Source organism: Synechococcales cyanobacterium CNB (assembly GCA_030263455.1).
Lineage (GTDB): Bacteria > Planctomycetota > Phycisphaerae > Phycisphaerales > UBA1924 > CAADGN01.
The window spans coordinates 1-115,343 of sequence record SZOZ01000008.1 but is presented as its reverse complement, the minus strand read 5'-3'; the positions used below and the strand labels follow the sequence as shown (position 1 = coordinate 115,343).

The window sequence follows — 115,343 nt, the reverse complement described above, 5'->3', positions numbered from 1 at the left end:
CCGAGCCAGGAGCCGACCGACGCCAGTGGCGACCTCGTCGGCCTGGGCGAACTCATCGCCGATTCCCGCCATGGGATGCCCGAGGACCCGATCCTCAAGACCGACGAAACCGCCACCCTCCGCAAACTCCTCGAATCCATCGACGAACGCGAGGCCCGCATCCTCCGCCTCCGCTTCGGGCTGGACGGGCAGGAGCCCCTCACCCTCAAGCAAATCGCCGATGAGGTCGGCATCAGCCGAGAGCGAGTCCGCCAGATCGTCGACGAGGCCCTCACCAAGCTCAACGCACAGATCAACGACAATCGACCCACCAGGTTCTTCAAGGAGAACCGGCGGCCCGGCGTTGACCCGATGGAGGATGCCGAGCCGCTCAATCGACCCGCGCCCCGCAGGTCGAAGGCAGGGTAACGCCCCGTGCCCCAACCGCGCCCCAGCAGCCGGCCGTCCCCGTGACGGCCGGCTTTCGTTGCGCCTCCCCGCACGGCCATCCCGCGCCAGGTTGCTACCATGCCCGGCCCACACGCACGGTCGGGACGACGACCCGGCGGGAGACAACGGAATGACGGCAGTTCGACGGCGGATTCCCTCATGGCTCACGGCGACCGTCGCCCTGACACTCTGCCTGATCCCGCTCCGGCAGGCCGCGGCTGACGAGTTCATCAACCGCGTCAACGCACCGCTCGCCGAGATCAGGCCCGAACGCCGCAGCGACGTCATCGTCCTCCCCGCGATGGCGAAGATGGACAAGCCACCGCTCGGCGTGGACACCCCAGCCAAGGCCCGCCTCGCCCCCGCCGGCGGCGCGGCATGGCCCGCCGCCCTCGAGTGGGCCAACGCAGAACCGCAGCGGGCCGTCATCGACGCTGTCCACAAGGTCACGCAGGCCACCGACTGGCGAGAAATGATGGCCTTCGGACAGCCCTACGGTCTGGCCGAGTTGGGCGCAAGCCCGGAGCAGATCGCGCTTATCTCCGCGCGGCTCTACACCGACCTGGGCGACCCGCCCCTGCTCGCGGCCGCGCGCCACCTCTATCTGCCCGTCTTCGAGGACGCCACCTGCCTCTACCACGTCGAAGCGACACGACTCCTCGCCGAGGGCAGGCCCGCCGACGCCGCCAACGCCCTCGTGGACTGGCTCTTCTTCGCGAGGCAGATCGCCGACCGCGAGTTCAAGACCGAGATGGACTGGGCGCTGCGCACCATGATCGACGTGCTGGAGCGCATCCGCGACGTGATGTACACGGACTTCCGCGACGGACGCCGCGCCGCCGCAGGTGAACTCGTGGCGATCGTCAAGCGTCTCGAGGAGCAGCGTGGTCCCCTCGGAATCGACCGGATTCTCCTGCCGCCGGCCGATGCCGAGGCCGCACGCCAGCTCGTGGCGTTCGTGATGCAGGAGAGGGGCCGCGTCCGCCCCGAGGTCTACGCCCAGACGATGTCCCGCCTGGCGACGACGGAACGGCCGCTGCGGCTCTTCGGCGAGTCCGCGCGGTGGTCCGGCGGCGCGACCGAGCATGCCAACTGGTTCGACACCACGGAGCACCTCACCGCCGTCATCGCTGAGTTCAACGACCGCTGGTCGCGCTCGTGGCACGACCCCGTGCTGCGCGAGCCGCCGATGTACAACCTCATCTCCCGGCGCCACGAACGATGGGCCGTCATCCTCGAGTCCTACCCCAACATGCGCCCACTCTTCGATCAGCGCCAGCTGCTCCGTGTCGAGGCCGTCGGCACACGCCATGCCCTCGCCCTGCTCGCCTTCCGCGTCTCCAGCGGCGGGTTCCCACGCGACATCGCCGCCGCCCGCCCGCACTACATCGAGCGCATCGAGGCCGATCCTTTCAACCCCGACCGCGCCCGCGGCCGCGAGCCTCCCCTGGAGTTCTTCGTGCCCATGCGAGACACCGCCGGCCGCTTCGGCGAGCGTGAGCAGGTGCAGCCACATACCATCAACGTCCTTTCGCCCGACGCACCGAACTTGGCGATCCGACTGCGAGACGACCAGTTCGTGCTCTATTCCGTCGGCGCGGACGGCGGCCGCAACTGGGCCGAGGAAGTCCAGAACACCATCAACGCCCCCTCCGGGCGCGACTACCTCATCTGGCCGCCCGTCCTCTCGCTCGTGCGCCAGGAACTCATGCAGACCGGCCAACTCCGCTGAACGCGCACCGGAGCGACCATGATCGACGCCAAGCCGCACGCCCTCGCGATCATCGGCTCCGGCCCCGCCGGCTGGACCGCAGCGATCTATGCCGCCAGGGCGAGCCTTTCGCCCGTCGTCTTCGCAGGCGTGCCCAAGAACGACCCCGGTCCCATCCTCCCCGGCGGGCAGCTCATGCTGACCACGGACGTCGAGAACTACCCCGGTTTCCCGGAGGGCGTCGCCGGGCCGGAAATGATGGAAAAGTTCCAGAAGCAGGCCGAACGCTTCGGCACGAAGGTGCTCGGGCAGGATGTCGTCCGTTGCGACTTCTCGAAGCGACCCTTCGAACTACACACGAACAAGGGAACGGTCGAGCACGCTCACGCCGTCATCATCGCCACCGGCGCGACAGCAAACTGGCTGGGACTCGAGAGCGAACTCCGCCTCGCCCGGGCCGGCGGCGGTGTCTCCGCCTGCGCGGTCTGCGACGGTGCGCTCCCGATGTTCCGAGGCCGCCCGCTCGCGGTCGTGGGCGGCGGCGACACCGCCATGGAAGAGGCTACCTACCTCACCAAGTTCGCCTCCACCGTCTACGTCATCCACCGGCGCGACTCGCTCCGCGCCAGCAAGATCATGCAGGAGCGGTTCCTCTCCAAGCCCAACGCGAAAGTCATCTGGAACAGCGTGGTCGTGGACTGCCTGAGCGCCAAGGACCAGCACGGCAACGAGAAACTCCGGGCCGTCGCGCTGGAGAGCACGACCAACGGCGAGCGGTCGGAACTCGAAGTGGGGGGCCTGTTCGTGGCGATCGGGCACACCCCCGCCACGAAGTTCCTCAAAGGCTCCGGCGTCGAGATGGACGAGCAGGGGTACGTGCTGCTCCGCAGCCGGTCCAGCGCGACGAACATCAACGGTGTCTTCGCGGCCGGCGACGTGGCGGACGCCCACTACCGCCAGGCGGTGACGGCCGCGGGCATGGGCTGCCAGGCCGCCCTCGACGCCGAACGCTGGCTGGGGGCGAAGGGGCTGGTGTAGCGGCCTAATGCACGTGCTGGATGTCCGCCTCGCCGAAGAGGCGGAAGTCCTTGCGCCGCAGGATCTGCCCCGCGAGCACATGGTCGTCTACCGCCAGCGCGATCGTCGGCGTCCCGTTCGGCCGAAGCATCAGCGGGTACGCAAAGTGAATGTTCAGTTCCGCCGCCAAAAGCGAGAGGCACAGGCTGGTCAGCGTGTGCCCCTTCGAGAGTTCGACGATCAGCACGTCCTTCTCACAGAATGCGACCTTGTGCTCGCGGAGAATCCGCCTCGCCTCGTCCGAGTCGCTCGTGATCATCCGCACCACGGCGTGGTCGCTCGCTTCATGCACGCTCAGGGCGCAGATGGAGCACTTCGATCCGTCGAATCCCGCCACAAGGTCGTGCAGCTGCCCCACACGGTTCGTCAGGAAGACGCTGAACTGCCTTACTGTCGGCGGCGAGTACCCGTGCGTCGTTTCCAGTGGCGTCGGTGCCTGACTCATGCGGCCTCCGGAGCGATCCCCGCTCCCATCCCTGTGGGCCGAGCAACTCACAAGCCCCACGGCGGCCACCCAAAGCCGGGGAACCACCCCGGGACAGCCCCCGAGACCGCCCTCCGCAGGGTCGAGGGACTGTGGCCGCTGTTGTCCAGATTATCAACCCCGGATCGCCTTGGAAAGCAAATTCCGCCCTTGCAGGCGGAATGGCGCGGGTCGGACAGGCGTTGCAGGGCAGTGGGGGCCGCCAAGCCGCTTCAGACGGAGAAACTCGACCCGCACCCGCAGGAGGTGTGGGCGTTCGGGTTCTGGAAGACAAATCCCCGGCCCATGATCTCGTCTCGGAAATCGATGGTGGTGCCGCCCAGGTAGAGCAGGCTCTTGGGGTCGCAGATGATCCTGATCCCGTGCTGCTCGAACTCCTCGTCCGTCTCCTTCTGGGTCTCGGTGAGGTCCAGCACGTAACTGAAGCCGGAGCACCCGCCACCCTTCACGCCCACCCGCAGCCGGACCTTCTCCGCATCGAGCTCCTGCTGCTCGATGATCGTGCGGATCTCTCGCGCGGCGGTCTCGGTCAGGATGATGCCCGTTGTCTGCGTGTCGGCTGTGCTCATGCTGGCTCCTCGGGCCTCGGCCCGTCGATGCACATTCTACGCGGGGCGGCGGCGGGTCGGTTCGCGGGCGTCAGCGGGCGCTGACGTCAGCGGGCGCGGACGTCAGCGGGCGCGGGCGTCGCTCGCCGCCTCCGCGCCAAGCCCGTTCTTGTGCTTGTAGTCCTCGATCGCCGCACGGATCGCGTCCTCGGCGAGCACCGAGCAGTGAATCTTCACCGGCGGCAGGCTCAGCTCCTCGACGATCTGCGTGTTCTTGATCGCCAGCCCTTCGTCCACGGTGCGGCCCTTGAGCCACTCGGTGGCGAGCGAACTGGACGCGATCGCCGACCCGCACCCGAAGCACTTGAAGCGGGCGTCCTCGATGACGCCGGTGTCGGGATTGACGCGGATCTGAAGCTGCATCACGTCGCCGCACTCCGGCGCGCCGACAAGCCCCACGCCGACGTCCTTGCGCTGCTTGACCTCGCCCGTTGTCCCGAACGAGCCGACGTTCCGCGGGTTCTCGTAGTGGTCGATCACTTTACTGCTGTACGCCATGATTCACCTCGTCCGGAGATCGCCCGCTCTCCCACTCGATCGCTTCGTCATTCCGTCACTTCAGGCTCAGTGCGCCTGCCACTCGATCTTCGTGATGTCGATGCCTTCCTTGTGCATGTCGTAGAGCGGGCTGAGCAGCCGGAGCTTCTCGACCGCATTCACCACGTTGTCGATCACGTAGTTCACCTCTTCCTCCGTTGTCCACCGCCCGAGGCTGAAGCGGAGCGAGCTGTGGGCCAGGTCGTCGCCCACGCCGAGGCCCTTGAGCACGTAGCTCGGCTCGAGCGAGGCCGACGTGCACGCCGACCCGCTGCTCATCGCCACGTCCTTGCAGGCCATCATCAGGCTCTCGCCCTCGACGAAACCGAACGAGACGTTCGCCAGGTGCGGCAGCCGCTTCTCGGCGTGCCCGTTCACCTGCACCACGTCCAGACGCGACGTGATGCCCTTCTCCAGCCGCTGACGCAACCGCAGCAGCCGCTCACGCTCGGTGTCCATCTCGGTGCGGCAGATCTCGGCGGCGGCCCCAAGCCCCACGATGCCCGGCACGTTCAGCGTGCCCGAGCGGAAGCCGCGCTCCTGCCCCCCGCCCTCCTGAACGGCCGTGAGCCGCACCCGCGGTCGCCGGCGCCGGACGTACAGCGCGCCCACCCCCTTCGGCCCGTAGATCTTGTGCCCGCTCATCGAGAGCAGGTCCACGTTGTCACGCTCCACGTCCGTCGGCATCTTGCCCGCCCACTGCGTCGCGTCCGTGTGGAAGACGATCTCCCGCTCGTGGCAGAGCGCCCCGATCGCCGGAACCTCGTTGATCGTTCCGATCTCGTTGTTCGCCCACATGATCGACACCAGGATCGTGTCCTCGCGCAGGGCGGACTCGACCATCTGCCGCGTGATCACGCCATCGCGCGGAGGGTCGAGGAACGTGACCTCGAAACCCTCCTTCTGCAGCCGCTTGCACGGGTCCAGCACCGCCTTGTGCTCGATGCGGCACGTGACGATATGCCCCCGCTTCTCGCTGCCCGCAGGCGCTTTGGCGTACATGCTCGCCGCACCCTTGATCGCCAGGTTGTTGCTCTCCGTCGCGCCCGACGTGAAGATGATCTCCTTGCGGTCCGCCCCGAGCAGCGAGGCTACCTGCTCCCGCGCTCGCTCGACCGCCTCCTCCGCCTCCCACCCGAATCGGTGGTTGCGGCTCCCGGGGTTGCCGAACTTCTCGGTGAAATACGGCAGCATCGCCTCGACCACCCGCGGGTCGCACGGCGTCGTCGCCGCGTGGTCCATGTAGATCGGGAGTTTCACCATGGCAGCATCCCCATCCGGCAGGGCCGGCTTTGCGTTTTAGAATCATTCCATGATATCGCCACGCTCTGAACTGGACAAGCCCGAGCCGAGCCTATCCCTTGCGCTCCAGAACCAGCTCCACTCGGTTCCCCCGCTCGTTGTACGTGACCGAGGTCATGTACGCGCGGATGAGCACCAGCCCGCGTCCCGAGGGAAGTTCCAGATTCTCGTCGAGCGTCGGGTCCGGCACCGCCTCGGGCACGAACCCCGGCCCCTGGTCCTCGACCGCGACGAAGACCCGCGAAGGACCGACCTCGTACTCGACCGTGACCGGCGTGTCCGGCGAGAGCGTCGCGTGCCCGTGCTTGAAGGCGTTGATGATCGCCTCCTCAACCGCAAGCCGCAGCGCGAAACGGGCGCTCTTCGAGAAGCCCGCCGCCTCGGCAAGCTCAACGATCCGGTCCTCGACCGAGTCGATCGCGTCCCGGTCGTTGACCAGTTCGATCGTGGCAGACGTCGTGCTGTGGCGCTGATCCTGCGACATCGGCGTGCCGTGCGCCGACCGGCGCGGCGAGCACGGGCCACGGGTCGCCGACCCGCACGGCCCGGGGGCCGGCCGGACGGTCAGAAGCTCCTCATCGCCTCTTCAGAGGTATCCAGGATCTGGAACAGCTTGTTCAGCCGAGTGATGACGAAGACCTCGTAAATCTGAGGGTCGATGTCCGCCAGGCGCAGCTCCCCGTCGCGGCTGCGGACCTTGTTGTTGATCGTGATCAGTGTCCCCAGCGCGGCCGAGGAGAGATGGTCAACGTTGGCGAAACTGATCAGCAGTTTCGGCTTCTCCTCCGCCTCGATGATCGAGGCGATCTCCTCCCCGATCGACTGGATGTTCGCCTCGTCCAGAATGTTGCGATCGACGAACTCGATCTGCGTCACGCCGTCCGTTCTGCGGACGCGGAGCCTTGAATCCGCGGGGGCCATCGTGCATCTCCTGCCGGTCCGACCGCGCGAACCAACCCGTGGCACGCGCGGCCACCCGCCACGCGCCAGTCTAGGCGAAACGCTCCGCGCTCGCCCCGTTCCATCCCGAAGCCCGCCGTCACCCGCCGAAGTTCACCCCGAGCGACTCGCCCAGACCCGGGAAGGCACGCTCCTCCTGCTCCGGCTGGATCAGCACGGTCGGCTTGATCAGGATCATCAGGGTCTGCTCCTCGCGCGCCTCGATCCGGTTCGAGAAGAAGCGGTTGAGGATCGGGATCTTGCTCAGCACCGGCACGCCCGTCTCCACCTCGGTCTCGTTCACGAGCCGCTGGCCGCCCAGCAGCACCGTGCCCTGATCCGGAACGGTCACCGTCGTCTGCACGCGGGTCACCGTCACGATCGGCAGCTGGATCGCGGACTGGGCGATCTGCGAACTGACCAGCTGGCCGCCCGCGACCGCCACGACCTCCTCGCTCCCCATGTCGACGATCTGCGACGTCGCCGTGTCCACGTTCAGCGTCACGTAGCGGCGATCAGCGGAGATCGTGCCCTCGACCAGCATCACGACGCCCTCGGCCACAACGTCGAGCGTCGGATCGAACCCGACCGCCGAGTCGCTCACCACCGGCTCAAGGTCGGAGACGAACGACTGCTGCGTCACGACGTAGATGTTCGCGGTCTGCCCGTTCGTGAACGTGAGCCGCGGAGCGGTCAGCGAGATCGACCGGCGGTCGGCCTGCGTCGCCTGCACCAGGAAGTCCACCTGGATATCGTCGAGGAACTGCCCCGCGATGCCCAGCGCGGGGGCGGAACCGAGCACCGCGCCGGCGATGCCCTCCTGGGGCATGAGCGAAGAGGCGAGGCCGAGCGAGTTCTGCGGGAACCCGATCGGCGACCACGGCCTCGGGCGCACCACGCCCTGCGTGATCTGCGTCCCGTCCGCCCCGCCGGTCACGGGGGCGGTCGGCGCGACCTGCCCGGTCACGCTGCCCCGCACGCCGCCCGGGAAGTCGAAGAAGTCGCTGGCACGCAGCGTCGGGTCGTTCGCGCCCGCGGCCCGGAACTGGTTGTTGTTCGCGTTGAAGTACACGTCGAGGTCGAACCCGATCTGCTCGAAGAAGTCCTGGCTCACGAGCAGGAACCGCGTCTCGACGTTGATCTGCATCGCGCGAACCTCGCGCAGCTTGCTGAGCAGGCCGCGGATCTCGCGGTGGTTCTTGGGCGTGTTGCGGATGATGAGGCTCGCGCCCAGTTCCTGGATGAAGCCGGTGGTGCCGCCGCCCTCGGGCCAGCTCTCCTCATCGACGTTGCGGGTGATGATGTCCTTGATGCGGTCGATGCGGTCCTGCAGCGGTTCGCGCTCGACGTCCTGCTGCTGGTTGTCGCGGAACGGGCTTTGCCCGCCGCCGCCGCCCCCCCGCCCGCTCTGGAGCACGGACTGCAGGTCGATCTCCGGCGCCTCGTCGTAGTTGGGCACCTCGAAGACCAGGTCGCGGATGTCGTAGATCTCGATGATCGTGTGCCGCCGGAGTTTCTCCTCGGTCGCCACCTGGATCGTCCCGTCGTTCACCGCCCAGCCCGCACGCGTGATCGGGCTGAAGCTGACCTTGTCCAGCACCCGGTCCATCACCGACTTGAGCGGAACGTTCCGCAGGTTCAGCGAGACCGTCGTGGACGGCTCGACGCCGATCTCCTCCAGCGAGTCCCAGTCCACGTCGATGTCCACCTGCGCGACCTGCTCGATGAACGCGAAGACGTCCGCGAGCGTGTTGTTCTGGAACGTCACCGGCACGCGCTGACGGTCCATCAGCGCCAGCACGCGACGGTCCTCCGCGCTCTCGGAGTAGCCGATGCCCTGGCCGCGAAGGAAGCTGATCGCTGGCCAGTCCGGCGGGTAGTTGATGATGCCGCGAGGCGGGATCGACGCCTCGGCGTTCTCCATCCCCTGGTACATGAACCCGAAGTTGCGCTCCTGCGCCATCTTGTTCATGTGCCGGTAGATGATCGCATCGCGCAGCAGGTCCTTCAGCAGCAGGCCCGCGGGATTGATCGGGTCCAGGAACAGGATCTGGTCCTCGACGATCTGGAGCGCCTCGTCGTACTTCAGTTCAGCCTGCAGCGCGCGCACCCGGTCGAGCGCCTCCACGATCTTCCGCTCGCGGTCCTGCTGCATCTGCGTGGACTGCCGCCTCGCTTCCTCGGCCAGCCGACGCTCACGCTCGTTTGTCTCGGCGATGCGCAGCTGCTCCTCCGTCCGCCCGATGCGCCCGCGCAGGTCCGTGACCTGCTTGGTGAGCGTCTCGAACTCCGCGTCGCTCATCACCTGACGCGCCGTGTTCAGCGTGAGCTGCGCCTTGGCCGCCAGGTCTCGCGCCCGCTGCGTGTCGCCGCTCGCCAGCGCCCGCTCAGCCTGGTCCATCTCGTTGCGGAACTCCGCACGCTTCTGCGCCAGCGCCATCTGCCGGCCTTCGATCGTGTCGTCGATCAGCACCCCCCCCGGCTGGCCCCGGAGCAGGATCTGCGTCTCCGCGAGACGGTTCTCCGCGTGCGCCGCCTGCTCGGGCGTCAGGTGCCGGCGGAGTTGCCTCAGCAGGCGGTCGTAGCGCGAGAGCGCCTCGTTCAGGCGCCGCTCGTCGAACGCACGGTCCGCCTGCGCCAGTTCGCTCTGGGCCTCGTACCGCAGCGCACGCTCGATCAGGTCGTCCTGGCTCGGCATCGGCTCGGGTTGTGGGGCGGGCTGGGCCTCTTCCTGCGCGGAGGGCTGGGCCGCCGGCTGCGACGCGGGCTGAACCTCCTGCATCTCACCCTGCGACGCCGGCGGCGTCCCGTTCTCCTGCCGGCGCACCACGCCCGGCTGCATCGCGCCGGCCGCCAACGCGCCGCCGTCGATCAGGCGCGGCGAGACGGACTCCAGGTCGAAGAGCCGCTCCCGGTATGCGGCGACCTTCGCGGCCGAAGCCTCGTCAAGGTCCACGCCGGAGCGGTCGATCTCGGTGAGAATCGCCTTGGCACGCGCGAAGTCGCCCGACTCGAACGCCTGCTCCGCATCGCCGGCGCGCCCGGCCATCAACGGGGCAAGGTCAGCCCGTTTCGCGTCCAGTTTCGTCCGCAGTTCGCTCGCGCGAGCCGCATCCGACGGCTCGACCGACGGGGTGCGCTCGATCGCGTCGAGGTGACGATTCGCAACGCGGAGGTCGCCCGTGTCGATCGCGAGTTCCGCCTTCTGCAGGCTGAGTTCGATCTCGCTCGTCGCGCGGATCATGCGGCTCGACGAGGTGAGCAGCGAGATCAGCCGCGCCCGCTCGGGGTCGCTGAGCGAACGCCCGCCGTCGCGCTCGTGCAGCGTTTCGAGCAGGTGCCTCGCGTAGACCGGCTTGCCGGACTTGAGCAGCTCGTCCACGCGCTCGAGCACATCGCTCGCGCTCTGGGCGGTCGCCGCCGGCATCGTCGCCTGCGCGATGGCCGGAGCGACAAGGATGCACGGCGCGCCCGCGAAGGCCGCCGCAGCCGCGAGGAGGGAACGAACCGAGCGTGGCTTGTTCGACAGCATGAGCAGTTCTCCGACAGGCTGTGCGTCGGGCGGCCGTCGTGGCGCATCCCGTCCGACCCGCGCGGGGTCGTGTGTGCTTGCAGGTGGGTGAGGGAGGGCGCTTCGCCGCCCTTCCCGCCGCGTTCGTCAGGCCCGTCGCCGGGCCGGCCCGCAGGTTAGTCCCTGCCTACGGGCCAACAACATAGAGGACCGATCGGCGAAACGCAACTCCCCGTCGCGGACAACTCGCCCGATCGGCCCCCTCGCGGCCGTCCGTCTATTCCACGACCCCACCTTCAGTCCAAACAAAACGCGGCCATTCAGAGGAAACGGGCCGACACGACTCCGACTCGGGACATCTGGCCCTTGAGCTTTGCGCCGGCCTGCTTGGCGAGCGCCTTCAGAGTCTCGGGTCGCAGCCGATCGGTCGCCACCAGTTCCGCCTCGATGCACTCCGGCCCTTCCAGGGCGTCGATCAGCCCGTCCGTCGCCTCCTGCGCGAGGTCCTCGGCGTCGTTGAGCGACCCGGCCCGCAGCAGGATTTCCGCGTACTTCGGCGCCCCATCCCCCTCGAACCGCGCAACCGCGATGCACCGCCACCCCGTCACGCCGAGGTCTCGACCGTCGTCGTCCACGTTGGTATCGGGGTCGATGTTCAGCACCAGCCGCCAGTCGTGCCGCAACCGCTCGACGATCTCGTCGAAACTCAGCAGTTCCGGGCGATCCTCAGGCGCGATCACCACGCTCCGGTGCTCGTGAACGGCCGCATCCGCTCCGGCAGGCTCCTCGCACACGGCCAGGTCAAACGCCTGGAGCACGCCCTCGATCTTCTCCTTCAGGTCGGCCTGCCCACGGATCGTCACGATCTTGTGCTCGTCGACGAAAACATAGAAGAACGGCTCCTGGCTCATCGCACCGAAGCCGCACATCCCGTCCTCGAAGAAAAACCCCCGAAACGCCCGCACGGCGTCGAGAAACCGATCCAGCGCGATCGGGTCATACGCCACGTACGGGTCGATCTCCCGGTACGCGTCACGCCCGATCACGTCAAGGATCGGGTACACCCGTCCGGGCATCAGCGAGAACAGCATCCGGCACAGCGGCTCGACGCGCTCGGCCGAGATCACCGCGTCGAAGACGTAGCGGTCCGGCCACTCCTCCCAGTCGCCCTCGTCGTCGTCCCCGTCCGATGGCTCGAATGTCAGCGTGTACCCCTGCACCGGCTGCATCGGCTCCACGGGATAAACCCCCAGCGGGAACCGCATGTCCCCCATCTGGACCCGCTCGACCGAAGTGTCAACCGCACAGCCGACCATCGGCCAGACTCTACCCGGGAAGCCCCCCGTTCGTGGAGCGCATAGGCTCGCCGGATGCACGAGCCGGGATTCTCGAGCAACCTGCCGATTCTCGCCCTGGCCGTGGGGAACACCAGAACCCGCTGGGCAACCTTCCGCGGGCGAGAACTGCTTCGATCCCACGCGGAGCCGAACCTCGACCCCGCCGCTCTGGCGGAGCGCATCGGACCGGACGCGGCAGGCGTGGAGGTTGTCGCGGTGGCATCCGTCAACGAGCCGTTCGCTCGGCCCCTCCTCGAGGCCTTGTCGGAGAGGGTCAACGCCCGCATCGAGCGTGTGGGAGACGGACTGCCCCTTGACCTCACGCACTCGCTTGACGACGCCTCGACACTCGGTCAGGACCGTGCCCTGAACGCCATCGCCGCGTTCGCCCGTGCGCGACAGGCGTGCGTCATCGTGGACGCCGGCACCGCCATCACCGTCGATTTCATCGACGGCGAAGGCGTCTTCCACGGCGGCGCGATCGCGCCGGGCCTCAACGCCATGCTCGACGCCCTGCATCGCTCCACCGCCGCCCTCCCCGCCTTGCGACACGAGCCGCCTGGCCCCGACCGCGGCCCGATCGGCAAGGACACGCGCCACGCCATGATCCTCGGCGTGCGGGCGGCGGCGCAGGGCATGGTCCGCATGCTCGTCGAACGCTACGCCGAGGTCTACGGCGCGTACCCCCAGGTCATCGCCACCGGCGGCGACGCCGCGACGCTCTTCGAAGACGACGGCCTCGTCGATGACATCGTGCCGGACCTGCAGCTCATCGGCATCCAGGCCGCGGTCGAGGCCGCCATGGCCGCGGGGGACGCGGAGGGCGCATGACCATGCCCGCGTCCTGGAGTCTCCAGACGCCGGGCGGCCCGGGCGCGATCGCCATCATCCAGATCGAGGGCGATGCCGAAGGCATCTTCACCGCGACGGGCATCACGCCGGTGGCCGTGGGGCGGTTCGGCCTGCGCGACCTCTTCGGCATCGATCGCGGCCTCGTCGCGCGCCCGCGCACGCACACCCTGCAACTCATGCCCCACGCGGGAACCCACGTCGTACGGGCGATCGGCCGGGCCCTGACAGGCGCGGGCATACAAGAAGGTCGCGACGCACGATCGCAGCATCCCGAAGCGGCGACCTCGCTCGAAGCACGGATGCTCGACGCGATCGCCCGCGCGGCCAGCCCGCTCGCCATCGACCTGCTCGCCGATCAGCCGCGGCGTTGGGCGGAGGCCGGCACGCCCGACCCGCCGGAGGACCACCCCGCCCCTGACGGGGCACACGGTGCGACGCTGCGACGGCTCCTCACCCCCCCCCTTGTGGCGGCGATCGGCCCCGCGAACGTCGGCAAGTCCACCCTCCTCAACGCGCTCGCCGGCCGAACCGTCGCCCTGGTCGCCGACGAGCCGGGCACGACCCGCGACCACGTCGGCGTGCTGCTGGAACTGGCGGGCCTGGTCGTCCGATACGCCGACTGCCCAGGCCTGCGCGAAACGGACAACCCCGCGGAAAGCGAGGCAGTCGAGATCGCGCTCACCCTCGTCCGCGCCGCAGACCTTGTCCTGCTCTGCGGCGATGCACGCACGCCGCCGCCCACGCTCGACCTGCCGGCCACCGTCGGCGTGCTGCGCGTCGCCCTCCGTGCCGACCTCGGCCTGCCCGGGTGGCACGCCGATGCCGTCGTCTGCGCCCAGCGTGCCGAGGGGGTCGCCGCGCTGGCCGCCCTCATCCGCGAGCGCCTCGTGCCGCGCTCGATGCTCGACGACCCTCGCCCCTGGAAGTTCTGGTAGCCGTTCGCCGCCCTCGACCGCTTCTGCACCGCCGGCTCGTGCCCGATGCCCGGTCCCTTTCCCACCCCCGCCCTACACTTCTCGACCCACCACGGAGACCCGCCGACATGGCGATCGACAAACGGCACACCGAGATCAAGGAGGGCGCGGGACTCGACGAATCCCGGTTGAACGTCGAGTTCGTCGACTTCCTGCGCAAGTGGAGCACGCCGGTCCTGCTGATCCTCGCGATCGCGGCCGTCGGCTACTTCCTCTACACCCGACAGCAGGAGGCCAGGCGCGAGCGCACCGCGGACGCCTTCCGTCAGTTCACCGTGGTTGCCATGTCGTCGAACCCGAGCCCGGAGTCCCTCGTCGGCATCGCGGAAGCGTTCGGCGACGTGCGCGGCATCGGCGCGATGGCACGCCTCGCCGCCGCGGACGAGTACCTGCGGGCCGTGCGACGCAACCTGCGCCCGGGCTCCGAGCTCGGCCCCGGCGGCGTCGTCCTCGACCCCGAGGACGAACTCAAGCCCGAGGAGCGCGCCCGTTTCCTCGACGAGGCCGAGCGGCTCTACCGCCGGGCGCACGCCGACACCGTCGGCAACCCCGCCATGACGCTGCACACGCTCGGCGCGCTCTACGGCCTGGCCGCGGTCGCGGAGTGCGTGGGCGACCTCGAAGCCGCGCGCAATGTCCTCGACCAGGCCCTCATGCTCGCCGAGAAACGCGGCTACCCGCAGCACGTCGTCATCGCACGCGAACGGATCACGGCGCTCGCGAACGGCGCCGCGCCGATCCGTCTGTATCGCGCGAGCGATCTCGCGCCGCTCCCGGAGTTGCCCGCGCCGCGACCGCCCACGCTCGACGAGCTGATGGAATCGGGGGAAGCCGGGCCGCCCGCGCCGGAAGCAGCGGACCAGCCGGCCGGCGCGGAAGGCGAGCCGGAGGGACGCGTCTCCGAGCAGGCCGACGGCCCCGACGACGACGGTCGATGACCGCCCGACCTGACAACCCCGATACCGTGCAGGCGTCGCTGGGCGAGGACCTCCTGCTCCCCGGCGGCAAGGTGGACCCCGACGCCATCCGGCGCGCCGTCGAGCGCGCCCGTGAGCGGGCGGCGGCCGCCGCCGACGCCGAATCGGACGAGGACGAGCGACTCCCCCGCGTGACCTTCACGCTCCAGCGCGACCTCCACGCGCGTCTCGACGTCTATCTCACCAGCCGCATCACCTTCATGAGCCGCACCCGGCTCCAGCGGCTCATCGAGTCCGGCGGCGTGACCGTCAACGATCGGCCCGCCAAGCCATCGACCCGACTCGGGCTTGGCGACCGCGTCGAGGTCGTCGTCCCCCCCCCTCAGGAGAAGGGGCTCCAGCCCGAGGAGATGCCCCTCGACGTGCTCTACGAGGACGCCCGCCTCATCGTCCTCAACAAGGCGCCGGACGTCATCGTCCACCCCGCACGCTCCGAACTCTCCGGCACCCTCATCAACGGCCTCGCCTGGCGATTCCGCAACGTCTCCGGCGGCAGCCTCTCGGCGGTGGGGGAAGAGTTCGCCCGCCCCGGTGTCGTCCACCGGCTCGACCGGCACACCTCCGGCTGCATCGTCTTCGCCAAGGACGACGAGGCGCACTGGCGGCTCGGTCGTCAGTTCGAGCGACGTACCGTGGACAAACGCTACCTCGCCGTCGTGCAAGGTCGGGTCGAGCCGGTCACGGACGTCATCGACCTGCCCATCGGCCCTCACCCCTCGCGCGAGAAGGGCTACCGCGAGAAGCAGGTCGTGCGCCACGACGACCTCGGCCGCCCGAGCGTAACGATCTGCCGCGTGCACGAACGCTACGAACTGCCGGAGTCGTGGCCCCGTCACGCCGTCGCGCCGTCGCTCCGTCGCTTCTCGCTTGTCGAACTCGAACTGAAGACCGGCCGCACGCACCAGATCCGCGTCCATCTCTCGCACCTCGGCTGGCCCATCGTCGGCGACGACATGTACGGCGGCCGGCCCTTCACCGACGAGACCGGGCGCACCGTCATCGCTCGCCAGGCCCTGCACGCCGGCCTGCTGGCCTTCGAGCACCCCGCCTCGGGCGAGCCGATGGTCTTCACCGCGCCGGTGCCGCCGGACATGGCAGACCTCGTCTCGTGCCTGCGCCGCGGTCGCGTGGAGCGATCGTCCGTGCCCGGCACGGTGCCGGTTGCACGCTTCGGGCTGGAGTAAGGGGTTGTCGGGAAGTCACCCCGCGATGTGCTCCACCTCGTCCAGGCTCGCAACGCCCTCGGCCGCCAGTTTCCACCCCGCCTGCTGCAGCGTGATGAAGAGCCCCTGCGACGCGATCTTGCGCATCGCCTGCACGCTCGGCTCGCCCAGCACCACGTCGCGCAGCTCGTCGTTGCGGAAGTCCAGCATCTCGAAGATGGCCCGCCGCCCGCGATAGCCCGTCTTCAGGCACGCCGCGCATCCCACCGCCACGTTCGTCTTCGTCCGGCCCCCGAGGTACTTCCCGATCCGGGTCGCCTGCCCGGGCGCGACCGGCACCTCCCGCTTGCACTGCTCGCACAGCATCCGCACCAGCCGCTGCGCCAGCACGAGGTCCAGCGCGTTCGCCACCAGGTACGGCTCGATCTTCAGGTCCAGCAGCCGGAACACCGCCGAGATCGTGTCCTTCGCGTGCAGCGTGCTCAGCACCACGTGCCCCGTCAGCGCGGCCTGCATCCCCGTCCGCGCCGTCTCCTCGTCCCGAATCTCCCCCAGCAGGATCACGTCCGGGTCCTGCCGGAGCACCGACCGCAGCAGCGAGTGGAACGTGTTGCCGCGCTGCTCGTTGATCGGGATCTGCGTCACCCCGTCGACGTGGTACTCGACCGGGTCTTCGATCGTGATCACGTTCCGCTTCTCGCGGTCGATCCCGCGCAGCACGTTGTAGAGCGTCGTCGTCTTGCCGCTGCCCGTCGGCCCCACGCTCAGCAGCAGGCCCGAGTCCGCCTCGCAGATGCGCCGCAGCCGCTCTTCCATCCACGGCGCCAGCCCCAGTTCCGAGATCGAGTGCGGGATCTCCCGGTCGTCCAGCACGCGCACCACGAGCTTCTGCCCGTGGACCGACGGCGTGAAACTCACCCGGTAGTCCACCCGCCGATCCGGGAACCGCGCCGAGAAGTGCCCGTCCAGCACCGAGTCGCTCGCCGCCGTCTTCATCAGGCACAGCGTCTTGATCATCCCCCCGACCAGCTCGCCCGTCCGGCGCGGCAGGTCCACGATCCACACCATCTGCCCGTCCACGCGCATCCGCACCTGCGCCGCGTCCTGCTTCGGCTCGATGTGGATGTCCGTCGCCCGCGCCTTGGACGCGATCTGCAGCAGCAGCGTCAGGCAGCGCGGCCCGTCGCCGCCGCTCTTGAGCGCGGCCGAAGGCTTCCCGTTGGCGAAGATCGGCGTGATGTCCGGCGCGGTCTCGCCCTTCGGCGGCAGCCCGCCGAGGACGCCCTCCAGTTCCACCACCCACGCCGAGCCGCCGCCGTCAACCGCCCCCCCCTCCGCGTCGCCGGCCTTCGTCCCGGACGCCTCCTCACCGTTGCCCGGCGCTTCCTCGACCACGAACTCGGCCTTGCCGATCCGGATCACGTCGCCCGGCGTCAGCACCGCCTCATCGATCGCAAGGCCGTTCAGCTTCGTCCCGTTCCGCGACCCGAGGTCGCGCACCACCCACTGCCCCTCCGCCGCAGGCTCGATGACGCAGTGCTTGCGGCTGGCCCGCTCGTCCTCCACGCGCAGCGTGCTCGCCGGGTGCCGGCCCAGCGAGACCGGCTCGAAATCCAGCGGGATGGGCCGCCCGCCCCCCTCCATCGGCCTGATCCGCATCCGGCTCATCGCGCGTGGTCGCCTCCCGACGGCTGCCGCCGTGCTTCATGGTAAGGGATGGGGCGGCGGGCGGTTGCTCGCGCCGGCTACACTGCCGCCCATGATCGACCTGCGCGACCTGCGCGAGCGACCCGACCGCTACCGGGAGGGCGCGCGCCTCAAGAAGATCGACGCCGACATCGACCGCCTCCTCGAACTCGACGCCCGGCGGCGGGCGGTCCTCGCCGAGATGGAATCCCTCCGCGCCGAGCAGAACCGCATCGCCAGGGAGTCGGGCCCCGAGATCGGCCGCCTCGCCGCCCGGATCGGGAAGGCCGAGGGTTCGGAGCGAGCCGCGCTCGAAGCACGCCTCGACGAGCTGAAGGCCCGCCCCGCCGCGCTCAAGGCCCGCGTCCAGGAGCTCGAGGCCCGGGCCGCCGCCCTCGACCCCGAGATCGACGCGCTGCTCCTCCAGGTGCCCCTCCCGCCGGACCCGGACGTGCCCCGCGGCCGGTCCAGCGACGACAACGTCGAGCTGCGCCGCTGGAACCCGCCGGGCTTCGACCCGGCCGTCCCCTTCGCCGAGCAGCGCGGCTTCGCGCCGCGCACGCACCTCGAACTCGTCGAGCGGCTGGGACTCGCCGACTTCGAGCGCGGCGTGAAGCTCGCCGGCTCGCGGTCGTACGTCCTCCGCGGCGACGGGGCGCGCCTGCACCACGCCGTGCTGGGCTACGCCCTGGACTTCATCGCCGCCAGGGGCTTCACGCCCCTGACGGTGCCCGTGCTGGTGCGCGAGGAGGCGATGGTCGGCACGGGCTTCTTCCCGGCGGGCCGCGAGCAGGCCTACCACGTCGCCGAGACCTCGCGAGGGGGGGGCTACGACCTCTACCTGACCGGCACCGGCGAGGTCTCGCTCATGGGCCTGCACGCGGGCGAGATCATCGACGGGGCCGACCTGCCCCTGCGCTACTGCACCGTCAGCACCTGCTTCCGGCGCGAGGCGGGCGCGGCCGGCAAGGACACCGCCGGCCTCTACCGCATCCACCAGTTCGACAAGGTCGAGCAGGTCGTCATCTGCCGACCGGACGAGGAGGAGAGCCGTGCCTGGCACGCCCGGATGATCGGGTACGTCGAGGAGTTCCTGCAGTCGCTCGGCCTGCCCTACCGCCTGCTGCGCTGCTGCACCGCCGACCTCGGCCCCAAGAACGCCGACATGATCGACGTCGAGTGCTGGATGCCCGGCCGCGGCGAGAACGCCCGCGGCGCCTACGGCGAGACCCACTCCGCCAGCCGCCTCTCCGACTTCCAGTGCCGCCGCCTCAACATGCGCACCCGCCCCGGCGGCGCGGCCGGCCGCGGCGAGACCGCCTTCTGCCACTCCCTCAACAACACCGTCGCCGCCAGCCCCCGCCTGCTCATCCCCATCCTCGAGATCCACCAGAACGCCGACGGCACCGTCACCGTGCCCTCCCCCCTGCGCCCCTACCTGGGCGGCCGGGGCACCATCGGGTGACATTCCCCGTGCCACCGACCTCCGCTTTGGGAGGCCGGTGCCGCCGAGACGTCAAGCGTCTATCCCCAGGATCAACACGGGCACGTCGATATCCGCTACCCCCCGCGCGTTCAAGTCCCACACGAACTGCTCGAAGTACGACACACCACTGGACATCTCGTCTGCGAACGCCTTGACCGGCACGATCTCGACCCCCGCCTTGATGTGGGCGAGGTTCTTGAAGATGGTCATCTTGGCGCAGACGTTGTAAACCATGAAGGCGTACTTGCCAAACTGAACCTCGACGCCGAGTTCGTCCTTGACGAAGTCCATCTCGCGGAATGCGCCGGCGTTGAGCGCTTTGGGTTCGTAGCCCGCGACGTAATGCTCCGTCGAGTAGTCGCATCGCACGCGGATCGGAACCCATCCGCGCGATCCGAACTGCTCCTTGAAGGCCCTGTTGATGGAGATCGGGTTGAAGAGCATCTTCCCCGCCATCGTTTTCTCGAGGCTCTCCTTGGTCTTGTATAGTGCTGCATCGACCGCGCCGATCGCCGCCTCGATTTCGCGGAGCAGGGGCGCATACTCCCGCGTCACGATGCGCTCTCCGTCCTTGAATGAGTACCGGCCGACGATTCTCACTGGTCCACGTCCTGCCGCCACTCGGCGGGAATCTGTGACACCTTCTCCCGACCCGAGGGCTGGTGGACAGGCTTGCCGAGCGGACGGTACGGCAGTTCGCCCGCGAAGAACTGCTCGATCCGTCGTCTCGCGATGGAGTTGTACTGCGGGTCAAGCTCACAACCGATCGCGCGGCGATTCCGGCGCAATGCGGCGAGCATGGCGGAACCGACGCCGGAGAACGGGTCGAGCACCCAGTCTCCCGGCGAGGTGAGCGCGAGTACGCACCGTTCGACGAGCTCAATCGGGAACTGGCACGGATGGTTCGTCTTCTCCGGGTGATTGGCCTTCACGTTCGGGATGTCCCAGAGGCCGGTCTCCCACTCATGAGCCATGATGGTCCAGATGTCGGAGGGGTTCTTGCCGAGCGGATTGCCCGAAGGCTGGCCGTACTTCTCGCCCTTGAAGTGCCGCTTGCCCGGGTACTTCGAGGGAACACGCACGTCATCAAGGTTGAACGTGTACTGATCTCCCTTCGTGAACCACAGCAGCACTTCGTAGCGTCCGGAGAACCGCTTGCTTGCGTGCAGTCCGTGTGCGAAATGCCACACGATGCGGTTGCGCAGCTTGAGCCCGTGCTTCTTGAAGAACGGGTAGTAGAAAATGTCGAGCGGGAAAATCTCGGAGTTCTCGACGTAGTTGCCGACCTGCCAAACGAGCGAACCACGCGGCGACAGGACTCGGATCAGCTCGTCCACAACGGGCGACAGCGCTTCGAGATACCTGTCAAGTTCAGTGGCCCGCTCGTACTCCTTGCCGATGTTGTACGGCGGGGAAGTGATGACGAGTTGGCAGAACCCCGAAGGGAGGGTCCGCAAGGTCTCAGCGCAGTCGCCCTGTGCGATGACGACCTCGGTATCCTCCGAGAACCGGTCATGGATGACGGGGGTTGCGAAGCCCAGTTGTGCAGCGGTCTCAACCGGAGGTTGTGGCGACAAGGCGAATCCTCCACGGTTTCGGGGGCGAGCCGGTACGGATGACGTTAGCATACCTGATCTGAGAAGAGAGTGTCAAACAGCGGCTCCAAGCCCCTCTGCATCCTCCGCGCTCAACCCTTCCCGCCGATCGCCGCCCGCACCGCGGCCTCCGCGCTCGCCCTCTGCCCATCGTCCGTCCACAGCGTGTTGTGCCTCCCCCCCTCGATCTCGACGATCCGTCCGCGCGGGGCCGCGGCGGCGATCTCGCGGCCGTCGCGCACCGGGCTGACCTCGTCGTCCGTGCCGTGCAGCACGAGCAGCGGGCAGGCGAGGCGGGCGGCGTGGGCGGCGCGGTCGAAGGCGCGGCCCGTGCCCCAGTTCGGCGGGTTCCGCTGCACCACGCCGATCAGCCACATCGCCGGCATCAGCGTCGCCCGCCACGGCATCCCGCGCAGGCGGAGCACGTTGCGCGCGGGCGTCGGCGCGAAGCGGTAGGGGGCCTCGGCGATGACGGCCCGCACACGCCGACGCGCCCCCTCGCGCGCCGCCGCGACGATCGACGCCCCCGCCCCCAGCGACCACCCGAACAGCACCACCCCCGCGGGCCCGCGCCCGCCGTCGTCGATGCGCTCCAGCAGCGCGCACAGGTCGTCCGGCTCGCGCGTGCCGAGGCGGCAGAGGCCCGGCACGTCGTGCGGGTCGCCGTGCCCCTCCTGCTCCCACACGATGACCCGCGACGCGACCGGCGCGACCGCCTCCAGCCGCCGCAGCGCGCCGATGCGCGAGTCGCTCCAGCCGTAGGTCATCACCACAACCGGCCCGCCGGGGTCGTCGCCCTGCACGTCCCACACCGGCAGGTCGAGGCCGCGTGTGCGGAAGGTCCACTCGCCGAAGCGCCGCGGCGCCGGCATCTGCGACGGGTCCGCGGGCACGCCGCGCGAGATCGCCCACGCGATCGTCCGCCGCGGCGGGTGCGTGAGCAGCCACGCCGTCCAGGCGACCGTCGCCGCCCAGAGCAGCACGAGGCCGACGAAAAGGAGGAGCATCAAGCCCACGGGGAAGGCACCAGGCGCCGGGAAGAGCGGGGATCGCGCGCGCGGGATGAAACCATCGGGACCGGGCGTCGCGCCTCGCCCGATGCCCGACGACTACTCCACCACCTCCGCGTTCGTGTACACCTTCTGCACGTCGTCGTTGTCCTCGAGGGCGTCGATCAGCGCCAGCAGGCGCTTGGCGTCCTCGCCTCGGACCTCGGTCGTCTGCTGCGCGATGCGGGCGATCTCCGCCTCGGCCGGCTCGATGCCCGCCTTCTCCAGCGCCTCCTTCAGCCGCAGCAGCCCGGCGGGCTCGACCAGCAGCGTCCAGAACCCCGGCCCGTCGTCGTCCGGCTCCGGCGGCTGCACGTCGTCCGCCCCGGCGTCGAGCGCGATCTGCATGATCCGCTCCTCGTCCGCGAGCGCGGCATCGACCACCACGCGCCCCCGCGTCTCGAACTGGAACGCGACCGAACCCGTGCTCCCCAGGTTGCCGCCGTGCTTCGAGAAGATCAGCCGCAGGTCGGGCGCGGTGCGGGCGCGGTTGTCGGTCAGGGCATCGACCAGCACCGCGACCCCGCCCGGCCCGTAGCCCTCGTAGGTGACGGTCTCGTAGTTCTCGCCGCCGCCGCCGCCCGCGCCCTTCTCGACCGCCCGCTGGATGGTGTCCTTGGGCATGTTGGCGTACTTGGCCTCGTCGATGGCGTAGCGCAGCGCGAGGTTCGTCGCCGGGTCACCCCCCCCCGCGCGGGCAGCCGCGATGATCGCCCGCGAGCACTTGGACCACACCTTGCCGCGCCTGCGGTCCTGCTTCTCCTTGCGGTGCTTGATGTTGGCCCACTTGCTGTGTCCGGCCACCGGCGCCTCCTCGCGTTCGTCCCGGGCGCCGCCCCGGGCGCCCCGCCGCTCCGTCGCGGCTCCCGATCCTTCCCTCATTCTCCGCGGCTCCTCGCCCGCCTTCCGCCGTCAGCCCCCGCCGCCGGGCGATCCGAAGAGCGGCGCGATCTCCGGCTCTCCGCCCTCGCGCGCCGCCCGGAGCTTGGCCGTGATCCGCGCGTGCTGCTCCCTGAGCCGTGCCTGGCGCGGCGAGTCCGGCTCCCCCACGAGCCGCGTGAGCGCGATCGTCGCCCAGCGGTCGGCCCGCTGCCACGCCGAGATCGCCTCCTGCTTCCGCCCCGCCGCCCAGAGGGCGTCGCCCAGGTGGTCGTGCAGCGTCTGGTTCTCGACGCCCGACGGCAGCTGGGTCGCCCGGCGCAGCAGCGAGATCGCCCCCTCGTGCCGCGTGCCGTCGTCGTCCTGCCAGTCCTCGAACCGCCCCTGCCGGTAGCGCAGCCACCCGAGCGAATCGACGATGCTCGCCTCGTCCGGCCTGAGCCGGTACGCCTGCTCCAGCAGCCGCTCCGCCTCGGCCATGTCCTCGCCGCGCTCCACGAGGAAGTAGCCGAGGTCGTTGCTGGACCACGCGTGCTCGGGGTTGTAGCGCAGCGCGGCCCGGTACACGGCCAGCGACGCCTCCTCCCGCCCCGTGCTCCACAGCGTGCTCGCCAGCATGTACGCGAGCTCCGCACGCGCCGTGTCGAGCGTCCACGCCGGCGCCCCGTCCTGCGGCGGGCCGATCAGTTCCTCGATCGACGCGACGTCCGGCGCGGCCTCGACCAGCGAGATCGCCGCCTCCGCGAAGGCGTTCTCGGGCACGCCCGGAACGTCGTCCATCATGCCCCACCGCGCCCGATGGAACGGCCACGGCAGGTCGATCCCGCGCGAAAGCACGCCGTCCATCATCGCCAGCCCGGCCCGGGCCGCGTCCGTATCGCCCCCGGCCGTCGCCGCCTCGCCCACCATCGCCAGCACCGCCAGCAGCGACGACTTCTGCCGCGCCGTCAGCGTCACGCCCGCCGGAACCGCCCTCGCGACAGGCTCGACCGCCTCGGCGAACATCCCCGACTGCGCCAGCACGCCCGCCAGCTCCAGCGAGTTGTCGATCGTCGGCGGCGAGGCGAACAGCCGCGTCAATGCAAGCCCGTTCGCCTCGTCCGTGCGGCCGAGCACCGACCGCAGCACCTGCTCGTGCAGCCTCGCCAGGTTCGGCGAGAGATCGCGCCGCCCGGCAAGGCACGCCACGCCCTCGTCGACCTTCCCCCGTGCGAGCAGCACGCGGGCCAGCGCCGCGTTCAGCACCGCGTTGCCGGGACGCTCCGACACTCGCCCGCGCACCCACGCCTCCGCGTCCGCCAGGGCGTCCGGCCCATCGCGCTGCGCGACCGCGTCCCACACCTGCACCAGCATCTCGACGGCGCGCTCCGTGCCGCGGCCCTCGGAGGCAAGGTCCAGCAGCGCGCGCTCCGCCTCGTCCAGCAGCCCGCGCTGCGCCAACTCCTGCGCCGCCAGCCAGCGCAGCAGACGGCTCGACGGGATCGTCTCGCGCAGTTCGCGCGCCACCGCCGCCTGCCGCTGCGGATTCTCCAGCGGCGAGCCCTGCTGGTACAGCGAGAGCAGGCCCTCGTACACACGCTCGTCGTAGCGGTCGAGCGCGTGCGCACGCCCGAGCAGGGCCTCGGCCTCCGCCGCACGCCCGAACCCGAGGTACAACTCCGACCCGCGCACCAGCATGTCCACCCCGGCCCCGGGGCCGAGCAGCGGCTCCACCTCGCGCAGCGCGGCCGCGAACCGCTGCATCGCCCGCAACGAACGCACCAGCGCGTGCCGCTGCGACGCCGACCGAGGCGACTCGAGAGCGCTCAGCGCACGCTCCGCGTCCGCCCATCGACCCGCCGCCGTCGCGGCAGCGACCTGCGCGAACGCCCACCCTTCCGGCGCAACCCCGCGCGGCGCACCGCCCGCGACCGCCTCCACCGCTTCGTCCGGCCGCGAGGCGCCGATCAACAGGAACGCGCGAACCAGCGCTCCCGCGCCGCGCCCCTCCACGGCTCCGATCGCGGCGTCCGCGCTCGGCGCCACGGTGAGCAGCGCCGCCGCGAACTCATCCGCTTCGATGGGGTGCCTCTCGGCGAGCGCGACCGTCTCCTCGGCCGCGGCACGAAGCCCCGACGCGAGCCGCAGCAGGTCGTCCAGCGCATCGGCGTCCGTCGGCCGCACGGAGAGATGCTCCCGCAGCGCGCGACGGGCCTCGGCGGGCGGCAACGCGGCCGCCTTCGCCCGCACCAGCCGCGCCGCAAGGCTCGCGGGCGCGTCCACGCCGAGCGCACGCAGTTGCTCGCCGATGGCCTCGGCGAGAAGACGCGCTTCCGCTTCGCCCCCGGAAGCCACGTGCCGAACAAGCCCCACCAGGCGAGGGTCCGTCCGCCCCGTCTCGTGGCGGAACTCCTCGAGGATCGCCAGCGCGGCCTCCGCGGACCGGCCCAGCCGCAGCGAGGCGTACACGCGGCGCGGCGCGACGGCGCCGGGGTCCAGCGCTGGCGATGCCGCCGCGCGCCGATACGCCGACAACGCACGATCGAAGTCGCCGAGCCTGCACGCGTCGTCGCCCACGCGACGCCAGAGTTCGCCCGCCCGGCGCACGATCGCGCCCAGTTCCGCACGGTACGCCGTCGAGCCGGAGATGCGCTCCGGCTGCTCGATCGCACGGCGCACCGCCTCCGCGCTCGCGGACAGGTAGCCCTGCTCGTGCAGCGCGTCCGCGAGGTCGATCAGCACGACCGTTCGCAGCGCGGGGTCCGACTCGTTCGGGTTCGACGCCAGCGCGCGGGAGAGCATCGCGACCGCGTCCGCATCGTCGCCCAGGCGCAGCGCGTGTCGGCCGAGCGCGGCGAACGCCTGCGCATCCACCAGCCCGAGCGCAACCGCCCTTCGCATCGACGCCATCGCCCCGCTCGTCTGGCCCGCCGCGCCCTGCGCCGCGCCCAGCGCACGCCACACCTCCGCCGAGCCGGGGTCGAGGATCGTCGCCCGTTCGAGGTCGCGCACCGCGCCGACCGCGTCGCCGTCCAACAGCCTCTGGCGGCCCGAGGCGTACAGCCGCAGCGCGTCCGTCGAGTCGTCGCGTCTCGCCGAAGGCTCGACGCTCTCGACCGGGCGTGCGGACGAGGCCGCCTCGCGCACGGCGTCCTCGTGGCTCAGCATCGCCCGACGCCACGACTCGCTCTCACGCTCGATCGGCTGAAGCACCAGCGGGTCGATGCCCGGCGGAGGCCCGAGCGATGCGGCGCGTCGGTTCGGCTGCCGTTCCTGCGCGGCCGCGAGCCAGCGAAGCCGCTCCTCCGCGCCCTTCGACGCCGGTTGACGGTCCGTCTCCGATCGCGTCGCACCCGGTCCCCCGCGCGATGCGCACCCCGGCGCGAATCCGGCCGCACCGAGCAGCAGCGCCGCGATGACGGCCGCGGCCGGCCGCGTGGCGTGAGACCCAGGATGGCGCGGCCGCATCGTCATCGCTCCGTCCGTCCTCTCGCGATCAACCCCGTGCCTTTCCCGTTCGCTTCGCCTTCGCGCCCTCCGCCGTTCCAATCTTCGGCGCCTTGCGCTTCCGCCATGCCTCGAGCAGCAGGTACGCCTCTTCAGATTCCTTCGCGCGGAGCGTCCGCTCCAGCCAGCCCATCGCATCCGCGACCGTGCTCCCCGGCTCGACCGCCTCTTCCGCCGCGAGCAGCCCGTGCAGCACCGAGTCCAGCGGGACCGCGTGGCCGCCGAGCGCGAGCAGCACCACCCGCGCAGCGACGAACGGCGGCACACCCTCCAGCGTTTCGAGGTACACCCGGGCGTCGCGCTTCGGCAGATCAACCAGACGCGCCAGCGCGATCCCGTGCTCGCGCCGGTACACCTCGGTCAACGCGGCACGCAGCCTCGTCGCACGCTCCAACGCCAGCGGGTAACCCTCACCCATCAGCGAGGCGAGCTCCTGCGGGTAGCACACCCGCAACTCGTTGTAATCGACCACCGCTCCTTGCATCCGGTTCAGCGCGCCCGTCGCGAGCGGCGCCGAGGCTTCCCACGCCAGGAACGAGTACACGAGCTCGTGCACCACCGGGTCCGTCCCCTCCGGCGGCGTGCCCGCGTGCCCGGACCCGAGCGGCTTCAAGCGCTTGCGCAGCCGGAACAGCAGCGAACGCAGCTCCCGTGTTCGATCCGTCGCGCTCACGCCCCCCCCTCCTCGGCATTCGGTGCGCCTCCGCGTTCGGCCTCGACGGGAGGCGTCACCCGCCGCGCCTTCTCCAACGCCTCCAGCACCGCCGCCTGGCGCTTCGTCGCACGGTCGAGCCGGAACTCGATCTCCGGCGTGCGCCGCATGTCCAGCGCATCGCCGATCGCATGGCGCACGTGCGCCGACGCAGCACGCAGACCGTGCATCGTCAACTCCTCGTGCTCCGCGGGCATGATCGACACCCGCACGAACGCCTGCCGCAGGTCGTCCGTCACCGTCACCCCCGTCACCGTGATCAGCCCGCGAACGCGAGGATCGGACAACCCCCGAGCCAGCACGGTCTGCACCGCGGCCTGCACCGCCGACGCCACCCGCTCGGCCCGCCGGTTCACGGCCGCGCCTCCTTCCGTGTCAATGTCTCGCTCTTCAGGGTCGGTTCCGCTCCCTGCCCCGAGCCTTGCTGGGGCGGGGCCATCCCTGGCCCCGACTGATCTTCGTAATACCGCCTCATCTCCACGGCCAGCGCATCCCGATCCTCCTGCCCGTCTTCCCCATCGCCCTCGACCGATCCGTCTTCCCCTTGCAGGATGTCGCGCCGCACGCTCCCCAGTTCCGCGTCCCGCAGCGAGCGGAGCTTCTCGGCGACGTGGTCGAGCACTTCCCCCGCGCGCCGCCCGTCGGTGGCGACCACCGCCGCCGCCATGACCGCGATGTTCACCGAGTCCTGCGCAGCCACCTCGGCGACCGAGACCATGTGCTCGCGGTGCAGCCGGTCCCGCAGCGAGCGCACCACGCGACGCTTGTCCTTGAGCGACCCGCTCTCCGGGATCACCAACTCGAACTGGAGCACGCCGATCACCATGGGGAATGGCGGAATGCAGGACTGACGGAGCGGCGATGTGAGCAGTGGCGAAGTGTTTGACCCACCCGGTCCGCGAACGCCCCGCGTCCCGGTCCCAATCCGTGACTCCGTCACTCCCTCACTTCGTCACGCCTTCTACAGCGTCCTCTTGACCTCCACGTTCTTGTAGCACTCGAGCACGTCGCCCTCCTTGATGTCGTCGTACCCGTCGATCTTCATGCCGCACTCCATGCCCGCGCGGACCTCCTTGGCGTCGTCCTTGAACCGCTTGAGCTGCGAGAGTCTGCGGTCGTTCTCGATCACGACGCCGTTGCGCGTAACACGGACCAGCGCGTCGCGCTCCACCACCCCGTCGGTGACGTAGCACCCCGCGATCGCACCCACACGCGAGACCTTGAACACCTGGCGCACCTCGGCGTGCCCCAGGATGTCCTGGCGCAGCTCCGGCTCCAGCATGCCCTCCGCCGCCTTGCGCACGTCCTCCGTGATGTGGTAGATCACCTGGTACGTGCGGATCTCGACGCTCTTGGCGTCCGCCAGCGCGCGCGCCTTCGACGACGGGATGACGTTGAACCCGATGATGACCGCACGAGACGCGTCCGCCAGCAGCACGTCGCTCTCCGTGATGCCGCCCACGGCCGCGTGCAGCACGCGAATCTTCACCTCCGCCGTCGAGACCTTCTCGATCTCGTTCCGCAGCACGTCCACCGAACCCTGCACGTCCGCCTTCAGGACGATCAGGATCTCCTTGACCTCGCTCTCCGCCATCTGGCCGAACAGGCTGTCCAGCGTGACCTTCGGCTGCGCCAACTGCTGCTCGCGGTCGCGCTGCTTGCGCTGCTCGGCCGCGTCCTGCGCCTGCTTGAGCGACGACACGCAGTAGAAGGCGTCCCCCGCGTCCGGGAGCTCGTCCAGCCCCGAAATCTGCACCGGCATCGGCGGCTGCGCGTCCCTCAGACGCCGACCGCGGTCGTCCGTGATGTCGCGCACGCGACCGAACGCGCGACCGGCCACCACGAAGTCGCCGACCTTCAGCTCGCCGTCGCGCACCAGCACGCTCGCCACAGGCCCCCGGCCCTCGAGCACGCGCGCCTCGATGACCGTCCCCCGCGCAGGGCCGCCGAAGTCCGCCTTCAGTTCGAGCAACTGCGACTGGTAATCCAGCACTTCGAGCAGGTCCTGCACGCCCTTGCCCGTCGTCGCGCTCGTCCGCACGACCTCCGTGTCCCCGCCCCATTCCGTCGGGTTCAGCCCGTGCTCCGCCAGCTGCCCGAGGATGCGGTGGATGTTCGCGTCCGTCGCCTCCGGCTTGTCGATCTTGTTCAGCGCGACCACGATCGGCACGCCCGCCGCCTTCGCGTGGTTGATCGACTCCACCGTCTGCGGCATCACCCCGTCGTCCGCAGCGACCACCAGCACAGCGATGTCCGTCACGTTCGCTCCACGGGCACGCATCTCCGTGAACGCCTCGTGGCCGGGCGTGTCGATGAAGACGATCTGCTTCTCCTCATCGCCGACATGCACCGGCACGCGGAACGCGCTCGTCGCCTGCGTGATGCCCCCCGCCTCGCCCGCCGCCACGTTCGTCTTGCGAATCCGGTCCAGCAGGCTCGTCTTGCCGTGGTCCACGTGCCCGAGGATCGTGACGACCGGGCCGCGCGGTCGCTCGTCCACCATCTCGCGGCCCTCGAACGCCGCGGAGACCTTCTCCTCCGCCGACTTCGACTCGACGACCTCGAGCTCGATGTCGTAGTCGATCATGATCTCCTGGGCGCGCTCGGTATCGATCCCCGAGTTGATCGTCGCCATGATGCCCTGCAGGAAGAGCTTCTTGACGATCTCCGCAGCCTTCACGCCCGTCGCCGCCGAGAGATCCTTGATCGTGAACGGGGCCGCGATCCGGACCTTCCCCCCCATCTCCGCCGGCGTCGCAGGCCGATCCCCCGCCTGCGTCTGCCCGCGAAGCTTCGCCTGCTGACGCCGCTGTTTCAGGTAGCCGCCCGATCGCTGCAACCGCGCCTCGCGCTCGGCCAGATCCGCCTCGGTGAAGTGGCCGGGGCCGGGACGCCACTCGTCCGAGTCCGTCTTTCGCCGGGGCTGCTGGGGCGCCGCGGTCGCGGGACGTGCCTTGGACGCCCGGTCGCCGCGCCGACGAGGGCTGCGCGTCCGATCGTCCATCACGTCGCCCGCCATCGGGCCGGGAACGCCGCGACCGCCCATCGGCGGCCCGGTGCGCGGGCTTCGCGGACGCGGCGCCTCGATCGCTTCCGGAGCCTCGATGCGCACGACCTTCGGACCCGCCAGCTTCACGCGCGCAGGATCCTGCAACTGCGGACCCGCGGGCTTCACCACCTTCGGACGGTCGGGCACGTTCTGCGGCGCGGGCACGACCGGCGCTGGCGGCGCAGGGGGCGCCGGCGGCGCGGACGTCGATGCCGCGGGGCGCGCCGCCTCGGACGGCGGCGCGGGCGCCTCCGCCGGAGCGGCCGCCCTCTCCACCACCGTGGGGGGGGGGACGACCGCTCGCGCAGGCGCCTCCGGCGCGGCGGGCGCGGGCCTCGGAAGCGCACGGGCACGCGGCGCTTCCGGCGCGGCCGGAACGCTCGGCTCCAGCGTCGCCGTCGTCGAGTCCGATACATCCCCGGAGGAGGCGTCGTCCGAGCCGTCCGACTTCCGCGAACGACGCCGCGGCTTGGCGCGCACCTTGTCCAAGTCCACGCGGTCCGTCGTTTCGACCGCGGTCGCCGCCTCCCCGGCGGTGAACCACTCACGGATCGTCGCCTCAAGCCCGGCCGACACCGTGGACATGTGGTTCTTGATGACCTCCTCGGGGATCCCCTCCGCGCGGCACTTCGCCACGATCGCCTTGGAGTTGATGTCGAGGTCCTTCGCAATTTCGAATACGCGTCTGGCCAATCGTCGCTCCACTCGCACAGGCTCGCCGGGTCCGGCGGCGTGTGTCCCTTCGTCGGGTCAGTCCTTCTTGTCTCCCCCCAGGATGTCCGCCGCGCGCTCGTCCGCCGCCGCGCTCGTCGCGCCGGCACCGCCCGACGAGCCGCCATCGCTCCCGCCGCCGCTCGCCCCGCGCGTGCCGATCCCCAGGATCGCCGCCGCCGCAAGCTCCGGATCGACGGCGCCCTCCTCCGTCGTCGGCAGCCCCTCCCCGCTGAGCAGACGCCGCGCCGCCTCTTCCTCCTCCTTGCGGCGCGCCTCCGCTTCCTCCTTCTCGCGCTGCTGCTGCTCGGCGACGATCTTCGCACGCGCCGACGCCGCCTCCACCACCGCAGACGCCACCGACTCGTCCAGTTCAAGCTCCGTCGCCAGCACCTCCGCGCCGACCTCCTCGACGTCGAACACGCTCACGATGCCCAGCGCGGCCAGCCGGTCCACGTGCTCCTCCGTCACGCCCTCGATGCCCAGCAGCGTCTCGGACATGATCTCAAGGCCCTTGTTGAACTCCTCGGGCGTCAGGATGTCCACGTCCCAGCCCGTCAGCCGCGCCGCGAGGCGAACGTTCTGCCCGCGCTTGCCGATCGCAAGGCTCAGCTGGTCGTCGCGCACCACCACCGTCGCCCGCCCCAGCTCGAAGCACAGGCTGATCTCCTGCACTTCCGCCGGCTTCAGCGAGTTCTGGATCAGGATCTGGCTCGACTCGTTCCACCGGATGATGTCGATCTTCTCGCCGTTCAGCTCGTCAACGATGTTCTTGATCCTGCTCCCGCGCACGCCCACGCACGCGCCCACCGCGTCAACCTTCGAGTCGATCGAACTCACCGCGATCTTCGTCCGGTACCCGGCCTCGCGCGCCATCGCCTTGATCTCGATGATCCGTTCCGCGACCTCGGGCACTTCAACCTCGAAGAGACGCTTGATGAAGTCCGGGTGCGCCCGGCTCAGCACGATCTTCACCTGGTTGCCCGCGTCGCGAACGTCCAGGATCAGGCAACGCACCCGGTCCCCAGGCTGGAACTGCTCGCCCGGAATCTGCTCGCTCCGGGGCATGAACGCCTCCGCCCGGTCGACCGTCACCACCAGAGCGCCGCCCTCGTAACGCTGCGCCACGCCCGTGGCGATCTCCCCCACACGCTTCGAGAACTCCTCCAGGATGCTGTTGCGCTCGTCCTCCCGGAATCGCTGGATCATCACCTGCTTGAACGTCTGCGCCGCGATGCGACCGAACGCCTCCGGAGGCATCTCCAGCGGCTGACCGTGCCGGTAGATCTGAATCTGACCCGAGAGAGGGTCCACCGAGCACGTGAACTCTTCCGTGTCGAGCGTGTTGAAGTACCGCCGCGCCGCCGAGACCATCGCCGCCTCGAGGTCCGCGATCAGCAGCTGCCGGTCGATGTTGCGATCCCGCGAGATCGAATCGATGATCCGCATCATTTCCTGCGTGTTCATGCCGTCCTGCTCCGAGTTGTCGGGTTGTCTGGTTGTCCTGTCGGCCCGCTCGCGGGGCGTTCGTTCCTGAAAAAGCACGAGGGCCACGAGCGCCCGCGCGCAGGTGGCCCCGCCGTCACGCCTCGCCGGCCTTCCGCGCCGTCGGGGCGTCCGCCATGGCGCTCCGGGCTAACCCATCGGAGCGTCCTCCTGTCCCCGCCCCGTCAGGGGCAGGGCGCGCGCCGGACGAGCGCAGCCGTGCTTCGTCCGATCAGCGGCCATGGTCGGCGAGTACCTGCATACCACGTCACTCCCGGGGCGTACCTCCGCCCGAGACCAAACCTACCCACAACTGTAGAGACACCGCGACCCCCCGGTCAACCCCCGACCGGAGCATCCCCGCTTACACCCGGTCGTCGCGGGAGATCGCCCGAACCACGCGCAGCGCCCGCGAGCCGCGGTACTGCCCGACCTCCGCCGTGAACTTCCGCTCGTGCCCCACCCACAGCACCGCCGGCCGAGTGGCTTCCGTCTCCGTCACGATCACGTCCCCGGGAGCCATGTACGCCAGGTCGCGCAGCGTGATGGTCGTCTCCGCGAGGATCGCCCGGAGGTCCAGGCTCGCGTGCCCAAGCCCGCGAGCAAGCCGACGCTCGATCTCCTCCGAACGCTGGTTCTTCGCCACGCTGAACCAGCTCTGAGAACTCAGCTGCTCCACCACCGGCTCGATCACGTTGTACGGAATGCAAAGGTTCATCGTTCCCGCGCGGTTCGAGGTCTTCAACTCGAACACGATCACCACCACCACCTCATTCGGCGGCACGATCTGCACAAGCTGGGGGTTGCTCTCCGTCGCGCTCACCTCGAACTGCAGTTCCTTCACGCCCGACCACGCCTCCGACAGCGCGGCCAACGCACGCCGGATCACGTTCCCGATCAGCCGCGTCTCGATCAGCGTCATCGGCCGTTGCGGTACGAACAGGTCCTGGCTCGTCCCTCCCAGCAGACGGTCGATGATCGGGTAAATGATCAGCGGGCTGACCTCGAGGCACATCTGCCCCTCCAGCGCGCTCGTCTGGATCAGGTTGAAGCTCGTCGGGTTCGGAAGCCCGGAGATGAACTCCGAGTACGTCATCTGCTCGCAGTCCGCGACTCGGACCTCCACGATCGTCCGCAGGAAGCCCGACAGCGACGCCCCGAAGTTCCGTGCGAACCCTTCGTGCAGCGTCTGCAAGGCACGCATCTGGTCCTTGCTCACACGCTCAGGACGCTTGAAGTCGTACGGCCTGATCTCCGGCGGCGCGTCCCGATGCTTCCGGCTGAAGACCCGAACCTCCGCCTGCTGCGTTTCGCTCTCGTCCGGCTCCGCCGCCGCGAGCAGGGCATCGATCTCGCTCTGGTCCAGCACGTTCGCCATGGAGCCGTGTTCCGACAGGCCCCCCGCGCACGAACACCCCGTGCCCGCCGGGCCACGCCCGACTATCGGCCCCGGGGACCGATCCGCTTGAAGCAGCCGCCCGCTCTGAAACCCCGAACCCCCTCCCGACCTTTAATCAAACGATGCCACACCTCTTCCGCCTCACGTTTCCCCTGCTGCTGATGCTCTGGCTCGCTCCGCTCTCCGACCTCGCCGCACAGCCCCTGGGCGGCGACAAGGTGACCGTCCGGGTCGTCCCCGCCGTGTCCGCCGCCGAGCCGGGCGCCAGGTTTGCCGTCGCCGTCGTCATCGACCACGCCCCGGGCTGGCACACCCACACGAACGCCCCCGTCGTGCCCGCATCATGGGCCGGCTTTGTTCCCATCCCGACCACCATCGACCTCAAGCCCTCCCCGGGCCTCTCCGTCGGTCCGATCCAGTGGCCCGAAGTCCACGAGATTCGCATCGATCTTGCCGGCACGGGCCGACCCGAGCCGTACCCCGTCTTCGAGGGCACGGCCGTCGCCTTCATCCCGGTTGAGATCGACGAGTCCGCGAGCGGCGAAGTCTCGCTCGCCATCGAAGTCGAACTCCAGGCCTGTGACGACGTCGGATGCCTCATCCCCGAGATCTACCCGTTCGAGGTCCGCATCCCCATCGCCGCGGGCGAACCCACGGATACCGCGCTCTTCACCGCCTTCGATGCCTCCGTCTTCGCCGACCGCGACCGCTGGGGTGCGCAACCCCCATCACCGCCCCCGGGTCCTTCGGGGCGGTCCTTCTTCGGCATCACGCTCCCGAGCGCGGACGGCGCGGCCGGCGTCGCCATCGTCGCGCTCCTCGCGGCGGTGGGGGGCTTCATCCTCAACCTCACCCCCTGCGTCCTGCCCGTCATCCCCATCAAGGTGCTCACCATCAGCCAGCACGCCGGCTCGCCCGGCCGTTCGCTCGCGCTCGGCCTGTGGATGGCCCTCGGCGTCATCGCGTTCTGGGTCGGAATCGGCCTCCCCATGGCCCTCTTCGCCAGCGTCACAGACCCCTCACGCATCTTCGGGGTCTGGTGGGTTACGCTCGGCATCGGCCTGCTCATCGGCGCGATGGGCGTCGGCATCATGGGCGCGTTCTCCATCAACCTGCCCAGGTCCGTCTACGCCATCAACCCCAAGGCCGACTCGGCCTGGGGATCGTTCGTCTTCGGTGTCATGACCGCCGTGCTCGGCCTGCCCTGCTTCGGGTTCGTTGCCGGCGCGCTCCTGGCCGGCGCGGCCGCGCTGCCGCCGGGCGTCGTCATGGTCATCTTCACCGCGCTCGGCGTCGGCATGGCTTCCCCCTACCTCGTGCTCTCAGCCAACCCGAAACTCCTCGCCCGCGTCCCACGCACAGGCCCAGCGAGCGAACTCGTCAAGCAGGTCATGGGCCTGCTGCTCCTCGCCGCCGCCGCCTACTTCGTCGGCTCGGGGCTCCTCGCCATCCTGAGCGAACGACCGGGCGGCCTGCTCGCCCTCCCCTGGTATGTCCGTGTCCTCCACTGGTGGGTGATCGCCGCGTTCGTCCTCGTCGCTGCCGCTTGGCTGCTGCGACGAACCTTCGCCATCACCGCCAGCCCGGGCAGGCGAGGAGCGTTCTCGGCCATCGCCCTGGCTCTCGCGGGTTCGAGCGTCTTTGTCGCGGTGGACATGTCCGCCAAGGCACGCGACAACTTCTGGGTGGCGTTCGATCCTCAACTCTGGGCCGAGACTCGCACCTCGGGCCGCGTGGTCGTCATTGACTTCACCGCCGAGTGGTGCCTCAACTGCAAGGCCCTCAAGGCCGCCGTCCTCAACCGCGAGCCGGTGAAAAGCCGCCTCCGAGCGGCTGGCGTCCTTCCCTTGACCGCGGACCTCACCAGCACCTCCGCGCCGGGCTGGACGACCCTCCGCGACCTCGGCCAGACCGGCATCCCACTGCTCGTGATCGACGGTCCGGGCCTCTCCGAGCCGTGGCTCTCCAACGCCTACACAGCCCAGCAGGTCATGGAGACGCTCGATCGGGCGTCCCGGCCGCCCCAGCGCTGAGGCTCCTCCTGTTTGACTCCCCCCACCCCGGCGCGTACTTTCAGCGTGTCCTCCGGGACGCGATCCGGGGACAGGGGCGCGGGTGTAGCTCAGTGGTAGAGCGTCACGTTGCCAACGTGAAAGTCGAGGGTTCGAGTCCCTTCACCCGCTCTTGAGAACGACCCCCGGTCACGCGCCGGGGGTTGTGCGCTTCCGGGCGGGATGCGCGACGGAAGGAGCGTTGCGGCGCATCCCCTCCCCTTTCACGTGGGTTCAGTTCTCGTTGCAACTGCGCCCGCCTCCCTCGGAAGAAGCCATACCACGCGGGGTCCGTGGCCCCGAGTTCGACGATCCAGCCAGGAGTCCACCATGCACCGCCGTTCACTCGCTGTCCGTGCCGCGCTCTGCCTTTTCCTTCCGCTCGTCGCCGGCACGGTCTCGGCCGCCTCCGACGACATCAAGCCCCACGCAGGCATGCTCCGCTACCCAGACGTCAGCGCGACACACATCGCCTTCGTTTACGCCAACGACATCTGGATCGTCCCACGCGCCGGCGGACAGGCGACACCACTCGCCAGCCCGCCGGGACAGGAAGGTTTCCCACGCTTCAATGCCGACGGCACCACCATCGCCTTCATCGGCAACTACGACGGCAACCGCGATCTCTACACCGTCCCCGTTACCGGCGGCATCCCCACCCGCGTCACCCACCACCCCGCAGGCGAGTTCCTCTGCGACTGGACCCCGGACGGCAAACTCCTCTTCTCCAGCAACGCTCTCGCCGGACTCGGCCGACAGACCCAGCTCTTCGTTACCTCCCCCTCCGGCGGCCTGCCCGAGCAACTCCCCGTCCCCTACGGCACCAACGCCGCCATCAGCCCGGACGGCAAGTGGCTCGCCTACACCCCGCACTCCATCGACTTCCGCACCTGGAAGCGGTACCGCGGCGGGATGCAGACCGACATCTGGCTCTTCAACCTCGAGACCTACGAGTGGAAGCAGGCAACCGACTGGGAAGGCACCGACACCTCCCCCATGTGGCACGGTGAGACGCTCTACTACCTCTCCGACCAGGGGCCGGAGCACCGACAGAACATCTGGTCCTACGACCAGAAGACCGGAAAACGCGAGCAGATCACCAAGCACGCCGATTACGACGTCAAGTTTCCCTCCATCGGTCCCGGCGAACGCAACCGCGGTGAGATCGTCTACCAGCTCGGCTCCTCGCTCATGCTCCTCGACCTGCGCACGGGACGCTCGCGCGCGGTCGAGGTCGTCATCCCCGGCGATCGCCCCCGCCTGCGCCCGCAGATGATCGACGCCGGACGAAACATGGGCGCATGGGCCGTCTCTCCCACCGGCAAACGCGCCGTGATGGAAGCACGCGGCGACATCTGGACCGTCCCCGCCGAGAAAGGCCCCGTCCGCCAACTCACAGACACCTCCGGCGCCGCCGAGCGCAGCCCCGCCTGGAGCCCCGACGGCCGCTGGATCGCCTACTTCTCCGACGCCTCGGGCGAGTACGAACTCTGGGTCCGACAGTCCGACGGCAAGGACGAGCCGCGCCAGGTCACCAAGGGCAACAAGACCTTCTTCTTCCGCGCCCTCTGGTCGCCGGACTCGAAGAAGATCATCGTCACCGACAAGGCTGCCAACATCATCCTTGTCGACGCCGAAACCGGCGAGCAGCGCGTCCTCGACCGCGACGAGTGGGCGAACCAGCCCGGCATCGACTGGTCGCACGACTCGAACTGGATCACCTACGCCAAGACCGACGCTGACTCCGGCACCCGCTCGATCTGGCTGTACGACCTCAAGAACGACACGAAACACCAGGTCACCAGCGGCTTCTTCGACGACTCCAACCCCGTCTTCAGCAAGAAGGGCGACTTCCTCTACTACTCCTCCAGCCGGGACTTCTCCAACCCGCAGTACGAGGACGTCGGCACGACCTTCGTCTACGCCGACACCGGCAGGCTCCTCGCCGTTCCCCTGAACAAGGACGTCAAGAACCCGCGCCTCGTCGAGAGCGACGAGGAGACCTGGAAGAAGGACGACAAGAAGGAAGATAAGAAGGACGACGCCAAGAAGGACAACGGGGAGAAGAAGGACAACGGCGACGCCGACGGCAAGAAGGACGAAAACGGCGAGAACGGCGACGACGCCGCCAGGAAGCAGGACGCCGCCGCCGTCAGCCCTATCCACGGCGTCTGGAAGGGCACCGTCAAGGGACTCAGCAAGATCGGAGCGCCGCAGGACGAGGTCGAGTTCACGATGACGATCATCGTCGCCGCCGACGGCTCCATCACCGGCTCCAGCAGTTCGATGGGCCAGACCAACGACTACGATGCCGTCACCTTCGACGAGGCAACCGGCAAGTTCACCGCCACCCGCGCACGCGACGGCATGACGACAAAGATGGAGGGCACACTCGCCGGCGACAAGCTCGCCGGCACTTGGGAAGTCCCCGAACTCGGCATCAATGGCACCTGGGAGGCCACGAAGACCGACGAGAAGCCGCCCGCCGACGCCGTCAAGGCCGCCGACGACAAGGACAAGCCCCTCGTTATCGACCTCGACGGGTTCGAAGGCCGCGCCATGCAACTCCCCGTCTCCTCCGGACGCTTCTTCGGCCTCGCGTCCAACGACAAGGGCGAACTCCTCTACGTCCGGGCCGGCGGACGCGGTACCCCCCCCTCGATCAAGATCTTCGACGTCCGCGACGAAAAGGCAGAGGAAAAGACCGTCATCGCCGGCGCCGGCGGTTACGCCGTCTCCGCCGACGGCAAGAAACTCCTCATCAACCAGAACAACCGCTTCGGAATCGTCGACGCCCGCGCGGGGCAATCCATCTCCAAGCCCCTCGCCACGGAACTCATGAAGCAGGTCAACCCCCGCGAGGAGTGGGAGCAGCTCTTCACCGACGCCTGGCGCCGACACCGCGACTTCTTCTACGTCCAGAACCTCCACAACGTGGACTGGGACGCCATCTACAAGCAGTACCACGCCATGCTGCAGGACGCCGCGAATCGCGAGGACGTCAGCTACATCATCTCTGAGATGATCTCCGAACTCAACGTCGGCCACGCCTACTACTGGGGCGGCGACGTCGAGGGGCAGCCCAGCGCCAACGTCGGACTCCTCGGCGTGGACTTCGAACTCGCCACCGCCACCGCCGACGACGGCACAGCACGCTCCGCCTATCGCATCAAGAGAATCCACGAGGGCGCGCCCTGGGACTCCGACGCACGGGGCCCACTCAGCCAGCCCGGGATCGACGCCAAACCCGGAACCTGGCTCCTCGCCGTCAACGGACGACCCATCGATACGTCGAAGGACCCCTGGGCGGCATTCATCGGACTCGCCGGCAAGCACACCACACTCACCCTCGCCGACAACCTCTTCGGCGACGATGAAGCCCGCAAGGAACGCGAGGTCACCATCACACCCATCGGCTCAGAAGCCAACCTCCGGTTCCGCTCCTGGATCGAGGCCAACCGCCGCTACGTCGACGAACGCACCAGCGGAAAGGTCGGATACATCTACGTCCCCAACACCGGAGTCGATGGACAGAACGAACTCTTCCGCCAGTTCTACGGCCAGACCGGCAAGGCAGCGCTCATCATCGACGAACGATGGAACGGCGGCGGGCAGATCCCCACACGCTTCATCGAACTCCTCAACCGCCCCCGCACCAACTACTGGGCTCGCCGAGACGGCAAGGACTGGCCCTGGCCGCCCGACTCCCACCAGGGGCCGAAGTGCATGCTCATCAACGGGCTGGCCGGCTCCGGCGGCGACATGTTCCCCTGGCTCTTCCGACACAACGGACTCGGCAAACTCATCGGCACTCGCACCTGGGGCGGACTCGTCGGCATCTCCGGCGTGCCCGGACTCATCGACGGCGGATACACCGCGGTCCCCACCTTCGGCTTCTACGAGACCGACGGCACTTGGGGTGTCGAAGGCCACGGGGTTGACCCCGACATCGAGGTCGTCGACGACCCCTCCCTCATGGCACGCGGCCACGACCCACAACTCGACGCCGCAATCGATCTCATGCTCCAGTCCGTCGAGACCAACCCCTACCGTCCGGCCCCCCGACCCGCAGACCCCGACCGTCGCGGCATGGGGCTGCCCGACTCGGACAAGTAGACCGACCTCAACCAATCATTCCCAGTGGGGCGGGCGCCTTGCCCGCCCCGTTTTTCATCGGTACGCCGCCATCCGCTTGGCGGCCACAACGCCGTGCGGTACACTGCATCAGTGCGTGGGGTCCGCGCAAGCCGCGAGAGGCCCCGACGCCCGCGCCCAGCCCCGGGCCGCGAGCAACCCCCAGAGGGAGTCCTGCGATGCCGAAGCCCCCGCGTGCCCTCAAGCCGTGCGCACACGCCGCCGAGCCGCGCCCGTTCCTTGAGCATCTCGAACAACGGGTGGTGCTCGCCGCCCCGTGGAATCTCGCCGGCGTCGGGCTGTACATGGAAGGCGGCCCCACCGTCTACTTTGCCGAGGCCGTCATGCAGGAAGACGGGTCCCTCACCGGCAGTCGCTTCGACTCCGGCGACGCAGGCCCGCTCCCCGCCGTCCCGATCGACTTCGCTTCCGTCACCGACCGCCCCAACGGTGGCATCCGGATCGGATTCGTCGACGCCTTCACCCCCTACGACGACCAGACCGGCGCACGCTTCCTCGAAGAAAACGGCTACCCCCTCGGCTGGTTCTTCGGGCGCGATTCCGGCGGCGCACGCACCGAACTCACCTTCGCCGTGCAACGTCCCACCTCCGCCACCACCAGCGACATCGTCGGGTCGTGGTTCTTCCAGTCGCTGACCGTGAGCTTCGACGCAGAACGCGCCTTCGTCCACGGCGGAACCGCCAGCATCGGCCCGGGCGCAATCGTCGTCACCCTCACCGGCTCCCCCGGCACCCCCCCCGTCGCCGAGTCACACGCCATCGTCAGCACAGGCGCGATGGGACGATTCAACCTCGTGCGCGGGCTCGAAGATTCCGTGCTCTACATGAGCGCGGACGGTTCCGTCATCATCTGGTCCGACGCAGACGCCGCGGATGGCGACATCGCCATCGGCATCGGCGTCCGCGGCGCGCCCTCGCCCACCGCAGCCGGCGTCGCCGGCCTCTACCGACTCACGCTCACCGACATCGACGACGACGGCCTCGCCTTCGAGCCTGCCGACCTCGCCCTCACACTCAACCAGAACGGAACATTCTCCGCCATCGACCTCCTCGACTTCGAGGGTGGCGGCTCCGACCCCGCCTTCACCGGCACATGGTCCATCTCGGGAACCACCCTCCGCCTCACGCTCGGCAACGGAGATGTCTACCAGTTCATCATCTCCGACAACGACTCCACCCTCCTCGCCACCGACGTCATCTTCCAGAGCGGCGACTTCCGCAAACTTCTCGGCGTCGGCACCCGCGTCGTCGCCGAGCCTCTTCCCCCCCTTGAATCCCTTATCGCCCTCGGCATCCTCAACGCCGACGGCGACCCCATCGCCTACGACCTCCGCCCCGACGGCGACTGGCGCGTCGTCGATCTCATCGCGCGCGCGAACGGCCCGGTGCCCACCGCAACCGCCGACGTCGAGGCCTGGGTCGATCCGATCTCCCAGCGACTCTTCGCCGCCACCTCGACGCCCCAGGGCGTCTACGTCTACACCCGCAACGAAGCCAACGAATGGACCGCACGCAACCTCACCCAGGAACTCGCGCCCGCCACGCGCATCCCCGGCGATCTCACCGTCTTCGCCGACCTCGACGGCCGCGTCTACGTCGCAGGCATCGACACCGGCGGCAACATGGTGCTCTACAAGAACATGGGCCGGGACTCGCAGGGCATCGAAATCTGGTCCTTCGAGAACCTCGTCACCACGCAACTCTCACCCAAGAACATCCCCATGCCCGCCATCGTCGGACCGCTCATCTCCTACGTGACCTCATGGAACGGCCTCAACATCGCCGGGCTGGACGCGAGCGGCAACATCTGGTCCGTCTGGTCCGGTGACGGCGGACTCGTCTGGTACGCAAACAACCTCAGCACCATCACCGGCGCCCCGCCCATGGCCAGCGGACTCACCGCCTACCTCACCTCATGGGACGGCATCAACATCGCCGGACTCAACGCCGCGGGGCAGCTCGTCGTCACCTGGTGGGTGCCGCAGTTCGTCGGCGACTGGGAGACCGACAACCTCACCGACATCGCCGGCGGTCCCACGCTCGACGGGGGTACCGTCACCAGCTACGTCGCACCATGGGGCGGCCTCAACGTCGCCGGACTCGACACCGGCGGCGAACTCGTCATCTACTGGTGGTCCCCGGAACTCGAACAGAACGGCCAGACCTGGCAGACCGCCGACATGACCTCCGACCTTCCCGCCGAGCAGCCCCGACCCAACTCACAACTCACCAGCCGCGTCACCGACCTCGAAGGCGGCCAACTCAACGTCTTCGGCGTCGACTCCACCACAAACGACCTCATCCGCCTCCGCTTCAGCGCGGACAACCCCGCGTGGGCCATCCAGAACGTCTCCGAAGACGCCATCCCCGATTGATCGTGCTCGGATGAACTCCGCGCTCTCCGTGCCCCTCCGCGAACTCCGCGTTCTCTCCCGGTCAGTCCGCCTGCATCGTCCGTTCACGCCGCCTCTTCCCCCGCGTCGATCCCCAGCGCCTTCATCTTCTTGTACAGCGTCGTCCGGTTGATCTTCAGGTCGTCCGCCGTCTTCTGTCGGTTCCAGTTGTTCGCCTCCAGCGCGCGCAGGATGATCCGCCGCTCCGGCTCCCGCAGCGCTTCCTCCAGCGCCATCGGCCTCCACTCGCCCTCGTCGCGCTCGGTGCCGCCCGTCGTCAGCCGCGCCAGCACACCCGCGTCCGACTCCCCCGTCACATGCGGCGGCAGGTCTTCGAGAAGAATCGTCTGCCCCTTCGTCAGCACCACCGCACGCTGGATCACGTTCTCCAGTTCACGCACGTTGCCGGGGAACGGGTACCGCCGCAGCGCGTCCATCGCCTCGCCGCTGATCCCCGCGATCTGACGGCCCGCCTCGGCCGCGTACCGCTCCAGGAACTTCTCCGCCAGCATCGGCACGTCGCCCACGCGTTCACGCAGCGGTGGCAACTCGATCTTCACCACGTTGATCCGGTAGTACAGGTCTTGCCGGAACTGCCCCCGAGCCACCAGGTCCTCCAGCGGCTGGTTGCTCGCCAGCACCACCCGCGCGTCGACCTCGACCGTCTTCGTCGAGCCGACCGGCTCGAAGCGGCGCTCCTGCAGCACGCGCAGCAGCTTCAACTGCATCCCGGGGCTGGCGCTGTTGATCTCGTCCAGGAAGATCGTCCCGCCGTCAGCCGCCAGGAACCGACCCGCCTTGTCCGCGTGCGCTCCCGTGAACGCCCCCTTCACGTGCCCGAACAGCTCGCTCTCCAGCAGCGTCTCCGGGATCGACCCGCACGACAGCTCCACGAACGGCCCATCGCGCCGCGGCGAGCGGTGATGGATCGCGTGCGCGATCAGGCTCTTCCCCGTCCCGCTCTCGCCCGTCATCAGCACCGTCGTTCGCGTCGGCGCGACCGCCTCGACCAGCTCGAAGATGCGCCGCATCCGGTGGTCGCCGCCGATGATTCCGTCCAGGCTGTACCGCCCGTCAAGCTGCCGCCGCAGCCGCTGGTTCTCGGCCATCAACGCCTGCTGGCGCAGCGCCCGTTCCAGTGCGACGCGAAGCTCCTCGTCCACCACCGGCTTCGTCAGGTAGTCCACCGCGCCGACGCGCAACGCTTCGACAGCCGTCTCGACGTTCGCGTAGCCCGTGAGCATCACGACCGCTGTCCCAGGCCGCTCGCGCACGATCCGCCTCAGCAGCTCGATCCCGCTCATCCCAGGCAGCGATACGTCGCAGATCACCACCCGGAAGGCGTCGCCCTCGTCCTCGGCCGCCTCCAGCGCGGCCAGCGCCTCGACGCCGTTGAACGCCGTCGCCGCGCCGTGCCCCTCCCCGCGCATGAACTCTGCCAGCGACTCCGCGACGATCGGGTCGTCATCAACGATCAGCACCCGTGCCCCGGGTCGCTCGTTCATTGCTTCTCGATCACCCCGCACGCCGTCTGTCCTCCGCCCGCACGATCCATCGCACATCGAGCGCAGCGCCGGGCCTTGCGGGGTCCGGCAGGTCCGTACGCTGTCGCAACTCGATCGCGCCGTCCGGCAGTTCCCGCACCACGCTCCGACTGAGCGACAGCCCGATCCCGCGCCCGCCGGGCTTGGTCGTGAACCCGTGCCGGAACAGCCCCTCGCCCTTGCTCGTCGGCAGGCCGGGGCCGTCGTCCAGGATCAGCACGCACGCACGACCCGCCGGGCTGACCGACGCATGGACCTCGACGCACCCGCCCGGCTTGCCCTCCGCGCTCGGTCGGCACGCCGCGATCGCCTCCACCGCGTTCCGAAGACCGTTCAGCACGATCGGGTACACCGGCCCCGACCCGGCGGTTTCCGCGCCCGCGTCCAGCCGCAGATCAATGGTGACGCCCAGGTCGTCCGCGTCGGGACGCACCACGTCCGCCGCGTGCCGGATCGCCTCGGCGAGCGTCACGGGCCTGCCCGGCCCGAACGTCCGCGAGCCGATCAGCCCCGGCGTGCCGCGCATCGCCGCGTGCACGAGGTCCGCCATGCGCTCCAGCGAGCCGCGCACCGTGTCCAGACGCTTCCGCGCGTCATCGACCGCCCCCCCCTCCGCGTCGCCGAGCGACCGCTCCGCCTGCAGCAGCGTGCGCATCGAGCCGTCAAGCAGGTTGCCCAGCTCGTGCGCCAGCGCCTCAAGCCGTTCCACCACCGGCGGCGAGTCCTCCGGGTCCGCACGCCGGAACTTCGTTCCTTCCGCGCGAGCGGACGGCGTGGGGTGTGCCGCGTCACCGGGGCGGGGCGGCTGTTCGGGGCGGGGCAACTCAGGCCCCGACTCAGAAAAGTTCCTCTCCATGCGGCGTTTCATCGACACGCCGACGCCGCGCCTCAAGCCCGGCGTTGCCGATCCGCCACGTCATCACGAACCCGGCAGCGATCCCGTTGCAATGCCGCAACCGCGGCTATCGGACCACGCTGCGAGTCCAGACCGTCAGGCAGCGGTTTCTCACGCCGCGGATCAGGACACGCCCACCGCCTCCGCGTCCCGGTCCGAGAGCATCCCACCATCGCTCCGCTGGCGCACCGTGCCGTCCCTCTTCCACGACCGCTCGCATCTCGGCTCGGACCGCAGGTCATGCACGATCGGCGCTCGCGCCTTCGGGTCGAGCGATACCCGGCTGACACCGAGCAGGTCCGCCAGGTCGCGTGCGTCGAACGCCGCCAGATCGCCGTCCGGATCGGGCAGCGTCACGCCGGCGTCCAGCGGGTTGTCGACGCCGAGTTCGGCCTTGGCACGCTCGACGACCGCGAGCGCGGCCTCGCGTGCCGCCATCACCCTCGCCCACCGCGGATCGCACGCCAACTCCCCTTCAGCAGTGCCCCCGAACGTCTCAAGATGCACGCACTTCTCCGCATCCCCGGCGCCCGCCCCGTGCAACGCGCGCCACGCCTCGTCCGCCGTGTGGCACAGGATCGGCGCGACCAGACGGCATAACCCATCCGTGATCCGCCACAGCGCGGCCTGCGTCGATCGCCGCCTCGCCGAGTCCGGCTTGTCGCAGTAAAGCCGATCCTTCACCGCCGCTAGGTACACCGCGCTCAGCGAGTCGTTGCAGAAGTCGTAGACAGCCAGGTGCGCCGTGCGGAAGTCGTACCGCTCATAAGCCGCGATGACGCGACGCTCCACGTCGCCGTATTCCGACAGCGCCCAGGCGTCCAGCCCGAGCGGGTCCGGCGTCCCGGCCGCCTTCGCCCGCTCCGCCGTGAAGTCATACAGGTTGCTCAGCATGAAACGCAGCGTGTTCCGCACCTTGCGATAACTCTCCCCGGCGAGCCGGAAGAACTCGTCGTCCGTCTTCATGTCCTGCTCGTACGCCAGCGACGACGCCCACCACCGCACCACGTCCGCCCCGTACAACTTGAACAGGTCCTCGACGCTGTGCCCCTTGCTCTTGCTCAGCTTCCGACCGTCCTTGTCCACCATGAAACCGTGCGTCAGGATCGCCTTGTACGGCGGACCGCCCGTCGCCCCCAGCGCGGCCAGCAGCGACGACTGGAACCAGCCCCGGTGCTGGTCCGACCCTTCGAGATACAACTCCACCGGCACCGCGTCGCGCCCCTCACGCTCCCGCATCACCCCGTTCCACGTCGAGCCGGACTCGAACCACACGTCCAGGATGTCCGGCCCCTTGCGCGCCGTGCGCAGCGCGGCCGGGTCACGCCGCACGGACTCCGGCGCATCGGGATCGCTCGCCGCGTCGTAATGGCGCAGCAACTCCGCCGGCCCGCTCGTGAACCACGCGTCGCTCCCCTTCTCACGCACCAGTTTCGCCACGGCACGCACGCTCGCCGCCGTCAGCAGCGCCGAGCCGTCCTCGAGGAAGAACGCCGGGATCGGCAGACCCCACGATCGCTGTCGGCTGATGCACCAGTCCGGACGCGATTCGAGCATCCCCCGCATCCGGTTGCGGCCCCACTCGGGGACGAACGCCACCGACGCCGCAGTCGCGTCCAGCGCGAGTTGGCGCAGCGTGCGACCCTCGCGGCGCGTCGGCACGTCCACGCCCACGAACCACTGCTCCGTGCACCGGAAGATGACCGGCGTCTTGCTCCGCCAGTCGTGCGGATACGAGTGTGTGATCCGTTCCATGTGGAACAGGCGCGCGTTCGTGCGCAGATTCGCGGTGATGAGGTCGTTCGCCTTCCAGATATCAACGCCGCGCAGCCAGTCGGGCACGGTCTCGTCGTACGTCCCGTCGTGCCGCACGGGGCAGTAGACGGGCAGCCCCTCGCGCCTGCCGGTGGCGAAGTCCTCCGCCCCGTGCCCGGGGGCCGTGTGGACGAGGCCCGTGCCGTCATCGAGCGTCACGTACTCGGCCGGGACGATGGTGTACACGGCGGGCGTGACACCCGGAATCGCGGCCTCGATCGGGCGCCTGTAGCGCAGGCCGAGCAGCCTCTCGCCAGTCGCCGTCGCCAGCGTGCGCACGCTCTTCGCCTTCGCTGCCTTCGTCACCCGCTCGACGAGCGCGGCCGCGGTCACCGTCGTCCGCCCGTCCACCTCCACCAGCGCATACTCGAACCGAGGATGCACCGCGATCGCCAGGTTCGCCGGCAGCGTCCAGGGCGTGGTCGTCCAGATCATGAACCCGACCGAACCCGCCGCGGGCGTCGCAAGCCCGAACGCCTTGAAGACAGCCGCGCCGTCCTCCGCCTCGAAGTCCACGTAGATCGACGGGTCCACCCGGTCCTCGTACTCGAGTTCCGCCTCCGCCAGCGCGGTCTCGTTGGCGATGCTCCAGTGCACCGGCTTCAGCGCGCGGTACACCAGCCCCTGCTCCACCAGGTCCGCCAGCACCTCCAGCGTCGCCCCCTCGAACGCCGGGTCCATCGTCAGGTACGGCCGCTCGTAATCCGCCAGAGTCAGCAGCCGCACCATCTGCCCGGACTGGAGCTTGATGAACCTCTCGGCGTGCGCCCGGCAGTCGCGACGCACCGCGATCTTGCGACGGTCGTCGTCTAGTTCCGCCAGCTTCGCCGACTTGCCGCTCTCCACCAGGCTCGTCATCACCTGGTGCTCGATCGGCAGCCCGTGGCAGTCCCACCCCGGTACGTACGGCACGTCCAGCCCCATCATGGAGCGCGACCGCACCACGAAATCCTTGAGCGACTTGTTCAGGATGTGCCCGAGGTGCAGCGAACCGTTCGCATAGGGAGGGCCGTCGTGGAAGTGCCAGCGACGCCGCCCCTCGGCCGCCGCACGCTCGCGCAACCGGCGGTACAGCCCCATCGCCGTCCAACGACGGATGGACTCAGGCTCGTTCTGCACCAGGTTCGCCTTCATCGCAAAGGCCGTCTGCGGCAGGTTCAGCGTCTGGCGATAGCCGGGCTTGGCGTCGGGCGTGGTCGATCCGGTCATGGGCGTCGCTCGCGGGAGTGGGGGACGGACAGAGGGAGCATGGTATGGGGCGGGGCACGCAGACAACACCACGGGTCCACGCGGACCCATGGGGGTCACACCCGCGGGCATGCCCAAGCCGAAAGCCGCTCGCTCACGCGTGCTCGAAGATCGTCTGCGTTCGCAGCACCACGCCCCCTGTGGCCAACAGGTGGTACGACTGGGCGTGCACCTCGCGGCTGAATCGCTGGATGTCGAGGATCGAGAGGCATGGGCCGGCGACGTCCGTCCAGCGGTGAACCAGAGCACGCGCCTCGCGCGCGAACTCCACCAGCTCCTCGAACGTGGCCAGGTACAGGTTCTCGCTCAGCGTCTCGGTCTGCACCGTCGTCATGTAGTTCACCGGCGTGTCGCGGAACTTGTGATCGAAGTCCCGCTCACCGGCGCAGAAGAACGCCGTCACCACGCCCGCCGTCGGCAGGCTGTGCTCCTCGTCCGTCACAAGCTCGCACGCGCACACCGGCCCGTGCTCGAAGCGCAGCAGGTGCGCGCCCCCCATCAGCCAGCCCTCGAACTCGTACGCCCCGTGCTTGACGACCTTCCGACCCTTGAGCTGAAACAGTTCAGGGTGCAGCGCCCGGTCATAGAGAACCACCTGGTACGATTGGAGACTGCTCGGATTCGTCTGCGTGTCCATGCGTGCTCCTGGATTCGAGCGTCCCGGCCTCGGCCGAACGCCACCGTCGCGGCCGCCCGGACTCCGTCCCGGCGACCCTCCCGGTCCCCACGTGAGGTAGCAGCGACTGTAGGCCGAGGGTGCGTGCTGTCGTCCGTTCCCGGCGCCAACCCCAGCCAGCCTTGGCAGGCCCCCACATGCGGCCCAAGATATTGACTCATCCGCCCCGTGTCCACAATGACTAGCATGTTTTGGGCGACTTTTTCGGACCCAGGGGGGGGAACCCCGCGAGGGACACGCGAATGGCCGGCTTCGCCGCCCGTGTCGATGCGTTGCGCAAACTCCCCCCGGGGCGGAGGTTGGGAGCGATCGCTCAGGCCGTCCGTGATGCCCCGGACGAAGACGTCGAGACCCTCGGGACGGAACTCATCGAACTCGCCCTGATCCCCGAGCGGGCCTCGTCGGCGCGACGAGAGGTGGCCGACGCGGCGCTGGTCGAGGTCGCGCGCACTTGGCGGCGCTTCGGGCCGTGCCTGCGCAGGATCACCCTCGCTGCCGGCCGCGGCCGATGGGAAGATGCGCTCCGCGTGGTCGTTGCGGACAGCGATCCTGCCGCCCGCTATGCCGCGGTCCGCGTTGCGCAGGAGTCCGGCGACCCCGTCCTCGCGCCACTGCTCGCCGACATGCTGGCCGATCCGGACCGGCGCATCGCCGCCGCCGCGGGCGCGGGGCTGCTGCGGCTCTGCGCGCGCGCGTCCGGTGTCGAGTCTCGTGCGCTCCTCGGCTCCGATGCGCCCTCCGACGTGCTGGCCAAGCCCATGGACCCGGGCGCGCCGGACGCCGCGGACGCCGCCGATGAACTCGCCGGGATCGTCGCGCGGTGCATGGCCGGCGCATCGATCCGACGCACACGCCAACTCGCGCTCTGCGCGATGGTCTTGCTCCCTCGCCCCTTCGAGGCGGACCAACTCGGACCGGGGCGTGCCCGTCTCGCCTCCGAGCTGCGTTCGAGCGACGACCACGCGGGCGTGCGAGCGGCGCTCCGCCGTTCCGATTCGGCCGTTGCGCGACGGCTCGCCCTGTGGTGGCTCGCGGATCGCGCGGTCGCGCCGGCCGCCCTCGAACGCCTCGGCAGGGCGGAGTCGATCGCCGAACACGAGGCCGTGCTGCGCGCCTGGCACCTCCTGGCCAGGCCGGCTCGCCGGCACCGTGTGCGCCGGATGCAGGTCCGCACTCGTCCCGTCGAGGGCGCGACTGACCCCCGCTCCCGCCTCGTGGCGTCGGGCGGCCCGCTGCCGGACGGCGCGACCCTCTGCCGCCTCTCCGCCCAGGCGAGAACGGGCCTGCCAGCCCTCGTCGAGGCGTTGGCACTCGACGAAGCGACGCGCTCCGCCGCGCTCGGCCCGCTCGTCACCGATCCGGAGCCGTCGGTTCGCTTCGCCGCGGCGCGGGCCGCGTCCGCAGCCGAACTCCCCGACTACTGCCTCGACCCCGACCCGATCGTCGCCCGCACCGCGACCCTCCTCTGGTCCGCAGTCGGCGGGGTGCCGAGCGGGCCGAGACCGTCCGATGCGGCACGCCGCAGGTTTGCCGGTCGGCTCTGCCTCTCCCCGCACCGATGCGTGCGACTCATCGCCGAGGCCGACCGCGATCGCCTCGACCCGCTCGACCCCGACTCCGCCGCCTCCCGGCTCGCGGCCCGCCGCCTGCTCGCCCTGAACCCCGACGAACTCGTCTCGATGCTGCGCGGGCTGCTCGTCCAGGCTGCCGAGGCGCCCAGACTCCGCGCGCTCGGCGTCGTACGCCGGTTCGGGCTGCACCGGCAAGTTGAGGATGCCCTGCTCACCCTCGCCGCTGGCGGCGCGGGCGCGACCGACCGCGAGGTCGCCACCGCCGTCGCCGCGCTCGGCGACGCCGGCGCGCCGCCAAACGCCGATGCAACGCTCCGCTCCTGTCTCTCGCACTCGGACGATCGCGTGCGCGCGAACGCCGTCGAGGCGCTGGCGCGACGGATGCGCCGCGAGCGCACCGACTTCCCGGACCAGAAGTCGGCGCCCGGGGAGGCGCCGTCTGTCATCGAGTTCAAGGCCGACGGCCATCACCGCGTCCGCGCCAACGCCCTGCGCGCGATGCTCGCGCTCGGCGACAGCCAGGCGGCCGCAGGCGAACTCGTCGGCATGTTGCGCGACGAACGCCCCGGCCATCGGCTCGCCGCCGTCTGGCTCGCCTCGCGCGCGCTCACCATCGACGGGCGAACCTCCGTCGGCAGGCGGTGGACGGAACTCGCCTCGCAGGTCGTCCAGATGGCACGCGGCGAGAACGACGATCGCGTCCGACGCCGCGCCGCCGCCTGCGCGGCGAGGGTGAGAGGCATCGTCGCAGGGCGCGCGGGACGCTGAAGCCGGGGGTGGGCAGGCCGGCCTGCAACCCGACGGCGGAGAACCGGAACATCATGTGGCGGGTGACATCAGTGCCGACAGGGAGCGAGCGATGCGGATGAAGCGACTGGTCTGGATTGCGGGCGTCGTGGGGGTTGTCCTGGGACCGGCAGCCCTCGGCCAACAGGCCGAACGCGCCGCGAAATACATGCGCGTGCGAGACGACGCAGGCGGTCTTGCTTCGACCCTCGAACTCTCCGTGCGGACGCTGACGCGGCCAGGCTCACCCCTCGTCCACCTCGTCGGCGCGGTCCACGTCGCCGACCAGTCCTTCTACGATGACGTGCAGGCCTTTCTCGACGCCCAGGACCTCGTGCTCTACGAGGGCGTCGGCGGGGAGAGACCCTTCACCGGCGGCGACGCCGACGATGACGAAATCAACATCGAACGCACCGAGGCACGCCTCCGTGCCGCCGCCATGCTGCTCATCGCCGCAAGGCGCGAGTCCGGTTCGTACCCGCAAACCCTCGACGCCCTGGCGGAGAAACTGCCCGGCATCCACCCGTCCGTCGTCGAGCGGGCGATCGTGGACGCCTGGGGTACGCCGATCACCGCCAGCATCGGCGAGCACGGATTCCGGTTGATCAGTCTCGGCGCGGACCGCCAGCCGGGCGGCGAGGGCGCGGCCGCTGATCTCACCGTCGCAGTCGCGGCGGAGCGCGTCTCCGTCCGCCCCGACCTCCCGCGACTGCCCGGCATACAGCAGCAACTCGCAGACGCCCTCGGACTGGAGTTCCAGCTCCGCGGCATCGACTACGACCGCCGACACTGGCGAAACAGCGACATGTCCATCGAGCAGTTGCGGTCGGTGCTCACGGGCGGCGGTCAGGCCGGCGCCGAAGCAAACGAAGACAACGCCGGCGACGCTCCCGCGGCAGACCAGCGCACCGCCGCCGCCGCGAACCAGTTGTTCCGCGCCCTCTCCGGCGAGTCCATCATGTCGCGCATGGCCGGCGTGCTCCTCCGCTTCGTCGGTATGAACGAGGGCATGCGCGCCACCGCCAAACTCGCCATGCTCGAAATGGTCGCCCGCGCCGACGAAATCCTCGAAGCCCAGCTCGGCCAGGCCGGCAGGCTCCTCGAAGTCCTCATCGTCGATCGCAACACCGTCGTTCTCGACGACCTCCGACGACTGATGGATGAGCAGTCCGGCGTCGAGAGCGTCGCCGTTTTCTACGGCGCGGGCCACTTCCCCGACCTCGAACGCCGCATGGTCGAGGAGTTGGGCTTCGAGGTCGCCGGCGAGTTCTGGCTCCCCGCCATCACCGTCCGCCTCGACGAGGCCGGCATCGACCCCGAGCAGGCAGGCGCCATGCGAGCCATGGTCTCACGCATGTTGGACGCGCAGGCGAGGCCTCAGCGAGCACGCTGACCTCGACCATGACGACTCGTGCACATTCAGCAAGCCGCGACCGCAGCGTACCGCGACTCTAGGCGAGCGGCTGTAGTTCGTGCTTCCGCCCTCACGTCGTCCGGATCGTAATGGGTGTCGAGCGCACTCGCTCCGCCGCCATCTTCTCCCACCCGCTTCCGAGTTCCCCCAGCGGATCCGGCGGCACGATGCTGACCTTCTTTTCTCCCAGTCGCGCCTCACCCCGCCGCACTCGTTCCTGGAACCGCAGGCACTCATCGAGCAGCCGGGGCAGAATCTCCCCTTCCGGCAAGTTCGCCACCCGCTCGCCCTGCACGTAGATGATGCCCCGCCGGTCCCCTGCGAAGACCGCCACGTCCGCCCCCTCCGCCTCGCCAGGCCCGTTCACCACGCATCCCATCACCGCCACCTTGATCGGCAGTTCCACGCGCGCCGTCAGCGTCCGCCGAACCTCCTGAACCAGCGTGAACAGGTCCACCTGGATGCGCCCGCACGTCGGGCAGGCGATCAGCTCCGCACCCTTGCGCTCGCGGAGCCCCAGCGCGTAGAGCAGTTCCAGCCCATCCTCCACCTCGCCCACGTGGTCCGAGGCATACGAGATGCGGATCGTGTCCCCCACGCCGTTCGCCAGCAGCGTGCCCAGCGCGACCACCGAGCGGATGCACCCGGTCTCGCGCGGCCCCGCGTGCGTCACGCCCAGGTGCAGCGGATGGTCGAACCTGCGCGAAATCTCCGTGTACGCGTCGATGGTCAACGCCGCATCCATGCTCTTGGCGCTGATCACGATGTCGCGGAAGTCCTCCTCGTAGAAGACGTCGAGGTACTCCTCGAGCTTCGTCACCATGATGGCAAGCAGGTACCCGTGCTTCTGCTCGCTGAAGACCGCACCGAGTTCCTTCAGTCGCTTCTGTTTGTCGCGACGCTCAACGATCGAGCCTTCGTTCACGCCCACCCGGATCGGGACGCCCGCGGTCTTGCACGCCCGGATCACCTCCACCACCTGCGCACGCTCGTTGATGTTCCCGGGGTTCAGCCGGATCTTGTGCACGCCGGCCTCGACCGCCTCCAACGCCCGCTGAAAATGGAAATGCACGTCCGCCACGATCGGCACCGAGGTCCGCGCGAGAATCTCCGGCAGCGCAGCCGTGTCCTTCTTCTCCGGCACCGCGACCCGCACGATGTCCGCCCCGGCCGCGTGCAGCCTGTCGATCTCGGCCACGCAGGCGTCCACGTCGTGCGTGTACCCCGCCGTCATGGTCTGGACGGAGACCGGCGCGGGCGCGGTCGCCCGACCCGCCCAGTCCGGAAGCCCGCCGCCGATCTGCACGATGCCCGTGCGGCTGTCGCCGACGTACACAGGACGGGTTGGGCGTCGCGGGGTCATGGCGGGGGATGGTAGGGACGATGCCGAGTTGCTACGCTCGTGCCTCCCCGCTTCCGGGGCGTTCGACCCGGGGACTGCGCGTCACAGCAGCGCACCAGCCGGGCGTGGAGCGGCAGAACGGGGCAAGGGTGAGGCCGCGCTCTCATGATCCGGGTCAGGCGCATCACGACGGTCGATCCCCTCTACGAGCAGGAGTGCGCCCTGCGCGACGCCGTCCTGCTCCGTCCCATCGGGTATTCGATGGAGGCGTTCCGGCGCGATTTCGCCATCGACGACCGGGCCGAGCACTTCGTCGCCGTTTTCGACCATCCCTCCGGACCACGCGTGGTCGGCTGCGCCCTGCTCATCCCCGACTATCCCGAACCCGGCGTCGGCAAGCTGATGCAGATGGCCGTGGACCTCCAGCGCCAGGGCGAGGGGATCGGCCGCCGCCTCGTCGTCGAACTCGAACGCCGCGCCTTCGGCGAACTCGGCCTGCGCGAGGTCTTCTGCCACGCCCGCGACGACGCCATGGGCTTCTACAGCCGCCTCGGTTGGCGCATCGATGGCGAACAGTTCATGGAAGTCGGCGTCCCGCACCATCGCATGTGCCTGGCCCCCCCCGACGAGGAAGACGAGGGGGAATAGGCGGAGTTGGGACGACTTCGTGGCCCCGCTCGCCCGGTGCGCCAATGATTCCACACGAATCCAGGCATCCGGGCGGGGAAGGCGGTCGCGGTGCACGATCAGGCTGAGTGTGTTCGAGAAGTCTTCAGGCGGCACGGCCTGCGCTGCACACGCCAGCGCGAGGTGCTCTACGACGCCCTCGCCGCCTCACGCTCCCACCCCACGGCCGAGGAACTCTTCGACTCCGTCCGCAACGAGGACGAGAGCCTCAGCCTCGCCACCGTCTACAACACCCTCGAAGCATTCACGCAGGCAGGACTCTGCCGCCGCATCCCGTCGACCAACGGCAACGGACCCTGCCGATTCGACGCCGAGGTGCACCAGCACGTCCACCTCGCCTTGCCCGACGGCCGCGTCCTCGACGTGCCCGAGGAACTCGGCGAGAAACTCATGCGATGCTCCACCATCGGCGAGATCGCACGCCGCATGGGCCTCGACCTCTCAAAGGTCAGCGTGCAACTCGTGGTGCGGGAGAGGCCGGAGGCCTGATGCCCCGGGCCTGGGGCCGCGGGGGCGGGGTCTCGTGAAGTCCGCCCGTCGATGGGCCGATAGGAGGGGGGAGGGCGTGCGCCCGCGCGGCGTTGTGCGCTCCCGGGAGTCGGCCATGAAAAACTGCAACGGTGCGGAGCGGCGCCAGTTCGAGCGCATCGCGCTCAAGCCCATGTACACGCCCGTCAGCGTCCGCGTCGGCGAGACCGCCGCATGGCTCGAAGGCCATGCCTACGACGTCTCCGAGGGCGGCGTCCAACTCGAACTCGACGCGCCCATCGTCCCAGGCACACCCGTCGCCGTGCGCATCACTCTCCCATGCGCAGCCGGACGCGATGAACGCGATGTCTCCGCACTCGGCAACGTCGTCTGGACCGACGACGACGGCGTCGACGGGCCGGTGCGCATGGCCGTCGTCTTCTCGAAGTTCACCGAGCAGGACGGCCGCGAACGGCTCCGCCGCACCCTCGACGCCACCAGCGCGACCCGACGCGCCGCCTGAGCTTGCGGCGTACCCTTCCCGCGTGTTCATCGACGAAGCCGTCATCGAAGTCCGGGCCGGCAAGGGCGGCGACGGGTGCGTTTCCTTCCGACGGGCAAAGTATGTCCCCAAGGGCGGCCCCGACGGCGGCGACGGCGGCGACGGCGGCTCCGTCATCCTCGAAGTCGACGAAGGCCTCAACACCCTCCTCGACTTCCGCGGCACACACCACTGGTCAGCCCAGGACGGCGAGCCGGGCCACGGCAGCCAGATGTTCGGCAAGCGCGGCGAGGATCGCATCATCCGAATGCCCCCGGGCACCATGGTCTTCGACGCCGACACCGGCGAACTCCTCTGCGACCTGCGACCGGGAGACCGCGTCGTCATCGCCCGCGGCGGAAGGGGGGGGTACGGCAACGAGCATTTCAAGGGGCCGACCAACCAGACGCCCCGTAACGCCGAACCGGGCGAACCGGGCGAGCAACGAACCCTCCGCCTCGAACTCCGCCTCATGGCCGACGTGGGGCTGGTCGGCCTGCCCAACGCGGGCAAGAGCACGCTGCTCGCGGCCGTCACCCGAGCGACCCCGAAGATCGCCGATTATCCCTTCACCACCCTCGCGCCCCACCTGGGCATCGCGGAACTCGACGCCGAGCGCCGCATCGTCCTCGCCGACGTGCCCGGCCTGATCGAGGGCGCGGCGGACGGCGCGGGGCTGGGCCACGAGTTCCTGCGCCATCTCGGCCGCACGCGCGCGCTCGTCCACCTGGTGGACGCCCGACCGCTCGACGGCTCGAACCCGGTCGAGAACTACCGCACCGTCCGCGCCGAACTGCTCGCGTATTCACCCGCGCTCGCCGAGAAGCCCGAGGTCATCGCCCTGAACAAGATCGATCTGCTCCCGGAGGGGGGGGAACGCGATGAGGCCGTCCGTTCATTCCGCCGCGCGCTCCGCATCGAGACCGACGCCGAGATCGTCCCGGTCAGCGGCGCGGCCCGCCTCGGCCTGCGAGAACTGCTCGAGAAGGTCTGGGGCGTGCTGAAGGCCGAAGGAGTCAGGAAGGACGGGTGGTAACGAGCGCAAGCCACTCCGCGTTCCCGGCCCCTCCCTTGCCTCCGCCGCGGATCGGGCTGCGGGTGAGGGTGGCGACAGTGTGGCCCGCGCCGCGCAGCATCTCGACCACGGCGTTGGCGATCTTCTCGCCTTCGTCGTCGGGCAGCACGCCGCCGCGCGCCAGGCGCGAAAAGTCCGCCCGGTCGATCTCGTAGTGCGGCTTGATCAGCGTGACGATCCGCCCGCCCGCCCGCAGCCAGCGCAGCGCTGCCGGGATGGCGAGCGATTGCCGCGTCCACCCGAGATCGATCACCACCAGGTCCACGCCGCCCGGCGTCGGCTCCGCGTGCAGTGCATTCGTCCGCTCCATGACCACGACGCGCGGGTCGTTGCGGAGTTTCCACGCCAGTTGGCCGTAGGCCGTGTCCACGGCGTACACGCGCGCAGCGCCCGCTTGCAGCAGGCAATCCGTGAACCCACCGGTCGAGGCGCCGAGGTCGGCGCACACGAGACCCGCAACGTCGAGGCCGAAGTGGTCCAGGGCGTGCCGCAGTTTCTCGCCGCCGCGCGAGACATACCTCGACGGGGCCTCAAACGCCCCGCCCCGATCTCGATGCCCTGATGCCCCGGTGACTTGATCCTTCTCCCCCACGTCACACCCCGACGGCGGTGCCGGCCGGGGCGACGTAGATGCCCGATTTCGGGGCGGAAACGATCGTCGGAACGCGGTGAGCCGTCGGAACGCCCACCACCGCGATGCCCAGTTCGTCGGCGCGCCGGATCATCTGGTCCTTGTCGAGCATGATGACGTCGCCCGCCGCGACCGCAAGGCACCGCCCCCCGGCCTCGTGCAGCAGTTCGATCGTCCGCACGCCGACCGTCGGCACGTCCGAGCGCCGGTCGTGCCCCGCCCGCGCGCCCTTGCACAGCGTCCATCCCTTTGCTCGGCACAGTTGCCCCGCACGCTCGATCATCCGGTCCGTACCCTCAACCGCCTCGACCGCGATCACGTCACGCTCACGCACCGCGATCGCCTGCCCAACGTCCAGCCTGAGCATCTGCATCAGCAGCGGCCACACGAAGTCGATGTCCGCCGCCTGCTCGGCCGTCGGTCTCCGCCGCGTCATCACGCCCGCCGTTGAGAGTTGATCCGGGATCGGAGCGGTCGAATCCATCAGCGAGACTCCCCAGTGTTCGAGTTCCTCCGCGATCGCGGTCAGCACCGCGCTCGACCTTCGGTCGTGCCGAAGGTGCCGGAACCACGCGACCGCCGTGCGCCAGTCGGGCACGTACCGGAGGATGCGGAGCGGGTCGTGCATCAGCCGCGCCTTGTCCACACGCCCGACCATGATCGCGTGATGCACGCCGATCTTGGCGAGCGTGCGTCCCCACGACCCGACGCGCAGCAGGCCGACCTCGCGGAAGGTCGCGCACAGCGGCGGCAGTGCGGCGTCGTACTGACGGGCCAGCCCCAGGCCATGGACCGGGTGCCCGGCCGCGCTCAGCCCCTGCGCCACCAAGATCGGCAGCCGCCCACCCCCCGCGATCAGGCCCACGGGCGTCGGCGGCGGGGGGGGATCAGGCAGGATGGTCAGGGAGGGGGGCATCGTGTCGTAAGGCCGGCCGGCCGATCGCAAGTCTAGCGGGTGAAGGGGCGTAGCGTCTCGGGCGGCTTCCACGCCGCTCAGCCCGTCTCCAGGCAACGGCCGATAGTTGTTTCGGCACATGGGGCCTGTCAGGACCAACTCGGCACAAACCGGAGCCGTCGGAAGGCCCTGGCTCGGTGTACGTTTTGAATGCGCAGGCGCTTATGTGCGGGTCTACCGAAATCCCAACGCGACCACCTACCTCGCGCAGTGCCCCGCGTGCGGCCGAAGCGTGCGGTTTCGCGTCGGCCCAGGGGGGACCACCGAGCGCTTCTTCACCGTGAACTGCGGGTCTCCCCGCTACACTCGGGGGCGATGAGCCTGCCGACCATTTCGATCCCAGAGGTGGGACGCCCCACCGGCCTTTGTGCCGCCACGGGACGCACCCTCCAGCCCGGCGAGCCATTCGTCGGCGTCCTTGCAGAGGACGTTACGACGGAGGCCGTCCAGCGCTTCGACTTCGGCGCGTCCGCCTGGACCGCCGGGGCAAGACCACCAGCGCCGTGGCGGGTCGTCGCGCACTGGCGTTCGATCGTGCGCATCTCGGATGCCCCACGCCGAATGCTGGCCGACGACGACGAGTTGCTCGACATTCTCGACCAGTCCGAGCGTGAGCAAGACCCGGCACAGACCGCGTTCCGATACCTGCTGGCCTTGATCCTGATCCGCCGTCGGCGTCTGCGGCTCGAAGGAAGCAGGAGCCTCGGCGACGGCCGAGCCGTCCTTCTCGTGCGCCGCAAGGACGATCGCCCGACGCCCAGCGGCGAGTACGCCGCCCCTCCGACCGAGATCACCGATCCGGGGATGGACCGCGAGGCGATGTCCGCCGGGATGCGCCTGCTCGACCGCATCATGGCCGGCAGCGAGAACCGCTAGATCGGAAACACGACGTGGCACAGCGGCACAGCGGCAGAGTGGCGGAGTGCGCGTCGTGGAGCGCCGCTGCCATGCTGCTCTGTCTCCTCTGCCTGCTCGGCGGCTGTGCCACCAACAGCGAAACCCAGCGCATCGAACGCGGGCCGGCGCCTCGCTATGCAGACGTCGCCGTGCGCTACAACCAGACCGCCGATCGCCTTGATCGGGTCTGGTCGCGGATCACGGTGTCCGTGCGCTCACCGACCGGCAAGGGCGGGCGCGAGACCGTCGAGCAGGCCGAGGGACACCTCCTCATCCGCAGGCCGAACGACCTCGCCCTGAGCGTGAACAAACTCGGCGAGACCTACTTCTACCTCGGCTCAAACGAGGGCTTCTACTGGTGGATCGACCTCACCGATCGAAGCCGCCGGTACGCGCTCGTCGGACTGCACGACCTGGCGACACCGGAGACCTCGCTCGAGTTCGGGGTTCCCGTGCACCCGCGCGAACTCGTCGAACTCTTCGCCATTACGCCTCTCCCAATGCCCGAGGCCCCGGGCGTGGGGCCCGCCGCCCCGCCGGGCTGGACGCGATGGTCAGACGATGGTCGCCTGCTCGGGGTCATCCTCCCCTCACGCTGGGGCACCCGTCGCATGTGGCTCGACCCGGACACCTACGAAGCCGCGATGGTCGAACTCCTCGGCGAAGACGGCGAGCCGATCGCCGTCTCGACGCTCTCACGCTACGACTACGTCCCCGTGCGCGGCGACGGCCGCGTCGGACCACGCATGGCCATGATGATCCGCGTCGACGTCCCCGACGCCGAGACAACGATCACACTCCGCCTCTTCGAGCCGGAGAACCGCGAGGTCAGCGACCGCGCATTCGACCTCGAACGCCTCCTCCGCGATTTCCGCGTCGCCGAGGTCTTCTCACTCGACGAACGCCCCGACACCAACGAGCAACCGAGCGAAGCAGACGGAGTGGCAGAGTGATCGGGCAGCACGCCGGCGGCCCCGTTCGTGGACCGTGCCGCGAACGAGTGCCGGTCGACTTCTTTTACTTCCTCACCCCGTCACTCCGTCACTTCGTCACGCTCTCGCTGCTCCTGCTCCTCGCAGCTCCAGCCCTCGCCCAGCACGGCTGGGCCGTCGCCACGCACCCGGGGACCGGCGGTCCCGCGCTCGTCCACCTGCCCCCACGCGACGACGCAGGGGGGGGCGACGGTTCCTACCGCATGGTGACGGAGCTGCACGCCGCACCGGAGCGCATCGCGGCGTGGGACAACCGGGCCTACATGGTCTTTCCCCCCGCCGCCGGCGTGCGCGTCCGCCTCGTCCGCTCCGTCTCCGCCGTTCGTTCGGGCCTCGGCGGGCTGTGGGCCTACGAGCCGCTCGGTCGGCTCGACCCGCACCACTCCCTGCCCGGCGAAGGGTCGCTCGCCGCCGTTGTCGGCACCCCCAGGGGACCGGTCGCGCTCATCGTCGGAGCCGACGGCGTGACGCTCCTGCGCCTCTCGCCCGCCGGCTGGGAGAGCATCGCCCCGCCCGACGACCTCCAACCACTCGGAGCAGGCTCGCGTCTCGGCATGGCGTGGAACAATCGAGGCCTCTGGATCGTCGCCCTGCGGCACGACACCGCCTCCCTCTGGCTCCTCGCACCGAACCCCGACGCCGAAACCGAGTGGCAGCGCCGCACGATCCACGATCCTCCCGCGGTCGCCCCCGGCTCGCGCGTCGAGTTCATCGGCTCCGGCCCGCACCTGGCGATGGTCGTCTGCTCGGGCGCTCGCGCCGAAGCCTTCGGCGTCGAGGAGGACGGACCCGTCGAGCTTGCAAGGGTCGTCCGCGAGGGGGGGGCCTGGACCGTTTCGCCCTCCGATGTCTCCGGACGCATCGCGCTTCTCTGGCGCGAGTCGGTCATCGAAAGCGACGATCGCGCACGTGCTCGCGCCACGGTCGAGATCGCCGAGGTCTCCATCGCCACCGGCGCGGTCCTCTATCGCGGCCCGATGCGCCCCTCGCGCCCGGTCAGTTCGGGCGACTTCCGCCTTCTCGCCGTCGTTCTCCTCGGCGTCATGGTCGTCGTCATCACACTCCTCATGCGCCCCACCGGCGAGCCGGGCGTCGTCACGCTCCCGCCCGGCGTCGCTCTCGCGTCGCGCTCCAAGCGCCTCGCGGCATCGCTCGCCGACCTGCTTCTCGCCGCGGCTGCGGCCTCCATCATCACAGGCGCGCCCGTCGCCGAACTCCTCAGCCCCTTCACCCTCCTCGGCATCACCGGCAGCCCCGCCGAGCCGCTCGCCGTCCTCGCCATCGCCATCGTCCACGGCGCTGCGGGCGAGTGGCTCGGCGGCCTGACCCTCGGCAAGTGGCTCGTCGGCATCCGCGTCGTCCGCGCCAATCCCGACCGGCTCCTCCGCCCGGCCCTCTGGCGTGCCGCACTCCGCAACGCCTTCAAGTGGGTGCTCGCACCCTGGGCCTTGGTCGGCCTGATGACCCCGAACGCCCGACACAGGGGGGATCTGCTCGCGGGTACCGTCGTCGTTGAACCGATCCAGCAGCCGCCCGCGGAGACTGACGACGAGAGCACAAAGTGATCCCTTTGTAGGTTGAGAACAGGTCAAGTTTGCGCGTTCCAAGGCCCGATACATGCGCGATCGGGCTATCCCGTCACGGGGCGGGGTCTCCCCGTGGGGCCGGGCTTTCCAGGCCCAGTCTCCGCGGGGCGGGGCCTTCCAGGCCCCGTCTCAGGGAAGACAGGCCGAAGGAGTCGGCCTGTGGCTCTCGTGCCGGAGGACCGGGTGGAGCAGGATCAAGTTACCCCCGAGCGTTCAGGAACCGAGCGGCTTCGTGACGCACTCCGAGGCTCGTGGCAGGTCTGGCTCCTTGTCGTCGCCCTGCTCCTGCTCGCCGGCGGGATCGTGACCGCGGTCCTCCGGGCACCCGGCCCGCAACTCGGCGGACCCTTGACCGATGCCGAGACCCTGATCGCCCACGAGCGGCACGCCGAAGCTGTTACCCTCCTGAACCGCGAGGTCTACCCCCACCTCGGCGATGAGCAGGTCAGTGCCGCCGCCCACGCGCGCTATCACCTCCTCATGGCTCGCGCCCTCCACGGGGCACAGAAGGCCCTCGGCGCGGACGTCGAGCAGAACAACCGCAACATCGCCGCGGCGTACCTCGAAGCCGAGCGCTACGGCGCGGCCCTCGAACCGGGCGACGTCTACGCCCTTGCCGAGACGTATCTGAGCCTCGACGCTCCGGACGAGGCCCTCCGCCGCGCCGAAGCGTTGTCCGAGCATCAGTCCGATCTTCGCCGGCGGGTGATCCGGCGCGTTGTCGAGCGATCGCTCGAACGCGACCCCCCGGACCACGATCGCGCGGTACAACTCGTGTCGCGGCTGCTCGCCGAGCCGGACCTCCCGATCGAGGACCAGTTGTGGTGTCTCGCGCGGCAGGCGGAAGTCCGCATCGCGCAGGGGAGCCTGGAGGAGGCCGTCACGCGGCTCGTCCAGGCGATCGTGCGCCTGCGGGTCCGCGTCGCCGACTCGCCCGAACTCGGCGAACTCTACTATCTCCTCGGCGTGGGGCATTTCCGCCTGGGCGAGCTCGACGAAGCCGTCAAGCAGTTCGAGCGGGCGTCGTCGATGCTCAGCGGGCTGGACCTGCGCCGTGGTCGCGCGGAACTGCTGACCGCCGAGGCCGAGGCCGCGCGCGGCGACACCGCCTCCGCAAGAGACCGCTACGCCACTCTCGCCGGAGAGTGGGAACTCACGCCGCTTCTCGCGCCGGCTCTGCTCGGACTCGCCGAGACGCGCTGCACGCTCGGCGAGGACGCCGCCGCCCTCGAAACCTACGAGCGGCTCGTCGAAGCCGTGCGCCGCGCGCCCGACGGCGATCCCGCCCGATCTCGCGTAACCCAGAGCCTCCTCGCCCGCTACGGCGAGCGCTACTTCGGCGGCGACACCGCCGGCGCGATGCGCTACGCCCACCTCGCCGAGTCGCTCTACACCATCGACGAAGCCACCGCGGACGTGCTGCTCGCCCTGGCCGAGGCGCACCGTCGAGCCGCAGACGAGATCGAAGCCGCCGCCGGCGCCAGCGCGGACTTGGCGACACGCCGCCAGGCCCAGCAGCACCTCCTCAAGGCCGGCGGCTACTACGCCGAGCACATGAACCGCGTCGTCCTCGCAGACAACGACGCCTACGCACGCTCCCTCTGGCTCGCCGCCGATTCCTTCGACCGCGGCGGCGACCGTGAGCGGGCGATCCTCCGATTCCGCGAGTACGCCTCCGGCTTCCCCGACGACCCGCGACAGGCAGAGGCCCGCTTCAGGCTCGCACGCTGCTTCCAGGCGATGGGAGAGATCGCCGCCGCCGCCGATGAGTTCCGCTCGCTCATCAATGACAAGAGGGAGGCCAAGGGCGTCGGCCCCTGGGCGGACGCCGCCTATGTCCCCCTCGCGCAATCCCTCCTCGGCGACGCCGACCCGGACAACGACGCAGAGGCCGAGGAACTCCTCGTCGCCGTTGTCCACGGCGAACTGGGCGACTCCGAGTCCGCGGCCTACCGCGACGCGCTCATCGAGCTCGGGTCATACCTCTACAACGCGCGACGATACCGGGACGCCGTCGAACGCCTGGAAGAAGCCGCCCGCCGATTCCCCGACGATCCCGCCACGAACGCCGTCCGTTACCGCCTCGCGGACTCCTACCGCCTGCTCGCCGGCGAGATCGCCGAGGAAACCGCCCGCGAGGCCATGCCCAGCGTCCGCGCCCGCGAACTCGCCCGCCTGCGCGAGGACTACCTCTTCCGCGCCCTCGCCCTTTTCGAGGAGGCCCGCGCGGGGCTGGAGGCCGTCGAGCCGGGCCGCCGCACGATCGTGGACGAGGTCCAACTCCGCAACGCCTACCTCTATCTCGGCGATTGCGCCATGGAACTCGGCGAGTTCGAGAGCGCGATCCGCCACTACACCGCCGCGCGCGACCGCTACCCCCGCGACCCCGCCTCGCTCGTCGCGCTCGTGCAGATCGTCAACGCCCACATGGCAAAGGGAGAAGTGGAACTCGCGCGCACCAGCAACGAGCGAGCTCGCCGATTCTTCGAAAGCCTCCCCGACGAGGCATGGGACGACCCCTACCTCCCCATGTCGCGACAGGACTGGGAACGCTGGCTGAACTCGACCATGGAACTGGACCGCATGGCGACCGATCGCCGGTCCTCCGTCGGGCCGTAGGAGCACGGCAGGAAGAAGGTCACGGATGACCCCACGCCAAACAGAATGGGACAGCGGCCTCGACGGCGAACGCCTCGCCTCGCGCGTCGTCGAAGCCCTCGACCGGCAGCTCGCTCTCTTCCGCAGACTCGACTCCCTCAGCCGCTCCCAGCGCGAGGCCGTCGGCGCCGGCGACACCGACCGCCTGCTCGGCGTCCTCGGCGAACGACAGGAAGTCATCGAGCAACTCGAACGACTCGGCGAGCAACTCCGCCCCATCCGCCGCGGTTGGGACTCCATGCTCGAACGCCTCCCCATGAACCGACGCGACGAGGTCCGCGAGCGGCTCAACGCCCTCGCCGAACTCGCCGCCGCAATCGCCGCGCGCGACGACGCCGACCGGCAGGTCCTGGAGGAACGCCGAACGGCGATCGCGGGCGAAGTCACCACGCTCAGGCGAGCGCGCGGAGCGGCCGAGGCGTACGCAACGCCGGAACCCGCTGCCGCACCACGATTCCAGGACGTGGAGGGTTGAGCGTGACGACGGCGATCCAGGCCGAGCCAGGAGCCGCGGGGGGGGGGCGGAAGTCCGTGCCCGGAAACGCCCCGCCCCAGGCGCACGCCGCCGCGCCCCAGGCAGCGGGATCACTCGCGCCCGCAGACCTCGCCGAACTGCTCGCCGCGTTCAACGAGGTCACCGCGAAACTCCAGTCGTCGCACGATCGACTCCGCGACGAGGTGGCGAGGCTCAACCGCGAACTCAGCGAGGCCAACGGCGCGCTCGAACGGTCCCGCCGTCTCGCGGCGCTGGGCGAGATGGCCGCGGGCATCGCCCACGAGATACGCAATCCCCTCGGCGCGATCGGCCTCTACGCCCGATCGCTCGAGGAGGACCTCGCCGATCGCCCCGAGCAGCGCTGCGTCGCGGGGCGCATCTCCCGCGCGGTCCGCGGCCTGAACGCCGTCGTCCACGACGTCCTCGCCTTCGCCGGCGAGGTCCGACCCCGCTTCACCGACGCCGACGCGACCGACCTCCTCGCCCGCGCGCTCGAAGAATGCATCCCCCACGCCACGGGCGTGAGCATCCGGCGCGACGACCTCGCGAGCGCGCCCCCCGCTGTCCGTTGCGACCCCGAACTCATGCACCGTGCCCTCGTGAACGTCATCCGCAACGCCTGCGAAGCCATGGCGGATTCCGCCGCAGATCCGCGCGTCCTCGCCCTCGGCGTGCGACCCGCCCGCCTGCGCCCCGAGGGACGCGCCGACGCCGTCGCCCTCGTCGTCCGCGACACCGGCCCCGGAGTCGGTCCGGGCGTCGTCGAGCGCATGTTCAACCCCTTCTTCACCACCAGGCCCACCGGCACCGGCCTCGGGCTGGCGATCGTTCATCGAATCATCGACGCGCACGGCGGACGCGTCTCCGTGCGAAACAACGACCCTCCCCCCGGCGCCACCGTGGAACTCGTGGTGCCGGGTACGGCTTGCGAGGGATCAGCGAATCAAGCCAATCAGGAGCAGCGACAATGAGCACCATCCTCGTGGTTGACGACAAGGAAATGATGCGCGACAGCGTGGCTTCCACGCTCACGAGGGCCGGCTTCACTGTCGTCTGCGCCGCAGGCGGCCAAGAAGCCCTCGACCTCGTCGCCCGTCGCCGACCGGACGCCGTCCTCACCGACCTCCGCATGCCCGGCCTCTCAGGCCTCGAACTCCTCGAAGGCATCAGGAGCATCGACGACGACCTGCCCGTTGTCGTGATGACCGCCTTCGGCACCGTCGAGACCGCCGTACAGGCCATGAAACTCGGCGCGTTCGACTACGTCACCAAGCCCTTCGAGGGCGACGAACTCCTCATCGTCATCAAGCGCGCCGTCGCGCACGCCCGCGTCGTCCGCGAGAACGCCGTCCTCCGCGTCGGGGCGGCCTCAGCCCGCCAGGCAGACACCGTCGGCACGCCGCGCGGCCTCGCACGCCTCATCGGCTCCTCACACGCCATGCGCCGCGTCCGCCAGCAGGTCGAGGCTGTCGCGGGCTCCCAGGGCACCGTCCTCATCACCGGCGAGTCCGGTTCCGGCAAGGAAGTCGTCGCCAGAGCCATCCACGAACTCAGCGGACGCGCCGCCGGACCCTTCCTCGCCGTCAACTGCGCCGCGCTCAGCGAGTCACTCCTCGAAAGCGAACTCTTCGGCCACGAACGCGGCGCATTCACAGGCGCGGACAAACTCCGCAAGGGCAGGTTCGAACTCGCCGACGCCGGCACACTCCTCCTCGACGAAGTCTCCGAGGTCAGCCCCCAGGTCCAGGCCAAACTTCTCCGCGTCCTCCAGGAACGGGCCTTCGAGCGCGTCGGCTCCAGCGTCACCATCGGCGTCGACGTCCGCCTCGTCGCCACCAGCAACCGCGACCTCCCCCAGTCCGTCGCCGAAGGCGCCTTCCGGCAGGACCTCTTCTTCAGGCTGAACGTCCTCCCCATCCGCGTCCCCCCCCTGCGCGAGCGCCTCGAAGACGTCCCCGAACTCGCCTCGCACTTCTCCGCAGCCTTCGGCCGCCGAGAGTGCGGCAGGCCCATGCGCTTCGACGACGACGCCCTCGCCCTCCTCGCCCACTACGAGTGGCCCGGCAACGTGCGCGAACTCATGAACGTCTGCGAACGCGCCGTTGTCCTCCTCGCTGCTCGCGAACGAATGGGCGAGGAAATCGGAGGCAACATCGGCGCCGCTCTCGTCGAGCCGTGGCTCGGAAGCGCCATCCCCGCATCCGTCCCCCGCGGCGTGCCCATCTTTGAGCCAAAGCCCGCCCACGCCAACGGCCACCACGCCGTCACCACAGAAGAGCGAACCCTCGAGGAGATCGAGCGAGAGGTCATCGTCGGCACCCTCCGCCGATTCAACGGACACCGCCAGAAGACCGCACGCACTCTCGGCATCGGCGTCCGAACCCTTGGCCTCAAACTCAAGAAGTGGAAGGAAATGCAACTCGTCGAGGCAAGCCTGTGAGGGACACAGTCGAAGTCGCAGTGCCGAGGCGGCGTAGTGGTCCGCCGATTGCTGGGGGCGCGACAGCGTGATCGCACAACTCACCAACGCGGGAGCCTTGCCCAGCCTGGAGATGACCATGCGCTTCGCCGCGCAGCGGCAGCGCATCATCGCGCACAACATCGCCAACCTCGACACGCCGGACTTCGTCCAGAAAGACGCCTCTGTCGATGCCTTCCGTACCGCTCTCGACCGTGCCATCGCCCGGCGACGCCAGCGAACCGGGGGGATGCACGGGGAACTCGCCTGGAGCGAAACCAGAGAACTCAAGCACGCCCCGGGCCGCGGCCTCGTGGTCGTCCCGCACACTCCCAGCGGCGGCGTCCTCGCCCACGACCGCAACAACCGCGACCTCGAACGCACCATGCAGAACCTCGCCGAGACCACCGCCGCCTTCCGCGTCGCGGCAGACCTCTACCGGGCACACAGGGACGTCATCCACTCCGCAATTGCGGAACGGGTCTAGTTGAACAGTCGTGACCGGGGCAGGCAACGCCACGCCCGGGCCGAACGCTTCCGAAGCGACCACAGAAAGCACGCCACATGTGGGGCAGTCTCGACATCTCGACCAGCGGCATGATCGCCCAGCGAACCCGGCTGGACGTCATCGCCGCCAATCTCGCCAACCGCGACACCCTCGTCAATGCCAAGGGCGAATACGACCCCTTCCGCAAGCGCATCGTCCATTTCGCGGCGGGCGACCCGAACGCCGCCACACCCGCGGGCCGAAGGCTCGGCGTCCACGTCGCCTCCATCGAGATCGACGAGAACGCCCTGCGCAAAAAGCACGACCCCGACAGCCCCTTCGCCGATGCCGACGGCTATGTTGACGTGCCGGACATCGACAGCGTGACCGAGCAGGTCAACGCCATGGCAGCCGCCCGGGCCTACGAGGCAAACGTCGTCGCCGCAGAAGCAATCAAGAGCACAATGGCACAGGCGTTGCGGCTGCTCGCCTGAACACGGAGGGAACCGTCGCCATGACCGACCCACTGGGGCTGATCGGATCGTCGGGCGTGCAGCCGGTTCGCCCCGTCACTCCTGCCGGGCCGGGCAGCCCGCACGACCCGAACGCGCCGTCCTTCAAGGATGCCCTCATCAAGAGCCTCCGGGAAGTCGACCAACTCCAGCAGGACGCCACCAAGGCCGTCGAGGACTTCCAGACCGGCCGTCGAGACGATCTCGAGGGCGTCATCCTGGCCACGCAGAAGGCCGAGACCGCCTTCAAGATGCTCCTCTCCGTCCGCAACAAGGTCATGGCCGCCTACGAGGAGATCAAGCAGATGCGGGCGTGACGACCGCGCTCGTTGAGGGGCGACGCGGGTTCCGGCGCTCGGCTGAATCCGGCCGGGGGCGCACGGACTGCGCTCCGCGGCGCAATTTCACGCGACGGCACGGCTCGGGCCGAACCTAGGGGCCTGCGGGCGCCTGTCTCCGTCCGGCGTTCGCGTGGGTGCGCGAGGATCGCGCGAATCTCGACCCGGCGAGGAGGCCCCTCGGATGGAGCCGTTGCGGAGAGTCATCGAGCGCGTGCGCGAGCACCTCGGCAAGCTGACCGTCAGTCAGCGGCTGCTCATCGGCTCCCTCGCCGTCATCGCCGCCATGTCGCTCTTCCTCGTCGCCCAGTACGCGGGTTCGGGCGGCATGGTCGAACTCCTCGGCTCAGCCTCACCCGCCGACCAGCAGCAGGCCGCCCGCGTCCTCCAGGCCGCGGGCGTCTCCGCCGAGATGCGCGACGGCCGCCTCATGGTGCCGCCCGGCCAGCGCCCCGGTGCGCTCGCCGCCCTCGCGCAGGAGGGGGCGCTCCCCGCCGACACCACGATCCTCTTCCGCAACATGCTCGAAAAGCAGGGCCTGCACCTCTCACGCCAGCAGAACGAGCAGCTCTACCTCATCGCCCTCCAGAACGAACTCGCCAGGGTCATCCGAGGCTTCAGTGCGGTCCGCGACGCGACCGTCCTCCTCGACGTCCCCGAACCGACCGGCTTCGGCCGCAGCGTCCGCCAGCCCACCGCCTCCGCCACCGTCTTCACCCGCACCGGCCAGCCCCTCGACCAGGGAACCGTGGACGCTATCGCCGAACTGATCGCAGGTGCGAGGTCGGGGCTGGATGTCACGCGCGTGCGCGTCATCGACGGCTCGGTCGGCCGTCAGCGACGCCCCACCGACAAGAACGACGTCCTTCCCACGACCTACCTCGAGCACGCCGCCCGCGTCGAGGACCAGGTGCGCACCAAGATCGACGAACTCCTCGCGCACGTCCCGGGCAGGACCATCGCGGTCACCGCCCAGGTGGACGTCACCCGTGTCAACTCGCAGACCGTGAAGTACCTCGAATCCGAGCGGGGCACAGTGACCGCGCCAGTCCGAGAACGGAGTTCATCCATCGAACAGGGCGGGGCGACGCGCGGCGCGGAACCGGGCGTACGCTCCAATACCCGTGCAGACATCTCCCGCAGCGGCGCCGCATCCTCGACCTCCACCCAGACCGACGACGAGACCGAGTTCGAGACTCGCTTCGGCACCCAGACCACCAACCTCTCCGACCCGCGCGGCATGCCCACCCGGCTCGCCGCATCGATCAACATCCCCCGCAGTTACGTCGCCGCTCTCGTGAAGCGGGGCCGCGCGCCCGACGCCGCCGACGAACCCACAGACGAGGAGATCACCGCACGCTTCGCCCAGGAACGCGACGCCATCGTGCGCAGCGTCGAGCCGCACGTCACCGCTGCCTCGCCCGACGGCGTGACCCCCGGCGAGGTCGTGGTCACCATGATCCCCATCGACTTCGCCATCCCGGAAACCCAGACCGCCGGATTTCTCGGCGGGCTGGCGACGGGAGGCGGAGGCGGCATGAGCGTCGCGCCGCTCGTCGAAAAGGGGTTGCTCGTCGCGCTCGCCGTCGCGGCACTCGGTTTCATGCTCATGCTCGTGCGACGCTCAGGCAAGCCCGCCCCGATGCCCAACGCCGAGGAACTCGCCGGCATCCCCCCCAAGCTCGTCACCGACACCGAGATCATCGGCGAAGCCGACGAGAGCGACACCGCCATGACCGGCATCGAACTCAACGACGACGCCGTACGAACGAAGAAGGTGCTCGAAAAGGTCGAGGAGATGCTCGCCAACGACCCGGCGACGGCCGCCAACCTCCTCCAACGCTGGATCCACGTGGAGACCTGACGAGCGATGCCGCGCAAGCCGCACGACAAACTCCCGAGTTCGCCCCACGAACTCGAAGGCCTCACCAAGGCGGCCGTGCTCCTCCTCGCCGTCGGCCCCGAGAAGGCCGGCGTCGTCCTCGCGAAGATGCCGCCCGAAGCCGTCGAGGAGGTCATGCGCGAACTCGCCAGCCTCGGCCGCGCACCGCCCGAACTCATCGCCGGCGTCGTTGAGGAGTTCTATGGCCTCACGATCGCCAGCCAGTACGCCCGCGAAGGCAACGTCGATTACGCACGCGCCGTCCTCTCCAAGTCCCTCGACCCCAAGGACGCGGATCGGATGGTGCAGCAGATACAGACGCAGGTCCAGAAGACTCCCTTCTCCTTCCTCCAGCGCGCCGAGAGCGAGAACCTTCTCACCTTCATCCAGGACGAGCACCCGCAGACCATCGCGCTCATCCTCTGCCACCTCCCGCACCACAAGGCCGCCGAAATCCTCGCCGGCCTCCCCCTCCAGAAGCAGCTCGAAGTCGTCAAACGCATCGCCAACATGGAGCAGACCAACCCGGAAGTCATCAAGGAAGTCGAGCGCGGCCTCGAAAGCCGACTGGCCAACATGCTCATGCAGTCGATGGAGAAGGCCGGCGGCGTCGACACCGTCGCCGAGGTGCTCAACCTCGCCGACCGCGCGACCGAGAAGTCCATCATGGAGGGCCTCGAAGCCGAGGACCCCGACCTCGTCGAGCAGATTCGCCGCCTCATGTTCGTCTTCGAGGACATCCTCCTCGTCAACGACAAGGGCATCCAGGCCGTCCTCAAGGAAGTGGACAACGACGAACTCGCCCTCGCCCTCAAGACCGCAAGCCCGGAACTCCAGGAAAAAATCTTCACCAACATGTCGCAACGCGCCGCCGCCCTCATCAAGGAGGACATGGAGTTCATGGGGCCCGTGCGCGTCAGCGACGTCGAGGCCGCCCAGCAGCGCATCGTCGACGTGGTCCGACGGCTCGAAGAGGCCGGCGAGGTGCTCATCCAGGGCCGCGGCGGCGAGGCGGAGATGGTCGTGTGACGAACGGTGGACAAGGAACTATCGACCGCGGATATGGGTCCGGCGACGCGGAAGACCCAAACAGGACGCCGTGCGCACGAATGCACGATCGCGCACGCTGCAAACCCCTTCATCCCTTGATCCCTCGGCACCTCGACCACTCCCCGACACGACACGGAGAACACTCGCCATGGCACTGATCCGCGGCAACGATGCGGGGCAGATGGCGGCACGGGCAGCCGCCATGGACCTCGGTGACCTCGCACGCCGCGCGAGCCTCATCCGCGACGCAGCGATCGACGAGGCCGAACGCATCATCGCCGACGCACGGGCGAAGATCGACGCCGACGCCGCGCAGATCCGCGCTCGCGCCGCCGAAGAAGGGCGCGCCGAGGGGCTTGCACGCGGCCTCGCCCAGGGACGCGAGCAGGGAAGGAGCGAAGCGTTCGACGAAGCAAGGCAGCGGCTCGCAGCCCTCGAAACCGCCTGGACCGACGCTCTCCAAGCCTTTGAATCACGCCGAGAATCGATGCTCGTCGAAGCCAAAAGCGACGTGCTCGAACTCGCCATCGAGATCGGCCGTCGCGTCGCCAAGCGTGTCGCCCGCACCGACCCCGCCGTCGCCGCCGAGCAGGTCCGCGAGGCGCTCGCCCTCGTCACACGACCCACTCGCCTCCGCGTCGCCGCGCACCCCGACGACCTCCCGGGCCTCCGCGACGCCATGCCCGCGCTCCTGGAGCGCCTCGGCGGCGCAGCACACGCCGAACTCCGTCCCGATCCATCCCTCGGCCGCGGCTCGTGCGTCCTCGAAACCGACCGCGGCGGCGTCATCGACGCCTCGATCGACACCCAACTCGAACGCATCGCCGCCGCCCTGACAGGACAGTCCGGCGCCCAGGCCGCCCGGGAGCGCGCCGCGTGACCCTCCTCGAAGCCCAGATCGATCAGGTCCGGCGAGAGCCGGCACTCAGGGTCTCCGGCCGCGTTGCCTCCCTGCGCGGCCTCACCCTCCTCGTCGATGACCTCCCCATGCCCGTCGGCTCTCTTGTCTCCGTCCATACCGACGGCACCATCCTTCCCGGCGAGGTCGTCGGCTTCACCCGCGAGCAATCCATCATCATGCTGCTCACCGGATGCTCAGGCGTTCGGCCCGGCGACCGCGTCGTCGGAGAGCAGGTCGCCCAGACCATCGCCGTCAGCCGGCACATGCTCGGCCGCATCGTGGACGGCCTCGGTCGCCCCATCGACGGCAAGGGGCCGGTCGCCGATCTCGCGCCCCAGCCACTCGACCCAGACCCCCTCGCACCCATGCGACGACGACCGATCCGCGAAGCCATCTACACCGGCGTCCGCGTCGTGGACCTCATGGCCACACTCGGGCGAGGCCAGCGCATCGGCATCTTCGCCGGTCCCGGCGTCGGCAAGAGCACCCTCCTCGGGCAGGTCGCTCGCTTCACCTCCGCCGACGTCAGCGTCATCGCCCTCATCGGCGAGCGAGGACGCGAGGTCCGCGACTTCGTCGAGAACGCACTCGGGCAGGACGGCCTGGCCCGAGCCGTCGTCGTTGTCGCCACCGGCGACGAGTCGCCCGTCATGCGCGTCCGCGCCGCAAAGGCCGCATGTGCCGCCGCCGAGTTCTTCCGCGACCGCGGGCGCGACGTCATGCTCATGATGGACTCGGTGACGCGCTTCGCCCACGCCTGCCGTCAGGTCGGCCTCTCCGCCGGCGAGCCGCCCGCCACGCGCGGCTACACGCCCAGCGTCTTCGCCGCGCTCGCACGCCTCCTCGAACGCGCCGGCGCGGTCGAGTCTTCTTCCAGGTCCCGCGGCGGATCCATCACCGGCCTCTACGCCGTCCTCGTCGAAGGCGACGACATGACCGAGCCGGTCTCCGACGCCGCTCGCGGCATCCTCGACGGCCACGTCATCCTCTCCCGACGCCTCGCCCAGCGAGGACACTACCCAGCCGTCGACGTGCTCGACTCCGTCAGCCGCGTCGCCGACGAGGTCTGCGACGGCGTGCTCGTCGCCGCACGCCGGCAGGCGCTCCGCCTCGTCGCCCGATACCGCGAAGTCGAGGAACTCGTGCAGATCGGCGCGTACGCCGCGGGCTCCGACCCGGAAGCGGACGTCGCCATCGCACGACGAAAGGAAATCGACGAACTGCTCTGCCAGTCGTCGTCCGAGTCCGAACCCTTCGAAATGGCAAGGGAGCGACTGGTCGGCCTCATGGTGCGGGCGGGTGAAGACCTCCGAAGGGCCATCCCCCCGGGGCGAAACCCGGCCGCGACGCACGCCGCCGCCGCGATGGCGAGGTAACCCGTGGCAAAGTTCGTCTTCAAACTGCAACCCGTGCTCCACCTGCGCCAACGCGAGGAACGCGAGCGCCAGCGCGCCGTGGCGGTCCTCGAACGTGAGCGGCTGCGCCTCGAATCGCTCATCCGCGAGTGCCGGCGCGCCTCGCGCACCGAGCGCGGCGTTCTGCGCGACGCGCTCGCCGAAGGGGGGCGCGTCGATCTCTGGCCCGTGCGGTTGCAGGCCGCAGCCGCCGGCGAGTTGGCCGCCCGCGCCTCCCGGGCCGCCATCGAACTCGCAGGATTGATGAAGCGCATCGAAAAGGACCGCGCCCTCCTCATCGAGGCCGCCAAGCGCCGGAGAGCGATGGAACTGCTGAGGGAGCGTCGCTACGAGGAGTGGAGGCGCGGCGAAGCGAAAGCCGAGTTCCTGCTCGTGGACGAGATCGGCACACGCACAGCCCGGGCCCCCGACTCCGCTGTGGAGACTGAACCATGAGAACGGCGTGGACAATCCTCTCGGTCATGGCCGTGGCCCACCTCATCGCTCTCCTCGGCGTCGCCGCATGGCTCTGGAGCACAGGACGCGCCGACGCGGCAACCGTCGAGCGCGTCCGTCAGGTCCTGCGCGAACCCCCGGAAGAGCGCGACGCCCGACGAGCCGAACGGGCCCAAGCCGTCGCCGAAACCTCGCCGCCGATCCCCGCCTCATCCGCCGACGCGATCGCCCTTCGGCTCCACGACGACGAGGCCCAGCGCCAGCGCCTCGAACGCATGCGCAACGAGGCCCGCACCGTCGCTGCCATGGTCGCGCGCGAGATGCGGACACTCGAACAGCGACGCGTGGAACTCGACGCCGAGCGCGAGGCCTTCGAGTCCATGCGCGACCGCATCGTCGCCCTTGAAGGCGACGAGCAGTTCCGCAAGGCGCTCTCCGTCCTCGCCGGCCTCAAGCCCGCCGACGCCAAGGCGGCGCTCATGGAACTGATCGGCGGCGAAGCCGGCGCCGCCACCCCCATCAACGGCTGGGGCGACGGAAAAAGCCAGGCCGTCGCCTACCTCGACGCCATGCCCTCCCGCACTCGCTCGAAGGTCATGGCCGAGTTCGTCGCCGACGACCCCGCCCTGGCAGCCGATTTGCTCGAACGGCTCCGGACGCACGGCATCGTTGCGCAGGCGTCCGGAGGCGCCGGGCCTTGAACATCGCCGCACAACTCCCTGAAACGCCCCGCCGCGCAGCGCATGCGACTGCGGATGAATCGCACAGGAATCCGGCGACGGACGCCGGGTTCGATGCATTGTTGAGCGCGCTCGCGCAGGGTTTGCCGGTGACCGTGCGAGCAGCCGCGGACTTTGCGCTCCAGGCCGCCGACGGTGCGCTCCCCGAACCCGGCGGTCTGGCGAAGGAACTCGCGGCCCGACAGGCCGCTCGCCCTCGTTCCGATCCCGTCGCCGAGCCGAACGCCACGAAGCCCATCGTCGAGGCGGCCCGGAACGAACTCCGCTCGGCGGGCGATCGACCCGGCTTCAGGGATTCCTTGCTCAACGCCACCACGGATCGCGCCGCGATCTCGGCGCCGAACGAACGTGCCGCACACGGCTCGGACGCGAGATCGAACACGGACAACGGGAATGAGCGAGCTCAGTCCGATCAGCATGCGTCGGCGCAGCAGCCGGCAGCCGGCGACAAGACAGGCACTGCTCAACAATCTCCGGTCTACGGCGAGGCGAGAGCGCCTGTGCATGGGACGGCTCCTCCCCAGGCCCCGGCGAACGGAACACCTGCTCGCGTTCCGCCGCACACCACCGGACCATCGGCAGCCTCGAGCGCCTCACCGGGTGCGGGCACAAGCGGCGGCGAAACCGGCTCGCTCCGATCCCTCATCGCGATCAACACAAGCCTCGACCGCGCCGCCGCTCGCGCCGCGACGACGACACCACGATCCGCTCAGGCTCATCCAACGCCACAGGACGCATCTGCGGAGGCCTTCCGGGCGCAGCTCACGCGCGGCCTCGCAGCCGCCCTCCGACGCGGCGACGGCCAGGTCGTCCTCCGACTGCATCCCGAGTCCCTCGGCATGGTCCGCGTCACGATGGGCGTGCGCGCAGGCGCCGTCACGGCGCTCCTGGAGCCGACGACACGCGCGGCACGCGAGTTGCTCGAACGTGGTCTGTCGTCGCTTCGGGCCGCGCTGGAGGCGCGGGGTTTGCACGTCGATCGGCTCGTTGTGCAGCCGAACGCGCAGCACCTGCCCGACGGGAAGGCAGAGCCTTCCAGCGGCGACGGAGGCGAGAGCGATCGCGCCGGCGGAGACGGCGCGGCAGGGACCGGCCCGGAGGGGCACGGTCGAAGCGACCCGCGGGATGCGGGCGCGGAGGTCGGCGCGGGAGCCGCGCCGGCAACCAACGGTGACGCCAGGGATGGCGCGGGGTCGGACGGGCCGTCATGGATCGACGGTTCCGCCGAGATCGTCGTCACGGCGGACGGAGCCGCCGTTCCCATCAGGCTCGACGTGGTCGCGTGACGGATCGCGCGTCGCCGGGCGCAACAACGCGGAGCCTCGCCGATGTCCACCAGCATCGCGGGGGCGGGCGCGATCCGTACGTCCCCGACAGGGGGGGCCGGGCTGACCGCGCTCTCGCCCGAGCAGTTCTTCAAGGTCATCTTCACCGAACTCGCCAACCAGGACCCCCTCCAACCCAACGACACCACCGCGCTCCTCCAGCAACTCTCCACCATCCGCTCGATCCAGTCCGACATGGACCTCTCCGATCGGATGGGACAACTCGTGACGCAGAACGAGTTCGTCAGCGGCGCCTCGCTCATCGGCCGCCACGTCAGCGGACTCTCCGAGAGCGGCTCCCGGGTCCAGGGCATCGTGCGATCCGCCTCACGCACGGACTCCGGCGTCGTGCTCAAACTCGACAACGGCGAGCGCGTCCCCGTCAAGCGGCTCGACGAGGTGCTCGCCGAATCCCACGAGGAGGCCGCGGCGTGAACGCCGCCGGGGCCGAGATGCTGCGCGCGCTCGGTGCGAGGGCGCCGTCCCCGGCCGATGCCCTCGCCGCGCCCGCTCAGGCCGGCGGCGAGTTCGCCGCGATCCTTGCCAAGGCACGAGCAGGAGACGTGCACACCGGCCTGGAGGTCACGGTCGCCCGGGGCGCGGGCGTCCAACTCTCGCCCTCGCAACTCGAGCGCCTCGCCATCGCCGCCGACCGCGCACACGCCGAGGGGGCGAGCCGCGCGCTCGTCCTCATCGACGGCATGGCGCTCGAACTCGACGTCCTCGCCCGCACCATCACCGGAACCGTGGACCTCGAGACCGAGGGCGTCCTCACCGGCATCGACGCGGTCGTGCGAGTCGGCGCCGCCGGCGCTCCCAGAGTCGAGTCCTTCGTGCCACGCCCGGGCGTCGCGCCCTCGCTCGCCCGTGCGCTGGAAGAGAGCCGGAACAACGCCTGATCGCCCCGGAGTTCAGCAATGTCTTCGACCATCGCCCTGTTCACCGGCCTCTCGGGTCTCAACGCCAACGCGCGACAGATCGAGGTCGTCGGCAACAACATCGCCAACGTCAACACCAACGGCTACAAGGCAACACGCCTCCTCTTCAGCGACATGATCAAGCAGAACATCCGCACCGGCGCGCCACCCTCCGAGGAATCAGGCGGCGTCAACCCGACGCAGATCGGACTCGGCGTCTCCGTCGGCGGCACCCTCCGGGACTTCAAGCAAGGCTCCATCTCAGCCACCGGAGACGCACGGGACATGGCCGTCGAGGGCGAGGGATTCTTCATCGTCGAACGCGGCGGCGAACGCTTCTACACACGCTCCGGCGCCTTCCGACAGGACGAGAACAACGACCTCGTCACCATCGACGGCGACGTCCTCCTCGGCTACGGCGTCGATGACCGCTTCAACGTCCAGCAGGGCGGACTCACTCGCCTCAATATCCCCATCGGAACACGCAGCATCGCCGAAGCCTCCTCCAACGTCCGCTTCGGCGGGAACCTCAACGCCGCGGGGCAACTCCCCACCGGCGGCGCCATCATCGAACTCCTCTCCTCCAGCTCCGGCGGGTTCTCCCTCATCCCCGGCGCGACCGTCCCCCCCCCGCAGGGCAGTCTCCTTGAACTCACCAGCCTCCTCACCGAAATCGAAAACCCCGCTCAGCCCGGCTCCGGCACCCCCCTCTTCGCCGACGGACAGCGGCTGCAACTCAACGGCGCGCGAAAGGGCGGCGCCGCCCTCCCAGTCCGCGACCTCGCCATCACACCCGCTACCACCGTCCAGAACCTCCTCGACTTCCTCAACGCAGGACTCGGACTGCGCACCGAACTCACAAACCCCGACGGCCTCCCCGCCGGCGCGATGCTCGACCCCGCCAACGGCGTCATCGTCCTCTCAGGCAACACCGGCGCAGCAAACGACCTCGAAATGCCCACCTCCGGACTCCGACTCCTCAACCCCGACGGCACGCTCGCCGCACTCCCGTTCACACCCTCGAAACTCGCCGAAGCCACCGGCGAGAGCCAGCGCACCAGCTTCATCGTCTACGACTCCCTCGGCTCCGAGATCGACGCCTCGCTCACCATGGTCCTCGAAGCCAAGACTGACATCGGAACCACCTGGCGCTACTACGTCGAGTCACCCGCCGACACCGACGGCGACGTCCGCCTCACCACGGGCACCGTCTCCTTCGACTCCTTCGGCGCGATCGTCAATCCCACGCCCGTGCAGGTCCGACTCGACCGCAACAACACCGGCGCGGTGACGCCACTCACCTTCGACATCCACTTCTCGCAGGGCGAGGAGTCCGTCACCGCCCTCGCAGGCAACCAGTCCCAGATCGCCTCCACCTACCGCGACGGCCGAGCGCCCGGCGCGCTCACCGACTTCAGCGTCGATCGCGAGGGCACCATCTACGGCTCCTTCAGCAACGGCCTCATCCGCCCGCTCGGCCGTGTCGTCCTCGCCTCCTTCAGCAACGCCGCGGGACTCGTCGACGTCGGCTCAAACCTCTTCCGCCCGGGCGCCAACAGCGGCGAGCCGGTCCTCACCACGCCCACCACCTTCGGCGCAGGCTCCATCGTCGGCGGCGCGCTCGAACTCTCCAACGTCGATCTCGGACAGGAGTTCATCAAACTCATCCTTTCCTCCACCGGATACGCCGCGGCCTCACGGGTCATCCGCACCGCCGATGAACTCGTCCAGCAACTCCTCGTCATGGGCCGATAAGCCGAAGTCCCTCACCCCACCCCACATCCCCGCCGCGCCTTGAGCGACCCCCCCGATCGTCCGATTACTCCCAGGGAGGGCCGCCGTGATCTCGCTGACGCGCCTCAACGGCAAACGCTTCGTGCTCAACGCCGAACTGATCCGCACGGTCGAAGAGACACCGGACACCCTCATCACCCTCGTCAGCGGAGAGCACGTCGTCGTCAAGGAGACCCTCCGCGAGGTCGTGGACAGGGTCGTCGAGTACGGCCGCATCCTCCGAAGACTCCTCCCCCCGGATTGAGCGACACCACAGACCCGAACCGGCACGAATCGGGTTCAAGGTGCGCGTTCGGGTTCCCGATGAGAGTGTGGGCAGGCCGCGCGCTCGCGCGGCGGGGAGACCGCTCGCGTGGACCTCGGCACTGTCATCGGCCTGGCGCTGGCGGGGGCGGCGATCGCAGCCGGGATCGTCCTCGGCGGCGGCGACATCCCCTCGCTCATCAACATGCCCTCCATCATGGTCGTCTTCGGCGGAACCCTCGGCGCCGCCATCATCTCCTTCCCCCTCGCACGAATCCTCAAACTCCACTCCGTCATCCTCAAGAGCGTCTTCTCAAAGTCCGCGGATCCCGTCGAGACCATCGCCGACCTCGTCAAGTACGCCGAGGTCGCACGACGCGAAGGCATCCTCTCACTCGAAAACCTCATCGAAGAGATGAAGGACCCCTTCATCGTCCGAGGCGTCAAGATGGCCGTCGACGGCACCGACCCCGAACTCATCCGCACCATCATGGACACCGAGCTCGAAGCCCTCATGGAACGGCACGCCCAGGGCAAGCAGATGCTCGACACCATCGGACGCTACGCGCCCGCCTTCGGCATGATCGGCACCCTCATGGGACTCATCTTCATGCTCAAGAACATGGACGACCCCTCCAAGATCGGACCCGGCATGGCCGTCGCACTCATCACCACGCTCTACGGCGCGATGATCGCAAACATCGTCACAGGACCGCTCGGCGACAAACTCGCCGCACGAGATGCCGAGGAAGTCCTCGTCAAGACCATCATCGTTGCGGGCGTCATGTCCATCCAGTCCGGCGACAACCCCCGCGTCGTCGAGAGCAAACTCCTCACCTACCTGCCCCCCGGACGCCGTGGTGCGTTCGAGGAAGCCAAGCAGAAGGCCGCCTGATCGGGAGCCTCCCATGGCACGCCGCAGGAAGCCGCCCTCGAACCCGCCCATCCCCGAATGGGTGCTCACCTACGGCGACATGATGTCGCTCCTCCTCTGCTTCTTCATCCTCCTCGCCGCCTTCAGCGAACTCAAGAAACCCGAGGAATATCAGCGCGTCATCGACGCCATCAAGCAGGCCCTCGGCTCCAGCGGCGCGCGCCGAACCTTCACCATCAGCGACTCTCTCGACATCACCACCCTCAAGCCGCTCGTCACGCATCCAGACACCAACGAGCCGGTCGAGTCCAACGCACAGCCCACCGACCCCAACATCGAGGGACGCCAGGAGAAGGTCGCCCGCATCCACGAAGGACAGCAGTTCGTCGTCGGCGGCCCGCTCTCCTTCGCGCCGGGATCGTGGGAACTCACACCCGAAGCCAAGGACTTCATCCGCGAGAAAATCGCCCCCATGGTCCGAGGCCAGAACTACAAGGTCGCCGTCCGCGGACACGCCTGGGGACTCGACGACCGAGCACCGGGCGTCGATCCCATGGAACTCTCCTGGCGACGAGCCAAGGCCGTCGTGGACTTCATGGTCCAGGAATGTGGAGTGAAGGAACTGATTCTGATGCCTGTAGCGGTCGGAACGGCAGAACCGATGGCGCTCAGCCGACACGCGCTGGAGGCATCACCAGAGAACCGCCGAGTGGAGGTGTACCGCACGGAGGTCGCGGTCGACGAACTGCACCCTGACCCGGCCGGGACAGGCCGGACGCGGTAGGCGATGGAGCGCGCACGATGGCCGAGCAGGAAGCCGCGGCGGAAGCCCCGGAGCAGAAGAAAAAGCCCCAGCTCAAACTCATCCTGATCGTCTCCGCGATCATGGTGGTCGAGGCCGTCGCCGTTTTCGGATTCCTCGCCTTCACGGGCAGCGGCACCGCACGATCCAGCGCGATGGAGCTCGAAGGCCTCGAAGAGGCCGGTCGCGAGGCCGCCGTCGAACTCCTCCTCATCGAGGAGAAGTTCCAGAACATGTCCACCAACCGCGCCTGGGTCTGGGACGCCGCCATCTACCTCAAGGTCCGCGAGAAGAACCGCCCCGCCGTTCAGAAGATCATGGACACACGCAAGGCCGAGATCGCCGCAGGCGTCTCCCTTATCTTCCGCAAGGCCCAGCACAACCAACTCCGCGAGCCGGGCCAGGAAACCCTCACACGCCAACTCACCGCCTACGTCAACGAGGTCTTCGGCACACAGCAGGACGGCACACCCCGCGTCGAGCGCGTCCTCATTCCCAAGTGCAAGGGCTTCCCGGCAGACTGACCGCTCAAACAGGTCTCCCGATCACAAGCCGTACAGACACGCACCCCATGCCGCTGTCGTGCGAGGATTGCTGCGCGATCGGCAAAAGTGGCGTGCCATGCCGTCCTCTGACCGATGACCGACCCGCCCGGCGGTCGCCGGGCCGGTCGCGTTGGAGCGCGGCCGCTGGTGGCCGTCCCAAACCGGCAGGATGCCGGCGCCTCGCGCCAAGGAGCGGGGCAGGAGCCGCGACCCATGACCGACGAACAAGCGAGCCAGGCTCCCGACGAGCAATCGGCCACCGCGCCGCCTGGGGATCCAGCGCCGATGCCCGACGGCGGCGACTCACCCGAGGCCATGCGCCTCCCGTCGTTCGACTCCGTCCGCGCCGACACGCCCCAGAACGGCATCGACCTCCTCGCGGACGTCAACCTCAACGTCAAGATCGAACTCGGCCGCACCCGCATGCTCGTCGAGGACGTCCTCCGCCTCGGCGAAGGCGCGGTCGTCGAGCTCGACAAGCTCGCCGGCGACCCCGTCGACGTCTACGTCAACGACCGCCCTGTCGCACGCGGCGAGGTGCTCGTGCTGAACGACAACTTCTGCGTTCGCATCAACGAGATCATCGACCCCTCTGCCGACGGCCAGGCCAAGGCCGGCTGACCGGTCCCCGGGCGGTGGAGCCGCCCGAGTGCAAGCCAGGATGGCGACATGCCCCGCGTTCGAGCGACATGCACGGTTGCGTTGGCGGTCTGCACCGCGGCCTTCGCCAATGCGCAGGACTTCGGCCCGCCCGCCCCGGCCGCCACGATCTTCGAAGCGCTCGAGAACGACACCGCACGGGAGCAGGATCCGCCCAAAGCCACCGAACGCCTCACCCTCGGACCCGCGACGCGCGCAATCGCCGCCGATTCACGCGAATCAACCTCGCTCGGCGATGGCGAACCGCGCGCAGACACCGGTTGGACGCGCACCATCGTCGCCCTCGTCGGAGTCCTGGGCGTCATCCTCGCAGCAGGAGTCGGCCTCCGCCGCTTCGCTCGCTCAGGCCCCACGCTCGCCGTCGCGCTCGGGCCGGGAGGGCCGTCGCCTTCCGGCGTCATCGAGGTCCTGGGCCGATACCCCGTCGGTCGCGGCCAGAGCCTCGTGCTCCTGAAAGTTGACCGACGTGTGCTGCTCCTCTCGCAGTCGCACTCCGGACGCGGCAGCGGGGGGGGCTTCCGGACGCTCTGCGCCTTCGACGACCCCGAGGACGTGGCCTCGCTCCTCGTCAGGACCCGCGACGCCGCCGACGAATCGATGAGCGCACGCTTCACCTCGATGCTCCGCCGCTTCGACGCAACCCACGTCGAGAACGACGCGGCAGTCTCCTGGCCCACGCCCCGCGAGCGTGCCGATCAGGGCGCGATCGACGCCCTGCGCCGCCGCGTCGCCGAACTCCGCAGCGCTGGCCTGGGGGACGCGCAATGAACGCCGTCCTCCGCCTTGCCCTCGTCGCTCTGCTCTCTCTCGCGGCGTGCGGGCCTGCGCTCGCTCAAAGCGAGTTCGGACCGCCGGTTCCTTCCTCCCCGGCCGACCCTTCCGCCGCCTTCAACCCCATCGCCCTCCTCGACTCCGCAGCCGGCGCGCTCCCCGCCGGCCCCGACGAGCACGTCCGAGGCATCTCCAGCGCGATGAGCGTCCTCCTGCTCCTCACCGTTCTCGCTCTCGCGCCGTCGATCATGCTCATGGCGACCTGCTTCATGCGCATCATCGTGGTGCTCGCGTTGCTCCGGCAGGCCCTGGGCACCGCGAACGTCCCCCCCCCGCAGGTCATCACCGCCCTCGCCCTCTTCATGACCATGACCGTCATGGCCCCCACCGTCCAGCGCGTCTGGGACGACGCCGTCGTCCCCTACCAGCGCGGCGAGGTCGCCGACTACGAAGACCTCTGGGCACGCGCCCGCCAGCCCTTCCGCGACTTCATGTTCGAGCAGATCGCCGCCACCGGCAACTGGTCCAGCCTCTACGTCGTCCTCGAACACCGCGGCGTCGACGTCTCCGACCCTTCCAAACTCACACGCGCCGACGTTGACACCGCCTCCCTCGTCTCCGGCTACATGCTCAGCGAACTCAAAACCGCATTCCTCATGGGCTTCAAGGTCTACCTCCCCTTCCTCGTCATCGACATGGTCATCGCAAGTCTGCTCATCTCCATGAGCATGATGATGCTCCCGCCAGTCCTCATCAGCCTGCCCTTCAAGCTCCTCCTCTTCGTCCTCGTCGACGGCTGGACGCTCGTCGTCGGCGGGCTGCTCGCCAGTTTCGCGCCCGTCTCCGGCTTCGAGCACGCGGCCGCCGCCGTCTGGCCCGCCGCGACCGAGATCGCTTCCCACGGGTGCCGGGCTTTGGCGTGCCTCGGGTACGCCGCGGAGGTCGCATGAACTACGACGAATCGTCCGTCCTGCTCGTCCGCGAAACGCTCCTCATCGTCCTCAAGATCGCCGCGCCCATCCTCCTCGCTGGCGTCGCCATCGGCCTCATCATCAGTGTCCTCCAGTCCGTCACCAGCATCCAGGACCAGACGCTCACCTTCGTCCCCAAGATCGCCGTCATGCTCATTGTCGCCGCCCTGCTCATCCCCTGGATCGCCGTCAACCTCGTCGAGTACGCCAGTGTGCTCCTCTCGCTCCGCTGAACCCATGGAGACGACGCCGCATGAGCCTCACCGACGGCCTGCTGGCGCACCTCGTCCCCTTCGCGCTCGTCACCGCGCGACTCGGCGGTCTCTTCATGTTCGCCCCGCTCCTCAGCGGACCCGCCGTCCCCGTCAAGGTGCGCGCGATGCTCGCCGTCATGGCCTCGCTCGCCGTCTACCCCGGCCTGATCGCCGACGGCCTCACGCACGCCGTTCCTCTCTCGCTCTTCAGCGTTGCCCCTGTCCTCGCCGCCGAAGCCATGATCGGCGCGGCGATCGGACTCCTCGCCTCCATCCCTCTCGTCGCCGTCCAGACCGGCGGCCACGTCATGGGATACCAGATGGGGCTTGGCATCGCCTCTGTCTACAACCCCGAAATGGACACCCAGAGCGACGCCCTCGGCGAACTCGTCTTCTACCTCGCCGTCGCCGCCTTCCTCTCCATCGGCGGCATCGAACTGCTCTTCACCGCCCTTGTCGGCTCCTTCGACTCGCTCCCACCAGGTGCGGCCGCCGTCCAGCCCGGTGCCCTCGACCTGGCGACCGCCCTCGCAGCGTCCGGATTCGAACTCGCCCTCCGTGTTGCCGCACCCGTTACCGGCATCATCATGCTCCTCATGCTCGCCATGGGCTTCATCATGAAGACCATGCCGCAGATCAACGTCCTCAGTGTCGGCTTCGCGATCAAGATCATCGTCGGCCTCATCGTGCTGAGCCTCGCACTCCGTCTTCTCGACACCGTGATCCGCGACGAACTGAGCGATGGATTGGGCACGGTCGTGAGATGGGCTTTCGGACAGCAGTAGCCGCAAACAGCCACCCCTGAAACGCAGCGCAACGGATCACCCGCATGGCCGAAGACCTGGGCGAAAAGACCGAGCAACCAACCCAGCACCGCCTCATGGACGCCAGGCGGCGAGGCCGCGTCGCCAAGAGCACCGACCTCTCCGCCGCCGTCGATCTCCTCGGCGCGATCATCGTTCTCATCGCCGTCGGCGGCCTGCTGCTCCGCGGCATGTCCACCCTCGTCCGCCGCCTCCTCGAAGGCGAGACCCTCGGTCACGCCCTCACCCTCGAGTCCATGACCGACGGCGCAAAGTGGGCAGCCTGGCAGGGCGTCCTGGTCATCGTTCCCGTCCTGCTCCTCATGTTCGTTGTCGCCGCCGTCGGACAGGTCATGCAGGTCGGCTTGCTCTTCTCCCCCGAGCCGCTCCGCCCGAAACTCGAACGTCTGAACCCCATCGCCGGCCTCAAGCGCATGTTCAGCAAGCGCAACCTCGTGAAGACCGTCGTTAACTCCGGCAAGCTCGTCCTCGTCGTCGCCATCTCCTGGATCGTCATCGTCCGCTGGATGCCGCGCCTCGTCGGCCTGGCCGCCCTCGAACCCGTGCCGGGCATGCTCCTGCTCGCACGCGCCGCCGCCGAACTCGCGCTCTGGCTCGTCTTCCTCCTCCTCGTGCTCGGCGTCATCGACTTCATGTACCAGAAGTGGCAGCACTCGCAGGACCTCCGCATGACCAAGCAGGAAGTCAAGGACGAGCGCCGCAGCATGGAGGGCGACCCGCAGATGAAGGGCCGCCGCATGCGCCTCATGCGCCAGATCGCCATGCAGCGCATCCAGGCCGCCGTACCCGACGCCGACGTCGTCGTCACCAACCCCACGCACTTCGCCGTCGCCCTCAAGTACGACGCCGAGTCCATGGGCGCGCCGCGGCTCATCGCCAAGGGCGCGGACTACATGGCCGTCCGCATCCGCCACGTCGCCGCCGCCAATCGCGTCCCCATCGTCGAGCGCCCGCCCCTGGCGCGGGCCATCTACTACGGCGTCGAGGTCGGTCGCGAAATCCCGCCCCACCTCTACGAGGCCGTCGCCGAAATCCTCGCCTACGTCTACCGCCTCGAAGGCCGCGCCTCGCACCACGCGACCAAACGAGGCGCCCCCCGCGGCCGCCGTCGCACCGCGAGAGCAGGACGCTGATCGAACGCTGAACCATGGCCCCGACCAACCCGCCACAACACGGCGCATCCAACGGCAGCGGCCTGCCGGCGTGGCTCCTCGCGCTCGCGAAGCACCGCGGCCTCATCGTCCCCATCGCCTTCGTCATGCTGATGGTGGTCATCCTCGTCCCGCTCCCGCCACCCGCCCTGGACCTCCTCATCTCGCTCAACATCTCTCTCTCTGTCATCGTCCTCCTCACCACAATCTCGATGGGACGACCCCTCGAGTTCAGCGTCTTCCCTTCGCTCCTCCTCGCCACCACCATGTTCCGTCTCGTCCTGAACATCGCCTCCACGCGCCTCATACTCACCGCCGACGCCGGAAGCCCCGAGGAAGCAATCGGTGTCGCCGGACAGGTCATCAGCGCGTTCGGCGAGTTCGTCGCGGGCGACTCCCTCTTCGTCGGCGTCGTCATCTTCCTCATCCTCATCATCGTCCAGTTCGTCGTCGTCACCAAGGGCGCGACCCGCATCAGCGAGGTCGCCGCACGATTCACGCTCGACGCCATGCCGGGCAAGCAGATGGCGATCGACTCCGACCTCAACGCCGGGCTCATCAACGAGGCGGAGGCTCGCCGACGCCGAGAAGACATCTCCCGCGAGGCCGACTTCTTCGGCGCCATGGACGGCGCCAGCAAGTTCGTCCGCGGCGACGCCATCGCAGGCATCATCATCACCGCCGTCAACATCATCGGCGGCTTCGCGGTCGGCACCATCGAACGCGGCTGGCCCGCGGGGCAGTCCGCCGAGGTCTTCACCAAGCTCACCATCGGCGACGGACTCACCAGCCAGATACCCTCCTTCGTCGTCTCCATCGCCGCCGCGCTCATCGTCACACGCTCCGGCTCCAAGCAGCAACTCGGCGACGAACTGACGGGACAACTCACCAGTCAGCCGCGCGGACTCGCCATCACCGCCGCATTCCTCGCGCTCCTCGCCTTCAGCCCGCTTCCCACGCTGCCGCTGCTGGCGACCGCCGCCGGACTCGGCGCCCTCGCATGGGCCATGACGCGATCCTCGCGCGCCGAAACGGCCAGAGAGCAGTCCGAGCGCGCCTCGGCCCCGCCAGAGCCGCCACCCATCGAGACGCTCCTCAAGGTCGACGTCCTCGAACTCGAAGTCGGCTACGCCCTCGTCTCGCTCGTGGACACCCAGCAGGGCGGCGACCTCCTCGACCGCATCCAGGCCATCCGCCGACAGATGGCCGCCGAAGCCGGCTTCGTCATGCCGCCCGTCCGCATCCGCGACAACATGCAACTCGAACCCACCGAGTACCGCATCAAGGTCCGCGGCGCGGAGACGGCACGCGGCAACGTCCGGCCCGGACGCCTCCTCGCCATGGACTCGGGCCTCGCCTCCGCCCCCATCGACGGCGAGCCGACGAAGGAACCCGCCTTCGGCCTCGACGCCTGGTGGATCGACCCCGCCATGCGCGCACGCGCCGAATCCATGAACTACACCGTCGTCGATCCCACAAGCGTCGTCGCGACGCACCTCACCGAGGTCGTCCGCGCAAACGCCGCCGACCTCCTCACACGCGAAGAGGTCAACAACCTCCTCGAAGGCCTGCGCCAACGCACCCCCAAACTCGTCGAAGAAACCGTCCCCGGCGTCGTCAAGACCGCAGACCTCCAGAAAGTCCTCCAGAACCTCCTCCGCGAACGCGTCCCCATCCGCGATGTCGAAACCATCCTCGAAACGCTCGGCGACTGGGCGCCGAAGACCCAGGACCCCGATGTCCTCACCGAGTACGTACGCAACGCCCTCCGCCGCACCATCTGCGAGCAGGTCGCCGCCCCAGGCACAGATGGCAAACGCACCATCGTCTGCGTCACCCTCGACCCCTCGCTCGAAGACCAGGTCGCCGCCTACATCGACCGCGGCCCGGCAGGCACCAGCGTCACCATGCCCGCCCGTGTCGCAGGCGCCATCGCGGGACAAATCGTCCGTGCCCTGGAAAAGGTCACCGCGGCAGGTCGCCTCCCCGTTGTCGTCGCCTCGCCGCAGGTGCGCGCCGTCGTCCGGCAGATCGTCGAACCGCACCTCCCCTCCGTCGTCGTCCTGGGGTACAACGAGGTCGCCTCGCCCTTCGAAGTCGAATCTCTCTCCCTCGTCACTCCCCCAAAGCAGCACGAACCCGCCGTCACCGCGGCATGAACAGGAGCCACTGGCGAAACCGAGCGACACCGTGTAGATTGCCCGAGTCTTCGACAAGCCAAGGATGGCGATGATGACACTCAAGACCTATCGCGGCAGTACCATGGCGGCAGCCCTCGCCGAGGTCAAGCGAGACCTCGGCTCCGATGCCGTCATCCTCCACACACGCTCCTTCAAGGCCGGCGGAGTCCTCGGCGTCGGCACCAGGCCGATCGTCGAGATCACCGCTTCCGCCGACGCGGAACCGCGCCCGGTTCGCCCCAAACAGCAGCAGCCCCGTCCTTCCGTGCGCGCAGCACCCAACCCGGAGCCGAAGCCCGAACCGCCCTCCGTTGCCCGTGCGGCCTCGGTCAAGGACGAGTTCGTCCCCGTCCGCGACTGGGCAGGCGCAGGCGTGAAAGCACGAGCCGCGATCGAACCCATGCCCACGCCCCGCGCCGAGCCGCGCCTTCCCACCACCAAGACCACCATCGCGCCCGCCAACGAGACCGCCCGCCTCGCAATCGAAGACGAACTCGCCTCGATCAAACGGCTCCTCGGCCACGTCCTCTACGCCACCGGCCGCGGCGCCTCCGCCCACTCGACCGCCGCAATGCCCGACGCCCTTGCCGATCTTTACCTCCGGCTCACCGATGAGCAGGTCGCCTCCGAACTCGCCGACCGGCTCATCGCGGCCGTCCGCGAGCGCCTTCCCGCCGCCTCGCTCCACGACCAGGACCGCGTCCGCGCCGCCCTCGCCGACGAGATCGCCGCCGTCGTGCCCGTCGCCCCCCCGATACCAGGGCGAGCAAACGCCGCTGGCTGCCGCGCCATCGCCCTCGTCGGCCCAACAGGCGTCGGCAAGACCACCACGATCGCCAAACTCGCCGCCGCCGCCAAACTCCGCCACGGTCTCCGCGCCGCGCTCATCACCAGCGATACCTATCGCATCGCCGCCGTTGAGCAACTCCGCACCTACGCCGAGATCGTCGGCCTGCCCATGCGCGTCGCCCTCACACCCCGCGAAATGCAGTCCGCCCGCGAAGCCCTCCGCGATCACGACGTTGTCTTCATCGACACCGCCGGCCGCTCCCCGCGCGACGAAGGTCGCTTGCGCGAACTCGCCGAGTTCGTCCGCGCCGCCACGCCGGACGAGACGCACCTCGTGCTCTCGGCCGCCGCCTCCGAGCCTGTCATGATGCGCGCAGCCGAACGCTTCGGCTCCCTCCGCCCCGACCGCATCATCCTCACCAAAGTGGACGAGGCCGAGCTGTTCGGCCCCGCCTTCAACGCAGTCGCTCGTCTCGCCCTCCCCCTCAGTTACCTCACCACCGGCCAGGAAGTCCCCGACGATGTCGAAGCCGCCCAGGGCGCGACACTCGCCCGACTCGTCCTCGAAGGCCGCGGCGCAACCGCTCTCGCGGGGGCCGTCGCGTGACGACCATGCTCGCCACTCCCGCCCTCGCTCGCCCAGCCGACCAGGCCTCCCGCCTCCGTGACATCGTCGAGGCCCTCGTCCGCGAACGCGATGCCCCCCTCCGTGCGCACGCCGCGCCAGCCCTCCGCCCCGGCATCCCCATCATCGCCATCGGCTCCGGAAAGGGAGGCGTCGGCAAGACCAATCTCGCCGTCAACCTCTGCATCGCACTCGCCAGATCCGGACGCCGCGCCACGCTCCTCGACGCCGACCTCGGCATGGCAAACGCCGACGTCCTCTGCGGCCTCAGCCCGCACCGCCGACTCGACGCCCTCCTCGTCGCCCACGATGCGCCCGCTCACCTCTCCATGCGCGACGTCGCCGTGGACGCGCCGGGAGGGTTCCTCCTCGTTCCCGGCGCGGTCGGCGTCGCCCGCGTCGCCGATCTCGACGCACGCCGCCGCACCGCGCTCGTCGCCGGACTCGCCGAACTCGAATCTGTCAGCGACCTCGTCGTCATCGACACCGGCGCGGGCATCGGCCGCGACGTCACCACCTTCATGCTCGCCGCCTCGCTCGCCATCGTCGTCGCCACACCAGAACCGACTTCGATCGCCGATGCCTACGGGCTTATCAAGTGCCTCCACCTCCTCACACGCGAGCGTGGCTCCACGCTCCCTCGCCTCGGACTGGTCGTGAATCAGGCACGCTCCGAGCCGGAAGCGAGCGCGGTTCATGCGCGTTTGTCGTCGTGTGCGGGGAGATTCCTTGGGGTCGACGTGCCATTCTTCGGCTGGATCGCGCAGGATTCGCGCGTCTCTGCCTCCGTCCGCAATCGACTTCCCCATTCCATCCGATGGCCTCGCGCACGCGCGAGCCGGGATGTTCGGCGTTTGTCAACTTCGATCATCGCCTCCCTTGGGGCCGCGCCTCCCTCTCACCGCAACGGGTAGTGGCGATCCTCAAGGGGGGGGTTGTGCGTGTCGTGCCGGTCGCGCCGCGCACGCCGATTGCGACGGCCGATCCGCGAATCTTTGCGCCCGTCCGAACTGATCGCTTGCCTTCGCGCGGACGATAAAGCACCTACCGGGGTGGCTGCGCGCTCGCGAGGTCGCGTCCGGTATTCGCCCTGCTCGTTGCATGAACGCACGCCCGATCAGCGCCGTCGCTCCTTGTTGCTCGCTCGCGGGCTTCGCCGTGGCGATCGTCGCCGGAGCGTCGGCCGGCGGTGATGCGGCCTCCGTCGTCGGACGCGCGATCGCCGCCATGCTCGTCATGTACCTGGTCGGCGCCGCGCTCGCGGCCGTCGCGGCGCGCGTCGTCGCCGAGCACGCCGACACCTACCAACGAACGAACGACAACGCGAACGGCGCGGGGCGTGTGTCGCCCCGCGCGGAGGCCGAGAGAGCATGATTCCCACAGCGCGGAGAACGCGGCTTGACAGCCCGTCAAAGTCTGTATACTCCCCGCCTGTCGGGTCATGGATCGACCACGACACGCCGTTCGGCACGAACGCCGGCCGGCAAGCCGAGGGTCAAGGAGAGGACCGATGGCCGCTGCACACGCATCGCTCGCTGGAAGTCGCATCGCCGCTCGCAGGAGCGCACGCCACGCCGAAGCCTCGAACGCGCCGTCACCGTACGACGCGATGAAGGGCGAGGAACTCTGGCGCGAGTACCAGGCCACACGCTCCGATTCCCTCCGCAACTACCTCATGGAGAAGTATCTCCCCCTCGTGCGCTACAACGCCGAGCGAATCTACACCCGACTCCCCGACGAAGTCGACCTCGAAGACCTCATGTCCGCCGGACTCTTCGGCCTCATGGACGCCATCGACGCCTTCGACCTCGAACGAAAGGTCAAGTTCGAGACCTACTGCGCCCCGCGAATCCGCGGCGCCATCCTCGACGAACTCCGAAACATGGACTGGGTGCCCCGACTCGTACGCCATCGCACCGGCAAGATCGAGCAGGCTCGACAGCAGCTCGAAATGCGCACCGGCCGCCCAGCCTCCGACGAGGACGTCGCCGCATTCCTCGGACTCGACGCCGAGGAGTTCGAGAAGTACCAGCGCGATGGCAGCGCGGTCGGCACCTTCAGCCTCAACCGAAAGGCATTCACCACCGACGGCACCCGCGACGTCCGCGAGATCGACGTCATCCGCGACGACACGCAGGTCAACCCCTTCCGAGAGATCCAGCGACGCGACCTCAAGGACATCGTCACCAAGGGCCTCTCGCGGGCGGAGCAACTCATCGTCACGCTCTACTACTACGAAGGACTCACCATGAAGGAGATCGGCGCAACTCTCGACCTCTCCGAGTCCCGCGTCAGCCAGATGCACTCCTCCATCCTCGCCCGGCTCAAGGCCCAGATGCAGAACCGCATGAGGGAACTCGAACCCGAGGAGGAGTAGGGGGCGCATCCTCGCCTTCCCGCACCCCCGCGCCTTCGATTCAGCATGACGGCACCCGGGGCGAGGCAACACGACACCACCGCTCGCGAACTCGCTTGCGTCGCCATCGGGTCGAACCTCGGCGACCGCCTCGACGCCCTCGAGCGCGCCGTCCGGGCGATGGCGTCGCTCCCGGGCACCCGCCTCATCGCCCGCTCCTCCATCCACGAAACCGATCCCGTCGGGCCTGTCCCGCAGGGCCCCTTCCTCAACGCCGCCGTCGTCATCGAAACTTCGCTTGTCCCCCTCGACCTCCTCGACGCACTCCTCTCCATCGAACGCTCCATGGGCCGTGATCGCGCCACCTCCGTCCGCTGGGGGCCGCGCGTGGTCGACCTCGACCTCCTCCTCTACGGCTCGCGCGTCGAGGCCGGGCCGCGGCTCACACTCCCGCACCCGCGCCTCCACGAACGCCCCTTCGTCCTCGAACCCCTCGCCGAGATCGCTCCGAACGCCGTCGTGCCGGGCATCGGCCGGCGCATCCTCGACCTGCGCGATGCCCTCCGCGGGACGGTGGCGCGATGAGTCTCCTCGCCTTTATCCTCGGCTGGTTCGTCGATCTGGCCGCCGCGCTCTCCCCCGCCGCTTCCTCCGGACCGATCGGCGCGCTCGCCTACGCTCACGCGCTGCTCGTGCATCGCTCCGCGCCGATCGCCGATCGCGCAACCGTCACGCTCACTCTCCCGGACGGCGCGACCCGCACCGAGCCGATCACCACTCGCGTTTGTGCCGCCAACGGGGGCATGGTCTCCCTCCAGACCCAGTCGCTCGTTGTCTGGTTCGAGTCCGGAGTCGGCGCGGCCGCACATCCCGGCGATCCGACCACCGCCGTCGCGTGGTCCGCTCCCGATCGCGTGGACTCCGCCGCCGTCGCGGCACGCCTGCCCGCACTCCCCCTGCCACAGATCGCCCTCGCGCTCGACGACCTCGCCTCCCCCCTCGCCCTGACCGCCTACACCCCGCGGATCGATTGGCAGGGCGCTGTCATCGCACGCAAGCACGGTGAACGCACCGTCAGGCTCGTCGGCCGAACCCCAACAGGCCGCGCCTCGATCGAACTCGCTCGCGGTCGGGTACGGGCATTCTCCGCCGACCTGCCCACCGCCGACGGCATCGCAACACTCGACGTCACCTTCGAGCCTCTCAAACCCGGCACGCCGACAACATGGCGCATCGACACGCGAGGTCGAAGGCTCATCGCCTCCCTCTCAGGACTCTCCGCCCTCGAACGGCCGCTCCGCGTGGGGGATCGCATCCCCGTTGTCTCCATGTATGCCGGCGCGGCGGAGGTACGACCCGCTTTCGATGCGCCGTACACCGCCCTCGTGTTCGTCCGCGATCCCTCGGACCCGGCATGGTGGGCGGATGGCCGCGAGGCCGCGATCGTCGCCGCGCGAACCGGCGTCGATGGCGTCGTCGAGTTCCGACGCGAGTTGACGCGGCGTTCGATCCGCTCACCTCGTGTCGGCGGCGTCTCAGCCGTGCCGCGCGTGGACACCATCGTCGTCGTGCTGCTCGAAGCGGGCGCCGCCTCCGTCGAACGCTTCGCCTCGTTCCACGACCGCTGGCAGGGCGCCGGCCTCCAGCCCGCGGAGCAGGTCGTCTGGTCCCCGGCGCAACGACTCACCATGGATCGAATCGCGCCCTCCGCGCCGGCTGCCGTCGTCCTGCTCGGACGCGAGCGCTCCATCGTCTCCGTCGTGGAACTCCCCGCGTCCACCGATGACCTCGCACGTTCGCTGATCGACGCGCTCGGACGGAACACCGATCGCTAGCGACGGTACCCAACCCGGTCCGCGGCACGCCCGCCCCGCTTCACGCCGCCGCGCGCGTCGTCGCGACCGAACGGGACGCCGCCTCGTGCTGCGCGACCAGCCGGTCGAACACCGAAAAATCCAGCGTCAGGAAGAGCGGCGCCAACTCGGGGTCGAACTGCGTCCCCGCGCACCGACGGATCTCCTCGAACACCCGCTCGCGCGGCATCGCCGGCCGGTACGAACGGTTCGAACTCATCGCGTCGAACGTGTCCGCCAGCGCCATGATCCGCGCCACCAGCGGGATCGACTCCCCCTTCAGACCGTGCGGGTACCCCCGCCCGTCCCACCGCTCGTGGTGCGAAAGCACACCAGGCAGAACGTCCTCCAACTGCGGGATGCCCTTCAGAATGTCGTACCCGATGACAGGGTGCTGGCGGATCAACGCGAACTCCGCGTCCGTCAGCCTGCCCTCCTTGCACAGCACCGCCTCGGGAACACCGATCTTGCCCACGTCGTGCACCAGACCGGTGATGCGCACCCGCTCCGCGCGGTGCTGGTCGAACCCGACCAGCCGCGACAACTCCGTCGCCAGGTGCGCCACACGCTCCGAATGGCCGCAGGTGTACCGGTCCTTCGCGTCGATCGCCGCCGTCATCGCCTGCAGCGAGCCGAGGAACAGCGCGTTCTGCTCGTGCCACAGCGAAACGTTCTCGAAGAACGTGCCCAGGAACGCCGACGCCGTCGCGATCAACTGCGTGTCGTAGCTGCTCACCTGCGGGTCGTCACCACCCTTGTCGCCCGTCAGCAGCACCGCAGCGCGGCGCGATCCGCCCGTGATCGGCTGCACCACCACCTGCGCCCCGCACGGCAGCGGACGCCCGGCGATCGAACTCGCGATGTGCGCATCAGCGTCAGGCGGCAGCGTCCCCGCGAAAGCATCGATCATCTCGCGGAACGCCCGGGCGTCGCACCCCGGCTCGCCCGCGATGAACACCGAATCCGCGATCGAGTCCGGCAGGCGCGCACCGCGAAGCGTCCGAACCGCCGCCCAGCCGAACTCCGTCGTCTGCTGCAGTTGCTCCACCGCAAGCCGGATGAACCGCTCCGGCTCCTGCAGGTCTCGCATCGAGTTCCCCAGCGCGTACAGCAACTCGATGTGCTCATACGCATCCGTCAGGTGCCGCGTGAAACCACCGATCGTCCGCTCGCTCTCGTGCTGACGGTTCAGGTCGTTCAGCATCCAGTCCAGCACGGGCGCCGTCCGGTCGATCTCCGCCGCCGTGAAGGTCGCCAGCCGCCCGACCGCGCTCCGTGCAGCCGCCCTGTCCGCCTGCGACGCGGCGCACACCGCATCGAACTCCGGCGCCTGCAGCGCCTCCGGCGTCAGAAACATGAACGCCGTGTAGCCGCGCCGCCGACCACGGATCGTCTCCAAGCAAGGAACGATGTGGCAACCGGAGAACAGTTCCAGCCGATCCGGCGTCTCCTGCGCGTTCCACCGCCGAACCGCATCGGCAAGCATCCGGCACATCACGCTGCTCCGCAGCCACACGCCCGCAAGCCCGGGCTGGTTCGTGTCGTCGATCACCACGCCCGACGTATCGAGCCGCCACACCGGCAGCCCCAACGCGCGGCACCGCTCACGCAGCGTTGTCTGCGGAGCATCGTTAGGTTCGGCTGGAAGCGCGTAGTTCATGCCACCTTCCGAAGACGCGACGGGTCCGACTCGCTCGCCGGACCAAGAACCTCCTCGACGCGCCGAAGAATGTCGCGCGCGCTGAACGGCTTGCTCAGCACCGCGCGGATGTTCGTCGCACGCAGCTCGCCCTCGTCCAGCACGTACCCCCGCGCAGTCAGCATCAGCACGGGCGTCTCGCTCGTGCGCTCGTCCGAACGCAACCGCGTCGCCAGCTCGATCCCGCTCATGTACGGCATCTGGAGGTCCGTGATCACCAGGTTCGGCCGGTGCTGCAACGCAAGCGTCAGCGCCTCCTCCCCGTCCCGGGCAACGACGGTCGCATACCCCGCCGCTCTCAGTTTCATACCGACCACGTGCGTGATGTGGGCCTCATCGTCAGCCAGCAGGATGGTCTGCGGTGTCATCGTCGTGTGTCCTCGGACGCCTCACGGGCGACGCGATGCAGCGCGGCCTGCACCCGCCGGTTCGTCGGGGGCAGCATCGACCCCGCCACGCCCGTTCTTGAGCCTCCCCTCCCCCTCACCAGCACGCCGACGCGCGGTTCGCACGATTGCCCGATTCTCGGACCGCGCCCCCGACGGGTGGTACCATCGAGGGATGCCCAACGCCCTCGAACACGCCGCGGGAAACCCCACGACCGACGACGCCCCACTCCCGGACCAGCCGTTCACCGCGCCGCTCGAAGCCGTCCTCGTCAGCGCGGATCGGCCCGTGCCGGCGCGCCGAATCGCCGAAATCCTCGGGCTGCTCCCCGAAGGCGCGGACCCGCGCCAGGCGTCACGCGCCGAGAACACCATCCGCGCCGGTGTCGACGCTCTCAACGCGGAGTACGCCCGCAGCGACCGTGCCTTCAGGGTTGAAGCCCTCGCCGGCGGATATCGACTCATGACGCTCCCCCAGCACGCCGGCGTTGTCTCACGCTACCACGGCGCGCGCGCGTCCTCACGCCTCAGCCGCGCAGCGCTCGAAACCCTCGCCGTCATCGCCTACCGGCAGCCTGTCACACGCGCCGAGGTCGAGGCCATCCGCGGCGTCGCCTGCGGCGAAGTCCTCCGAACCCTCCTCGAACGCCGGCTCATCGCCATCACCGGAAGGGCAGAGGAGTTGGGCCGCCCCATGCTCTACGGCACCAGCAAGCAGTTCCTCGACGCCTTCGGACTCGCCTCGATCAAGGACCTCCCAACCGTCGCCGAACTCAACTTCGACGGCACCGGCGGAGAAGCCTGAGGCAACCGCCGTGAGCGCGCCTCCCATTCAAGCCCCTCGACCACCGGCCGTGCGCCGCCGATACCACCTTCACCTTCCCGGCTTGGTCTACGCCGCCGTCGCCGTCTTCACCGCCGTCGGCGCGCTCAACAGCCAGAACAACCTCCTCTTCTGGCTCTTCGGCGTCGCCGTCGCAGGCCTCATCCTCTCCGGCTTCGTCTCCGGCTCCGCGCTCATGGGCGTCCACGTCGAACGCGAACCCATCCCCGAGTGCGCGGTCGGCGGCCGCATGGTCGTGCGCTACCGCGTCCGCAACCGAAACCGATTCATCCCCGCCTGCGCGCTCACCATCACCGAGTCGCCCGCCTCGCGACGCGGCCGTGAGGCGCCCTCCTGGCCGAAACACACGCCACAACCCGTCGCCTTCGTCGCACACGTCGGACCAAGGCAGACCGTTCACGCCGAGGCCGTCGTCTGGCCCACGCGACGCGGTGAAGCCACCTTCTCACGCATCACCGTCTCAAGCACGTTCCCCTTCGGACTCACGCGAAAAAGCGTTACCTTCCAGCAGCGCCAGGCCGCGATCGTCCATCCAAGACCGCTTCCCCTTCGCGCACGACTCCTGCAAACCCTCGGCCCGCAGGGCGACGGCAGCGCGGCCGCACTGCGCTCCGCAGGGTCGGGAGGCGAGTTCTACGGCCTGCGCGAATACTCCACCGGCGACAGCCACAGACTCATCGCCTGGCGCGCCTCGGCGCGCACAGGCCAACTCGTCGTCCGCCAGACCTCGCGGCCCGCCCCACGAAGGCTCTGGATCGTCCTCGACGTACCACCCACGCCCTCGACCGGCGATATACCAGAAGCTACCCGCGAGGACGCGATCAGCCTCGCCGCCGCCGTCGCCACCGCCGCATTCGAAGACGGCTACGCCGTCGGTCTCACCATCCCCGACGGCGCCAGACTCGCCCCTCGCTCGGGCAGGCCCGCGCTCCGCGCTCTCCTCAACGAACTCGCCCTCTTCGACGCTCCCACACCCACGCTCTCGGGCGAACACGCCAACGTCCCGCCACCCGGCCGGTTCGATGCCTTTGTCGTCGTCAGCGAATACGGCGACCGAGGATGGCCAACGCCCGGCCGCGCCCTCCGCCTTGCCGCCGACGCCCCGGACGCATGGCTCGCGCCGGGCGCGCCCACAAACCTTGCCCCCGTCGCGGCCGGAGCGCCGAAATGATGCGCGCCCTGCCAAGGCCATCGCTCGTGCTCTCAACCGTTCTCCTCGGAGTCGCCGCTTGGGGCGCCGCCTCGGGCGACGCCGCACGCGCCGCGCTCGTTGCTGCCTCCGTCATCGTGCTCTCGTTCGCCACCGGCGGCTCCGGCGGACGCATGCCCCCGCGCTGGGTCGTGAACTCTCTCGTCCTTCTCGCCATGCTCGACGCCGTCCGCGTCGCCTTCGATCGCTCCCTCGGCGTCGACGAGTTCGCACGCTTCCTGATGTGGGTTCTCATCATCAAGATGCTCGACCGCCGCCGCCCGCGCGACGAGGCACAACTCCTCTCCCTCAGCGTCTTTCTCGCCTTTGCCGCCGCCCTCACCAGCAACAGCCTCGCCACCGGCCTCCTCCTCGTCGCGATGCTACCGACGCTCTGCGCCGCCGTCATGCGACATCAGATCGCCTCCGGACTCGAACACGCACGCACCGCCCGATCACGCGCCGCGCCACCGGGCGCTCCCGTTCCAGAGTTCGGCGCACCCTCCGGACGCTGCGTCCAGCGAGACCTCCGACGCCTCAACGCGCTCGTCGTCGCGGGCGCACTCCTCCTCAGCGCGGGCGTCTTCGTCCTCATGCCCCGCGGCCTCGGCATGGACCGTTTCGGCCGATGGGGAAACGCTGGCGTCGGTCGCGTCACCGGATTCTCCACCAAGGTCGACGTCGGCCTCGGCGGACTCATCTCCGAATCACAGACACCCGTCCTCGACCTCACCGTCTACGACTGGCAACGCGGCGTCAGACTCGGAGGCGACGGCGAAATCTACTACCTCCGCGGCGCGGCCCTCGACACCTACACAGGACGCGCGTGGATCGCAAACGCTCAAGCCGTCCACTGGGACGAACAGGTCGGGGTCCTCCCGGCGGGATCACGCAAGGAACTCGGCGCGGGCGGCGCGGAACGCGAAATCCGTCTCGCAATCACCCTCCGCAACACACCCCCGGGGCCAAGCCACCTCTTCACCGTCTGGAGGCCTCTCACCGTCACCTTCCTCGACGGCGGCCGCGAATCACACAACCCCGTCACAGGCGTCGTCATGCGCGACGGCCAAGGCGGGAAGTTCCGCTACGAGGTCGAGTGCGGCCAGCCACGCCCCCCGAGAGGATCCTTCTGGCGACGACTCGAACGCCCCTCCTTCCCCATCCCGGGCATCAGGCAACGCGCCGTCGAAGTCCTCGCCGACGCCGGACTCGAACTCGACGAACACGGCAACTGCCCGCTCGACCGCATGCGCGAGGCCGCAATCGCCATTCGCAACGACCTTCGGAACAACTACACCTACACCCTCGACTCCCCCCCTTCACCGCCCCGCATCGACCCCATCGAGCACTTCCTCACTGTCTCACGCGCCGGCCACTGCGAGCACTTCGCTTCCGCCATGGCCGCCATGTGCAGGAGCGTCGGCATCGACGCCCGCGTCATCACCGGCTATGTCGCCGTCGAATACAGCCCCGCGACCGGCCACTACGTCGTCCGAGAGAGCAACGCACATGCATGGGTCGAAGTCGAAGAGGGGCCGGGATTCTGGCGAGTCCACGACCCCACCGCTCCCGCCGATCTCCGACGCTTTCACGCCCCGAGACCCGGCCTGCTCGCCCGGATCTCGCGCGCCCTCGACGCCCTCGAATACGCCTGGATCACCTCCGTCGTCGGATTCGACAGTTCCTCCCGCTCTTCGCTCTTCTCCTGGGTGCGATCGAAAGAGGACGGCTCGATCCGGCTCTACGACGGCGTCGCAGGTGAGTTCGAGACCCCCGACTGGAAGTGGTGGGGGCGCGTGCTCGTGAACGCGCTCGTCGCCTCCTCGATCGTCCTCGCCGCGGGGCTGGGCGTCATCGCGCTCGTCCGACGCCTCCGCGCCGCCCGCGCAGACCGCGCTCGACGCCGCGCCCACATCGCCGATCCCGAAGTCCGCGCTCGGGTCCAACAGGCCGCCTTCTATGCCGAGGCCCTCTCGCTCCTCCGCGCCGCCGGGCTGGCCAAGCCCGATCACCGCCCCCCCGAACTCCATGCCCGCGAACTCGACCGTGTGGACCCCGCGCTTGCCGAGGGGCTTCACGCCATCGCGAACGCCTTCTATGTCGCCCGGTTCGGCGGGCGGAGTCTGACTCCACGCGAACTCGAGCAGGCACACGCCTCCCTCGCACGCCTCCGGGATCGGCTCTCCGCCGGCGCAGCGTCCTTGCGTGGTTATCATGGCCCGCCCGCCGCCTCCCCCGTCCGATGACTCGGCAACGCCCCTCTCTCGAATCAGGCTCAAGCAGACCCCCGCGCAGGTCGATGCCCTCTTCGGCTCTCGGGCTTCAGCGAGGTCACCCGTGCCCCCCAACAGGTCTCGTACCGAACGCTGGCGCGACAGCATCGAGCAGGTGCGCCAGCGCGGTGGCGCACTCGAAATCACCCTCGCCCGCGCTACCGACAACTCGCCCCTCAACGGCGCAAGCGGCGCGGACCTCGTCTGGCGCGTCCGGCTCCTCGACATCCGCGACGATCACCTGCTCGTCGAGCACCCCGCCGCTGCGGGAAGAATCATCCGACTCGACGCCGGGCTTGCCCTCATCGGCGCTTTCTCCATCGGCCAGAACCGCTGGATGTTCCACTCCCGAACCCTCGGCGACGAGCCGCGCGGAGGACTCCGCCTCGCCCTCCCAACCCGCGTCGAACGCTGTCAACGACGCTCCTTCTTCCGAATCTCGACCGCCGAACTCTCACTCCCCCGTGTCGAGTGCTGGCCCCTCCTCGACCCCATGACCGTCGCACCAGCCGAGGTCGCCAACCGCGACCACGTCCTCCGCCTCGCTTCCACCGGCGACCAATCAGACGCCCGGATGACGATCGAGGACACGCTCCTGCCCGAAGTCGGACCGGGGTTCTCCGCCAGCCTCCTCAACGTCTCCGGCGGCGGCCTCGGACTCCTCGTCGAACCAGACGACGCCCAGGCGCTCGACCGCTCACACTACCTCTGGATGCGGGTCGATCTGCGCCCCCACGTCCCAGCCCCCATCGCCATGACCGGACGCATCGCACACTGCCACACCGACAGCACCGCACGCGTCCACGCCGGAGTCGCCTTCGAGTTCGGCTTCAACGCAGGGCACCGCGACTTCGTCATCGATCAGGTCGGCCGATGCGTCGCCGCACTCCTCCCGGGCGCACGCAGAGCGGCCGCGTGACACGGTTTGTGTCAGGCCCTCGCGATCGAGAACCCCGCCGCTCCGTGGCGACTTCTCTCCTGCCCCTGCTCCCTACCCGAGAGAACCTCACGCAACTCGTAGAGTCCACCGAACCCGCACGACGCGACGAACGCCGAAGGCGTGCGACAGCCGACGCCGAGGGCTACGAAACCGGAGAGGGAGCTGCACACAACCACGGCTACGGCTTCATGCGCGCCGTCAGGTAACTCTCCGGCTTCTCGCGCACGATCAGCTGCGCGTCGCCGTTCGCGGTGTGCATCACGATGTCGTTCGATCCGCCGTTGAGCGTCGCCGAGATCGCCGTCTGCGAGACCTGCGCCCCCAGCAGCACCGTCTGCGGCGCGAAAATCTTCGCCGACCCGTGCGGCGCGTTCATGCTCACCCGCCCAGCAGAGTCCGGCGTCACCACGCAGACGATCGTGCCCTCGTCCGTGATGAGCCGCACCGGCGAGGAGATCGCGTGATCAGACCGCAGCCGGATCCAACCCCCGCTCCTGCCCGCGCCGCCGCTCTCCACGTCCACCGCCCCGGCCACACCGACCAGTTCCACAGGACCGCCCGCGTTACGCACCGTCAGCCCGTCGCACCGCGGCACGAAGATCACCAGGTCCACCGGCTCCTCCGCGATCCCCTCGGCCGGCGTCGCGAGCACGCGGAGGATGCTCCGGCCCTCCTGGTCCACCGACTCCGCAGCGATCCATGCCCGCGCGTTCTCGCCCTCGGTCACCACTCGACCGCCACTCCGGGTCCGGGCGACTACCACGGCCTCCGATCGCGAACCGTCTACCACCACCTTCACCCCCCCGTTCTGGTTCTGCACGTCCAACCCGACCGCCCCACCGGCGACAACGGCCGGTCCGGCAATCGCGATCCGCTTGGACTTCGGGGCCTTGCAACCGCCCAGCGAGGCAACGGCGACAACGGCCGCAACACCGAGCAGCAGCGTGCGGGCGACAAAACGGGGGGATCGGCTCATGGGGGTTCTCTCGTTCGCGGTCTGGTCGTGTACCACGGGCTACCACGCCGCCCGCGGGTACCGAGTCTATCGGCCGACCGGCCGCCGCGGTCCACGGGTCGTTCACGAACGAATCCGGCGGATTCACCGGCCGACCCGAAACCAGAACCCCATCTCCCTGCTAAGATCGGGTTGAGGCCGGGATGATGCCGGCCGCCGAGAGGATGAAAGAACCGACCGACCCGCAACCGACGGGGTGGGCGGTGCGACGATCGACAAGAACGGCTCTGGCGCGACGGTCCTCCGTCGCCCGGGCCGGAAGGACGCCGGGGAATGCTGCTCAGAACGTGCAACGCGAACGGCAGTGTGTGTGAGTGCGGCACGCGTTGTACCACGCTCGTGGCGGAGGCCGCGGACTGAAGGCAGTGGGGGCGTTCCATACCTCTTGACGATCCCGTTCGCACCGGGAAACCCGGCCGGGGTTCCGGCGGCATCCACGCACGCGGTGCGCTCAGCACCCGTCGGGGAACCGCGACCGAGCAGGGTCGTCAGGAAGGTGGTCCATGCACGACGTCACGACGACGATTGCGCAGAGTTCTACACCCGGGGTCCTGCTCTGGGCGATCGTCGCCTTCGTCGCCGGTGCTGCCGGGGGGTTCCTCCTCTGCCGTGCTCTCGCCACGGGGGCATTGGCACGCGCCAGGCAGGAGGCCGCCGCGCTCCGCGAGCGGGCCGAACTGGAAGCGAAAACCGCCGCAGAGAAGATCCGCCTCGAAGCCGAGCGTGACGCCCTCGCACGCAAGGAAAAACTGGACGCGGAGACCGAGGCCGCTCGCGCGGAAACCCGCGAGGCCGAACGCCGACTCGCCAAGCGAGAGGATCTCCTCGACCGCAAGGAGGAAACCCTCACCCTCAAGGAGCAGCAACTCAGCCGGCAGATCGAGGCCGCCCGCGAACGCGAGCGAAAGGCCGAAGAACGCGAGGAAGAAGTCGAGCGGCTCATCGACGAGCAGCGCGAACGCCTCCACGAGGTCTCCGGACTCAGCCGCGAGGATGCCAGGCGCCAGGTGCTCGAGCGCGTCGAGCAGGATTCACGCCACGAGGTCGCCAAGGTCGTCCGCAAGGTCGTCGAGCAGGCAGAGGAGGACGCACGCAACAGGAGCACACAGATCCTCCTGAACGCCATCCAGCGCTACGCCAACGAGGTCACCTCCGACTCTACCGTTCGCACCGTCGCCATCCCTTCCGACGACATGAAGGGCCGCATCATCGGCCGCGAAGGACGCAACATCCGCGCCATCGAACGCGCCACCGGCGTCGACATCATCGTGGACGACACCCCCGGCGTCATCGTCGTCTCCTGCTTCGACAAGGTCCGCCAGGCCGTCGCCGTCGAAGCCCTCGAACGCCTCATCGCCGACGGCCGGATGCACCCTACTCGCATCGAGGAGGTCGTCGAGAAGGTCAAGTCAGAGGTCGAGGAGCGCATCGTCAGGATCGGTCGCGAAACCGCCCTCGAAGTCAACCTCCGCGGCCTCCACCCCAAGATCATCGAAGCCATGGGCCGACTCCATTACCGCACCAGCTACGGCCAGAACGTCCTCCGACACTCCGTCGAGGTCGCCTTCCTCTGCCAGATCATCGCCGAGCAACTCGGACTCGACGGCCGACTCGCCCGACGCTGCGGCTTCCTCCACGACATCGGCAAGGCCATGGACCACGAAATGGAGGGCGGTCACCCCAAGATCGGCATGGACTTCGCCAGGCAGCACGGCGAGAAGGACGAGGCCGTCCTCAACGCCATCGGCGGACACCACGCCGACATCCCCGCCACCACCTTCTACACACCCATCGTCATGGCCGCCGACGCCGTCTCCAGCGCCAGGCCGGGCGCACGCCGCGAAAGCCTCGAACGCTATGTCCAGCGCCTCAACGAACTTCAGGACATCGCTCTCTCCTACAAGGGCGTCACCGAGGCCTACGCCATCCAGGCCGGCCGCGAAGTCCGCGTCATGATCGACGCCGCACGCATCAGCGACGATGAGGCCTACCTCATCGCCCACGAAATCGCCAAGCGCGTCAGCGAGGAGATGACCTTCCCCGGCGAGATCAAGGTCACCGTCCTCCGAGAGACCCGGGCCGTCGAGTACGCCAGATGAAGCCCCCGCACGGCCGCCGCCGCGCACCCCTCCGTTACGCCATCTTCCTCCTCGCACTCGCTGCCAGCGCCTTCGCCGTCGGAGTCTCCGGCTGCATGGAGCGACTCTTCTTCTACCCCGACCGCTCTCCATTCACCACGCCACCGGGCGTCGAAGACGTCTCCTTCTCCACGCCCGACGGCCTCACCCTCCACGGCTGGTTCATCCCGCCCAACGGCCGCACCGACGACGCTCCCCCCGCGCCCGCGGTCCTCCACGTCCACGGCAACGCCGGCAATGTCTCCCAACACCTCGACTTCTGCCGCTTCCTCGCCGACGAAGGCTTCGCCGTCCTCCTCTTCGACTACCGTTCCTACGGCCGATCCGACCCGGGCCCGCTGCGACGCCGCCGGCTCGTCTCCGACGCGCACGCCGCTCTCGACGCGCTCCTCGCCCGACCCGGCATCGATCCGACCCGCATCACCGTCTACGGCAACAGCCTCGGCGCGGTCGTCGGTCTCGCCCTCGCCGCCGAACGACCGGAGGTCCGTGCCGTTGTCTCCGCCGCCGCCTTCTCGCGCTGGCAGCGCATCGCCGCCGACCACACGGGCCTGCTCGGCCGCGCCCTCATCCGCCACGGCCTCGACGCCGAAGTCTCCGCCGCCACGCTCGGCAATCGCCCGCTCCTCGTCATCCACGGCACCGCCGACGAGATCGTCCCAGCCTACCACGCCGAACGCATCGCCGATTCCGCCCGCGCCGCCCGCGTGCCAGTGACCGTTTTCCTCCTCGAAGGCGTCACGCACAACGACCTCATGCTGACCCGCCCGGCCCAGCGCGCCGTCGCCGTTTTTCTCCGCGAAGCGTTGCCCGAGTAGTCCGCTTCCTCTTCGCCCCGGCGTCGTCAATCCTGCCGCCGCGTCCGCCACGACCACTCCAGCGACGGGTCGAACACCGTGATCCGCGCCGTCTCGACCATCTGCGACGCCGTTCGGTCCATCAGCACCCGCTCCTGGCGAAGCCGCAGCAGCCGCTCCAGTTCCCCCCGCACCGCCTCGATCGCCGTGCCGTCCCCCTCCGTCCGCTCCTCGAGCAGCAACAGCGCGTACCCGCTCTCCAACGCGACCACCGGGCTGAGTTCCCCGGGCCGCAGCGCATCCAGCGCTCGCCGCACCGACACCGGGTATGCAGGGTCCGCCGGGCTGATCGGTTCCAGCAGCCCCCCCCTCGGCCCCGAAGCGTCGCTCGACCGCGACACCGCCTCCTCGATGAACGCCGCCCGCCGATCCGCCGCGCCCTCCACCCGCGATCGCGCCTGCGCCGCCTCACGCTCGCTCGCCACCACGATGATCCGCGCCCGGCACCGAGGCCCGTGCCGGACCGCGTGCGCCGTTCGCACCTGCTCCTCCGTGATCTCCACTTCCCCCTGCACCAACTGCCGAAGCATCGCGTTGCGCCGCAGCAGCCCTTCGAACCTCGTCGGTCCAAGCCCGCGTGATCGCCGAATCCGCGACAACAGCTCCGACGCCGCCTCGCTCCCCGCCCCTTCCGCCGCCAGCGAACGCTCCACCAGCTCCCGCTCACGTCGCAGGTCCGCCTCGGTCAGCTGAAGCCCGCGCCGCCCGAACTCCGCTTCCACGATCCGCGTGAGCGCGACCTCCTCGACCGCCGCCGCTCCCGCCGCCTCCGAGAGAATCGCTCGCATCTCATCCCACGAAACAGGCTCACCCTCCACCATCACCGGCGGCCGCTCCACCGCCGTCGGCTGCCGTCCCGCCGACACCTGCCGCTCCGAAGCCTCAAGCCCGCGCAGGTCGCGCGCGCTCGGCCCCTCCCGGGTCTCGCTCTGGCTCGAACACGCCGCCAGCACGAAGCAACCCGCCCAAGCGGCGAAGGTCCGAAGAAACAGGCCCCGCCATGCCTTCCGTGGGTGATTCATGACCCGATCAGAGGGGCGCTCACCCAGCAAGGTCAACCGATCCACCCTCGCGCGGTGTATCGTCATGCTGGCGCGGCCGTCATCGAACCACCACCACGCCCCTCCGATGACCGAACACGACCCCACACCCCGTGCCGCCCCGCGCCCGCAGCCGCGAGTCGTCCTCTGCCCCTACTGCGGCTCCCGTTCACGCGATCCCCACCGCTGCGAGTCCTGTTCAGGCTACTTCGACCCGCTCTCGCGCCAGGCCACCCAGAACGCGATGGGACCGTGGTTCATCCGCGACGACGCCCAGCCCTTCCGGCCCGGCTGTTCCTACGACACCCTCCGCACGCTCATCCGTCGCGGAAAGATCGGCCCGGAGACCCCTATCCGCGGCCCCACCACGCGCCAGTTCTGGGTGCTCGCCAAGCGCTGCCCCGCCGTCGCCAATCTTCTCGGCATCTGCCACGCCTGCGCACGCCCAGTCGAGCCGGGCGACCGCGCATGCCGCCATTGCGGCGCCTCCTTCGAGCCGCCCCCCGATCGCCAGCAACTCGGCCTCGGGAGCGTCCGCCTCCTCCCAGGCCACGCCGCTCCCGAAGACGTTGCGGCCATGTCCGAACCGCACCACCCGCAGCCGAGTGTCAACCTCCCGCATCAACTGGATGCAGTCCCCGCTGCCCAGCCCCAGGACATCCAGCCGCCACTTCCCCATCCCGACGAGATCGTGTTCGCCCGCGTCCAGACGCTCGAGCGAAACCTCCGCGTTCTCCGCCGTTCACGAGCGATCTATCTCGCGGCGGCCATCACTTTGCTCCTCTCAGCCGCGTTCGTCTTCGCCGCTCCGTCGCTCGGCATCACGCTCGGGCCCGTCGATCGCTGGCTGGGCCGCGTGCCGACGCAGCCACGCGAACTCGCGCCACCGGACCTCGGCGTCTCCGAGCCGGTTCCTGTTCGTCCCGCTCCCATCACGCCCGCGCCGGACCCCGCAAGGATCGAATCCCAACCCGCACCGGAGCCGGGCATCTCGTCACGGCCGACCTCGGACGCGCCGGACAGCGGCGATGGCCGTGCTTTGGTCGCCCCTGTCGCATCACCCAATGCCGTCCCGGAATCCTGGCAACGCCTTCGAGACCTTGCCCGCTCGGGCCGGCTCGAAGAGCTTAAAAGTGCAAGTGACCTCGTGAGTCTTGCTCTCGCCGAAGGCTTCCCTACCGACGAGGCGACCCGATTTCGTGACGCACTGCGACTTCGGATCGCCTGGCTTGAACTACGCACATATCCCTAACACAATCGGCCGCATCCGTTCCATGGATGCCACGGGCAGGGGGTCTTTTCTCGAAATGTCCGGGAATTGGCCGATCCGGGGCTGGACAAAGGGTCAACGATCCATTAGGTTTGTCGTGTGGGGGGATCATTCTTCGGCCGCACTCGCGGCTTACGGAGGTCTGCCATGAAGAGTCGGACGCAGCCCCGCATGAAGGGGTTCACTCTGATCGAACTCCTGGTCGTGATCGCGATCATCGCGCTCCTGATCGGCCTGCTCTTGCCCGCTCTGGGCGAAGCGAGGCGCGCTGCACGCTTGGCCATCTGCCTGTCGAACATGAACCAGATGGCGACCGCGACGCACTCGTACTCCGCGGACTTCCACGACCGCGTGCGTTCGTTCACTTGGACCGTTGACAAGTGGGATCGCAACACGTGGAGCGACCTCCAGGGTCCGTGGAACTTCGACGTCGAGGCCGCGGCGCGCCAGGCCGTGGACATCATCCGCCGCCGCACGGGCCGCGATGACTTCCCGCGTATCCTGAGCTGGATCCCGCACATCCTGTACACGCACCTGGTGCTGAACGACTACCTCGCGCAGCGTCTGCCAGAGCGCATGGTCGTCTGCCCCGAGGACAAGTTCCGCATCAACTGGCAGCTCGACCCCGTCAACTACTTCGACGAGGACTTCTGGGTTCCCCACCAGCCCCGCGTCAAGGGCATGGGCGGCTCCCCCTACAACAAGCGCTGGCCCTACTCCTCCTCCTACGTCCCCGGCATCGCGACCTTCGACCGCACTCATAGCATCAATATCCGCGGTACAAACCAGCAGTACAACAACAAGCGAACTAGAAACGCGCCCGGCAATCCTGTGCACAACTCGTACTACGTCAACTCCGACAACGGCATGCTCGGGGGCGTGAAGATCGCGGATGTCCAGTACCCGGGCTCGAAGGTGGACTTCTACGACACCCACCAGCGCCACTTCGGCAAGAAGGCCCTCTACTTCCCAGAGCCGGAGGCCAAGGCCGTCATCAGTTTCTTCGATAGCTCCGTTTCCGTCCGCATGACGCAGGACTCCAATTTGGGCTGGAACCCGTTGGCCCCCACGGCACCCGAATACATCGTCAACTATGCCCCGGGCGTGTACGAACCACCGAACAAGAACGGCGAGATGACGAAGCCCCTCGCCCAGGTCTACAACTACACCCGCGGCGGCCTTCAGGGCACCGACTTCGACGGTGAGCCGATCAACACCGGTCAGCCCAAGAAGTAGTCACCTCTCCCAACAATTGATCGTTCGCGGCAGCCCGGCCTCACCGCCGGGCTGTTTCTTTGTTCACCAAGGGACTCCCCGCTGAATCACCGTGCGCTGCATCAGCCCGAAGGGCTGCACGCCAGACGCCGGGGGAGCGCGGCGAGTCCGCGGGCTGCCAAACCCCAGGACCACGATCAGGGTTGAAGTCGATGCCTTGAGGACCACACCCACCGCTCGTCCTGCCTGCCGCCGTATCATCCGCTGTTTCGCGGCGTGTGTGCGGGAGGCACGATGAAAATCCTGATCGCGGACAAGTTCGAGGTCGAGGGCGTCGCCGCTCTCCGCTCGCTCGGCGTCGAGGTCGTCTCCGACCCCTCTCTCGCCCCCGAAACTCTCCCCCAGGCACTCGCCGACCTCGCCCCCGAAGTCCTCATCGTCCGATCGACGAAAGTCACCGCACCCGCCCTCGCAGCCGCCTCGGCCCTCCGCCTCATCGTCCGCGCCGGTGCGGGCGTGGACAACATCGACGTCCCCGCCGCCTCCGCCAGGCGCATCGCCGTCTGCAACTGCCCCGGAATGAACGCCGCCGCCGTCGCCGAACTCGCCGTCGGCCTCCTCATCGCCTGCGACCGGCGCATCCCAGATCAGGTCAACGAACTCCGCGCCGGACACTGGAACAAAAAGGAATACGGCAGGGCCAGGGGCCTGCGCGGACGCACCCTCGGCGTCGTCGGCGTCGGTGCCATCGGCGGCCACGTCGTACGCGTCGCTCAGGCCATGGGCATGCGCGTTCTCGCCTGGTCCCGCGGCATGACCGCCGAACGTGCCGCCGAACTCGGTGTCGAGTCGGGCGGCAACACACGCCCCGACCTCCTCCGCATGCTCGCCGCGTGCGACGCCGTCAGCGTCCACGTCGCACTCACCAACGACACCCGCGGCCTGTGCGACGCCGCCTTCTTCAACGCCATGAAGCAGGGCACGATCTTCGTCAACACCTCGCGCGGCGCCGTCGTGGACGAAGCCGCACTCGCCGACGCCGTCCGCGCCAGGGGCATCAAGGTCGGCCTCGACGTCTACGCCGCCCAGCCCGCCACGCCAGAGGCCGACTTCAACCCGCCCGTCGCCGCCCTCCCCGGCGTCTACGGCACGCACCACTGCGGCGCCTCCACCGACCAGGCCCAGCAGGCCGTCGCCGACGAGACCGTGCGTATCGTCAGGGTGTTCAGGCAGACCGGCAGGTTCGAGAACTGCGTCAACGCCGGAGAGATCAGGTAGGGCACGGGACTTTTTGAAAAGGGGTACTCGAGGTGACCACCATGCCAGCGACAGCGACCGATCGCGTCTTCAACTTCAGCGCGGGCCCCGGCGTCCTCCCCGAGGAAGTCCTCCGACAGGTCCAGCAGGACGTCTGGAACATCGCGGGCACCGGCATGGGCATCATGGAGCACTCCCACCGCGACAAGCTCTTCGATCGCGTCCTCGCCGAGGCCATCGCAGACTGCCGAAAGGTCGGCAGCATCGGCGACGATTACGAAGTCCTCTTCCTCACCGGCGGCGCAACGACCCAGAACTTCATGGTTCCCATGAACCTCCTCCCACAGGACGGCGTCGCCGACTACCTCGTCACCGGATACTGGGCGGAGAAGAGCGCGGAGGAAGCCGCCCTCTACGGCAAAATCAACCTCGCCTTCGACGGCCGCCCCACGAAACACACCTACGTCCCCAGGCAGAACGAGATCAACTTCTCACCAAACGCCGCCTACGTCCACTACACCAGCAACAACACCATCGTCGGCACCGAGTACCACGACGTCCCGCAGCCGCCCAAGGGCGTGCCCCTCGTCTGCGACGCCTCCAGCGACATCTTCAGCCGACCCTGGGACGTCACCAAGTTCGGCCTCGTCTACGCCGGCGCGCAGAAGAACGTCGGCCCCGCAGGCACCACCCTCGTCATCATCCGCAAGGACCTCCTCGACCGAAACCCCCGCCCGCTCCCCAGCCTCATGCAGTACCGCGTCTTCGCAAAGAACGAGAGCCGACCAAACACGCCCCCGGTCTTCCCCATCTACGTCGTCGGCCTCGTCTTCAAGTGGATCCTCAAGCAGGGCGGACTCGGACCCATCGGCCAGCGCAACGCCGCAAAAGCCAAGATCATCTACGACGTCCTCGACGCCTCCGAGTTCTACCGCGGACACGCCCGCCCCGACAGCCGCTCACTCATGAACATCACCTTCCGATGCCCCACTGAAGAGCAGGACTCCCTCTTCATGTCCGAGGCCAAGAAGGAAGGCATGGTCAACCTCAAGGGCCACCGCTCCACCGGCGGCATGCGCGCCAGCGTCTACAACGCCTTCCCACTCGAGGGCTGCGAGGCCATCGCACAGTTCATGCGCGACTTTGAACGTCGCCACGGCTGAGCCGATCCACGCACGCCGCGACGACCTCCTCGACACCGATCCGCTCCATCATCGCCCGCCCCAGCGCCTCGTCCTTGTGGTCGAGCCGCTCTCCCGCGCCAACGTGCTGGATCACGTCCGCTTCGCGCCGCCACGGCCCCACCCGAGCCACCCGCGTCGGCCCGTACAGCCCCACCAGCGGCCGCCCGAACCCCACCGCCATGTGCAGCGCGGCCGAGTCGTTCGCAACCACCAGCGCAGAACGCCGCACGATCGCCATCAGCCGCCCCACGCTCGTCCCACCGATCAGGTCAACCACACGCTCCTCGCGCGACGTGAGTTCCAGCACCGCTCCGCACTGATCCCGCTCCGACGCGGAGCCGACCACCACGACTCGGCCCGCACCGTGGGGGTTGCCTGCCAGCAGCGCGCACGCCAGCCGCGCGAACCGTTCCGCCGGCCACCGCTTCCCCGCCCACCGGCTCGTCGGAGCGATCACCACGAACTGCCCCGCGAACCGCCCGTCCTCTTCCACCGCCCGCTCATCCTCCGCCGGCGCATACAGACGCATGTCCTCCACCGGTTCCGCGCCCGCCGCCCGCGCCAGCGCGAGCATCCGCTCCACCGTGTGCGCCTCCTCCGACACGCGGCACCGCTCGCTGCAGAAGAACCAACCTCCCTCGCGCGCATCCGAGTACCCGATCCGCCGCCGCGCTCCGCTCGCCCACGCGAAGAACCCCGACCGGAACAGTCCCTGCGCGTCGATGGCCAGGTCGTACTCCGCCTCGCGCAGCGCCCTCACGAACCCGCGCAGCCCTCCGGCATGCCCCGTGCGCAGCTCCGTGCCCATCCGCTGCCGCGCGAACGGCACCACCCCTGTCAGCGCGGGGTGCGCCCGCACCGCATCCACAAAGGTGTCCTGCACCAGCCAATCGATCCGTGCCTCGGGCCACGCACGCCGCAGACTCGCCAGCACCGGCACGGTACGGCAGACATCGCCCAGCGCGCTGGGCCGGATGAGCAGGATGCGGCTCGGGGCGTTCACGCGGCCCGGATGATACGAGCCACCCCCAACGACCCCGAAACTTCCGCCTCCCACGCCCCAACAATGCCACGGGCGGGCATGCTCGCGTGCTGTCCGTCCCCAGGAAAGGGGTCAACCATGATCACCACTCGTGTCCTCGCGCCGTTCGTCACGGCGGCCCTCGCTCTCGCGGCAGGCGCACCCGCGCAGCCCGTGCCCGTGCTGGTCGTCCGCACACACGGCGCAGCCGCCCTCTCCGCCGACGGCCCGGACGCCGCCCTCCGTTCCGCCCTCGCCATGCTCCCCGCCCGCGTCGCCGAACTCCCCGGCGAAGCGCCGGACATGCCCCCCGAAGTCGCCGCCCTCATCCGCACCGCGATGGCCGCCGTCGCGCGCCCCGCCACGCTCAGCCTCTGCTACGACCCGATGAACGTCGCAGGCGGCATGTTCGGCTACGGCTTCGTCCTCTCCTTCGAGTGCGAGAACGACGCCGACGCCGCACGCCTCCACGCCATCCTCGAAGACGGCATCCGCCAAAGCCCCGCTCTCCTCGGCCCGCCCGAACCGAGCGACGCCTTCGACGGCATGAGCGAAGCATGGACCGCCGTCGCCCAGGTCCGCTACGGACCACGCCGCGTTGGACAGTCCCTCCGCTACGAACTCCACATCGGCTCCGTCAGCGACCCAGCAGCCGGCCTCGACGCACTCCCCGTGTCGCTCGACGCCCCCGGCTTCACCCCAACCGTCTCGGCTCTCGTGAACCTCTCCGGACTTACCCCCGCCGCAACGATCGCCCGCTCGATCCCAGGCCCGCAGGCGCCGCAACTCGCGCAGGCAACCTCGCAGATGCAGGCCGCAGGACTCATCGGCGAGAACGCCATGCGCATCACGCTGCAGGACGGCATCGCCAAGGACGCAGCCCACACCCGCACCGTCATCCACGGCGCGGCCCGCTATCGCGAAGCCCTCGGCATGTCCACCACAGGGCTTACCACCGACGACCTGCGCATCATCCCCGCCGATGCCCACTTCGCCTCCATCGCCACCGTGGACATGGGCTTCCCCGACCGACTCCTCGCCCAACTCCGCGCCAACGGCCTCCCCGTCGATCAGGTTCTCGCCGAGATCGTTCGCTCAACCGGCATCGACCCACTCGAAGACATCCTGCGCACCCTCGGCGGTTCCGTCGCCCTCTACACCTCCGACTCCACAGGCGCAGGTTCACTCCTCTCCGGCGTCGTCGTCCTCAGCGTCCGCGACGCCGAGCGCCTCCGGGCCACACGCGCGAAGATCGCCGGTCTCGCCAACGCGGCCATCGCGCAGCACGACGAACGCGCCGCCCTGTATCTCCGCATCGAGCCGTGGACATGCGACGGAAACGAGTTCTTCACCTTCCGCGCACGCGGACTCCCGCTGCCGCTCGAACTCACCTGCGCCATCACCGACAAGTGGCTCATCCTCGCCCCGTCCGCCCAGGCCGCCCTCGCCGCCGTGCGACAGGCGAACGGACGCGGCGACGACGGACTCACCGCGAACCGCGCCTTCGCCTCGCGCTTCACCGCCGTTCGCTCCCCCGTAACCACCGCGACATTCATCAACACCGACCGCACACTCCGCGCGGGCTACCCCTTCCTGGTGCTCGCAGGCGCGGCGCTCGGCAACACCGTCCGCTCTCCCCACGCAGACACCCGCGACCCGGGCATGATCGTCCCCCTCTACAACGACCTCCACCGCAACGCGCAGCCCATCGTCCAACTCTCCTGGTGGGAAGGCGACGACAAGATCACCCACACCACAGGCGATCGATCGCTCCTCATCCGCGCCGGCGGCGCGCTCGGCGCGGCCTCGCCCCTCATGCCCATCGTCGCCTTCGCCGCGATCGCCAACGCCGCCGAGCAGGGCGGGCTGGGCGCGATCGACGCCGATTGGCTCGCACGCCCAACAACCGCCCTCGCCGCACGCGCCATGCTCGGCGACCCCGCCGCCCGCACCGTCATGCTCCTCGGAGCCGCCGACGGCTACCCTTCCCGGCCTGACGACGCGGAGCGCGACGCGCTCCCGATCCCAGCCACGGACGCGAAGCCCTGATGTACGCGAGCCGCTCGACGCACACACCGACACACGCCGGCCGGATGCTCCGGTCGGCGTTGTGCCTTCTGGCCGTGTTCTGCGCCATCGTTCGCGCCGCCGACGCCGGCCCCCCGCAGGGTGCGCTGGCGTGGATTGTGGTTGAAGCCCAACCGCCAGGCCCCGACGCGCCCCGCCCTGCTCCGCCGAGCGCGGGATTCGTCGAAACACTCGTCTCTGCGATGCTCCCCGCTCGCTCCCCAACCGCCGACGCCGTCGCCGCCGTCATCGGGCACGCGCTCTCGAACCGCAACCGCATCGAAGTCGTCCTCCTCGACTTCGCCGCCGATCCCGGACCGAAGGACGGAACCGCGATCATGGTTCGCTTCGCGCTCATCGTCCGCGTCGAGGGAGCAACCTCGACTGCGATCCGTGCCGTTGTCAGTCAGTCCTTCCCAGGCTCGCCCCTCGATGCATCATTCTTCGCAGTGAACGGCGCTCCCGCATGGCAGACCATCACCATCGCCGAACAACCCGGCGCGATCCTCCTCGCCGTCGGCCGAGACGCGCTCGCCGCGTGGGATCACGCCGCGGCCGCCGACACCGAACCGGCATGGTCCATGCACGAAGCCGCGCTCGATTCGCACCAGGCCGGCGCGACCGCCGTCGCCGCGGCATTCATCGACGCCAACGCCCTCCGCCGCGCCTTCCCCGAGAGTTTCGCCTCCGGACGCCTCGGCCGACTCGCGCACGCCTGGGGCATCCCCAACGCCCGCTCGCTGATGCTCCGCGCCGCGACCCTGCCGCGCGGCGACGCCCCCCCCGCGCTGCTCCTTGCCGCCGCCTTCGAGGCACGATCAAGGCCGCCAGGCGCCGTCGTCGTCGAGCCGATCATCGGCGCATCATGGCCCGGCCACGCCAGCGAACTCGCTCCCGACGACGCGCTCTGGGCATCCGCCGTCCCCGCCGCATGGTCTCGCGCCCACGAATGGGCCGTGCGCACCTGGGAAGCCTCGCGCGACGGCTGGGGCACGATCGAGTTCGACGCACGCCGCGCCCGCTGGGAACGACAGCACATGCCGCGCCTCCAACGACTCTTCGGCTCCACCGCACCCTGGGCGATCCTCGCCGGCAACCGCGCGGTCATCCCACTCGCGCCCGATGCAGAACCCGCGCGCGTCGCCGCCGATCTCGCCACGCTCCTCGCCACCTTCGGCGATCGCGCCACCACCGACGCACTCGAAGGCTCCATCCGCGTCGGCCCCGCCCCCGGCTCGACCATCCGCTGGTCTGTCCGCAACGACACCAACCCCGCCATCACCTTTCAACTCACAAACTGACCGTGCCGCTGGCGTCGGCTTCCCTGAGCCGACGTCGGTGCCCAAGCACACGCGACCTCCGGTCCGACCGCATCCGCTCCATCCGTGCGCTCTCCACCACGCACCCACCACCCGCGCGCGCCGATCCGCGCACACGCGCCTTCTCCACCTCGACTCCGCCCCGATCCCCCCTCACCATTGC

The 115,343-nt window shown here is 69.3% G+C and carries 96 protein-coding genes and 1 tRNA gene (1 of these 97 running past the window's edge); 66 read left to right on the top strand and 31 right to left on the bottom strand.

Annotated elements, in window-relative coordinates:
• The 3 genes from FBT69_09310 to trxB all read left to right on the top strand — a co-directional run.
• A protein-coding gene (locus FBT69_09310) for a sigma-70 family RNA polymerase sigma factor (protein ID MDL1904991.1) crosses the window boundary here: on the top strand, positions 1-408 show its 3' portion. Its footprint begins 537 nt before the window's first position; only the last 408 of its 945 coding nucleotides appear in the window; its start codon lies beyond the left edge, outside the window; its stop codon occupies positions 406-408.
• Positions 409-559: 151 nt separating this feature from the next.
• Entirely contained in the window at positions 560-2,161 is a 1,602-nt protein-coding gene (locus FBT69_09305) for a hypothetical protein (protein MDL1904990.1), read from the top strand.
• 18 nt (positions 2,162-2,179) lie between these two features.
• Positions 2,180-3,178 (top strand): thioredoxin-disulfide reductase, encoded by a 999-nt coding sequence (gene trxB / locus FBT69_09300; GenBank protein MDL1904989.1) that lies wholly within the window; start codon positions 2,180-2,182, stop codon positions 3,176-3,178.
• A gap of 4 nt (positions 3,179-3,182) precedes the next feature.
• Here the strand turns inward: trxB and FBT69_09295 are convergent, their stop codons facing one another.
• The 8 genes from FBT69_09295 to FBT69_09260 form a co-directional block, all read right to left on the bottom strand.
• Positions 3,183-3,662: an acetolactate synthase gene (locus FBT69_09295; GenBank protein ID MDL1904988.1), complete on the bottom strand. Its 480-nt coding sequence runs from the start codon at positions 3,660-3,662 to the stop codon at positions 3,183-3,185.
• Between the two features lie 251 nt (positions 3,663-3,913).
• Positions 3,914-4,270, bottom strand: a complete 357-nt coding sequence (gene erpA, locus FBT69_09290; protein MDL1904987.1) for an iron-sulfur cluster insertion protein ErpA — start codon at positions 4,268-4,270, stop codon at positions 3,914-3,916.
• Positions 4,271-4,372: 102 nt separating this feature from the next.
• Positions 4,373-4,807, bottom strand: a complete 435-nt coding sequence (gene iscU / locus FBT69_09285; protein MDL1904986.1) for a Fe-S cluster assembly scaffold IscU — start codon at positions 4,805-4,807, stop codon at positions 4,373-4,375.
• A gap of 66 nt (positions 4,808-4,873) precedes the next feature.
• Positions 4,874-6,106 (bottom strand): IscS subfamily cysteine desulfurase, encoded by a 1,233-nt coding sequence (locus FBT69_09280; protein MDL1904985.1) that lies wholly within the window; start codon positions 6,104-6,106, stop codon positions 4,874-4,876.
• A gap of 94 nt (positions 6,107-6,200) precedes the next feature.
• Entirely contained in the window at positions 6,201-6,632 is a 432-nt protein-coding gene (locus FBT69_09275) for an ATP-binding protein (GenBank protein ID MDL1904984.1), read from the bottom strand.
• 80 nt (positions 6,633-6,712) lie between these two features.
• Positions 6,713-7,069 (bottom strand): STAS domain-containing protein, encoded by a 357-nt coding sequence (locus tag FBT69_09270; GenBank protein ID MDL1904983.1) that lies wholly within the window; start codon positions 7,067-7,069, stop codon positions 6,713-6,715.
• A gap of 118 nt (positions 7,070-7,187) precedes the next feature.
• Positions 7,188-10,619 carry a hypothetical protein gene (locus FBT69_09265; GenBank protein ID MDL1904982.1) on the bottom strand — a complete coding sequence of 1,144 codons (3,432 nt, stop codon included), beginning with the start codon at positions 10,617-10,619 and terminating at the stop codon, positions 7,188-7,190.
• 299 nt (positions 10,620-10,918) lie between these two features.
• Positions 10,919-11,914 (bottom strand): hypothetical protein, encoded by a 996-nt coding sequence (locus tag FBT69_09260; GenBank protein MDL1904981.1) that lies wholly within the window; start codon positions 11,912-11,914, stop codon positions 10,919-10,921.
• Between the two features lie 54 nt (positions 11,915-11,968).
• On the opposite strand from FBT69_09260, the gene FBT69_09255 reads away from it, so the two are divergent.
• From FBT69_09255 to FBT69_09240, 4 genes are all read left to right on the top strand, one after another.
• Entirely contained in the window at positions 11,969-12,766 is a 798-nt protein-coding gene (locus FBT69_09255) for a type III pantothenate kinase (protein MDL1904980.1), read from the top strand.
• The gene (locus FBT69_09250) at positions 12,763-13,722 is read left to right on the top strand and encodes a hypothetical protein (GenBank protein MDL1904979.1); all 960 of its coding nucleotides are present in this window, start codon (positions 12,763-12,765) and stop codon (positions 13,720-13,722) included. The genes FBT69_09255 and FBT69_09250 overlap by 4 nt, the downstream gene beginning before the upstream one ends.
• A 107-nt stretch (positions 13,723-13,829) precedes the next feature.
• On the top strand, positions 13,830-14,699 hold the full coding sequence (locus FBT69_09245; GenBank protein ID MDL1904978.1) for a hypothetical protein: 870 nt from the start codon (positions 13,830-13,832) through the stop codon (positions 14,697-14,699).
• Positions 14,696-15,922: an RluA family pseudouridine synthase gene (locus FBT69_09240; GenBank protein MDL1904977.1), complete on the top strand. Its 1,227-nt coding sequence runs from the start codon at positions 14,696-14,698 to the stop codon at positions 15,920-15,922. The genes FBT69_09245 and FBT69_09240 overlap by 4 nt, the downstream gene beginning before the upstream one ends.
• Before the next feature lie 15 nt (positions 15,923-15,937).
• Here the strand turns inward: FBT69_09240 and FBT69_09235 are convergent, their stop codons facing one another.
• Positions 15,938-17,569 carry an FHA domain-containing protein gene (locus FBT69_09235; protein MDL1904976.1) on the bottom strand — a complete coding sequence of 544 codons (1,632 nt, stop codon included), beginning with the start codon at positions 17,567-17,569 and terminating at the stop codon, positions 15,938-15,940.
• Positions 17,570-17,660: 91 nt separating this feature from the next.
• Here FBT69_09235 and serS point away from each other — a divergent pair, with 91 nt between their 5' ends.
• Positions 17,661-19,052: a serine--tRNA ligase gene (serS, locus tag FBT69_09230; protein ID MDL1904975.1), complete on the top strand. Its 1,392-nt coding sequence runs from the start codon at positions 17,661-17,663 to the stop codon at positions 19,050-19,052.
• A gap of 51 nt (positions 19,053-19,103) precedes the next feature.
• Here serS and FBT69_09225 read toward each other — a convergent pair whose 3' ends face one another.
• The 10 genes from FBT69_09225 to fliM form a co-directional block, all read right to left on the bottom strand.
• The gene (locus FBT69_09225) at positions 19,104-19,673 is read right to left on the bottom strand and encodes a restriction endonuclease (GenBank protein MDL1904974.1); all 570 of its coding nucleotides are present in this window, start codon (positions 19,671-19,673) and stop codon (positions 19,104-19,106) included.
• A complete protein-coding gene (locus tag FBT69_09220) occupies positions 19,670-20,701 on the bottom strand; it encodes a site-specific DNA-methyltransferase (protein ID MDL1904973.1) in 1,032 nt (343 codons plus the stop codon). Before FBT69_09220 ends, FBT69_09225 begins: the two co-directional genes overlap by 4 nt.
• 59 nt (positions 20,702-20,760) lie before the next feature.
• Positions 20,761-21,684, bottom strand: a complete 924-nt coding sequence (locus tag FBT69_09215) for an alpha/beta hydrolase (GenBank protein MDL1904972.1) — start codon at positions 21,682-21,684, stop codon at positions 20,761-20,763.
• A 93-nt stretch (positions 21,685-21,777) separates the two neighbouring features.
• Complete coding sequence (locus tag FBT69_09210) at positions 21,778-22,521, bottom strand: YebC/PmpR family DNA-binding transcriptional regulator (GenBank protein MDL1904971.1); 744 nt, start codon at positions 22,519-22,521, stop codon at positions 21,778-21,780.
• 108 nt (positions 22,522-22,629) lie between these two features.
• Positions 22,630-26,220, bottom strand: a complete 3,591-nt coding sequence (locus FBT69_09205) for a tetratricopeptide repeat protein (GenBank protein ID MDL1904970.1) — start codon at positions 26,218-26,220, stop codon at positions 22,630-22,632.
• Between the two features lie 531 nt (positions 26,221-26,751).
• Positions 26,752-27,327 (bottom strand): 30S ribosome-binding factor RbfA, encoded by a 576-nt coding sequence (gene rbfA / locus FBT69_09200; GenBank protein ID MDL1904969.1) that lies wholly within the window; start codon positions 27,325-27,327, stop codon positions 26,752-26,754.
• Positions 27,147-27,620 carry a DUF503 domain-containing protein gene (locus FBT69_09195; protein MDL1904968.1) on the bottom strand — a complete coding sequence of 158 codons (474 nt, stop codon included), beginning with the start codon at positions 27,618-27,620 and terminating at the stop codon, positions 27,147-27,149. Before FBT69_09195 ends, rbfA begins: the two co-directional genes overlap by 181 nt.
• Positions 27,621-27,755: 135 nt before the next feature.
• Positions 27,756-30,554 carry a translation initiation factor IF-2 gene (gene infB / locus FBT69_09190; GenBank protein MDL1904967.1) on the bottom strand — a complete coding sequence of 933 codons (2,799 nt, stop codon included), beginning with the start codon at positions 30,552-30,554 and terminating at the stop codon, positions 27,756-27,758.
• A gap of 39 nt (positions 30,555-30,593) precedes the next feature.
• On the bottom strand, positions 30,594-32,021 hold the full coding sequence (nusA, locus tag FBT69_09185; protein MDL1904966.1) for a transcription termination/antitermination protein NusA: 1,428 nt from the start codon (positions 32,019-32,021) through the stop codon (positions 30,594-30,596).
• 382 nt (positions 32,022-32,403) lie between these two features.
• On the bottom strand, positions 32,404-33,417 hold the full coding sequence (gene fliM, locus FBT69_09180; protein ID MDL1904965.1) for a flagellar motor switch protein FliM: 1,014 nt from the start codon (positions 33,415-33,417) through the stop codon (positions 32,404-32,406).
• Positions 33,418-33,560: 143 nt separating this feature from the next.
• Between fliM and FBT69_09175 the strand changes: the two genes are divergently transcribed.
• From FBT69_09175 to FBT69_09160, 4 genes are all read left to right on the top strand, one after another.
• Positions 33,561-35,471 (top strand): hypothetical protein, encoded by a 1,911-nt coding sequence (locus FBT69_09175; protein MDL1904964.1) that lies wholly within the window; start codon positions 33,561-33,563, stop codon positions 35,469-35,471.
• 78 nt (positions 35,472-35,549) lie between these two features.
• Positions 35,550-35,621, top strand: a tRNA-Gly gene (locus tag FBT69_09170).
• Positions 35,622-35,672: 51 nt separating this feature from the next.
• Positions 35,673-39,605, top strand: coding sequence for a peptidase S41 (locus FBT69_09165; GenBank protein MDL1904963.1), 3,933 nt, complete (start codon positions 35,673-35,675; stop codon positions 39,603-39,605).
• A 197-nt stretch (positions 39,606-39,802) separates the two neighbouring features.
• Positions 39,803-42,019 carry a copper resistance protein NlpE gene (locus tag FBT69_09160; GenBank protein ID MDL1904962.1) on the top strand — a complete coding sequence of 739 codons (2,217 nt, stop codon included), beginning with the start codon at positions 39,803-39,805 and terminating at the stop codon, positions 42,017-42,019.
• 83 nt (positions 42,020-42,102) lie between these two features.
• Here the strand turns inward: FBT69_09160 and FBT69_09155 are convergent, their stop codons facing one another.
• The 4 genes from FBT69_09155 to FBT69_09140 form a co-directional block, all read right to left on the bottom strand.
• Positions 42,103-43,542, bottom strand: a complete 1,440-nt coding sequence (locus FBT69_09155) for a sigma-54-dependent Fis family transcriptional regulator (protein ID MDL1904961.1) — start codon at positions 43,540-43,542, stop codon at positions 42,103-42,105.
• 10 nt (positions 43,543-43,552) lie between these two features.
• Positions 43,553-44,449 carry a HAMP domain-containing histidine kinase gene (locus FBT69_09150; protein ID MDL1904960.1) on the bottom strand — a complete coding sequence of 299 codons (897 nt, stop codon included), beginning with the start codon at positions 44,447-44,449 and terminating at the stop codon, positions 43,553-43,555.
• 150 nt (positions 44,450-44,599) lie between these two features.
• On the bottom strand, positions 44,600-47,611 hold the full coding sequence (gene ileS / locus FBT69_09145; protein ID MDL1904959.1) for an isoleucine--tRNA ligase: 3,012 nt from the start codon (positions 47,609-47,611) through the stop codon (positions 44,600-44,602).
• Between the two features lie 22 nt (positions 47,612-47,633).
• The gene (locus FBT69_09140) at positions 47,634-48,176 is read right to left on the bottom strand and encodes a hypothetical protein (protein MDL1904958.1); all 543 of its coding nucleotides are present in this window, start codon (positions 48,174-48,176) and stop codon (positions 47,634-47,636) included.
• A gap of 281 nt (positions 48,177-48,457) precedes the next feature.
• Here FBT69_09140 and FBT69_09135 point away from each other — a divergent pair, with 281 nt between their 5' ends.
• On the top strand, positions 48,458-50,554 hold the full coding sequence (locus tag FBT69_09135; GenBank protein ID MDL1904957.1) for a hypothetical protein: 2,097 nt from the start codon (positions 48,458-48,460) through the stop codon (positions 50,552-50,554).
• A 91-nt stretch (positions 50,555-50,645) separates the two neighbouring features.
• On the top strand, positions 50,646-51,965 hold the full coding sequence (locus FBT69_09130) for a hypothetical protein (protein ID MDL1904956.1): 1,320 nt from the start codon (positions 50,646-50,648) through the stop codon (positions 51,963-51,965).
• A gap of 91 nt (positions 51,966-52,056) precedes the next feature.
• Here FBT69_09130 and ispG read toward each other — a convergent pair whose 3' ends face one another.
• Positions 52,057-53,349 (bottom strand): flavodoxin-dependent (E)-4-hydroxy-3-methylbut-2-enyl-diphosphate synthase, encoded by a 1,293-nt coding sequence (gene ispG / locus FBT69_09125; GenBank protein ID MDL1904955.1) that lies wholly within the window; start codon positions 53,347-53,349, stop codon positions 52,057-52,059.
• A 240-nt stretch (positions 53,350-53,589) separates the two neighbouring features.
• On the opposite strand from ispG, the gene FBT69_09120 reads away from it, so the two are divergent.
• The 4 genes from FBT69_09120 (at position 53,590) to obgE (ending at position 56,060) form a co-directional block, all read left to right on the top strand.
• Positions 53,590-53,976, top strand: coding sequence for a GNAT family N-acetyltransferase (locus FBT69_09120; GenBank protein MDL1904954.1), 387 nt, complete (start codon positions 53,590-53,592; stop codon positions 53,974-53,976).
• 66 nt (positions 53,977-54,042) lie between these two features.
• Positions 54,043-54,504, top strand: a complete 462-nt coding sequence (locus FBT69_09115) for a transcriptional repressor (GenBank protein MDL1904953.1) — start codon at positions 54,043-54,045, stop codon at positions 54,502-54,504.
• 115 nt (positions 54,505-54,619) lie between these two features.
• A complete protein-coding gene (locus FBT69_09110; GenBank protein MDL1904952.1) occupies positions 54,620-55,006 on the top strand; it encodes a PilZ domain-containing protein in 387 nt (128 codons plus the stop codon).
• 22 nt (positions 55,007-55,028) lie between these two features.
• The gene (obgE, locus tag FBT69_09105) at positions 55,029-56,060 is read left to right on the top strand and encodes a GTPase ObgE (protein ID MDL1904951.1); all 1,032 of its coding nucleotides are present in this window, start codon (positions 55,029-55,031) and stop codon (positions 56,058-56,060) included.
• Here the strand turns inward: obgE and FBT69_09100 are convergent.
• Positions 56,041-56,691: a TlyA family RNA methyltransferase gene (locus FBT69_09100; protein ID MDL1904950.1), complete on the bottom strand. Its 651-nt coding sequence runs from the start codon at positions 56,689-56,691 to the stop codon at positions 56,041-56,043. The two genes, obgE and FBT69_09100, sit on opposite strands and share 20 nt — an antisense overlap.
• A gap of 1 nt (position 56,692) precedes the next feature.
• Positions 56,693-57,766, bottom strand: a complete 1,074-nt coding sequence (locus tag FBT69_09095; GenBank protein MDL1904949.1) for an LpxI family protein — start codon at positions 57,764-57,766, stop codon at positions 56,693-56,695.
• A gap of 234 nt (positions 57,767-58,000) precedes the next feature.
• On the opposite strand from FBT69_09095, the gene FBT69_09090 reads away from it, so the two are divergent.
• From FBT69_09090 to FBT69_08915, 36 genes are all read left to right on the top strand, one after another.
• A complete protein-coding gene (locus FBT69_09090) occupies positions 58,001-58,561 on the top strand; it encodes a hypothetical protein (GenBank protein MDL1904948.1) in 561 nt (186 codons plus the stop codon).
• Between the two features lie 14 nt (positions 58,562-58,575).
• Positions 58,576-59,535 (top strand): hypothetical protein, encoded by a 960-nt coding sequence (locus tag FBT69_09085; GenBank protein ID MDL1904947.1) that lies wholly within the window; start codon positions 58,576-58,578, stop codon positions 59,533-59,535.
• Positions 59,536-60,641: 1,106 nt separating this feature from the next.
• Positions 60,642-61,139, top strand: a complete 498-nt coding sequence (locus FBT69_09080) for an RDD family protein (GenBank protein MDL1904946.1) — start codon at positions 60,642-60,644, stop codon at positions 61,137-61,139.
• 180 nt (positions 61,140-61,319) lie between these two features.
• Positions 61,320-63,779: a tetratricopeptide repeat protein gene (locus FBT69_09075; protein ID MDL1904945.1), complete on the top strand. Its 2,460-nt coding sequence runs from the start codon at positions 61,320-61,322 to the stop codon at positions 63,777-63,779.
• A gap of 25 nt (positions 63,780-63,804) precedes the next feature.
• Entirely contained in the window at positions 63,805-64,293 is a 489-nt protein-coding gene (locus tag FBT69_09070) for a flagellar protein FlgN (protein ID MDL1904944.1), read from the top strand.
• 2 nt (positions 64,294-64,295) lie between these two features.
• Positions 64,296-65,285 carry a hypothetical protein gene (locus FBT69_09065; protein ID MDL1904943.1) on the top strand — a complete coding sequence of 330 codons (990 nt, stop codon included), beginning with the start codon at positions 64,296-64,298 and terminating at the stop codon, positions 65,283-65,285.
• The gene (locus FBT69_09060) at positions 65,282-66,754 is read left to right on the top strand and encodes a sigma-54-dependent Fis family transcriptional regulator (protein MDL1904942.1); all 1,473 of its coding nucleotides are present in this window, start codon (positions 65,282-65,284) and stop codon (positions 66,752-66,754) included. The genes FBT69_09065 and FBT69_09060 overlap by 4 nt, the downstream gene beginning before the upstream one ends.
• 67 nt (positions 66,755-66,821) lie before the next feature.
• Positions 66,822-67,259, top strand: a complete 438-nt coding sequence (locus FBT69_09055; GenBank protein MDL1904941.1) for a hypothetical protein — start codon at positions 66,822-66,824, stop codon at positions 67,257-67,259.
• Between the two features lie 77 nt (positions 67,260-67,336).
• A complete protein-coding gene (gene flgC, locus FBT69_09050) occupies positions 67,337-67,753 on the top strand; it encodes a flagellar basal body rod protein FlgC (GenBank protein ID MDL1904940.1) in 417 nt (138 codons plus the stop codon).
• Positions 67,754-67,773: 20 nt separating this feature from the next.
• The gene (fliE, locus tag FBT69_09045) at positions 67,774-68,088 is read left to right on the top strand and encodes a flagellar hook-basal body complex protein FliE (protein MDL1904939.1); all 315 of its coding nucleotides are present in this window, start codon (positions 67,774-67,776) and stop codon (positions 68,086-68,088) included.
• A gap of 205 nt (positions 68,089-68,293) precedes the next feature.
• Positions 68,294-69,973 carry a hypothetical protein gene (locus tag FBT69_09040; protein MDL1904938.1) on the top strand — a complete coding sequence of 560 codons (1,680 nt, stop codon included), beginning with the start codon at positions 68,294-68,296 and terminating at the stop codon, positions 69,971-69,973.
• A 6-nt stretch (positions 69,974-69,979) separates the two neighbouring features.
• Positions 69,980-71,020, top strand: coding sequence for a flagellar motor switch protein FliG (gene fliG / locus FBT69_09035; protein ID MDL1904937.1), 1,041 nt, complete (start codon positions 69,980-69,982; stop codon positions 71,018-71,020).
• A 169-nt stretch (positions 71,021-71,189) separates the two neighbouring features.
• The gene (locus tag FBT69_09030; GenBank protein ID MDL1904936.1) at positions 71,190-71,921 is read left to right on the top strand and encodes a hypothetical protein; all 732 of its coding nucleotides are present in this window, start codon (positions 71,190-71,192) and stop codon (positions 71,919-71,921) included.
• Complete coding sequence (locus FBT69_09025; GenBank protein MDL1904935.1) at positions 71,918-73,318, top strand: FliI/YscN family ATPase; 1,401 nt, start codon at positions 71,918-71,920, stop codon at positions 73,316-73,318. The genes FBT69_09030 and FBT69_09025 overlap by 4 nt, the downstream gene beginning before the upstream one ends.
• Positions 73,319-73,321: 3 nt before the next feature.
• On the top strand, positions 73,322-73,792 hold the full coding sequence (locus FBT69_09020; GenBank protein ID MDL1904934.1) for a hypothetical protein: 471 nt from the start codon (positions 73,322-73,324) through the stop codon (positions 73,790-73,792).
• A 526-nt stretch (positions 73,793-74,318) separates the two neighbouring features.
• Entirely contained in the window at positions 74,319-75,818 is a 1,500-nt protein-coding gene (locus tag FBT69_09015) for a flagellar hook-length control protein FliK (protein ID MDL1904933.1), read from the top strand.
• A 42-nt stretch (positions 75,819-75,860) separates the two neighbouring features.
• A complete protein-coding gene (locus tag FBT69_09010; GenBank protein MDL1904932.1) occupies positions 75,861-76,292 on the top strand; it encodes a hypothetical protein in 432 nt (143 codons plus the stop codon).
• Entirely contained in the window at positions 76,289-76,756 is a 468-nt protein-coding gene (locus tag FBT69_09005) for a hypothetical protein (protein MDL1904931.1), read from the top strand. The genes FBT69_09010 and FBT69_09005 overlap by 4 nt, the downstream gene beginning before the upstream one ends.
• A gap of 18 nt (positions 76,757-76,774) precedes the next feature.
• On the top strand, positions 76,775-78,529 hold the full coding sequence (locus FBT69_09000) for a flagellar hook-basal body complex protein (GenBank protein ID MDL1904930.1): 1,755 nt from the start codon (positions 76,775-76,777) through the stop codon (positions 78,527-78,529).
• Between the two features lie 85 nt (positions 78,530-78,614).
• Entirely contained in the window at positions 78,615-78,812 is a 198-nt protein-coding gene (locus FBT69_08995; GenBank protein MDL1904929.1) for a flagellar protein, read from the top strand.
• A gap of 108 nt (positions 78,813-78,920) precedes the next feature.
• Positions 78,921-79,706, top strand: coding sequence for a motility protein A (locus FBT69_08990; GenBank protein ID MDL1904928.1), 786 nt, complete (start codon positions 78,921-78,923; stop codon positions 79,704-79,706).
• A gap of 13 nt (positions 79,707-79,719) precedes the next feature.
• Positions 79,720-80,469: a hypothetical protein gene (locus FBT69_08985; GenBank protein MDL1904927.1), complete on the top strand. Its 750-nt coding sequence runs from the start codon at positions 79,720-79,722 to the stop codon at positions 80,467-80,469.
• A gap of 17 nt (positions 80,470-80,486) precedes the next feature.
• Positions 80,487-81,011, top strand: a complete 525-nt coding sequence (locus FBT69_08980) for a hypothetical protein (GenBank protein ID MDL1904926.1) — start codon at positions 80,487-80,489, stop codon at positions 81,009-81,011.
• A 234-nt stretch (positions 81,012-81,245) separates the two neighbouring features.
• The gene (fliN, locus tag FBT69_08975; GenBank protein MDL1904925.1) at positions 81,246-81,653 is read left to right on the top strand and encodes a flagellar motor switch protein FliN; all 408 of its coding nucleotides are present in this window, start codon (positions 81,246-81,248) and stop codon (positions 81,651-81,653) included.
• A gap of 48 nt (positions 81,654-81,701) precedes the next feature.
• Entirely contained in the window at positions 81,702-82,460 is a 759-nt protein-coding gene (locus tag FBT69_08970; GenBank protein MDL1904924.1) for a hypothetical protein, read from the top strand.
• On the top strand, positions 82,457-83,413 hold the full coding sequence (gene fliP, locus FBT69_08965) for a flagellar type III secretion system pore protein FliP (GenBank protein ID MDL1904923.1): 957 nt from the start codon (positions 82,457-82,459) through the stop codon (positions 83,411-83,413). The genes FBT69_08970 and fliP overlap by 4 nt, the downstream gene beginning before the upstream one ends.
• Positions 83,410-83,667 carry a flagellar biosynthetic protein FliQ gene (locus FBT69_08960; GenBank protein MDL1904922.1) on the top strand — a complete coding sequence of 86 codons (258 nt, stop codon included), beginning with the start codon at positions 83,410-83,412 and terminating at the stop codon, positions 83,665-83,667. The genes fliP and FBT69_08960 overlap by 4 nt, the downstream gene beginning before the upstream one ends.
• 20 nt (positions 83,668-83,687) lie before the next feature.
• Positions 83,688-84,473: a flagellar biosynthetic protein FliR gene (gene fliR, locus FBT69_08955; protein ID MDL1904921.1), complete on the top strand. Its 786-nt coding sequence runs from the start codon at positions 83,688-83,690 to the stop codon at positions 84,471-84,473.
• A gap of 44 nt (positions 84,474-84,517) precedes the next feature.
• Entirely contained in the window at positions 84,518-85,645 is a 1,128-nt protein-coding gene (gene flhB / locus FBT69_08950; protein ID MDL1904920.1) for a flagellar biosynthesis protein FlhB, read from the top strand.
• Positions 85,646-85,659: 14 nt separating this feature from the next.
• Positions 85,660-87,822, top strand: a complete 2,163-nt coding sequence (gene flhA, locus FBT69_08945; GenBank protein ID MDL1904919.1) for a flagellar biosynthesis protein FlhA — start codon at positions 85,660-85,662, stop codon at positions 87,820-87,822.
• 64 nt (positions 87,823-87,886) lie between these two features.
• On the top strand, positions 87,887-89,239 hold the full coding sequence (gene flhF / locus FBT69_08940) for a flagellar biosynthesis protein FlhF (GenBank protein MDL1904918.1): 1,353 nt from the start codon (positions 87,887-87,889) through the stop codon (positions 89,237-89,239).
• Positions 89,236-90,171, top strand: coding sequence for a MinD/ParA family protein (locus FBT69_08935; GenBank protein ID MDL1904917.1), 936 nt, complete (start codon positions 89,236-89,238; stop codon positions 90,169-90,171). Before flhF ends, FBT69_08935 begins: the two co-directional genes overlap by 4 nt.
• A gap of 187 nt (positions 90,172-90,358) precedes the next feature.
• Positions 90,359-90,631: a hypothetical protein gene (locus FBT69_08930; GenBank protein ID MDL1904916.1), complete on the top strand. Its 273-nt coding sequence runs from the start codon at positions 90,359-90,361 to the stop codon at positions 90,629-90,631.
• 235 nt (positions 90,632-90,866) lie between these two features.
• Entirely contained in the window at positions 90,867-91,634 is a 768-nt protein-coding gene (locus FBT69_08925) for a FliA/WhiG family RNA polymerase sigma factor (GenBank protein MDL1904915.1), read from the top strand.
• A 45-nt stretch (positions 91,635-91,679) separates the two neighbouring features.
• Positions 91,680-92,198 (top strand): 2-amino-4-hydroxy-6-hydroxymethyldihydropteridine diphosphokinase, encoded by a 519-nt coding sequence (gene folK / locus FBT69_08920; protein MDL1904914.1) that lies wholly within the window; start codon positions 91,680-91,682, stop codon positions 92,196-92,198.
• Complete coding sequence (locus FBT69_08915; GenBank protein MDL1904913.1) at positions 92,195-93,448, top strand: hypothetical protein; 1,254 nt, start codon at positions 92,195-92,197, stop codon at positions 93,446-93,448. Before folK ends, FBT69_08915 begins: the two co-directional genes overlap by 4 nt.
• A 40-nt stretch (positions 93,449-93,488) precedes the next feature.
• Here FBT69_08915 and FBT69_08910 read toward each other — a convergent pair whose 3' ends face one another.
• Positions 93,489-95,126: an HD-GYP domain-containing protein gene (locus tag FBT69_08910; GenBank protein ID MDL1904912.1), complete on the bottom strand. Its 1,638-nt coding sequence runs from the start codon at positions 95,124-95,126 to the stop codon at positions 93,489-93,491.
• A complete protein-coding gene (locus FBT69_08905; protein MDL1904911.1) occupies positions 95,123-95,533 on the bottom strand; it encodes a response regulator in 411 nt (136 codons plus the stop codon). The genes FBT69_08910 and FBT69_08905 overlap by 4 nt, the downstream gene beginning before the upstream one ends.
• Here FBT69_08905 and scpB point away from each other — a divergent pair.
• From scpB to FBT69_08885, 4 genes are all read left to right on the top strand, one after another.
• Positions 95,487-96,356 (top strand): SMC-Scp complex subunit ScpB, encoded by an 870-nt coding sequence (scpB, locus tag FBT69_08900; protein ID MDL1904910.1) that lies wholly within the window; start codon positions 95,487-95,489, stop codon positions 96,354-96,356. The two genes, FBT69_08905 and scpB, sit on opposite strands and share 47 nt — an antisense overlap.
• 82 nt (positions 96,357-96,438) lie before the next feature.
• Positions 96,439-97,566, top strand: coding sequence for a DUF58 domain-containing protein (locus FBT69_08895; GenBank protein MDL1904909.1), 1,128 nt, complete (start codon positions 96,439-96,441; stop codon positions 97,564-97,566).
• Positions 97,455-99,830, top strand: coding sequence for a DUF3488 domain-containing protein (locus FBT69_08890; protein MDL1904908.1), 2,376 nt, complete (start codon positions 97,455-97,457; stop codon positions 99,828-99,830). The genes FBT69_08895 and FBT69_08890 overlap by 112 nt, the downstream gene beginning before the upstream one ends.
• 91 nt (positions 99,831-99,921) lie before the next feature.
• A complete protein-coding gene (locus tag FBT69_08885; protein ID MDL1904907.1) occupies positions 99,922-100,776 on the top strand; it encodes a hypothetical protein in 855 nt (284 codons plus the stop codon).
• A 199-nt stretch (positions 100,777-100,975) separates the two neighbouring features.
• Here FBT69_08885 and FBT69_08880 read toward each other — a convergent pair whose 3' ends face one another.
• Positions 100,976-101,773, bottom strand: coding sequence for a hypothetical protein (locus tag FBT69_08880; GenBank protein ID MDL1904906.1), 798 nt, complete (start codon positions 101,771-101,773; stop codon positions 100,976-100,978).
• Positions 101,774-102,315: 542 nt separating this feature from the next.
• On the opposite strand from FBT69_08880, the gene rny reads away from it, so the two are divergent.
• Both rny and FBT69_08870 read left to right on the top strand, forming a co-directional pair.
• Complete coding sequence (rny, locus tag FBT69_08875; protein ID MDL1904905.1) at positions 102,316-103,911, top strand: ribonuclease Y; 1,596 nt, start codon at positions 102,316-102,318, stop codon at positions 103,909-103,911.
• Positions 103,908-104,768 carry an alpha/beta fold hydrolase gene (locus FBT69_08870; GenBank protein ID MDL1904904.1) on the top strand — a complete coding sequence of 287 codons (861 nt, stop codon included), beginning with the start codon at positions 103,908-103,910 and terminating at the stop codon, positions 104,766-104,768. The genes rny and FBT69_08870 overlap by 4 nt, the downstream gene beginning before the upstream one ends.
• A gap of 26 nt (positions 104,769-104,794) precedes the next feature.
• Here the strand turns inward: FBT69_08870 and FBT69_08865 are convergent, their stop codons facing one another.
• Complete coding sequence (locus tag FBT69_08865; GenBank protein MDL1904903.1) at positions 104,795-105,829, bottom strand: peptidylprolyl isomerase; 1,035 nt, start codon at positions 105,827-105,829, stop codon at positions 104,795-104,797.
• On the opposite strand from FBT69_08865, the gene FBT69_08860 reads away from it, so the two are divergent.
• From FBT69_08860 to serC, 4 genes are all read left to right on the top strand, one after another.
• On the top strand, positions 105,828-107,099 hold the full coding sequence (locus FBT69_08860) for a hypothetical protein (GenBank protein MDL1904902.1): 1,272 nt from the start codon (positions 105,828-105,830) through the stop codon (positions 107,097-107,099). The two genes, FBT69_08865 and FBT69_08860, sit on opposite strands and share 2 nt — an antisense overlap.
• A gap of 189 nt (positions 107,100-107,288) precedes the next feature.
• Entirely contained in the window at positions 107,289-108,353 is a 1,065-nt protein-coding gene (locus FBT69_08855; protein MDL1904901.1) for a prepilin-type N-terminal cleavage/methylation domain-containing protein, read from the top strand.
• Positions 108,354-108,626: 273 nt separating this feature from the next.
• The gene (locus FBT69_08850; GenBank protein ID MDL1904900.1) at positions 108,627-109,610 is read left to right on the top strand and encodes a hypothetical protein; all 984 of its coding nucleotides are present in this window, start codon (positions 108,627-108,629) and stop codon (positions 109,608-109,610) included.
• Positions 109,611-109,651: 41 nt separating this feature from the next.
• Positions 109,652-110,752: a 3-phosphoserine/phosphohydroxythreonine transaminase gene (serC, locus tag FBT69_08845; GenBank protein ID MDL1904899.1), complete on the top strand. Its 1,101-nt coding sequence runs from the start codon at positions 109,652-109,654 to the stop codon at positions 110,750-110,752.
• Here serC and FBT69_08840 read toward each other — a convergent pair.
• Positions 110,721-111,776, bottom strand: coding sequence for a glycosyltransferase family 9 protein (locus FBT69_08840; protein MDL1904898.1), 1,056 nt, complete (start codon positions 111,774-111,776; stop codon positions 110,721-110,723). The two genes, serC and FBT69_08840, sit on opposite strands and share 32 nt — an antisense overlap.
• Positions 111,777-111,893: 117 nt before the next feature.
• On the opposite strand from FBT69_08840, the gene FBT69_08835 reads away from it, so the two are divergent.
• Both FBT69_08835 and FBT69_08830 read left to right on the top strand, forming a co-directional pair.
• Entirely contained in the window at positions 111,894-113,843 is a 1,950-nt protein-coding gene (locus tag FBT69_08835) for a hypothetical protein (protein MDL1904897.1), read from the top strand.
• Positions 113,843-115,162 (top strand): hypothetical protein, encoded by a 1,320-nt coding sequence (locus FBT69_08830; GenBank protein MDL1904896.1) that lies wholly within the window; start codon positions 113,843-113,845, stop codon positions 115,160-115,162. Before FBT69_08835 ends, FBT69_08830 begins: the two co-directional genes overlap by 1 nt.
• Positions 115,163-115,343 lie beyond the last annotated feature (181 nt).

Bases quoted from the DNA above. Each gene is read 5' to 3' on its own strand.
- FBT69_09120 (MDL1904954.1), top strand. From the start codon at position 53,590: ATGGAGGCGTTCCGGCGCGATTTCGCCATCGACGACCGGGCCGAGCAC.
- iscU (MDL1904986.1), bottom strand. From the start codon at position 4,807: ATGGCGTACAGCAGTAAAGTGATCGACCACTACGAGAACCCGCGGAAC.
- FBT69_09010 (MDL1904932.1), top strand. From the start codon at position 75,861: ATGTCCACCAGCATCGCGGGGGCGGGCGCGATCCGTACGTCCCCGACA.
- FBT69_09275 (MDL1904984.1), bottom strand. From the start codon at position 6,632: ATGTCGCAGGATCAGCGCCACAGCACGACGTCTGCCACGATCGAACTG.
- FBT69_08970 (MDL1904924.1), top strand. From the start codon at position 81,702: ATGCCCCGCGTTCGAGCGACATGCACGGTTGCGTTGGCGGTCTGCACC.
- fliR (MDL1904921.1), top strand. From the start codon at position 83,688: ATGAGCCTCACCGACGGCCTGCTGGCGCACCTCGTCCCCTTCGCGCTC.
- FBT69_08830 (MDL1904896.1), top strand. From the start codon at position 113,843: ATGTACGCGAGCCGCTCGACGCACACACCGACACACGCCGGCCGGATG.
- FBT69_09205 (MDL1904970.1), bottom strand. From the start codon at position 26,220: ATGCGATGGGCTGGCTGGAGCGGACGCTCCGCGCGAAGGAATCTGAAG.
- ileS (MDL1904959.1), bottom strand. From the start codon at position 47,611: ATGCCCGCGGGTGTGACCCCCATGGGTCCGCGTGGACCCGTGGTGTTG.
- FBT69_09080 (MDL1904946.1), top strand. From the start codon at position 60,642: ATGCGCCCCACCGGCGAGCCGGGCGTCGTCACGCTCCCGCCCGGCGTC.
- FBT69_08860 (MDL1904902.1), top strand. From the start codon at position 105,828: ATGACCCGATCAGAGGGGCGCTCACCCAGCAAGGTCAACCGATCCACC.
- FBT69_08915 (MDL1904913.1), top strand. From the start codon at position 92,195: ATGAGTCTCCTCGCCTTTATCCTCGGCTGGTTCGTCGATCTGGCCGCC.
- FBT69_08930 (MDL1904916.1), top strand. From the start codon at position 90,359: ATGAACGCACGCCCGATCAGCGCCGTCGCTCCTTGTTGCTCGCTCGCG.
- FBT69_08910 (MDL1904912.1), bottom strand. From the start codon at position 95,126: ATGAACTACGCGCTTCCAGCCGAACCTAACGATGCTCCGCAGACAACG.
- FBT69_08835 (MDL1904897.1), top strand. From the start codon at position 111,894: ATGATCACCACTCGTGTCCTCGCGCCGTTCGTCACGGCGGCCCTCGCT.
- FBT69_08850 (MDL1904900.1), top strand. From the start codon at position 108,627: ATGAAAATCCTGATCGCGGACAAGTTCGAGGTCGAGGGCGTCGCCGCT.
- FBT69_09240 (MDL1904977.1), top strand. From the start codon at position 14,696: ATGACCGCCCGACCTGACAACCCCGATACCGTGCAGGCGTCGCTGGGC.
- rny (MDL1904905.1), top strand. From the start codon at position 102,316: ATGCACGACGTCACGACGACGATTGCGCAGAGTTCTACACCCGGGGTC.
- FBT69_09265 (MDL1904982.1), bottom strand. From the start codon at position 10,619: ATGCTGTCGAACAAGCCACGCTCGGTTCGTTCCCTCCTCGCGGCTGCG.
- FBT69_09235 (MDL1904976.1), bottom strand. From the start codon at position 17,569: ATGAGCCGGATGCGGATCAGGCCGATGGAGGGGGGCGGGCGGCCCATC.
- FBT69_08865 (MDL1904903.1), bottom strand. From the start codon at position 105,829: ATGAATCACCCACGGAAGGCATGGCGGGGCCTGTTTCTTCGGACCTTC.
- FBT69_09155 (MDL1904961.1), bottom strand. From the start codon at position 43,542: ATGAACGAGCGACCCGGGGCACGGGTGCTGATCGTTGATGACGACCCG.
- flhA (MDL1904919.1), top strand. From the start codon at position 85,660: ATGGCCCCGACCAACCCGCCACAACACGGCGCATCCAACGGCAGCGGC.
- FBT69_09060 (MDL1904942.1), top strand. From the start codon at position 65,282: ATGAGCACCATCCTCGTGGTTGACGACAAGGAAATGATGCGCGACAGC.
- fliP (MDL1904923.1), top strand. From the start codon at position 82,457: ATGAACGCCGTCCTCCGCCTTGCCCTCGTCGCTCTGCTCTCTCTCGCG.
- trxB (MDL1904989.1), top strand. From the start codon at position 2,180: ATGATCGACGCCAAGCCGCACGCCCTCGCGATCATCGGCTCCGGCCCC.
- FBT69_09195 (MDL1904968.1), bottom strand. From the start codon at position 27,620: ATGGTGATCGGCGTGCTCCAGTTCGAGTTGGTGATCCCGGAGAGCGGG.
- serS (MDL1904975.1), top strand. From the start codon at position 17,661: ATGATCGACCTGCGCGACCTGCGCGAGCGACCCGACCGCTACCGGGAG.
- FBT69_09260 (MDL1904981.1), bottom strand. From the start codon at position 11,914: ATGGTCGGCTGTGCGGTTGACACTTCGGTCGAGCGGGTCCAGATGGGG.
- FBT69_09270 (MDL1904983.1), bottom strand. From the start codon at position 7,069: ATGGCCCCCGCGGATTCAAGGCTCCGCGTCCGCAGAACGGACGGCGTG.
- fliM (MDL1904965.1), bottom strand. From the start codon at position 33,417: ATGGCGAACGTGCTGGACCAGAGCGAGATCGATGCCCTGCTCGCGGCG.
- FBT69_09030 (MDL1904936.1), top strand. From the start codon at position 71,190: ATGGCACTGATCCGCGGCAACGATGCGGGGCAGATGGCGGCACGGGCA.
- FBT69_08960 (MDL1904922.1), top strand. From the start codon at position 83,410: ATGAACTACGACGAATCGTCCGTCCTGCTCGTCCGCGAAACGCTCCTC.
- FBT69_09095 (MDL1904949.1), bottom strand. From the start codon at position 57,766: ATGTGCCGAAACAACTATCGGCCGTTGCCTGGAGACGGGCTGAGCGGC.
- FBT69_08890 (MDL1904908.1), top strand. From the start codon at position 97,455: ATGGCCAACGCCCGGCCGCGCCCTCCGCCTTGCCGCCGACGCCCCGGA.
- FBT69_09250 (MDL1904979.1), top strand. From the start codon at position 12,763: ATGACCATGCCCGCGTCCTGGAGTCTCCAGACGCCGGGCGGCCCGGGC.
- FBT69_09160 (MDL1904962.1), top strand. From the start codon at position 39,803: ATGCCGAAGCCCCCGCGTGCCCTCAAGCCGTGCGCACACGCCGCCGAG.
- FBT69_09150 (MDL1904960.1), bottom strand. From the start codon at position 44,449: ATGAAACGCCGCATGGAGAGGAACTTTTCTGAGTCGGGGCCTGAGTTG.
- FBT69_08925 (MDL1904915.1), top strand. From the start codon at position 90,867: ATGAAGGGCGAGGAACTCTGGCGCGAGTACCAGGCCACACGCTCCGAT.
- FBT69_08980 (MDL1904926.1), top strand. From the start codon at position 80,487: ATGGCCGAGCAGGAAGCCGCGGCGGAAGCCCCGGAGCAGAAGAAAAAG.
- FBT69_09040 (MDL1904938.1), top strand. From the start codon at position 68,294: ATGGAGCCGTTGCGGAGAGTCATCGAGCGCGTGCGCGAGCACCTCGGC.
- serC (MDL1904899.1), top strand. From the start codon at position 109,652: ATGCCAGCGACAGCGACCGATCGCGTCTTCAACTTCAGCGCGGGCCCC.
- flhB (MDL1904920.1), top strand. From the start codon at position 84,518: ATGGCCGAAGACCTGGGCGAAAAGACCGAGCAACCAACCCAGCACCGC.
- flhF (MDL1904918.1), top strand. From the start codon at position 87,887: ATGGCGATGATGACACTCAAGACCTATCGCGGCAGTACCATGGCGGCA.
- nusA (MDL1904966.1), bottom strand. From the start codon at position 32,021: ATGAACACGCAGGAAATGATGCGGATCATCGATTCGATCTCGCGGGAT.
- FBT69_09175 (MDL1904964.1), top strand. From the start codon at position 33,561: ATGCCACACCTCTTCCGCCTCACGTTTCCCCTGCTGCTGATGCTCTGG.
- FBT69_09110 (MDL1904952.1), top strand. From the start codon at position 54,620: ATGAAAAACTGCAACGGTGCGGAGCGGCGCCAGTTCGAGCGCATCGCG.
- FBT69_09140 (MDL1904958.1), bottom strand. From the start codon at position 48,176: ATGGACACGCAGACGAATCCGAGCAGTCTCCAATCGTACCAGGTGGTT.
- FBT69_09245 (MDL1904978.1), top strand. From the start codon at position 13,830: ATGGCGATCGACAAACGGCACACCGAGATCAAGGAGGGCGCGGGACTC.
- fliG (MDL1904937.1), top strand. From the start codon at position 69,980: ATGCCGCGCAAGCCGCACGACAAACTCCCGAGTTCGCCCCACGAACTC.
- FBT69_09090 (MDL1904948.1), top strand. From the start codon at position 58,001: ATGAGCCTGCCGACCATTTCGATCCCAGAGGTGGGACGCCCCACCGGC.
- FBT69_09000 (MDL1904930.1), top strand. From the start codon at position 76,775: ATGTCTTCGACCATCGCCCTGTTCACCGGCCTCTCGGGTCTCAACGCC.
- FBT69_08985 (MDL1904927.1), top strand. From the start codon at position 79,720: ATGGCACGCCGCAGGAAGCCGCCCTCGAACCCGCCCATCCCCGAATGG.
- ispG (MDL1904955.1), bottom strand. From the start codon at position 53,349: ATGACCCCGCGACGCCCAACCCGTCCTGTGTACGTCGGCGACAGCCGC.
- FBT69_08880 (MDL1904906.1), bottom strand. From the start codon at position 101,773: ATGAGCCGATCCCCCCGTTTTGTCGCCCGCACGCTGCTGCTCGGTGTT.
- FBT69_09135 (MDL1904957.1), top strand. From the start codon at position 48,458: ATGGCCGGCTTCGCCGCCCGTGTCGATGCGTTGCGCAAACTCCCCCCG.
- FBT69_09070 (MDL1904944.1), top strand. From the start codon at position 63,805: ATGACCCCACGCCAAACAGAATGGGACAGCGGCCTCGACGGCGAACGC.
- fliN (MDL1904925.1), top strand. From the start codon at position 81,246: ATGACCGACGAACAAGCGAGCCAGGCTCCCGACGAGCAATCGGCCACC.
- FBT69_09295 (MDL1904988.1), bottom strand. From the start codon at position 3,662: ATGAGTCAGGCACCGACGCCACTGGAAACGACGCACGGGTACTCGCCG.
- erpA (MDL1904987.1), bottom strand. From the start codon at position 4,270: ATGAGCACAGCCGACACGCAGACAACGGGCATCATCCTGACCGAGACC.
- FBT69_08855 (MDL1904901.1), top strand. From the start codon at position 107,289: ATGAAGGGGTTCACTCTGATCGAACTCCTGGTCGTGATCGCGATCATC.
- folK (MDL1904914.1), top strand. From the start codon at position 91,680: ATGACGGCACCCGGGGCGAGGCAACACGACACCACCGCTCGCGAACTC.
- FBT69_09130 (MDL1904956.1), top strand. From the start codon at position 50,646: ATGCGGATGAAGCGACTGGTCTGGATTGCGGGCGTCGTGGGGGTTGTC.
- FBT69_09305 (MDL1904990.1), top strand. From the start codon at position 560: ATGACGGCAGTTCGACGGCGGATTCCCTCATGGCTCACGGCGACCGTC.
- flgC (MDL1904940.1), top strand. From the start codon at position 67,337: ATGTGGGGCAGTCTCGACATCTCGACCAGCGGCATGATCGCCCAGCGA.
- FBT69_08870 (MDL1904904.1), top strand. From the start codon at position 103,908: ATGAAGCCCCCGCACGGCCGCCGCCGCGCACCCCTCCGTTACGCCATC.
- fliE (MDL1904939.1), top strand. From the start codon at position 67,774: ATGACCGACCCACTGGGGCTGATCGGATCGTCGGGCGTGCAGCCGGTT.
- FBT69_09255 (MDL1904980.1), top strand. From the start codon at position 11,969: ATGCACGAGCCGGGATTCTCGAGCAACCTGCCGATTCTCGCCCTGGCC.
- FBT69_09220 (MDL1904973.1), bottom strand. From the start codon at position 20,701: ATGCTAACGTCATCCGTACCGGCTCGCCCCCGAAACCGTGGAGGATTC.
- FBT69_09165 (MDL1904963.1), top strand. From the start codon at position 35,673: ATGCGCGACGGAAGGAGCGTTGCGGCGCATCCCCTCCCCTTTCACGTG.
- FBT69_08905 (MDL1904911.1), bottom strand. From the start codon at position 95,533: ATGACACCGCAGACCATCCTGCTGGCTGACGATGAGGCCCACATCACG.